The organism is Kribbella sp. NPDC049584, assembly GCF_040675555.1.
Taxonomy (GTDB): domain Bacteria; phylum Actinomycetota; class Actinomycetes; order Propionibacteriales; family Kribbellaceae; genus Kribbella.
In genome coordinates this window covers 20130-133344 of the sequence record NZ_JBFAPF010000011.1, presented here as the reverse complement: position 1 = coordinate 133344, position 113215 = coordinate 20130, and the positions used below count along the sequence as shown (strand labels likewise).

At 68.3% G+C, this 113215-nt stretch carries 103 protein-coding genes and 1 riboswitch (1 of these 104 running past the window's edge); of the genes, 57 read left to right on the top strand and 46 right to left on the bottom strand.

The features are described 5' to 3' along the window. Together AB0J62_RS31535 and AB0J62_RS31530 are read left to right on the top strand one after the other, a co-directional pair. Window positions 1-255, top strand: partial view of a LysR family transcriptional regulator gene (locus tag AB0J62_RS31535; protein ID WP_363878708.1) — the 3' portion only. 636 nt of this gene lie to the left of the window's left edge; the window shows 255 of its 891 coding nt (coding positions 637-891); the start codon falls outside the window, past its left edge; the stop codon is at window positions 253-255. A gap of 45 nt (window positions 256-300) precedes the next feature. Then, the gene (locus tag AB0J62_RS31530) at window positions 301-1008 is read left to right on the top strand and encodes an SDR family oxidoreductase (RefSeq protein WP_363878705.1); all 708 of its coding nucleotides are present in this window, start codon (window positions 301-303) and stop codon (window positions 1006-1008) included. An 11-nt stretch (window positions 1009-1019) separates the two neighbouring features. Here AB0J62_RS31530 and AB0J62_RS31525 read toward each other — a convergent pair whose 3' ends face one another. From AB0J62_RS31525 to AB0J62_RS31505, 5 genes are all read right to left on the bottom strand, one after another. Further along, window positions 1020-2432, bottom strand: a complete 1413-nt coding sequence (locus AB0J62_RS31525) for a C40 family peptidase (protein ID WP_363878701.1) — start codon at window positions 2430-2432, stop codon at window positions 1020-1022. A 248-nt stretch (window positions 2433-2680) separates the two neighbouring features. After that, complete coding sequence (locus AB0J62_RS31520; RefSeq protein WP_363878698.1) at window positions 2681-3493, bottom strand: endonuclease/exonuclease/phosphatase family protein; 813 nt, start codon at window positions 3491-3493, stop codon at window positions 2681-2683. A gap of 64 nt (window positions 3494-3557) precedes the next feature. Beyond that, entirely contained in the window at window positions 3558-4631 is a 1074-nt protein-coding gene (locus tag AB0J62_RS31515) for an oxidoreductase (RefSeq protein ID WP_363878695.1), read from the bottom strand. Window positions 4632-4652: 21 nt separating this feature from the next. Further along, window positions 4653-5924 (bottom strand): ThuA domain-containing protein, encoded by a 1272-nt coding sequence (locus AB0J62_RS31510; protein ID WP_363878692.1) that lies wholly within the window; start codon window positions 5922-5924, stop codon window positions 4653-4655. Window positions 5925-5966: 42 nt separating this feature from the next. After that, window positions 5967-6833, bottom strand: coding sequence for a helix-turn-helix transcriptional regulator (locus AB0J62_RS31505; RefSeq protein ID WP_363878689.1), 867 nt, complete (start codon window positions 6831-6833; stop codon window positions 5967-5969). A gap of 99 nt (window positions 6834-6932) precedes the next feature. On the opposite strand from AB0J62_RS31505, the gene AB0J62_RS31500 reads away from it, so the two are divergent. Beyond that, on the top strand, window positions 6933-7673 hold the full coding sequence (locus tag AB0J62_RS31500; protein ID WP_363878686.1) for an SDR family NAD(P)-dependent oxidoreductase: 741 nt from the start codon (window positions 6933-6935) through the stop codon (window positions 7671-7673). Here the strand turns inward: AB0J62_RS31500 and AB0J62_RS31495 are convergent. From AB0J62_RS31495 to AB0J62_RS31480, 4 genes are all read right to left on the bottom strand, one after another. Further along, window positions 7662-7961, bottom strand: a complete 300-nt coding sequence (locus tag AB0J62_RS31495) for a thiamine-binding protein (protein ID WP_363878683.1) — start codon at window positions 7959-7961, stop codon at window positions 7662-7664. The genes AB0J62_RS31500 and AB0J62_RS31495 overlap by 12 nt on opposite strands. Next, window positions 7924-9519: an MDR family MFS transporter gene (locus tag AB0J62_RS31490; protein ID WP_363878680.1), complete on the bottom strand. Its 1596-nt coding sequence runs from the start codon at window positions 9517-9519 to the stop codon at window positions 7924-7926. Before AB0J62_RS31490 ends, AB0J62_RS31495 begins: the two co-directional genes overlap by 38 nt. Further along, the gene (locus AB0J62_RS31485) at window positions 9516-10136 is read right to left on the bottom strand and encodes a TetR family transcriptional regulator (protein WP_363878675.1); all 621 of its coding nucleotides are present in this window, start codon (window positions 10134-10136) and stop codon (window positions 9516-9518) included. The genes AB0J62_RS31490 and AB0J62_RS31485 overlap by 4 nt, the downstream gene beginning before the upstream one ends. 71 nt (window positions 10137-10207) lie before the next feature. After that, window positions 10208-10684 carry an isoprenylcysteine carboxylmethyltransferase family protein gene (locus tag AB0J62_RS31480; RefSeq protein WP_363878672.1) on the bottom strand — a complete coding sequence of 159 codons (477 nt, stop codon included), beginning with the start codon at window positions 10682-10684 and terminating at the stop codon, window positions 10208-10210. A 64-nt stretch (window positions 10685-10748) separates the two neighbouring features. Here AB0J62_RS31480 and AB0J62_RS31475 point away from each other — a divergent pair, with 64 nt between their 5' ends. The 6 genes from AB0J62_RS31475 to AB0J62_RS31450 all read left to right on the top strand — a co-directional run bounded on the left by AB0J62_RS31475 (window position 10749) and on the right by AB0J62_RS31450 (window position 17548). After that, window positions 10749-11288: a hypothetical protein gene (locus AB0J62_RS31475; protein WP_363878669.1), complete on the top strand. Its 540-nt coding sequence runs from the start codon at window positions 10749-10751 to the stop codon at window positions 11286-11288. Between the two features lie 72 nt (window positions 11289-11360). Further along, complete coding sequence (locus tag AB0J62_RS31470; RefSeq protein ID WP_363878666.1) at window positions 11361-12911, top strand: ABC transporter substrate-binding protein; 1551 nt, start codon at window positions 11361-11363, stop codon at window positions 12909-12911. Then, window positions 12911-13888, top strand: coding sequence for an ABC transporter permease (locus AB0J62_RS31465; protein WP_363878663.1), 978 nt, complete (start codon window positions 12911-12913; stop codon window positions 13886-13888). The genes AB0J62_RS31470 and AB0J62_RS31465 overlap by 1 nt, the downstream gene beginning before the upstream one ends. After that, window positions 13885-14781: an ABC transporter permease gene (locus tag AB0J62_RS31460; RefSeq protein ID WP_363878660.1), complete on the top strand. Its 897-nt coding sequence runs from the start codon at window positions 13885-13887 to the stop codon at window positions 14779-14781. Before AB0J62_RS31465 ends, AB0J62_RS31460 begins: the two co-directional genes overlap by 4 nt. Next, entirely contained in the window at window positions 14778-15911 is a 1134-nt protein-coding gene (locus AB0J62_RS31455) for a serine hydrolase domain-containing protein (RefSeq protein ID WP_363878657.1), read from the top strand. Before AB0J62_RS31460 ends, AB0J62_RS31455 begins: the two co-directional genes overlap by 4 nt. Next, complete coding sequence (locus tag AB0J62_RS31450) at window positions 15908-17548, top strand: ABC transporter ATP-binding protein (RefSeq protein ID WP_363878654.1); 1641 nt, start codon at window positions 15908-15910, stop codon at window positions 17546-17548. Before AB0J62_RS31455 ends, AB0J62_RS31450 begins: the two co-directional genes overlap by 4 nt. Here the strand turns inward: AB0J62_RS31450 and AB0J62_RS31445 are convergent. Both AB0J62_RS31445 and AB0J62_RS31440 read right to left on the bottom strand, forming a co-directional pair. Next, entirely contained in the window at window positions 17545-18519 is a 975-nt protein-coding gene (locus AB0J62_RS31445; protein ID WP_363878651.1) for a LuxR C-terminal-related transcriptional regulator, read from the bottom strand. The two genes, AB0J62_RS31450 and AB0J62_RS31445, sit on opposite strands and share 4 nt — an antisense overlap. A 35-nt stretch (window positions 18520-18554) precedes the next feature. After that, entirely contained in the window at window positions 18555-19835 is a 1281-nt protein-coding gene (locus AB0J62_RS31440) for an MFS transporter (RefSeq protein WP_363878648.1), read from the bottom strand. Between the two features lie 172 nt (window positions 19836-20007). Here AB0J62_RS31440 and AB0J62_RS31435 point away from each other — a divergent pair, with 172 nt between their 5' ends. The 4 genes from AB0J62_RS31435 to AB0J62_RS31420 all read left to right on the top strand — a co-directional run bounded on the left by AB0J62_RS31435 (window position 20008) and on the right by AB0J62_RS31420 (window position 22948). Beyond that, window positions 20008-20454 carry a MarR family transcriptional regulator gene (locus AB0J62_RS31435; protein ID WP_363878645.1) on the top strand — a complete coding sequence of 149 codons (447 nt, stop codon included), beginning with the start codon at window positions 20008-20010 and terminating at the stop codon, window positions 20452-20454. Next, on the top strand, window positions 20451-21665 hold the full coding sequence (locus AB0J62_RS31430; protein WP_363878642.1) for an MFS transporter: 1215 nt from the start codon (window positions 20451-20453) through the stop codon (window positions 21663-21665). The genes AB0J62_RS31435 and AB0J62_RS31430 overlap by 4 nt, the downstream gene beginning before the upstream one ends. Window positions 21666-21910: 245 nt before the next feature. Continuing rightward, window positions 21911-22441, top strand: a complete 531-nt coding sequence (locus tag AB0J62_RS31425; RefSeq protein WP_363878639.1) for a TetR/AcrR family transcriptional regulator — start codon at window positions 21911-21913, stop codon at window positions 22439-22441. 12 nt (window positions 22442-22453) lie between these two features. Then, window positions 22454-22948: a DUF2867 domain-containing protein gene (locus AB0J62_RS31420; protein ID WP_363878636.1), complete on the top strand. Its 495-nt coding sequence runs from the start codon at window positions 22454-22456 to the stop codon at window positions 22946-22948. Here AB0J62_RS31420 and AB0J62_RS31415 read toward each other — a convergent pair. Further along, window positions 22905-24731: an ABC transporter permease gene (locus tag AB0J62_RS31415; RefSeq protein ID WP_363878633.1), complete on the bottom strand. Its 1827-nt coding sequence runs from the start codon at window positions 24729-24731 to the stop codon at window positions 22905-22907. The genes AB0J62_RS31420 and AB0J62_RS31415 overlap by 44 nt on opposite strands. A 70-nt stretch (window positions 24732-24801) precedes the next feature. Continuing rightward, window positions 24802-25356 carry a TetR family transcriptional regulator gene (locus AB0J62_RS31410; protein ID WP_363878630.1) on the bottom strand — a complete coding sequence of 185 codons (555 nt, stop codon included), beginning with the start codon at window positions 25354-25356 and terminating at the stop codon, window positions 24802-24804. A gap of 115 nt (window positions 25357-25471) precedes the next feature. On the opposite strand from AB0J62_RS31410, the gene AB0J62_RS31405 reads away from it, so the two are divergent. Continuing rightward, complete coding sequence (locus AB0J62_RS31405) at window positions 25472-28006, top strand: bifunctional FO biosynthesis protein CofGH (protein WP_363879238.1); 2535 nt, start codon at window positions 25472-25474, stop codon at window positions 28004-28006. Here AB0J62_RS31405 and AB0J62_RS31400 read toward each other — a convergent pair whose 3' ends face one another. Then, entirely contained in the window at window positions 28007-28312 is a 306-nt protein-coding gene (locus tag AB0J62_RS31400; RefSeq protein ID WP_363878626.1) for a hypothetical protein, read from the bottom strand. It lies immediately after the preceding gene. 148 nt (window positions 28313-28460) lie between these two features. On the opposite strand from AB0J62_RS31400, the gene AB0J62_RS31395 reads away from it, so the two are divergent. Both AB0J62_RS31395 and AB0J62_RS31390 read left to right on the top strand, forming a co-directional pair. Continuing rightward, complete coding sequence (locus AB0J62_RS31395; protein ID WP_363878623.1) at window positions 28461-30362, top strand: histidine kinase; 1902 nt, start codon at window positions 28461-28463, stop codon at window positions 30360-30362. Continuing rightward, window positions 30350-30988: a response regulator transcription factor gene (locus AB0J62_RS31390; RefSeq protein ID WP_363878620.1), complete on the top strand. Its 639-nt coding sequence runs from the start codon at window positions 30350-30352 to the stop codon at window positions 30986-30988. Before AB0J62_RS31395 ends, AB0J62_RS31390 begins: the two co-directional genes overlap by 13 nt. 469 nt (window positions 30989-31457) lie before the next feature. Here the strand turns inward: AB0J62_RS31390 and AB0J62_RS31385 are convergent, their stop codons facing one another. Both AB0J62_RS31385 and AB0J62_RS31380 read right to left on the bottom strand, forming a co-directional pair. Further along, window positions 31458-32084: a hypothetical protein gene (locus AB0J62_RS31385; RefSeq protein ID WP_363878617.1), complete on the bottom strand. Its 627-nt coding sequence runs from the start codon at window positions 32082-32084 to the stop codon at window positions 31458-31460. Beyond that, window positions 32077-33999: an acyl-CoA dehydrogenase gene (locus AB0J62_RS31380; RefSeq protein ID WP_363878614.1), complete on the bottom strand. Its 1923-nt coding sequence runs from the start codon at window positions 33997-33999 to the stop codon at window positions 32077-32079. Before AB0J62_RS31380 ends, AB0J62_RS31385 begins: the two co-directional genes overlap by 8 nt. Window positions 34000-34086: 87 nt before the next feature. On the opposite strand from AB0J62_RS31380, the gene AB0J62_RS31375 reads away from it, so the two are divergent. From AB0J62_RS31375 to AB0J62_RS31335, 9 genes are all read left to right on the top strand, one after another. Beyond that, a complete protein-coding gene (locus tag AB0J62_RS31375; protein WP_363878611.1) occupies window positions 34087-34494 on the top strand; it encodes a TOBE domain-containing protein in 408 nt (135 codons plus the stop codon). Beyond that, window positions 34494-35291 (top strand): molybdate ABC transporter substrate-binding protein, encoded by a 798-nt coding sequence (gene modA / locus AB0J62_RS31370; RefSeq protein ID WP_363878608.1) that lies wholly within the window; start codon window positions 34494-34496, stop codon window positions 35289-35291. The genes AB0J62_RS31375 and modA overlap by 1 nt, the downstream gene beginning before the upstream one ends. Further along, window positions 35288-36094 (top strand): molybdate ABC transporter permease subunit, encoded by an 807-nt coding sequence (gene modB / locus AB0J62_RS31365; protein ID WP_363878605.1) that lies wholly within the window; start codon window positions 35288-35290, stop codon window positions 36092-36094. Before modA ends, modB begins: the two co-directional genes overlap by 4 nt. Beyond that, window positions 36091-37152: an ABC transporter ATP-binding protein gene (locus AB0J62_RS31360; protein ID WP_363878601.1), complete on the top strand. Its 1062-nt coding sequence runs from the start codon at window positions 36091-36093 to the stop codon at window positions 37150-37152. Before modB ends, AB0J62_RS31360 begins: the two co-directional genes overlap by 4 nt. Before the next feature lie 548 nt (window positions 37153-37700). Next, window positions 37701-40268 carry a class III lanthionine synthetase LanKC gene (gene lanKC / locus AB0J62_RS31355; RefSeq protein ID WP_363878598.1) on the top strand — a complete coding sequence of 856 codons (2568 nt, stop codon included), beginning with the start codon at window positions 37701-37703 and terminating at the stop codon, window positions 40266-40268. Window positions 40269-40272: 4 nt separating this feature from the next. Then, complete coding sequence (locus tag AB0J62_RS31350) at window positions 40273-40410, top strand: SapB/AmfS family lanthipeptide (protein WP_130387812.1); 138 nt, start codon at window positions 40273-40275, stop codon at window positions 40408-40410. A gap of 178 nt (window positions 40411-40588) precedes the next feature. Then, window positions 40589-42427, top strand: a complete 1839-nt coding sequence (locus AB0J62_RS31345; protein ID WP_363878593.1) for a prolyl oligopeptidase family serine peptidase — start codon at window positions 40589-40591, stop codon at window positions 42425-42427. Beyond that, entirely contained in the window at window positions 42424-44076 is a 1653-nt protein-coding gene (locus tag AB0J62_RS31340; RefSeq protein ID WP_363878590.1) for an ABC transporter ATP-binding protein, read from the top strand. Before AB0J62_RS31345 ends, AB0J62_RS31340 begins: the two co-directional genes overlap by 4 nt. Beyond that, on the top strand, window positions 44073-45746 hold the full coding sequence (locus AB0J62_RS31335; RefSeq protein ID WP_363878587.1) for an ABC transporter ATP-binding protein: 1674 nt from the start codon (window positions 44073-44075) through the stop codon (window positions 45744-45746). The genes AB0J62_RS31340 and AB0J62_RS31335 overlap by 4 nt, the downstream gene beginning before the upstream one ends. On the opposite strand, the gene AB0J62_RS31330 is transcribed toward AB0J62_RS31335, so the two are convergent. Then, a complete protein-coding gene (locus AB0J62_RS31330; protein ID WP_363878584.1) occupies window positions 45725-46324 on the bottom strand; it encodes a response regulator transcription factor in 600 nt (199 codons plus the stop codon). The two genes, AB0J62_RS31335 and AB0J62_RS31330, sit on opposite strands and share 22 nt — an antisense overlap. A 102-nt stretch (window positions 46325-46426) precedes the next feature. Between AB0J62_RS31330 and AB0J62_RS31325 the strand changes: the two genes are divergently transcribed. Together AB0J62_RS31325 and AB0J62_RS31320 are read left to right on the top strand one after the other, a co-directional pair. Continuing rightward, the gene (locus AB0J62_RS31325; RefSeq protein WP_363878581.1) at window positions 46427-46963 is read left to right on the top strand and encodes a DUF5946 family protein; all 537 of its coding nucleotides are present in this window, start codon (window positions 46427-46429) and stop codon (window positions 46961-46963) included. Window positions 46964-47250: 287 nt separating this feature from the next. Next, the gene (locus AB0J62_RS31320; protein WP_363878578.1) at window positions 47251-47874 is read left to right on the top strand and encodes a transglycosylase family protein; all 624 of its coding nucleotides are present in this window, start codon (window positions 47251-47253) and stop codon (window positions 47872-47874) included. 134 nt (window positions 47875-48008) lie between these two features. Here the strand turns inward: AB0J62_RS31320 and AB0J62_RS31315 are convergent, their stop codons facing one another. Further along, window positions 48009-48659: a hypothetical protein gene (locus AB0J62_RS31315; protein ID WP_363878575.1), complete on the bottom strand. Its 651-nt coding sequence runs from the start codon at window positions 48657-48659 to the stop codon at window positions 48009-48011. A 4-nt stretch (window positions 48660-48663) separates the two neighbouring features. Beyond that, window positions 48664-49305 (bottom strand): Pr6Pr family membrane protein, encoded by a 642-nt coding sequence (locus AB0J62_RS31310; protein WP_363878572.1) that lies wholly within the window; start codon window positions 49303-49305, stop codon window positions 48664-48666. Between the two features lie 152 nt (window positions 49306-49457). Between AB0J62_RS31310 and AB0J62_RS31305 the strand changes: the two genes are divergently transcribed. Then, window positions 49458-49970, top strand: a complete 513-nt coding sequence (locus AB0J62_RS31305; RefSeq protein ID WP_363878569.1) for an AAA family ATPase — start codon at window positions 49458-49460, stop codon at window positions 49968-49970. A 35-nt stretch (window positions 49971-50005) separates the two neighbouring features. Continuing rightward, entirely contained in the window at window positions 50006-52090 is a 2085-nt protein-coding gene (locus AB0J62_RS31300; protein WP_363878565.1) for a molybdopterin-dependent oxidoreductase, read from the top strand. Here the strand turns inward: AB0J62_RS31300 and AB0J62_RS31295 are convergent. After that, entirely contained in the window at window positions 52087-53097 is a 1011-nt protein-coding gene (locus AB0J62_RS31295) for a LacI family DNA-binding transcriptional regulator (protein ID WP_363878562.1), read from the bottom strand. The two genes, AB0J62_RS31300 and AB0J62_RS31295, sit on opposite strands and share 4 nt — an antisense overlap. Before the next feature lie 285 nt (window positions 53098-53382). On the opposite strand from AB0J62_RS31295, the gene AB0J62_RS31290 reads away from it, so the two are divergent. From AB0J62_RS31290 to AB0J62_RS31265, 6 genes are all read left to right on the top strand, one after another. After that, a complete protein-coding gene (locus AB0J62_RS31290) occupies window positions 53383-54132 on the top strand; it encodes a sugar phosphate isomerase/epimerase (RefSeq protein WP_363878559.1) in 750 nt (249 codons plus the stop codon). Next, entirely contained in the window at window positions 54129-55226 is a 1098-nt protein-coding gene (locus tag AB0J62_RS31285; protein ID WP_363878555.1) for a Gfo/Idh/MocA family oxidoreductase, read from the top strand. Before AB0J62_RS31290 ends, AB0J62_RS31285 begins: the two co-directional genes overlap by 4 nt. Further along, entirely contained in the window at window positions 55223-55831 is a 609-nt protein-coding gene (locus AB0J62_RS31280; RefSeq protein WP_363878552.1) for an SGNH/GDSL hydrolase family protein, read from the top strand. The genes AB0J62_RS31285 and AB0J62_RS31280 overlap by 4 nt, the downstream gene beginning before the upstream one ends. 65 nt (window positions 55832-55896) lie before the next feature. Then, window positions 55897-58335: a glycoside hydrolase family 2 protein gene (locus AB0J62_RS31275; RefSeq protein WP_363878549.1), complete on the top strand. Its 2439-nt coding sequence runs from the start codon at window positions 55897-55899 to the stop codon at window positions 58333-58335. A 91-nt stretch (window positions 58336-58426) separates the two neighbouring features. After that, window positions 58427-59164 carry a 3D domain-containing protein gene (locus AB0J62_RS31270; protein WP_363878546.1) on the top strand — a complete coding sequence of 246 codons (738 nt, stop codon included), beginning with the start codon at window positions 58427-58429 and terminating at the stop codon, window positions 59162-59164. Window positions 59165-59191: 27 nt separating this feature from the next. Then, complete coding sequence (locus AB0J62_RS31265) at window positions 59192-60043, top strand: polysaccharide deacetylase family protein (protein WP_363878543.1); 852 nt, start codon at window positions 59192-59194, stop codon at window positions 60041-60043. Between the two features lie 94 nt (window positions 60044-60137). Here AB0J62_RS31265 and AB0J62_RS31260 read toward each other — a convergent pair whose 3' ends face one another. Together AB0J62_RS31260 and AB0J62_RS31255 are read right to left on the bottom strand one after the other, a co-directional pair. Beyond that, window positions 60138-61598, bottom strand: a complete 1461-nt coding sequence (locus AB0J62_RS31260) for an NAD-dependent succinate-semialdehyde dehydrogenase (RefSeq protein WP_363878540.1) — start codon at window positions 61596-61598, stop codon at window positions 60138-60140. Window positions 61599-61632: 34 nt separating this feature from the next. Beyond that, window positions 61633-62661: an MsnO8 family LLM class oxidoreductase gene (locus AB0J62_RS31255; protein ID WP_363878537.1), complete on the bottom strand. Its 1029-nt coding sequence runs from the start codon at window positions 62659-62661 to the stop codon at window positions 61633-61635. Between the two features lie 380 nt (window positions 62662-63041). On the opposite strand from AB0J62_RS31255, the gene AB0J62_RS31250 reads away from it, so the two are divergent. From AB0J62_RS31250 to AB0J62_RS31235, 4 genes are all read left to right on the top strand, one after another. Then, the gene (locus AB0J62_RS31250; RefSeq protein ID WP_363878534.1) at window positions 63042-66011 is read left to right on the top strand and encodes a type 2 lanthipeptide synthetase LanM family protein; all 2970 of its coding nucleotides are present in this window, start codon (window positions 63042-63044) and stop codon (window positions 66009-66011) included. 13 nt (window positions 66012-66024) lie between these two features. Continuing rightward, entirely contained in the window at window positions 66025-66240 is a 216-nt protein-coding gene (locus AB0J62_RS31245) for a hypothetical protein (RefSeq protein ID WP_363878532.1), read from the top strand. Window positions 66241-66363: 123 nt separating this feature from the next. Next, window positions 66364-69288, top strand: coding sequence for an AAA family ATPase (locus AB0J62_RS31240; RefSeq protein WP_363878530.1), 2925 nt, complete (start codon window positions 66364-66366; stop codon window positions 69286-69288). 171 nt (window positions 69289-69459) lie between these two features. Beyond that, window positions 69460-70689: an ROK family transcriptional regulator gene (locus tag AB0J62_RS31235; RefSeq protein WP_233714893.1), complete on the top strand. Its 1230-nt coding sequence runs from the start codon at window positions 69460-69462 to the stop codon at window positions 70687-70689. A 156-nt stretch (window positions 70690-70845) separates the two neighbouring features. Here the strand turns inward: AB0J62_RS31235 and AB0J62_RS31230 are convergent, their stop codons facing one another. From AB0J62_RS31230 to AB0J62_RS31220, 3 genes are all read right to left on the bottom strand, one after another. Then, window positions 70846-70971, bottom strand: coding sequence for a hypothetical protein (locus AB0J62_RS31230; protein ID WP_363878527.1), 126 nt, complete (start codon window positions 70969-70971; stop codon window positions 70846-70848). A gap of 85 nt (window positions 70972-71056) precedes the next feature. Next, complete coding sequence (locus AB0J62_RS31225; RefSeq protein WP_363878525.1) at window positions 71057-71806, bottom strand: alpha/beta fold hydrolase; 750 nt, start codon at window positions 71804-71806, stop codon at window positions 71057-71059. Further along, on the bottom strand, window positions 71803-72465 hold the full coding sequence (locus AB0J62_RS31220; RefSeq protein WP_363878523.1) for a DUF998 domain-containing protein: 663 nt from the start codon (window positions 72463-72465) through the stop codon (window positions 71803-71805). Before AB0J62_RS31220 ends, AB0J62_RS31225 begins: the two co-directional genes overlap by 4 nt. 109 nt (window positions 72466-72574) lie before the next feature. On the opposite strand from AB0J62_RS31220, the gene lysX reads away from it, so the two are divergent. Beyond that, complete coding sequence (gene lysX, locus AB0J62_RS31215; protein ID WP_363878521.1) at window positions 72575-75931, top strand: bifunctional lysylphosphatidylglycerol synthetase/lysine--tRNA ligase LysX; 3357 nt, start codon at window positions 72575-72577, stop codon at window positions 75929-75931. Between the two features lie 77 nt (window positions 75932-76008). Then, the gene (locus tag AB0J62_RS31210; protein WP_363878519.1) at window positions 76009-76893 is read left to right on the top strand and encodes a hypothetical protein; all 885 of its coding nucleotides are present in this window, start codon (window positions 76009-76011) and stop codon (window positions 76891-76893) included. Window position 76894: 1 nt separating this feature from the next. On the opposite strand, the gene AB0J62_RS31205 is transcribed toward AB0J62_RS31210, so the two are convergent. Together AB0J62_RS31205 and AB0J62_RS31200 are read right to left on the bottom strand one after the other, a co-directional pair. After that, a complete protein-coding gene (locus tag AB0J62_RS31205) occupies window positions 76895-77509 on the bottom strand; it encodes a hypothetical protein (RefSeq protein WP_363878517.1) in 615 nt (204 codons plus the stop codon). Between the two features lie 131 nt (window positions 77510-77640). Next, window positions 77641-78471: a helix-turn-helix transcriptional regulator gene (locus tag AB0J62_RS31200; RefSeq protein ID WP_363878515.1), complete on the bottom strand. Its 831-nt coding sequence runs from the start codon at window positions 78469-78471 to the stop codon at window positions 77641-77643. Window positions 78472-78573: 102 nt separating this feature from the next. Here AB0J62_RS31200 and AB0J62_RS31195 point away from each other — a divergent pair, with 102 nt between their 5' ends. Continuing rightward, window positions 78574-79266 (top strand): SDR family oxidoreductase, encoded by a 693-nt coding sequence (locus tag AB0J62_RS31195; protein WP_363878513.1) that lies wholly within the window; start codon window positions 78574-78576, stop codon window positions 79264-79266. 12 nt (window positions 79267-79278) lie between these two features. On the opposite strand, the gene AB0J62_RS31190 is transcribed toward AB0J62_RS31195, so the two are convergent. Next, window positions 79279-80652 carry an L-serine ammonia-lyase gene (locus AB0J62_RS31190; protein WP_363878511.1) on the bottom strand — a complete coding sequence of 458 codons (1374 nt, stop codon included), beginning with the start codon at window positions 80650-80652 and terminating at the stop codon, window positions 79279-79281. An 80-nt stretch (window positions 80653-80732) separates the two neighbouring features. Continuing rightward, window positions 80733-80823: riboswitch (glycine riboswitch) on the bottom strand. Between the two features lie 325 nt (window positions 80824-81148). Between AB0J62_RS31190 and AB0J62_RS31185 the strand changes: the two genes are divergently transcribed. Beyond that, window positions 81149-82558 (top strand): alpha/beta fold hydrolase, encoded by a 1410-nt coding sequence (locus tag AB0J62_RS31185; RefSeq protein WP_363878509.1) that lies wholly within the window; start codon window positions 81149-81151, stop codon window positions 82556-82558. A gap of 3 nt (window positions 82559-82561) precedes the next feature. On the opposite strand, the gene AB0J62_RS31180 is transcribed toward AB0J62_RS31185, so the two are convergent. The 3 genes from AB0J62_RS31180 to AB0J62_RS31170 form a co-directional block, all read right to left on the bottom strand. Continuing rightward, window positions 82562-82789 carry a hypothetical protein gene (locus AB0J62_RS31180; protein WP_130442273.1) on the bottom strand — a complete coding sequence of 76 codons (228 nt, stop codon included), beginning with the start codon at window positions 82787-82789 and terminating at the stop codon, window positions 82562-82564. Window positions 82790-82981: 192 nt separating this feature from the next. Then, window positions 82982-84406: an aminopeptidase P family protein gene (locus AB0J62_RS31175; RefSeq protein WP_363878508.1), complete on the bottom strand. Its 1425-nt coding sequence runs from the start codon at window positions 84404-84406 to the stop codon at window positions 82982-82984. Between the two features lie 77 nt (window positions 84407-84483). Continuing rightward, window positions 84484-85206 (bottom strand): GntR family transcriptional regulator, encoded by a 723-nt coding sequence (locus tag AB0J62_RS31170; RefSeq protein ID WP_363878506.1) that lies wholly within the window; start codon window positions 85204-85206, stop codon window positions 84484-84486. Window positions 85207-85304: 98 nt separating this feature from the next. Here AB0J62_RS31170 and AB0J62_RS31165 point away from each other — a divergent pair, with 98 nt between their 5' ends. The 3 genes from AB0J62_RS31165 to AB0J62_RS31155 are packed head-to-tail and all read left to right on the top strand — an operon-like array spanning window position 85305 to window position 87495. After that, a complete protein-coding gene (locus AB0J62_RS31165; protein ID WP_363878504.1) occupies window positions 85305-86057 on the top strand; it encodes a 5-oxoprolinase subunit PxpA in 753 nt (250 codons plus the stop codon). After that, window positions 86057-86662 carry an allophanate hydrolase subunit 1 gene (locus tag AB0J62_RS31160; protein ID WP_363878502.1) on the top strand — a complete coding sequence of 202 codons (606 nt, stop codon included), beginning with the start codon at window positions 86057-86059 and terminating at the stop codon, window positions 86660-86662. Before AB0J62_RS31165 ends, AB0J62_RS31160 begins: the two co-directional genes overlap by 1 nt. Further along, window positions 86659-87495, top strand: coding sequence for a biotin-dependent carboxyltransferase family protein (locus AB0J62_RS31155; protein WP_363878500.1), 837 nt, complete (start codon window positions 86659-86661; stop codon window positions 87493-87495). The genes AB0J62_RS31160 and AB0J62_RS31155 overlap by 4 nt, the downstream gene beginning before the upstream one ends. Before the next feature lie 3 nt (window positions 87496-87498). Here AB0J62_RS31155 and AB0J62_RS31150 read toward each other — a convergent pair whose 3' ends face one another. Continuing rightward, complete coding sequence (locus tag AB0J62_RS31150) at window positions 87499-88479, bottom strand: helix-turn-helix domain-containing protein (protein WP_363878498.1); 981 nt, start codon at window positions 88477-88479, stop codon at window positions 87499-87501. 35 nt (window positions 88480-88514) lie between these two features. Between AB0J62_RS31150 and AB0J62_RS31145 the strand changes: the two genes are divergently transcribed. Genes AB0J62_RS31145 through AB0J62_RS31130 form a run of 4 tightly spaced genes read left to right on the top strand, consistent with a single transcriptional unit; the run spans window position 88515 to window position 91657 of the window. Further along, window positions 88515-89147 (top strand): HD domain-containing protein, encoded by a 633-nt coding sequence (locus AB0J62_RS31145; RefSeq protein WP_363878496.1) that lies wholly within the window; start codon window positions 88515-88517, stop codon window positions 89145-89147. A 43-nt stretch (window positions 89148-89190) separates the two neighbouring features. Continuing rightward, entirely contained in the window at window positions 89191-89544 is a 354-nt protein-coding gene (locus tag AB0J62_RS31140; protein WP_363878494.1) for a UBP-type zinc finger domain-containing protein, read from the top strand. Window positions 89545-89550: 6 nt separating this feature from the next. After that, complete coding sequence (locus AB0J62_RS31135; protein WP_363878492.1) at window positions 89551-90471, top strand: hypothetical protein; 921 nt, start codon at window positions 89551-89553, stop codon at window positions 90469-90471. 25 nt (window positions 90472-90496) lie between these two features. Next, window positions 90497-91657 (top strand): GH32 C-terminal domain-containing protein, encoded by a 1161-nt coding sequence (locus AB0J62_RS31130; RefSeq protein ID WP_363878490.1) that lies wholly within the window; start codon window positions 90497-90499, stop codon window positions 91655-91657. Window positions 91658-91936: 279 nt separating this feature from the next. Here AB0J62_RS31130 and AB0J62_RS31125 read toward each other — a convergent pair whose 3' ends face one another. The 6 genes from AB0J62_RS31125 to AB0J62_RS31100 form a co-directional block, all read right to left on the bottom strand. Continuing rightward, window positions 91937-92938, bottom strand: a complete 1002-nt coding sequence (locus tag AB0J62_RS31125; RefSeq protein WP_363878487.1) for a proline racemase family protein — start codon at window positions 92936-92938, stop codon at window positions 91937-91939. Next, on the bottom strand, window positions 92935-93837 hold the full coding sequence (locus AB0J62_RS31120) for a dihydrodipicolinate synthase family protein (protein ID WP_363878485.1): 903 nt from the start codon (window positions 93835-93837) through the stop codon (window positions 92935-92937). The genes AB0J62_RS31125 and AB0J62_RS31120 overlap by 4 nt, the downstream gene beginning before the upstream one ends. Further along, window positions 93834-95600, bottom strand: a complete 1767-nt coding sequence (locus AB0J62_RS31115) for an FAD-dependent oxidoreductase (protein WP_363878484.1) — start codon at window positions 95598-95600, stop codon at window positions 93834-93836. Before AB0J62_RS31115 ends, AB0J62_RS31120 begins: the two co-directional genes overlap by 4 nt. After that, entirely contained in the window at window positions 95597-96757 is a 1161-nt protein-coding gene (locus AB0J62_RS31110; RefSeq protein ID WP_363878481.1) for an FAD-binding oxidoreductase, read from the bottom strand. The genes AB0J62_RS31115 and AB0J62_RS31110 overlap by 4 nt, the downstream gene beginning before the upstream one ends. A gap of 109 nt (window positions 96758-96866) precedes the next feature. Then, window positions 96867-97451: an XRE family transcriptional regulator gene (locus AB0J62_RS31105; protein WP_363879235.1), complete on the bottom strand. Its 585-nt coding sequence runs from the start codon at window positions 97449-97451 to the stop codon at window positions 96867-96869. A gap of 151 nt (window positions 97452-97602) precedes the next feature. Beyond that, window positions 97603-98655, bottom strand: coding sequence for an SDR family oxidoreductase (locus AB0J62_RS31100; protein WP_363878479.1), 1053 nt, complete (start codon window positions 98653-98655; stop codon window positions 97603-97605). A 71-nt stretch (window positions 98656-98726) separates the two neighbouring features. Between AB0J62_RS31100 and AB0J62_RS31095 the strand changes: the two genes are divergently transcribed. Next, entirely contained in the window at window positions 98727-99620 is an 894-nt protein-coding gene (locus AB0J62_RS31095) for a LysR family transcriptional regulator (protein WP_363878477.1), read from the top strand. Next, window positions 99620-100576: a cation diffusion facilitator family transporter gene (locus AB0J62_RS31090; RefSeq protein WP_363878474.1), complete on the top strand. Its 957-nt coding sequence runs from the start codon at window positions 99620-99622 to the stop codon at window positions 100574-100576. The genes AB0J62_RS31095 and AB0J62_RS31090 overlap by 1 nt, the downstream gene beginning before the upstream one ends. Here the strand turns inward: AB0J62_RS31090 and AB0J62_RS31085 are convergent. Continuing rightward, entirely contained in the window at window positions 100542-100730 is a 189-nt protein-coding gene (locus tag AB0J62_RS31085) for a DUF3099 domain-containing protein (protein ID WP_134110125.1), read from the bottom strand. The two genes, AB0J62_RS31090 and AB0J62_RS31085, sit on opposite strands and share 35 nt — an antisense overlap. 1 nt (window position 100731) lies before the next feature. Next, entirely contained in the window at window positions 100732-101181 is a 450-nt protein-coding gene (locus AB0J62_RS31080; RefSeq protein ID WP_134110128.1) for a MarR family transcriptional regulator, read from the bottom strand. Window positions 101182-101304: 123 nt separating this feature from the next. Between AB0J62_RS31080 and AB0J62_RS31075 the strand changes: the two genes are divergently transcribed. Next, window positions 101305-102534 carry an MFS transporter gene (locus AB0J62_RS31075; protein WP_363878471.1) on the top strand — a complete coding sequence of 410 codons (1230 nt, stop codon included), beginning with the start codon at window positions 101305-101307 and terminating at the stop codon, window positions 102532-102534. On the opposite strand, the gene AB0J62_RS31070 is transcribed toward AB0J62_RS31075, so the two are convergent. Next, on the bottom strand, window positions 102430-103530 hold the full coding sequence (locus AB0J62_RS31070) for a hypothetical protein (protein WP_363878469.1): 1101 nt from the start codon (window positions 103528-103530) through the stop codon (window positions 102430-102432). The two genes, AB0J62_RS31075 and AB0J62_RS31070, sit on opposite strands and share 105 nt — an antisense overlap. 64 nt (window positions 103531-103594) lie before the next feature. On the opposite strand from AB0J62_RS31070, the gene AB0J62_RS31065 reads away from it, so the two are divergent. Then, window positions 103595-104302, top strand: coding sequence for a TetR/AcrR family transcriptional regulator C-terminal domain-containing protein (locus tag AB0J62_RS31065; protein WP_363878466.1), 708 nt, complete (start codon window positions 103595-103597; stop codon window positions 104300-104302). Here AB0J62_RS31065 and AB0J62_RS31060 read toward each other — a convergent pair. Genes AB0J62_RS31060 through AB0J62_RS31050 form a run of 3 tightly spaced genes read right to left on the bottom strand, consistent with a single transcriptional unit; the run spans window position 104299 to window position 107673 of the window. Next, window positions 104299-105597, bottom strand: a complete 1299-nt coding sequence (locus tag AB0J62_RS31060) for a dihydrolipoamide acetyltransferase family protein (RefSeq protein WP_363878464.1) — start codon at window positions 105595-105597, stop codon at window positions 104299-104301. The genes AB0J62_RS31065 and AB0J62_RS31060 overlap by 4 nt on opposite strands. Then, window positions 105594-106580: an alpha-ketoacid dehydrogenase subunit beta gene (locus AB0J62_RS31055; RefSeq protein ID WP_363878462.1), complete on the bottom strand. Its 987-nt coding sequence runs from the start codon at window positions 106578-106580 to the stop codon at window positions 105594-105596. Before AB0J62_RS31055 ends, AB0J62_RS31060 begins: the two co-directional genes overlap by 4 nt. Before the next feature lie 4 nt (window positions 106581-106584). Further along, window positions 106585-107673, bottom strand: coding sequence for a thiamine pyrophosphate-dependent dehydrogenase E1 component subunit alpha (locus AB0J62_RS31050; RefSeq protein ID WP_363878460.1), 1089 nt, complete (start codon window positions 107671-107673; stop codon window positions 106585-106587). A 120-nt stretch (window positions 107674-107793) separates the two neighbouring features. Here AB0J62_RS31050 and AB0J62_RS31045 point away from each other — a divergent pair, with 120 nt between their 5' ends. Further along, a complete protein-coding gene (locus tag AB0J62_RS31045; protein ID WP_363878458.1) occupies window positions 107794-108282 on the top strand; it encodes an Lrp/AsnC family transcriptional regulator in 489 nt (162 codons plus the stop codon). Here the strand turns inward: AB0J62_RS31045 and AB0J62_RS31040 are convergent. Then, window positions 108279-109244, bottom strand: coding sequence for a LacI family DNA-binding transcriptional regulator (locus AB0J62_RS31040; protein ID WP_363878456.1), 966 nt, complete (start codon window positions 109242-109244; stop codon window positions 108279-108281). The genes AB0J62_RS31045 and AB0J62_RS31040 overlap by 4 nt on opposite strands. A gap of 79 nt (window positions 109245-109323) precedes the next feature. Here AB0J62_RS31040 and AB0J62_RS31035 point away from each other — a divergent pair, with 79 nt between their 5' ends. After that, window positions 109324-110640 carry a Gfo/Idh/MocA family oxidoreductase gene (locus AB0J62_RS31035; protein WP_363878454.1) on the top strand — a complete coding sequence of 439 codons (1317 nt, stop codon included), beginning with the start codon at window positions 109324-109326 and terminating at the stop codon, window positions 110638-110640. A 96-nt stretch (window positions 110641-110736) separates the two neighbouring features. On the opposite strand, the gene AB0J62_RS31030 is transcribed toward AB0J62_RS31035, so the two are convergent. Continuing rightward, a complete protein-coding gene (locus AB0J62_RS31030) occupies window positions 110737-111741 on the bottom strand; it encodes a magnesium and cobalt transport protein CorA (protein ID WP_363878452.1) in 1005 nt (334 codons plus the stop codon). 90 nt (window positions 111742-111831) lie between these two features. On the opposite strand from AB0J62_RS31030, the gene AB0J62_RS31025 reads away from it, so the two are divergent. After that, the gene (locus AB0J62_RS31025; protein ID WP_363878450.1) at window positions 111832-112794 is read left to right on the top strand and encodes a 2-hydroxyacid dehydrogenase; all 963 of its coding nucleotides are present in this window, start codon (window positions 111832-111834) and stop codon (window positions 112792-112794) included. Window positions 112795-113215 lie beyond the last annotated feature (421 nt).

The window sequence follows — 113215 nt, the reverse complement described above, 5'->3', positions numbered from 1 at the left end:
CCCGGAGTACGCCTCAGCGACATCAGCATGAGCCACTCGCAACTCCGCTCGGCCCTGCTCGTCCGGCGGTCGGCGATCAGCCTCGGGTCCCGCCGCGCCGCGACCGCGGATGTCGTCTGGCGGCCGATCGTGGGCCGTCCGCTTGAGGCCCGGTACGCCGCCGTCTGGCGCACCGACTCGCGCAATCCGGTGCTGCAGGCAATGGTCGTTAGCCCGGGCCTAACGGTCGTTAGCCAGCAGGTCGTGGCGGACTGATTCCTTCGGTGGTTGGCTCGAACGTCAACCACCGAAGGAGATTCAGTGCAGGAACACGTAGTGATCGTCGGCGGCAGCTCCGGCATGGGACACGCACTCGCCACGGAACTCGTTGCCCAAGGCAGCGAAGTCACGATCGCCGGCCGCTCACCCGGCAAGCTCGACGCCGCACGCCGGGAGCTCGGCGTACACACCGTTGCCATGGACATCGGGATCGAGGCGGACATCGAACGGCTCTTCGCCGCCACCGGCACCGTGAGCCATATCGTCACGACGGCAGCGGACGTCGGCGGCGCCTACCAGCCGATCAGCGAGTACGACGTGGACGCGGCCCGATCCGCGGTCGACTCCAAGTTGCTCGGACCGCTGCTGCTCGCCAAGCACGGCGCCCCGGTGCTCGAACCCGGTGGCTCGATCGTGTTCACCTCGGGCATCGCGGCGTACCGTCCCGGACCGCGCGCATCGTTGCTTGCGGCACTCAACGGCGCACTCGCATCACTGGCCGCCGCGCTCGCGGTCGAGCTCGCGCCGATCCGGGTCAACGTGGTCTCCCCCGGCTGGGTCGACACCCCGATCTGGCAGGACGTCGCCGGCGACGCGGCGCCCGCGACCTTGGCCGCGATGGCGGCGCGCCTCCCGGTCGGCCGCATCGGCCGGACCCAGGACATCGCGGCCGCCATCATCGCCCTGCTACGCAATGGTTTCATCACCGGCACCGTTCTCCACGCCGACGGCGGACACCGGCTGGTCTAGGGAGAGGAACGTCAGGGACGGCCGAAGAAGTTCGGCGGGATCCAGTAGTAGACGCTGGCGATCTGAACCGGCTTCCCGGTGCGCGGCGCGTGGATCATCTGCCCGTTGCCGATGTACATCGCGACGTGGTGGATGGTCGCCGGGTCGTTCGGGTCGGTGGCCCAGAAGATCAGGTCGCCGGGCCGCAGGTCGTCCTCGTTGATGTGCTGGATCTGCTCGTACTGCGCTGCGCTGTAGTGCGGAAGCTGGACCCCCGCACGCTCCCAGGCGCCCATCACCAGACCCGAGCAATCCCAGCGCGACGGCCCGGTGGCACCCCAGAGGTACATGTCGCCGAGCTGCTTCAGCGCGAAGTTGATCGCGTCGCGGGCGCTGCCGCCCGAGCTGTGCCCACCGCCGTTATTGCCGTCGTTGCCCGGCTTCGGCTTGTGGTGCTTCGGCGGCTTCTTCCCGTGGTTCTGCTTCTGCTCTTCCTTCTCCTCGCGGGCCTCCTCGGCTGCCTCGCGGGCCCGCTCGGCCGCCTCCGCGCGGCGTTCCGCGGCTTCGCGCGCGGCGATCCGGCGCTTCAGCTCGGCGGCCTTCTTCGCGGCGAGAGCGGCGGCTCGTTGTCGCGCAAGCTCCTCGAGCCCTCGCTGCCGCTGGGCAGCAACCTGCACCGAGATGTTCTGCAGTACGGCGAGCTGCGCGATCGACTTCGTGCGCTGCACCCCGATCGCGGTCACCGCCGCGGACTGAGCCGCCTCCGCGTCCTCGGCCGCCTTCTTCGCGGCGGCCGCCTCGTCGGTTGCCTTCTTCACCTTCACGACAGCCTGGTCGGCCTGCACCTTGAACAGATTGGTCATCACCTGAGTGGCTGAGAACCGCAGATACGACCCCTGCATCGCGGCCGACACCGAGCGGGCCGCGCCGGCGGAGTCGAGCAGGTCCTGCGGGCCGTTCGCGGTGAACAGCGGCGCGATCTTCGCCACGTCGCCGCCACCCTGGTACGACGCGGCGGCGAACCGGCCGATCTGCGCCCGCTGGGTGGCGAGCGTCTGCTCGGCCTCCTTCGCGCGGGCCGCCGCGGCGGTGGCCTCGGCCTGGGCCTGCTGCAGCCGGTAGACGGCGCCGTTGTACGCCTCGTCGGCGATGCCGGACTGGATGCCGAGCTGCTCGAGCCGCGCGTTCGCCGCGGCGAGCTGACGCTCGATGGTCGCGACCTGGCCGGCCTTCGAGGCGGCGGCCTGCTTGGCCCGCTCGACCGCGGCCTTGGACGGGATCACCGGCGGCTTCGGCTTGGCAGCCTCGGCCGGGAGCGTGGGCATGGCCATCGTGGCGGCCAAGCAGATCGCGAGCACCCCGGACAGCAGGGCCTTACCTGCCCGACCGGTCTTCCCAGTGCTCCCGACCCGCTCGCCGGACGTGGCCCTGAGGGGCGTCCGCATCGGGATCGTTCCTTCCGCCGGTCACGAACCCCTTCCCCAGGGTTCGTGAACTTTTGGTCCTCCTGGACCACATACGTGACACTAGTTGCCTAGAGCCCCATTGGGAACAGCTTTCACACAAGTATCTTTGTTTCACCCGTGTGTCGACTTGACAAACTACAAGCTTGTAATTCCTCGAAATCCCAGGTCGGCGCACGAAAACGCCCTCCGGCCGGAGCCGGAGGGCGTTCAGGTGACGCGTCAGGGGTTCAGCGGAGGGCGAACGAGGCGACCACCGGGAGGTGGTCCGAAGCCCGCGTCACAGGTACGTCGGCCGTCACCGCGCGCAGGCCCGCGCTGTGCAGCTGGAAGTCGATCCGCTTGGTCGGGTTGCCTGCCTCGATCGTGTAGCCCGGGCCGACACCGACCTCGGTCCACGTGTCGTCGTACACGGCCGTCAGGGTCTTGATCTCCGGCGCGGTCGGCGTCGCGTTCAGGTCGCCGACGAGCAGCGTCGGGGTCTTCGACTTGCCGAGCAGCTCGACCACCTTCTGCGCCTGCTCCAGCCGTTCGGCGTTGTTGTTGCTGGTCAGGTGCGTGTTCGCGAACCGTAGGTCGGCCCCACGAACCTTGATCTTCGCGACCGCGAGACCACGCTGCTCGCCGGTCGGGTACAGCGGCAGCAGCGTGTTCTCGAAGTCCTTGATCGGGTACTTCGACAGGATCGCGGTCCCGTACTGGCGCCGCGGCTCGCCCGGGTTCACCGGCGGCAGGTCGAGGTTCGCGGCGTACGCGTAGTGCATGTTCAGCCGCGCGGCGAACCAGGCCGGCTGGTCGACCCAGTTGCTCCGCACATCCCAGTGCCGGTCGACCTCCTGGAGCCCGACCACGTCGGCCCCGGACTGCTCGATCAGTACGGCGATCCGCTCGAGATCGAGCACACCGTCGATCCCCGCACCGTGATGGATGTTGTACGTCATCACCGTCAACGGCCGCTCCGGCCGCCCGGCGTCCGGTTGCGCGGCGGCAACTGTCGGCACCGCCATCATTAACCCCACCAGAACCGTTAGCAATTTACGCATGGGCCCATCCTTCCGGAAAACCGGCGACACCCGCACAACGAACGAGTGTCGCCGGTCTGAACGGTCAGTGCACCAGGCGGCCGACGGCGCCCTTCGCGCCTGAGGCCCAGCAGCCGGCCTGGGAGCCGTGGCCGGCGCACTCCACGCTGTCGAAGCTGCCGTCGTAGAACTGCTTCCAGCTCCGTCCGCCGTCGAAGCTCACGTCGCTCCCGGACGGGCCGACCGCGACGACGGTCGACGGCGACCACGGCACGAAATGCGACCCGCTGCGGTACCCCTTCGGTGCCTTGTCCGCGGGCACGAGCTTCCAGGTGCGGCCACCGTCGTACGTGATCGAGGCCGCCTTCACCGCCTCGGTCGGCTTCTCGAAGTCACCGCCGACCGCGACGCCGAACAGCGGGTTGCGGAAGGCGAGGCTGAAGATGCCGGCCGCCTGGCCACTGGCCATCGGCGAGTCCGAGACCCGCCAGTGCTGCCCGCCGTCGTTCGTCCGGAACACCCGCGGCCGGTCGCCACCTCCGGTCGCGAACCACGCGGTCCGGCCGGGTCCCGCGACCAGGCAGGTCCCGCTCGCCGCGAACGCGAACTCGCCGGGCAGCGCGGCCGGCATACCGGCGTTCGACTGCACCTTCCACGACTTCCCGCCGTCCGACGTCGCCGCGATCCGGAACTTGCCGTCGACGGGGTCGCTCATCGCCAGCCCGTGCTTGTCGTCATTGAAGGCGAAGCAGTCGTAGAACGCGTTCACGTCGGTGTTGCGGAACGTCTCGGTCCAGTGCTTGCCGCCGTCGACGGTCCGGTACACGCGCGAGTCCTCACCGACCCCGATCGACAACGCGACCGCCCGCTTCGCGTCGAATGCTTCGACATCGCGGAACTGCAAGGCCTCCGCGCCCGCCGGGCTGACGTTCTGCCAATGCTTCCCGCCGTCGACGGTTCGCAGTACCGTCCCCGCGGTCCCACCCACCCAGGCGACGTCCTTGCTGACCGCCGCGAGCCCGCGGAACTGCGCCGTACTTCCGGTCGGCGTCAGCTCCCAGCGGTACGACGGCCCGCCGTGCGCCTGGGCGGGGATGACCTGGGACGACATCAACAACAGACCTCCTGCCGCGAGAGCGGCCACACGCAGGATTCTCATGCGCGAGAACCTAGCCCAACATCACACCACCGTCAGCTGGAACGACTGCGTCGCGCCGCCGTTGCAGGTGAGTTGGACCAGTTGCGTGCTGTCGGCGGTGGAGCCGCCGGGGACCGTGAGGCACTTGCTGCTGAAGCGGCTGACGAAGTGGAAATAGCCGCTGCCTTCGGAGACCGCCTGCCATTGCTGGTTGTTGCCGTTGCTGTACGTCCACAACTGCAGGCCGGCGTTGTCGGCCGCGGACACCCCGGTCACGTCGATCACCTTGGTGGCGTCGTTGCGGTCGTTGACCCGCGTGAATCCGCCGGACGTCGGCTGGAACTGGAACTGCTGTGCCTGGGTGCCGTTGCAGGTGTACTGCTGGATGACGGTCCCGTTGGCGACTCCGGCCGCGCGGGCGTCGACGCACTTTCCGTTGCCCTTGTTGGCGAGCTGGTACCACGCGGTCGGCGACGGCTGGTCGACCGGCGGCGTCGTACCACCACCACCGAGCCACTTCAGCGCGTCCATCATGAACTGGTTCTGCGCGGGGCTGTCGAACGTCGACGAGAGCCGGGTGTTGGTGTCGTAGTTCATCGCGTTGTGGCCGAAGTTCGCGTAAATCATCTTGTAGTTCTTGTTGGTCCAGATGATCGGGTAGTAGCCCGACGTCCAGATGTTGCCCTGCTGGTTGCCAACCGGAAAGCTGGACGGGTCGATCGAGGCCAGGACCTGGATGTCAGGGTTGTTCCGCAGGTCGTTCTGCCAGCTGTACCACTCGCTCACCGACGAGCGGAACGTCGCTCCCGTATTCACCAGTGACGGGTGGGAACGGTTCTCGGTCCTCAGCGTGACCGCGCTCGGTCCCCAGGTGTTCGACTCGAACCGGCCGGTGCCGAGCAGCGTGTTGTTGAACCACGGCCAGCCGCCGCTCGCGTCGTTGTACGCCGACACGTGGAAGCCGAAGAATGCGCCGCCGTTGTCCATGTAGTGCTTGAAACCGTCGCGTTGCGCGTCGCTGTGTGGTGAGTCGTCGAGGAACATCACCACCTGGTACTGCGATGCGCTCAGGTTGTTGAGCTGGTCCCAGTTGTTGGTCGACGTGTACGAGAAGCCGTTCTGCGCACCGAACTGCGGGAAGCGCTGATTCGCTTCCTTCTCGAAGTCGATATGCGCGGCGTCGTAGGTGCCGCTGTAGAACGCGAGCACGTTGAACGTCGCCTCGACCTTCGCGACCGCGGTGGAGGTGAGCCCGCTGACCAGCAAGACGAGCGCTAGAAGGAAGGCGGGCAGGCGAAATCGATCGGAAAGCATGGGGGCGGACCTTTCCGTCAGAACATTATGAAATTTCAGAGCTTAAATTAACTCCCGATCAAAGCCCTGTCCAGAGTTCATCACCTGACTGCCCAGAACACTCAGCAACTCCAGCTTCTCCGCGCTCTCGCTGCCCGGTTCCGCGGTGAACACGATCAGCGTCTGCTGCTGGTCCCGGTTATCGATCAGCTCGCAGTACAGCTCGAGGTCCCCGACCGCCGGGTGGTGGAACCGCTTGGTCCGGCTGTGCGCGACGACGACCTCGTGCGCATCCCAGATCCTGACGAACTCCGGGCTCAGCTTTTGCAGCGCCTTCACGAGCGAGGCGGAGTACGACTTCGGTCCATCGATGGTCGCGGTCGTGCGCAACATCGAGACCAGCAGCTTGCTGTGCGTGCTCAGCTCGGGTTCGGCGTACAGGGTCCGGGTCTCCGGGTGGGCGAACCAGCGATAGACCTCGCTGCGCTCCATGCCCTGGAAGTTGGTCAGCTCGCCGGCGAAGGCGACGTGCGTCGGCGTCTGCGCGAGCACCTCGCCGCACCGGTTCAGCAGCATCGCCGGGGTGTCGTGCAGACGGTCGAGGATCCGCAGCATGCCGGGGTCGACATGGCACGCCCGCGTCGTGCGCGGCGGCGTACCGTGGCCGGCCAGCAGGAACAGGTGGTCGCGCTCCTCGAGGGTCAGCCGGAGCGCGCGGGCGATCGCGCCGAGCATCTCGACCGACGGCTGCGGGCCGCGTCCGCCCTCGAGCCGGCTGTAGTAGTCGGCCGACATCGACGCCAGTGCGGCGACTTCCTCGCGCCGCAGACCGGGGGTACGGCGCCTGCGCCCGCGGGGCATGCCCACGTCCTCGGGTTGCAGGGCCTCCCGGCGTTTGCGCAGGAAATCGGACAGATCGGCGTACTCCATGACTCCAGTGTCCACGCCGCTCAGCCGTTATCCACTGCTTGCGGAGCAGTGGCTGAGCGCGGCCTGGTTGCCGTCGGCATCCGGTCGCAGGCTGGAGATATGAAAACCACAGGGAACACGATCTTCATGACCGGCGGTACGTCGGGTATCGGCCTCGAGCTCGCCCGCCGGTTCCGCGACCTCGGGAACACCGTGATCATCAGCGGCCGCCGCCAGGAGCTGCTCGACACGATCGCCGCCGAGGACGGCATCGAGGGTATCTACCTCGACGTCGCCGACCCCGCCTCGATCACGGCCGCCTTCGAGAAGGTGACCGGCTCCCACGACGTCAACGTGCTCGTCACGATGGCCGGCATCATGCAGATCGAGGACCTTCGCGACCCCGGTCACCTCCCGACCGCGGAGCAGACGATCGACATCAACCTGCTCGGCACGATCCGCACGATCGCCACGTTCACGCCGTACCTGCTGCAGCAGACCGACCCGGTCATCCTGACCGTCTCGTCCGGTCTCGCCTCGGTGCCGTTGACGGTCACGCCGACGTACAGCGCCACGAAGGCCGCGATCCACAGCTACACCCAGAGCCTGCGGATCCAGCTCGCGGACACCGGCATCCAGGTGATCGAGATCGTCCCGCCCGCCGTCCAGACCACCCTGATGAACCAGGAGAACGACGACCACGCGATGCCCCTCGACGACTACATCGACGAGACCATGACCCTGCTCCACGACCAGCCCGACGCCGACGAAATCCTCGTCAACCGAGTCCACTTCCTCCGCCACGCCGAACGCGAAAACCGCTACAACGACGTCCTCGGCGTCCTGAACTCAGTCCGCTAACGCCTGCTCGACGCGCTCTACCTTGGCGGTGAGCTGGCCGGTGTAGCCGGGGCGGATGTCGGCCTTGAGGACGAGGCTCACGCGGGGCGAGACGGCGGCGACCGCGTCGACGGCCTGCTTCACGACGGCCATCACCTCGTCCCACTCGCCCTCGATGTTCGTGAACATCGCGTTGGTCTCGTTGGGAAGACCGGAGGCGCGGACGACGCGGACGGCCTCGGCCACCGCCTCGCTCACCCCTCCGGTCTCGTCACCGGCCGACGGGCTGATGCTGAATGCGACGATCATGCGTCCAGGATGTCAGGTTTTCGGCAGCGCGGCGCTCGGCTCCGGATGTGGTGAGGAGGGGCTTCTCCTTGATGAAGAGGACGGCGACCAGGGCGAGGATCGCGAACGGGACCGACATCATGAACAGGTCGGCCGTCGCGTCGCCGTACGCGTTCTCGACGACCGTGCGGACCTGCTCCGGCAGGTCCTTGATGTTCGGTACGGCGCTGGCGCCGCCGGACGAGGCCCCGCCCGGGTTCAGCGTCTCGGTGACCTTGTTGGCCAGGATCGCGCCGAGCACGCTGACGCCGATGGTGCCGCCCATGCTGCGGAAGAAGCTCACCGCCGAGGTGGCGGCACCCAGCTCCCGAGCCGGTACGTCGTTCTGCGCGGCCAGCACCAGGTTCTGCATGACGAGGCCGATGCCGACACCGAGCACGAGCATGAATGCCCACAGCATGTACTTGGACGTCTGAGCGTCGATCGTGCCGAACAGCGCCAGCCCGATCGGCAGCAGCACGCTGCCCACGACCAGGTAGATCTTCCAACGCCCGTACTTCGTGATCAGCCCGCCGGCGATCGTCGACGCGACCATCATGCCGATGATCAACGGCAGGCTCATCAGCCCGGCCTTGGTCGGCGAGTAGCCCTGCGCGATCTGGAAGTACTGCGCGAGGAACACCGAGCCGCCGAACATCGACACGCCGACCAGCGCGCTGGCGATGATCGACAGCGTCACCGTGCGGTTGCGGAACAGGTCCATCGGAATGATCGGCTCGGGGTGCCGGCGCTCGACGAGCACCGCGGCCACCAGCACGACCAGCGCCGCGCCGACCAGTCCGAAGCTCCAACCGGACGCCCACTCGAACTTGTTGCCGGCGAACGACGACCAGACCAGCAACGTGCTCACGCCGCCCATGATGAGGACCGCGCCCCACCAGTCGATCTTCACTTCCCGCCGTACGGTCGGCAGCTTCAACGTGCGCTGCAGCAGGATGATCGCCGCGAGCACGAACGGGACCCCGACGAGGAAGCAGGCCCGCCAGCCGAGCGGCGAGTCGACCAGGAAGCCGCCGAGCAACGGCCCGCCGACCGTCGCCGACGCGAAGATCGCGCCGAAGATGCCCGAGTACCGGCCGAGCTCGCGCGGCGGGATGATCGCCGCCATCACGATCTGCACGAGCGCGGTCAGACCGCCGCCGCCCAGACCCTGCAGGACCCGGCTGCCGAGCAGTACCTCGATGTTCGGCGCGAAGCCCGCGACCAGCGAACCGACCACGAAGAAGCCCAGCGACAGCTGGACGAGCAACTTGTTGTTGTAGAGGTCGGCCAGCTTGCCCCACAACGGCACGGTCGCGGTCATCGTCAGCAGCTCGAGCGTGACGACCCAGGTGTACGACGATTGGCTCGCACCCAGGTCGTGGATGATCCGCGGCAGCGCGGTGGACACGATGGTGCCGGCCAGGATGGCCACGAACAGCCCCATCATCAGACCGGACATCGCCTGCACGGTCTGCCGCGGGGTGAGGGCAACGGCGGCGGCAGCCGGCGCTTGATCAGACGATGGCGTCGTCGTCATGAGAAATCCTTCTGGTTGGACGGCCCGAAGGCCGGATCGATGCCTTGGGCAAGTAGTTGGAAGCCTTCGCGGACGAGCTCGAGGACGGGCCGGCCGGGCGCGGCCTTGTGCAGCTCCATCGCTACCCGGCAGGCCGCGCCGGCCGCGCTGACGATCAGCGCCGGGCGGGTGGAGCCGGCCGGTTCGCCCATCCGTTCCGCGAGCGCGGCGGTGAGTTGCCGCTCGTCGTCGATGCTCGACAGCATCAGCTGGTACAGCAGGGTCGGAGAGCTCATGATCAGCTCACCCCGACGGGAGAGTTCACCATCGCTCTCCAGGTCGCGCAGGACGTCCTGGACGGCGTACCACATCGTGGTCAGCGGGGATTCGCCGGCGGGCGCGGTCCGCATCCGGTCCAGCGCTCGCTCGAGGTGCTCGGAATTGCGCCCGAGGATCGCGTGCTCCTTGTGCGGGAAGTAGTTGAAGAAGGTCCGCACCGAGACGTCAGCCGCCTCGGCGATCTCCTCGACCGTGACGTGATCCGGCCCCTTCTCCAACGCCAGCCGCAGCGCCGCGTCGGCCAGCGCCGCGCGTGTCTGCAGCTTCTTGCGCTCCCTCAACCCACCCTCAGCCCCCACATCGTCGAGGGTAAGAAAAACTTGCAGCCGGTGCAAACTATTAACCCTGCAACTTTGCACCCCTGCAAGCATCAGCCCCGGCGGCGGCCGAAACGTATCCGCGGGATCCAGGCCGGGACTTCGTCGCGGTACTCCGCGTACTGCCGGCCGTAGCGCTGTTGCAGCACCGGCTCCTCGTAGGTCTTCACGAATGCGGCCATCACGGCCCACGCGATCACGCCGTACCCGAGGACCCGCCAGTCGAGGAACAGGAGCGCCTGTCCGAGGATCGCGGTGACCACGCCGACGTACATCGGGTTGCGGACGAAGCGGTAGTCGCCGCCGACCACGAGCTCCTCGGTCGGCGCGACCGGTGCCGGCGTACCGCGGCCTTCCCGGACGAAGCGGACGAACGCTCGCAGTACGACGAACGCGCCCGCCGCCACGATCACGAGGCCGGGCCAGAACCTCGGCGCCGCCCAGCCGCTGATCCACCACGGCAGCACGCCGCCCACCACACACGGCGCCGCGAAGAAGAACACCGTGCTTCCGAGGATGGCTCTGACCATCGGGAATCCCTTATAATCAATAGAAAGCCTCCGGCACGGTTCCCGTGTGCGGAGGCTTTTTCGTATGACGACTCTCTACAAAGCCGCCGGCGAAATCCGCGGTGACGACATCCTGCCCCTCAACGACCTGCGCGTGCACTACCCAGACCTCTACGAACGCCACTTCGCGAAGTACGCCGACCGCCCGGGCCGCGTGAACGCTCCGGTCTATCCGCTCGGCTGCACCTGGGCCGACGTCGTGTTCCTGTCGCCGGTCCACCCCGCCCCGATCTTCGAAGCGCTGCACGAGTCCGGCCGGATCGGTCCTGCCGTGATCAAGTACTGGACGATCGACGCGGAGCTCCTCGACCCGGCCAGGACGTGCATCCTGCTCAAACGCCACGATCCCGAGCAGCGCCCGCAACCGCCCGAGGATTTCATCCCGTACTCCGCCGACGCCGCCGCCGCGCTCTCCACCCCGTCGGAGAAGGCCCTGCACCGCCTCCGCAACCTGAACGCGACCGAGCCGCTGTATCCCTGGGCCGACATCCCGCACATCCTGCACCGCGGCCCGATCCCCAAGTGCCTCTTCCGGACCAGCACCGGCACACCCGTGGTGAGTTGATCGCCAATAGGAGTTCGAGTCTGGTAGGAAATTGACCTAGGGTCGACCCCACCCGATGCCAAGGAGGCTCCCGTGTACAAGGTCAGCCGCACCGGCAGTCGCGCGCTCAGTGCCGGCGCCGCGGTTGCCACCGCCACCCTGCTGCTCGCAGGGTGCTCAGGCAACGCGTCCCAGGGCTCCGGGTCGGCCGGCGCCGACTCCACGTTGGTCTTCGGCATCACCGCGGATCCGACCCAGATGGTTCCGTGGACCAGCACTTCCGAGCAGTCGATCCAGGTGCTCTCGCAGGTCTACTCGACCCTGCTGGACACCGACGCCGACCATAATCCGATCGCCGGCCTGGCGGAGCTCCCGAAAATCTCCGCCGACGGCATGACGTACACCTTCGCCCTGAAGAAGGGCCTGAAGTTCACCAACGGCTCCGCGCTCGACGCCACCGACGTCAAGTACACCTTCGACAAGATCATGGACCCTGATTCCAAGGCCAGCTCGAGGTCGTACTTCGCCTCGGTCGCCGGTGTCCAGGCGCCGGACCCGAACACGGTCGTGGTCAAGCTGAAGAAGCCGGACGCGTCGTTCCCCGTCGGGCTGACCGGTGTGAACACCGGGATCGTCCCGTCGGACGTCCCGGTCGACAGCCTGGAGACGAAGCCGGTCGGCTCCGGCCCCTACCAGTTCGTCGGGCGGACGCCGAACGAGTCGATCACGCTGCAGCGCAATCCGGACTTCTCCGGCGGCAAGCCCGGCGCGGCCAAACTGGAGTTCCGCATCATCCCCGACGACCAGTCGATGGTCTCGGCACTGAAGACCGGATCGGTCGACGTGGCGGTCTTCGACAACCCTGTGACGGCCAAGACCGCCACGTCGGACAAGGTCAAGGTCGACACCGTCTCCTCGCTGCAGTACCACGTGCTGCAGCTCCGGGCGGCCGCTCCGGCACTGGCCAACGTCAACGCCCGGCTCGCGATCCAGTGCGCGATCGCCCGCAAGGAGGTGGTCGACTCCGCCGCGCTCGGTGCGGGCGACATCACCGGGCCGATCACCTCCCCCGAGTTCAAGTCCGACCCGAATGCCCAGCCGTGCGCGACGCAGGATCTCGCAAAGGCGAAGGACTACCTGGCCAAGGCAGGCAAGCCGGGCGGGTTCGCGCTGAACCTGATCACGTCGCAGGGCCTGTACTCGACCGCGGTGAACGAGGCCCAGAACGTCCAGGCCCAGCTCGGCAAGGTCGGCATCAAGGTCAACGTGCAGACGCTGGACTCGAACACCTACGTGCAGAAGTGGCTCGCGGGTGACTTCGAGGCCGCCATCGCGCAGAACGGCGGCAGCGCCGACCCGAACACCATGTACGCGCGGTACTTCACGTCCAACGGCAGCTACAACAAGGTGGCCGGCTACAGCTCGCCGGAGCTCGACAAGTTGTTCGCCGAAGGCATCGCCACCACCGACACGGCCAAGCGGCAGGCGATCTACAAGCAGCTGTCCGAGCAGCTGGTGAACAACGCGGCCTGGGTCTGGTTGTTCACGCCGAAGGAATTCATCGCGGTCAACACCAAGGTCAAGAACTTCGAGGCGCGCAGCGACGCGAGCCTGTCGACGCTCTGGAAGGCCTCGCTGTCCTGATGAACCAGCTCCGTGTCCTGGCGCGCCATCCCGTCACCCGACGGGTCGGTGAGGCGGTCGTGACGCTGGTGGGTGTTTCCGTACTGACCTTCGTGCTGCTGCGAGTTGTCCCCGGCAACCAGATCACGGCGTCGTACGGAACAGCCGCCGGTGAGCTGTCGCCGGAGCAGGTCCGGTCCCTCGAGGCGTACTACGGCCTCGACAAGTCACTGCCGGTCCAGTACTTCGACTGGCTTCGCGGGGTCCTGACCGGCAACCTCGGCGTCTCCACCACCTCGCACGTCAGCGTGGCGCAGCTGACCGCGCAAGCGTTGCCGAACACCCTCGAACTGGCCGTGCTGTCGATCCTGGTCGGTCTCCTCCTCGGTGTGCCGCTGGGCGTGCTCGCCGCGAGCCGTCCGGGCAAGTCCCGGGACAACCTCACGCAGTTGAGCAGTCTGTTGGCGTTGTCCGTTCCGTCGTTCCTGCTGGCCACCGTCCTGGCCAGCTGGCTGGCCAACAACTTCGGCTGGTACCCCAACGGCGAGGGGTTCCGCACACTCGCCCAGGACCCCGGCCTGAACCTGCAGCAGATGATCCTGCCGGTCCTGGTGCTCGGCATCAGCATCGCTCCGCCCGTCCTGCAGACCACGCGGACAGCCATCCTGGCCATCCGCGCCGAGGACTACGTCCGCACGGCCCGGGCCAAGGGCGTGCCCGAACGACGCCTGCAAACCAGGCACATTCTGCGCAACGCCCTGATCCCGGTGGTGACGATGACCGGCCTGCAGTTCGGCTTCCTGCTGGGCGGTGCGTTGGTGGCCGAGCAGATCTTCGCGATCCCGGGGATCGGCCGGCAGGTCCTGCTCGGCCTCACCCAGAAGGAGTACGCCGTCGTGCAGAGCACCGTACTGATCATCGCCACGATGTTCGTGCTGGTGAACCTGCTCACCGACCTCGTCTACCGCGTCGTCGACCCGAAGGCGCGGGTCCGATGAGCGCAGCGACCGAGCTGAACAACGTTCCTGACGTCCCGATCGACGCGACCCGACGCAAGCGCGCGTGGCTGTCGGCCTTCCGGACCCCGGCGGGCCTCGTCGGCGTGATCCTGATGCTGCTCGTGCTCGTGGTCGCGCTGCTCTCGCTGTTCGGCCTCACGCCGTACGACCCGGCGCACCAGAATGTCGCGGACTCGCTCAAGTCTCCCGGCTCGGGGCACTTGTTCGGCACCGACCAGTTCGGCCGGGACATCTTCTCGCGGGTCTCTTCCGGGCTGGCGAACTCGTTGCGGATAGCAATCGTCTCGGTGGCCGCGGCCGCGATCTCCGGAACCGTGCTCGGCGTTCTCGGCGGCTACTACCAAGGAGTCGTCGACCGCATCGTCGGCGTCGTCACCAACGTGCTCTTCGCCTTCCCGTCGCTGTTGCTGGCGCTCGCCCTGGCCGCGACGCTGAAGCGCAACTGGTTGACGGTCAGCATCTCAATCGCCATCGTCTACCTGCCGATCTTCGCCCGCGTCGCGCGCGGACCTGTGCTGACGCTGCGCTCCGCCGACTACGTGCTGGCCTCGACCGCGATCGGCCGCAGCCGGTTCTCGACGCTGTTCGAGCACGTCCTGCCCAATATGCGCGGCATCCTGGTCGTCCAGATCACCCTGTCGCTGTCCTGGGCAATCCTCACCGAGGCCTCACTGAGTTTTCTCGGCTTCGGAACCCCGCCTCCGGCCGCCTCCCTCGGCGGCATGGTGTACGACGCCCAGACGCTGTCCAGCGTCGCGCCGTGGATGCTGCTGTTCCCAGGCATCGCGCTGATTGTGGCAGTCATTGGCCTCAACCTGCTCGGTGACAGCCTCCGCGCCGCCCTAGACCCCCGGAGCGGGGGCCGTCGATGACCGCACTCGCCGACGTCGTCGACCGGCTGCTCGCTCTCGGCGACGAGCGCCATCGGCCGGCCAGCGCGATCGTCGGAGTACGGATCGGCTCGAAGAGCCAGGTGGAGGCCGGAGGCTGGGCGGTGCTTCCCGGGCCGGGTATCGCCGGTGTCCCCATGAACCGCCCCTTGGCCCTGGACCTTGCCTCGGTCACGAAGGTTGCTTCGACCACCACGCTCGCCATGTCCTTGGTCGCCGAAGGTCAACTTGACCTGGAATCACCCGTTCGCCGCTATCTGCCACAGTTCGTCCGCGATGTCACCGTCGAGCAACTGCTGACTCACACAGCCGGACTACCACCTTGGTGGCCGCTGTACTGCGAACCGGGCGATCGCGACACCGCCCTGCACCGAGCGCAGACAATCCCCCTCGCCGCCGCGCCCGGCACCACGTGGACGTACTCCGACCTCGGACTGATCCTGGCCGGACTTGTCATCGAACGCATTACCTCGCTCAACCAGGCGGAAGCCTTCCAGAAGTTGGTCGCCGAGCCGCTGGCTCTGACCGCTTCCTACGGCTCGATCCCCGCCGGGCAGGCCGTCACGAGCGCAGACAGCGACGCCTACGAGTTCCAGATGATCGCGACCGGCCGGCCGTACGCGGTTCCCTTCACCACTGGATCGTTCGAGGGCTGGCGCCAGCGAGCCCTCCGCGGCGAGGTCAACGACGGCAACGCCGCCCATGCGCTGGGTGGCGTCGCCGGTCACGCCGGTCTCTTCAGTACGGTCGACGATCTACTGCGTCTGGGTGCCGCTCTGCAGAGTGGAGAGCTGTTCGGTCGTGAAGTGTTGGAGCGATTCGCACGACCGACGACTATTCAGCCTGATCAGGCGGTCGGATTCCGCCGGACTACTGAAGGACCGTTGACGTTGCTCCACCACGGTGGATTCACCGGGACCTTCTTCGCTCTCGCGCTCGAGCGTCCCGTGGTGATCGCCGGCGGTGCCATGCGCCTCTACGGCACCCTCGGCCCGCTGGGATCAGCCGTGCCCACGGACCGCCTGGCCACCGGCGCCGAGATCAACGCCTGCCTGCTGGACGGCGCCGTACAACTGCTCGATCAGTCCGAGACCGCGAGTGAGGAACGATGACCACCAGCCCCGCACCGGCTCGCGAGCTGGTCTTGAAGGTGCGCGACCTGTCGGTCACCTTCACCACCTCGCGCGGCGAGGTCGAAGCCGTCCGCAACGTCAGCCTCGACGTCGCCGCTGGTGAGACGCTCGCGATCGTCGGGGAGTCGGGCTCCGGCAAGTCCACCCTGGTCGCGTGCGTGAACCGGTTGCTCGCCGACAACGGCCGGATCTCCGGCGGCACGATCATGCTCGAGGATCTGGACCTCACCGCCGCGAGCGAGAAGCGCATGACCGCCATTCGCGGTAACCGCATCGGTCTGGTCCCGCAGGACCCGATGACGAATCTGAACCCGGTGATGAGGATCGGGGCGCAGATCGTCGAGGCACTCGAGGTACACGGCTTGGCCAAAGGTCAGGCCGCTCGCACCGAGGCCATCCGGCTGCTCGGCGAGGCGGGCATCAGCGATGCCGAGGCACGCTTCAACCAGTACCCGCATGAGTTCTCCGGCGGCATGCGGCAGCGGGTGCTGATCGCGATGGCGCTCGCGTGCCGGCCCGAAGTACTGCTGGCCGACGAGCCGACCTCGGCGCTCGACGTGACCGTGCAGCGCCTCGTCCTGGACCAGATGGGGCAGCTCGCCTCCGAGCTCGGCGCCGCAGTACTGCTGATCACGCACGACCTCGCGCTGGCCGCGGAGCGCGCCGATCGGGTCGCGGTCATGTATCGCGGCGAGATCGTCGAGACCGGTCCGGCCGCCGAACTCATCGCGGATCCGCAGCACGAGTACACCCGCCGCTTGCTCGCCGCTGCGCCGGGCATGGCCAGCGCGAAGGTCGCTTCAGTACGTCCTGCCGCCGATGAGGCAGCGCGGGAGAACCTGTTGGAGCTGACCGGTGCCGTCAAGAAGTACCGCATCCGTGGCCGCGCCGAGCCGTTCCTTGCCGTCGACAACGTCGACCTGGTCATCCCGCGTGGACAGACCGTCGCGATCGTGGGTGAGTCCGGCTCCGGCAAGTCCACGACCGCGCGTCTCGCGCTGCGGCTCGAGGACGCCGACGGCGGCACCGTTCGTTACCGCGGAACCGACGTCTCCGCTCTGCGGGGCAAAGACCTGATGGCGTTTCGCCGTTCCGTCCAGCCGGTGTTCCAGAACCCGTACGGCTCGCTCGATCCGCGGTACACCATCGGCCAGGTCGTGGCCGAGCCCTTGCGGGTGCACAAGATCGGCGACGCCGCTGCTCGCCGGAAAGTAGTGACCGAGCTGCTGGACCAGGTTGCCCTGCCGGCCTCCTTCGCCGACCGTTACCCGCACGAACTGTCGGGGGGTCAGCGGCAACGCGTCGCGATCGCGCGCGCCCTCGCGCTGAACCCGGAGCTGGTCGTCATGGACGAGGCCGTCAGCGCACTGGACGTGCTCGTCCAGGAACAGATCCTGGACCTGATGGTCTCGCTGCAGGACGAGCTCGGACTCTCGTACCTGTTCATCAGCCACGACCTGGCCGTCGTACGACTGGTGTCCCACCACGTCTACGTGATGAGCGCGGGACAGGTCGTCGAGTCCGGCGACCCGGACACGATCTTCCGGTCCCCGCGCGAGGAGTACACAAAACAGCTGATCGCCGCCATCCCCGGCCACACCCTCACCGCGGCCTAGCGGGCCAGATACCGCCGTACGTCGTCGGCGACCTGCGCGCGGCTGTCCAGCTCGTACTTGCGCAGGATCGTGCTGAGGTGGGACTTCACGGTGTTGAGGCTGATCCCGAGCTCGGTGGCCAGCTGGTCGTTGTCGTAGCCCTCGACCAGCAGTAACGCCACGCCCTGCTGCGCGCGAGTGAGGGTGTTGAAGCGGCGCTCCGGGCCTTCGTCGACGTCCAGCATCATCTCGATCAGCTCGGACTGGGTCTGCTCGGCGGACCGGATCAGGCCTTCGAGGTGGACCCTGACGGCTTCGGCCATCTCGCCGGCTTCGAGCGCTTCGGCCGCCGTCGTACGCAACGAGGCGATCCGGTTCGAGAGGTACTCCATGACGTGGTCGGAAGTGAGTACGTCGGGAGTGTCGTCGCCGGCCGGCAGCAGCCGCAGGGCATCGCGGTCCTCGACCTCGCGGTTCAGCACCCGGGCGACCATCTCGGCGAGCCACTCGAACGCCCGAACCGCGTTGTCGTCGTAGCTGTCCGGCTGGTAGCTCTGCATCGAGATCATCCCGTGCAGCTGGCCCCCGTGCCGGAAGAGCGGCACGGTGACAGCGTCGGCCGACTGCTTGCTGGTGTCACCGCACGGTACGCCGGCGTTGAGCACGGCGCCGTCGTCGTACGCGAAGCGGTAGGTCTGGCGATGCTTGAGCAACCAGGCCGTCTGACCGTTCGGTCCGTAGGTATGCGTCGCCGGATCGTCGAACTTGCCGCCCTCGTAGCCGTACGGATAGCGCACCCGGTTCGAGCCCTGCAGGAAACCGACATAGAACGTGTCGACACGGGCGAGCTTGCACGCAACGCCGCGCACATAGTCGTACAACCCGTGATGGTCGGTGCGATACAGCGCCTCGATCTTGTGGAACGCCTCGCGCAGAATGATCGCCGTCTCGGCGTCGAGCCGCAGAGCTCCCTCAGATTTCCCGATCGGCATGTTCGCCCCCTTCTAGTATGCACAGACTGCGCCGCTCAGGGGGCAGCCAACGAGCCGTCCGGCAAGTCGCGAATGGTGCGAATCCGGCGCCGGCACAACTGGCTCAGGGACAGCATCGCGACAGCAGAGCAGAGGGTCAGGGCAACGATCGGACCGCGCCGCTCGCCCAGCGGCGCCAGGGCGTCGACCGAGATGCCGCCGATCAGGGCCCCGACGGGAATGGTGCTGAGATTGATCGTGCGTGCCGTCGCCTGGACCCGGCCGAGGAACGCGGCCGGGGTGATCCGCTGCCGCAGCGTGATCACCGTCGCGTTCCAGACCGGCAGCCACATCGACGAGACGAACATCAGACCCATCAGCCACAACGGAGCTCCGCCCAGCAGGCTGAGGGGCGCCAGGAGCCAGATCATGCCCTCGAGACCCGTGAGCAGGAGGGTGCGGCCGACGCCGATGCGGCGGAGGAGCCAGGTGGTGGTCGCGGCGCCGGTGATCGCACCGACCGCGCCGACGGTGAACACGACACCGACAGCGCCCGCCGACAGGTCGAGGGTTCGGTACATGAACACGATCAGCACTGTGCGGTTCGCGTTGATCCCCAGGTTCCGCAGCGCGGCGGATGTCGTCAGCGAACGCAGGATCGGGTTACGCCAGACCACGCGGATCCCGGCCACGATGTCCGCGAGGAGATGGGTACGCCGGTCCGGGCGCTCCGGCTGGTGTTCCGGCGTACGGATCGAGGCGATCCCGATCATCGAGGCTGCGAACGATGCGGCATTCGCACCGAACGCGGCCGCGAGCCCGCCGAACTGCAGCAGCGGGCCGCCCACGGACGGTCCGGCCAGCCGGGAGACCGAGTTCGACAGCTCGAGCCGGACGTTGCCACGGGCGAGATCGTCGCCGACTAGCAACGACGGCAGGTACGTCTGGTAGGCGATGTCGAAGAAGATCGTCGCCGTCCCGACGACTCCCGCCACGACGTACAGCAAGGGCAACGACACCCATCCGGCCGCCGCGCAAACGACCAGGACGACGAAGCACGTCATCCGTACGGCGTTGGCCGCGATCATCACCGGCCTGCGACGGACCCGGTCCATCAATGCCCCGGCGAACAGACCGAGCACGGGGTAGGCGACGGTGCCGACCGCATTCAGGCCGCCGACCTCGGTCGCGGAGGCGCCGAGGCTGATGACGGCCGCCGTCGGCAGTGCCAGCGTGGCGACCTGATCGCCGAGCAGGCTGACCGACTCGCCGAACCACAGCGACCGGAAGTCACGCGATCGCCGACTGCCAACCGTTGTCGTCTCGGGCTCACTCATCACAATCCGCCGGAAGGTCAACGGGTCACGACGGTAGCCATGGCACGGGCCGAGCACTACCGGTCATGACCGATTCGCCGTCGGATTGCAGGAAGTTGCAGTGCCACCCCCGGAGGAGTGATTTGGTTCACTTCGGTGGAGATACATAGCATTCCTATGTATATTTGTGGGTGTGATTGCTACGGAGCTGACTCGGCTCGGCGAGGATGTCGTCGTCGCGTCGTCGCGGTTGACCCGGATGGCGACCCGCGACGTGAACACGCTGCCGCACGCCGCGATGCGCGTCCTCGGGCGGCTGGACGAGCTGGGACAGGCCCGGATCAGTGAGCTGGCCAAGGCCGACCGGACCTCTCAGCCGACGATGTCCACTCTCGTCCAGCGCCTGGAAGAGCAGGGCTGGGTGCGCCGAGCCGCCGACCCGGGCGACTCTCGCGCCAGCCTGATCAGCCTCACCGATGCCGGCCTGGCCGAGCTGAACAGCGCCCGGCGGCAAGCCGGCGTCGCGCTGGCCTCCCGGCTTCATCAACTCTCCGCGACGGACCTCACCACGCTGGAGGCCGCGGTCGCCGTCATCCACAAACTCCTCACCCTCGAACCTCTGGAGGACACGCCCCGGTGAGCAACTCATCGTTTCTGAAGCAGCCCAAGTCCGTCTGGGCGGTCGCGTTCGCCTGCGTGATCGCATTCATGGGCATCGGCCTGGTGGACCCGATCCTCAAGCCGATCGCCGAGCAGTTGCACGCGAGCCCGTCCCAGGTCTCGCTGCTGTTCACCAGCTACATGGCGGTCATCGGTGTCGCGATGCTGATCACCGGCGCGGTCTCGAGCCGGATCGGCGCGAAGCGCACCCTGCTGATCGGCCTGGCCATCATCGTCGTGTTCAGCGCACTGGCCGGTATGTCCAACAGCATCGGCATGATCGTCGCGTTCCGGGCCGGCTGGGGCCTCGGCAACGCGTTGTTCATCGCGACCGCCCTCGCCACGATCGTGAACTCGGCCGCCGGCTCGGTCGCCGAGGCGATCATCCTCTACGAGGCCGCCCTTGGCGTCGGCATCGCGGCCGGACCGCTCGTCGGCGGTGAGCTCGGCACGATCTCCTGGCGCGGCCCGTTCTTCGGCGTCGCTGTACTGATGACGATCGCGCTCGCCGCGACCGCGTTCCTGCTGCCCGCCTCGCCGCCGGAAGCCCGCCGTACGTCGATCCTCGAGCCGCTGAAGGCACTGCGGCACCGGTCGCTGGCGACTGTGGCGATCACCGCCCTGCTGTACAACTTCGGCTTCTTCACACTGCTTGCGTTCACTCCGTTCCCGCTGGCGATGTCGGCGCGGCAGATCGGGCTGATCTTCTTCGGTTGGGGCCTGTGCCTCGCGTTCACCTCGGTGTTTGTGGCGCCGCGGCTGCAGCGCCGGTTCGGCACGCTGCCGGTCGCGATGACTGTGCTGTTGCTCTTCAGCGCGGACCTCGCGGTCATGGGTCTCTTCGCGCACCACAAGGCGGTGCTCGCGATCGGCGTCGTCGTGGCCGGTCTGTTCCTGGGCATCAACAACACGCTGATCACCGAGGCCGTCATGTCGGCCGCTCCGGTCGAGCGCGGCACGGCGTCCGCGGCGTACTCCTTCGTCCGCTTCTCCGGCGGTGCCGTCGCTCCCTGGCTGGCCGGAAAGCTCGGCGAGGAGTTCAACATCCAACTCCCGTTCTACGTCGGTGCGATCGCCGTCCTACTCGCGGTCGGCGTACTAGCCACCGGCTGGAAGCCCCTGTCCCACCTCCGCGTCCCCACCAACCACTCCGAAGTCGAGGCCGAGGCCCTAACCGTCGCCGACGCCTAACCCGGGACCAACCAGCCGCACCCAGCAGCTCGCCCGCCACCCCACCAGCTGAACCGTTGCCGGCCTGCTCGTTTCACTGGAGCTGCCGGTTCGCTGACCGCGAACCTCCCGACCCACCCCCGACCCGTCCCCACTCACGACCCCATCACCCGACCCGCCGGAGATCGATTCTCCGGCGGGTCCTCGCGTTTTAGCCCGCTCTCGGGCTGGCCGGACCATACCAAACCGTATGGTATGTTTTTGGGGTGGTTACACGGACTGAGTGGTTGGATGCGGGGCTTGAGTTGTTGGCGACCGAGGGGGCGCCGGCGATCACGATCGAGCGGTTGACCGATCAGCTCGGGGTGACGAAGGGGTCGTATTACCACCACTTCGGGAGTGCCGGCGGTTTCAAGGCGGCGCTCATGGAGTACTTCGAGGCGCAGTACACGACCCGGTTGATCGACACCATCGACGCCGAGGACGCGAAGCCGCGGGCGAAGTTGGAGCACCTGTTGCGGTTGGTGCTGGCTGATCCGGATAGTGCGGCGGTGGAGATTGCTGTGCGGGCGTGGGCCTTGCAGGATCCCGAGGTGCGCGCCGCGCAGGAGCGGGTGGATGAGGCTCGCACGGCGTACCTAAAGGAGCTGTGTCGTGGACTCGGCGCGGACGTTGATCCGGACCGGTACGCGCAGTTGCTGTATCTGATTCTGATCGGGGCCGAGCAGGTGTTGCCGCCGGTCGAACGCACCGACCTGCGCGAGATCTACAACCTCACTCTCCGCTTGATCGATTAGAGGGAGCGAACGATGCCGACGACCCTGCACGAGCTCGACGACCTGATCCCGGTCGCGGACGAGATCGACGTGAAGACGGCGAGCGCCGACGTGACGCTCCGGGAGTTCGTTGCGGGTGCGCTGGGCCACAGTCCGTTGTGGGTCAAGGGATTGTTCGCGATCAGGATCGCGGTCGCAGCCGTACTGCGTCTCGAGACAGTCGCGCCCGATTCGCGGCGGATTCGCCCCGACACCGTGAGCTTCACGCCCGGCGAGAAGGACGCGTTCTTCACGGTCCTGCGCGGCGAAGAGGACCACTACCTGCTGCTGAAGGTCTCCGATAACCACCTGATCGGCTACCTCGCGTTCATCACCGACAACGAGCGGCCGGCCAAGTTCCAGGTGGTCACCCTCGTGCAGTACCTGCGGCCGGCCGGGCGGTTCTACTACAACCTGATCCGCCCGTTCCACCACCTCGTCCTGCTCAGCATGTGCCGAGCCGGCGAGACGTCGCACGCCAAGCAGTGAGCGCCGCCGCCGTACCGACCACGACCAGCGCGGACGCGAAGATCAACCCGAGCACCCGCCATGGAATCGCCAACGCAGCAAGGCCGTAAGGCCCCGCCGCGATCCCAGCCAGCGCGGCAGCGGCAACCAGAGCTCCGAGCAGTACACCGACTACCACGACGGTCGCTGACTCCACAACGGCAATCGCAACGACCTGCCCACGCGTCAGCCCGGCCATCCGCCCCAACGTGAACTCACGCCGCCGATCAGCCGTCGACATCACGACCGCATTGACGACCGCGACGGCCGTGAAGATCCCCGCCAACCCCATCAGCGCAGCGAACAGCCCCGAGTTGCTCCGCTGCTGCGCCTCACCCCGCGCCCGCGCCCATTCCTCAACAGTCTGACCCACCATCGTCGTACCGGGCGCGAGCTTGACCAACGTCTCGGTCCGCCCACCGGCAGGCAGCAGGCTCCGCGGGATGAAGAAGTTCTCGCTGACATCGAGCGTCTCCGGCATGATCGCGACAACCTTCACCGCGATCGTTCTGTTGCCAAGAGCAACCTTGAGCACCGACCCGAGCTTGTAATCCTCCACCGCCATCCCCGGGCCGATCGCGATCGTCCGCCCGGTCAACCGATCCAGCGAACCCTTCCGCGGCCGCAGCTTGTGCGTCTGCTGGTACGCCGCCGCGTCGATCCCGATCGCCTCGGAGTACACCGCACTCTTCCCCCGCATGACAACGATCGGTACGGCGGTCTGCGCCGACGCCGCCACGATCCCCGGCCCCGGCGCAACCGCATGATCGACAACGACATCCGCCGTGATCAACCGCTCCTGCTCCACCCCGACCGCCTTCGCCAGCGAGCCGAACGTCCCCCACAGCCCGACAACCAGTCCGACGAGCACGATCAACGGCGCCGCGGTCGCCGCACTCCGCCGTACCGCGTGCAGCACACCCGCCCGCGCGAGATCCGCTATCAAGTTGCCGCGGACAACGATCGCGGGAACCCGACCGACGAGTGGTACGACGACCGGACTCAGCTGGCTCAGCGCGACCGACCCGCTGATCATCACGACCAGTCCGATCATCAGCCCCGCAACGAGATCCCGCGCCGCCTGTGCCGCGATCACCAGCACTACCGTGCCGAACGCAGCCGACAACCCCCAGCACCATCGCCACCCCGTCATCACCCGCCGTGCCGCCGACCCCTCCACCACCGCCTCGAGCGCACCGATCCGCGATGCCCGCCAGGCCGCCGCGAGTACGCCGGCCAGCGCCGTACTCACGCCCACGATCATCGCCGCCCATACCGCCCCCTGATCCCACGGCGCCGCGAACCAGCTCGGCAGCATCCCCAGCTCCACGAGCAACCACGACTGCGCCCACGTAGCGACCACACCGAGAGGCAGCCCGACCACACTGCCCACCAGCCCGAGCAGTCCGGCCTCAGTCACCACCATCAGGCACAGATAGCCCCGCTGCGCCCCCACCAGCCGCAGTAGCCCGAACTCCCGCCTCCGCTGCACAGTCATGAAGCCGAACGTCGTACTGACGATGAACACGCTCAGGAAGACAGCCAGCATCACCGACATCCCCAGCAAGGTCGCGGCGCCGACGTACCCCTCCCGGACCTGGGCGCGCTGGTACGCCGACAGCCCGGCCGGCAGTACGGGCCGATCCGTCGCAGCCAGCATCTGCAACCCGGACTGCACCAGCCCGACCCCTAGTGCGACCGCAACCACCGCACCGGCGAACAACTGCCACCTGGTCCGCAGCGCGCCGACAGACAACCTCAGCATGCGCCCAGCCAACCTGCTCCGACCGCCCCAGCACTCTGGCCTCAGCACCCGACCGCAGGTAGCCCGTGCGCTACCTCAGCACCTGCACCAGCGCGGCGACATCCTGCTGGTCAATCTCACGCGCACCTATCAGTGCCTGCATCAGCAACCCGTCCAGGGCAGCGACCAGCAGCGTCGCCTTCTGCGGATCCGCGGTGAACGTACGGGCGATCTCCGTCAACGGCTCCAACCACGCTCCAGCCGTTTCGCGGAGCTCCGGCCGCCGTGCGGCGTACAGATAGAGCTCGTACAGCGCGAGCGTCCGGCCACGCCGCCGTACAACGCTGTGCTCGATCAACCGCGCCAGTTCATCGGCCGGGCGCGCGCCGAGCTCGCTGCCTCGCCCGTGCAGTTCGACAGCGAGATCCTCGGCGGCTGAGCGGAGCGCGGCGACGAGCAGATCGTCGAGCGTTGGGAAGTGGTAGGTGATCGAGGCGACCGACACATCGGCCGCGGCGGCCACCGCGCGGTGGCTCACACCTGCGACTCCGTCGCGTTCGATGACGGTCAAGGTCGCGCGCAGCAACTCGCTCCGCCGCTGCTCACCACGCAGCCGCCGGCCGTCTGCAACCCTCCTGACCTGCACGAACAGCAAACTATCAGGACGTCTGTACGGATTGTTTTTGGTGCCCGGAATCGCGAGATCGGCACGTTTTCCCGTCTTAGGCTCGGATTTCGTGGCCAACGATTTGAGTACTGCGATGCGGCGCGCCTTGAAGCGTGCGGACGACGGCAAGACCCTCGACCCGGCGGAGGCGGAGGTGCTGCTCGGCGCGAGCGGCGACGCGCTGACCGCACTGATGGCGACCGCGGCCCGCGTCCGCGACCAGGGCCTGGCCGACGCCGGCCGGCCGGGCATCGTCACGTACTCGAAGAAGGTCTTCATCCCGCTCACCCGGCTCTGTCGGGACCGCTGCCACTACTGCACGTTCGCGACGACGCCGGGACGCGTGCACGCGCCGTACCTCTCGCCGGACGAGGTGCTGGAGATCGCGCGGCAAGGCGCGGCGCTGGGCTGCAAGGAGGCGCTGTTCACCCTCGGCGATGCGCCCGAGGACCGGTGGGACGCAGCGAAGCAGTGGCTGGAGGAAGCCGGGTACGACAGCACGCTCGACTACGTCCGGGCGATGGCGATCCGGGTCCTCGAGGAGACTGGCCTGCTGCCCCATCTGAACCCAGGCGTGATGTCGTGGCAGGACCTGCAGCGGTTGAAGCCGGTCGCGCCGAGCATGGGCATGATGCTCGAGACGACCTCGCGCCGGCTGTTCGAGGAGAAGGGCCAGCCGCATTTCGGGTCGCCGGACAAGGACCCCGCGATTCGGTTGCGGGTGCTGGAGGATGCCGGCCGGTCGAACGTACCGTTCACGACCGGCCTGCTGATCGGGATCGGCGAGACGCTGCCGGAGCGGGCGGACTCGATCTTCGCGCTGCGCAAGGTTGCCCGGCAGTACAACGGGATCCAGGAGGTCATCATCCAGGGGTTCCGGGTGAAGCCGGACACGGCGATGCGCAACGACGCCGACGTACCGCTGGACGAGTGGCTGGCCGCGATCGCGGTCACGCGGATCGTGCTCGGGCCGCGGGTACGGGTGCAGGCGCCGCCGAACCTCGTCGACCTCGCCGAATGCCGTGCGCTGCTCGACGCCGGCGTGGACGACTTCGGCGGGGTCTCGCCGCTGACGCCCGACCACGTGAACCCGGAGCGTCCGTGGCCCCAGATCGACGACCTCGCCAAGGTCACCGCCGACGCGGGATTCGTACTGCGTGAGCGGCTGACGGCGCACCCGGAGTACCTGCGCGAACCCTGGTTGGACCCGCGCCTGATCTCCCACGTCGAGGCTCTGGTCGATCCCGCGACCGGTCTGGCGCGTGAAGAGGCCAAGCCCGTCGGCCTGCCGTGGCAAGAGCCGGACGGCGGCTGGGACAGCGTCGGACGCACCGACCTCCACACGGCGATCGACACCGAAGGCCGTCGCACCGAAACCCGCTCGGACTTCGACGCGGCGTACGGCGACTGGGACGTACTGCGAGAGGACGTCGCGGCACGACGCGCGGCAGAAGCAGAAGCGTCTGGCGGGACCACGGCCGAGACGGCAGCCGGCTCGCCCGAGCGGATCTCCGCCGAGGTGAAGGCGGCCCTGGCCGCCGCTGAACGCGACCCGGCCGGGCTGTCCGACGCCCAAGCACTCACCCTGATGACCGTCACCGGGCCGGCGCTCGACCAGCTTGCGCGGATTGCCGATGAGTTGCGCAAGGCAACGGTCGGGGACGACGTCACGTACGTGGTGAACCGGAACATCAACTTCACCAACGTCTGCTACACCGGCTGCCGGTTCTGTGCGTTCGCCCAGCGCCGCACCGACGCCGACGCCTACTCGCTGTCGATGGACGAGGTCGGCCAGCGCGCCGAGGAAGCCTGGGTCATCGGCGCCACCGAGGTCTGCATGCAGGGCGGTATCCACCCCGACCTCCCCGGTACGGCGTACGCCGACCTCGTCCGCGCGGTCAAGGATCGCGTTCCGCAGATGCACGTCCACGCGTACTCCCCGATGGAGATCGTGAACGGCTCGGTCCGCACCGGCCTGTCGATCGAGGAGTTCCTGATCTCGGTGAAGGAGGCCGGCCTGGACAGCATCCCGGGGACCGCGGCCGAGATCCTCGACGACGACGTCCGCTGGATCCTCACCAAGGGAAAGTTGCCCACGGCAAGCTGGATCGAGGTGATCAGCACCGCGCACAAGGTCGGTCTGCCGTCCAGCTCGACGATGATGTATGGGCACGTCGACGCGCCGCACCACTGGGTCCAGCACCTGCGCACGATCGCCGCCGTCCAGGACCAGACCGGTGGGTTCACCGAGTTCGTCCTGCTGCCGTTCATCCACCAGAACTCGCCGATCTACCTGGCGGGAGTCGCGCGCCCCGGCCCGACGTACGACGAGAACAGGGCGGTGCACGCGATGGCGCGGATCATGCTGCACGGGCGGATCGACAACATCCAGTGCTCATGGGTGAAGCTCGGTGTCGACGGCTGTGTCGCCGTACTGAACGGCGGCGTCAACGACATCGGCGGCACGCTGATGGAGGAGACCATCAGCCGGATGGCGGGCTCCAAGCACGGCAGCCGCAAGTCGATCGCCGAGCTCACCGCGATGGCGACCGCTGCCGGGCGACCGGCCCGGCAGCGCACCACGACGTACGGCGAGGTCCCGGCCCGCCCGTCGCTCGAACTGGCCTGATCACTGCACCGGGTCGAGGTCGACGGCACGCGTACGCCGCTTGGCCCCGACCCGGTGACCGATGGTGACGAGCAGGAGCCCGACGGCGTAGATCCCGGCGGTGACGCCGAGGTAGCCGAACGGCAAGGCGTCCGGGTCTTCCGGGAAGGCCTGGTGGCTGTCGCCGACCCACGACCTCAGCAGGTAGAGCGTCTGGAACGTGAAGCAGTACGCGAAGATCGCGATGTACGCGACGTAGGCGGCGAGCCGGTTGCGCAGGAAGAATCCGAGCGGGAACGCGAACAGGATGGTGGCGGCGGCAATCATGGGAAACCCCTTCTCGAGTAGCTGACTCCCCCACGGTCGCGTTCGGGGGCGGCGTACCGCATCGGTGCTGTCGCCGGACCTTGCCCGTGGACAGCCGCTACGTGCTGACACTGGTGCGCGAACGGCAGTCCGCGGTCATCATGTGGATGTGCTCCGGCGTCGGCGTCTGGTCGTCGCCGCGACGGTCCTGTTCGTCGCGGCTGCCGCCGTACGCGCCGCACTCGCCTACGGGCCGCCCTCGATCGGACAGCCGGCCGACTGGCCGCTCACCAGCGCTCTGTTGCTGCCTGCGCTGCTGCTCGGTTGGCTAGTCGTCGTACGGGCTCCGGCGAGTCCGATCGGACCGGCGCTGGCGCTGACCGCGACCATGCCCGCGCTCGTCTTCACCGTCGAGGACTGGGGTACGACGGCACGGACCTCCAGCCCGTGGCCGGCGGCATCGGCTGTCGACAAGGTCGCGGTAGGGGCTTGGCCGTGGCTGTTCCTCGGCTTCGTCACGCTGGTCCTGCTGTTCCCGGACGGCCTACTGCCCGGCCGGCATTGGCGGTGGATCTGGGCTGCGATGCCGGTCTCGGCAGCTCTGGTGAACTTCGTCGTCGCCCGGGAAGACGCCGCGCAGACCGACACCACTCCGGCGCGGGCGGTCCTGATCGTCATAGCGTTTGCGACGTTCCTGGCCACCTTGCTCGCAGCCGCGTCCAGCCTGGTCGTGCGGTACCGACACGGCGATCAGCTCACCCGGCAGCGGCTGCGCTGGCTGATGGCCGCGGCCGTCGCAGTGCCGATCCTGCTCGGCCTGAGTTGGGTGGCGAGTGCTTTGGGCGCTCCCGGAACTCTGGCCTACACCTGGTTCCTGATCGCCATGCTCGTCCTGGTCCCGGGTGCGATCACGGTCGCGATCCTGCGGCACGACCTGTTCGACATCGATCGGCTGCTCGGCGCGACCGTCAGCTGGCTCGTCACGACCCTGATCTCCGCAGGCGTGTTCGCAGCCGTGGTTCTCGCGATCGGCGGGTTCTTCCCGGACCGGGTCGGCATCACTACCGCCGCCTTCGTGACCGCCCTGGCCCTGCTTCCCCTGTACCACTGGATCCATCGCACGGTCGGCCGAGTGGTCGATCCGGATCGCACGGTCGCGCTGGCCCGGATCCGCGACTTCGTACGGCGGGTGCGTGACGGCGAGGCCGAGCCCGAACAGATCGAAGCCGTACTGCGCTCAGCCCTCGACGACCCCGGCCTGCAGGTCCTGCTGCGACGCCCCGGGTCGGAACTCGAGCCGCCCGACGGCGCGATCCCGTTGCAGACCGGCGATTCCGTGGTCGGTGCCCTCGTCCTCGGTACGACGTCCGCGCGGCGGGTCCGGCGAGCACGGGAAGCAGTCGTCGAAGCCCGGCTGCCGATCGAGGTGAGTCGGCTGCAGCTCGAACTGCGCGAGGCGTTGACCGAGGTTCGGACCAGCCGAGCCCGGCTGATGGACGAGGTGAATGCCGAGCGGCATCGCCTGGAGCGCGACTTGCACGACGGCGCGCAACAGCGGTTGATCGCGATCGGGATGCGGTTACGTTCCGTCCAGTACCAGCTCGAGCCCGGCATACCGGCGTACCGCGAGCTCGATGAAGTCGTCGAGACGCTCGAGGACACTGTCGCGGAGCTGCGGCGGATCGCGCACGGGGTTCGGCCGAGCCGGCTCGACGACGGTCTCGCGGTGGCGCTGCGGCACTTGGTCGCGGACAGTGCCCTGCCGGTCGATCTTGTCGTACCCGAACTGGAGGTCGGCGAGAGCGCGGCGACAACGGTCTACTTCACTGTTGGTGAGGCGATCGCGAACGCCTTGAAGCACGCGCGGGCGACCCGGATCTCTATCTCGGTCGGACTGACAGATCAGGTACTGCGCGCGGTGGTGCGCGACGACGGCGTGGGTGGAGCCAAGGAAGGGTTCGGGTTGACGTCATTGCGAGACCGTGTCGCCTCGGTCGGCGGGGAGTTCACCGTGGACAGCCCGCCCGGGGCCGGGACCTCGATCACGGTGGAGATCCCATGCGCATCGTGATCGGCGAGGATTCCGCCTTGTTTCGTGAGGGTTTGAGCCGTCTGCTCACCGAGAACGGCCACGACGTCGTCGGTACGGCAGACACGGCCGACGAGCTGGTCGACGTCGTCCGCGCGGCGGATCCCGATCTGGCCATCATCGACGTACGGATGCCGCCGACGATGACGGACGACGGGGCGCGGGCAGCCGTGATCCTGCGGGCGGAGTCGCCGGCGCGGCCGATCCTGATGCTGTCGCAGCATATCGAGACGCGTCACGTCGTCGGACTGGTCGGCACCGGCGGGTTCGGCTATCTGCTGAAGGATCGGGTGCTGCGCGTCGGGGACTTCCTCGACGCGATGCGGCGGGTGGTGGACGGCGGCTCCGCACTCGACCCGGCGATCGTCGCGGCGCTGGTGACGCCGACGCGCATCGACGATCCGGTTGCCGCACTGTCGGCGCGGGAGCGTGAAGTGCTCGCGCTGGTGGCCGAAGGGCGCTCGAACAGCGCGATCGCGGCGCACCTCGTGCTCGCCGAGCGGACCGTCGAGAGCCACATGCGCAGCATCTTCCAGAAGCTCCGCATCGACGAGGCGCCGGACACTCATCGCCGCGTGCTTGCTGTCCTCACCCAGCTGCGTCAGTGAGAGTCTTGACGAGTGGTTAGTTGTTGCAGAAGGCAACATCTGCACGGAAAGTGAGGAAACTTTCACTGAGCGTTGCTTACTTCAAAGGCAATGCAAATGTTTGAACCGGATGATTCCCGGTAGTAGCGGCCCCATGCCAACGTTGCCTTGTCGGCGACGGACGGGTCGCCGGCAACGGGTCCAAGTGGTTACCCGACGAGCTCCCGTCCGCGACCGGACTGTACCTCCCCTGCCGGCCTCGGAATGAGCTTCGGGTCCACCCTCCTTCGGGCCACTTGCCCTCTCGGGGCAACAGCAGGACGCCGGCCGTGCCGGTCGGGCGTTGGTCGCCAGTGAGGTGGCGACCAACGTCCGGCACGGTCGGCGTTTTTATGTGGAGACTTCCTCGCCGTACTGGTGCTGCTGGGGACCAGTACAGCGGGGAAGTTCCTTTTCCGGGGGCTGCCGGATTCCGGTTTGCTAGTAGGGGCTAATAGGGGTAGGTGTCGTCGCGCCGGGTCGGGTCCAGGTCCCACAGGGAGAACTCGACCACCTTGTGCGATTCCTCGCCGCCGCCGGGGATCAGCCCGAACGACTCGTACTCCTTCGAGCCGAGTCCGTCCAGGTAGCAGAGCAGCTCGAACGCCGACTGCGCGTCCTCGATGTCGTCGATCACTTCGTCGTTCTGCGCCTCGTCCGCGCGGCTCCGCACATACTGCACGAAGGCCTCCGGGTCGGTCACCACATAGTCGTAGCGCGCCTGGTAGCTGAGCCGGACACCGTCCTCCGGCAGCAGCGGCTCCCCGAGCTCCTCGAGATCGTCCAGACTGCCGCCCTCGACGATCTCGCGGTAGTCCGCCGGGTCGTCGAAGTCGTCCGGTCCCAGCGGCAGGTCGTCCAGCTCGTCGGGGTCGTACGAGTCGATCCCGAGGAAGATGTCGCCCCAGCCGCGTTCGTGCACCGCGTCCGCGAGCGCCCGGGCCTGGACCCGGACGTTCTCGATCGCGCCGGTGGCCCGCAGGTCGTGCAGGTCCAGAGCGTCGGCTTGCTCAAGCAGTACCCGGGCGAGTTCGCGGGCGGCCTCGGCAGCCGACGCGGGTTCGATCGACTCACTCATGCTGTGACGGTACAACCATCGGCACCTCCACTGCCGAGCCCGGTACTCCGAACGCGTCGACCAGCTCCACAGCGGCAGGCCGGATTGCCGCGCACAACTCGTTGACCAGCGCCGTGATCGCCTTCGACCGGCCGGCCGACAGCCGCCCGTGCTCGAGGTACCACGCGCGCTCCGCCTCGATCGTCGCCAGCGCATGCAGGTCGTACAGGTCGTGCAGCCGCTGTTCGATCTCCTCCGGGGCCTCCCGCACCGCCGCCTGGAACGCTTCGAGGACGACCCGGTCGACATGCGCCCGCCCGGCCGCGATCACGTGGTCCTGGCAGCGGTTGAACACGTCGAACGGCTCGTCGCCCGCGTCGATCCCGGCCTTCAACCGCCGCGCGACGCCGGCCAACATGTGCTCCTCGCGGAACCGCAGCAACCCCGAGTGGTACGCATCGTCCCGCAACCCCGCATCCGGATCCGCCGCATCACTCCGATTCGGTACGACGTCCCGCAGCCGCTCGATCACCGGTCGGAGCGCAGCCTTCTCGACCGCGATCTCGACCGCCTGCGCCGCGATGAACCGCGCCGTACCGAGTGGATCGAGCTTGCCGAACGACTCCCGGTAGTCGGTCAGCAGACCCTTGGCCACCAACTGCAGAAGGACGGTGTTGTCGCCCTCGAACGTCGTGAACACATCGGTGTCCGCCTTCAGCGTGGCCAACCGGTTCTCCGCCAGGTAGCCGGCGCCGCCACACGCCTCGCGGCACATCTGGATCGTCTCGGTCGCGTGCCACGTCCCGAGCGCCTTCTTGCCGGCGGCCTGCGCCTCCAACGCCCGCCGATCGTGCTCGTCGCGATCGTCGTTGAACACCCGCGCGAACTCCTCGACCAGCTCGGCCTGCGCGAAATGCAACGCATACGTCCGCGCGAGCAACGGCAGCAAGCGCCGCTGATGCATGCGGTAGTCGAGGAGCACCGTTTCCTCGGCCTTGCCCGGAGCGCCGAACTGACGCCGCTGATCGCCGTACCTGATCGCGATCGTCAGCGCTACCTTGCTCGCGTTGATCGCCGCGCCGCCGACGGACACGCGTCCTTGCACGAGGGTCCCGAGCATCGTGAAGAATCGCCGGTCCGGGTTCTCGATCGCGCTCTTGTAGTTGCCATCGGCATCGACTTGGGCATAGCGGTCCAGCAGCGCATCCCGCGGCACCCGGACCTGCTCGAACACGATCCGTCCGTTGTCGACGCCGTTCAGCCCGAGCTTCGGTCCGCAGTCCGACAGCGTCACGCCCGGCAGCGGCGTACCGTCCTCGGCCCGGATCGGCACCAGCAGGCAGTGCACGCCATGGCTCTCACCACCGACGACAAGCTGCGCGAACACCGCCGCCATCCGCCCATGCCGCGCCGCGTTACCGATGTAGTCCTTGCGTGCCTCCTTCGTCGGCGTGTGAACGACGAACTCTCCCGTTGCTTCGTCGTACGTCGCCGTCGTGCCGAGCGCCTGCACGTTCGACCCGTGACCGGTCTCGGTCATCGCGAAGCAGCCGAGCAACCGCCCGCTGACCGCATCCGCCAGGTAACGCTCGTGGTGCTTCTCCGTCCCGAGATGCAGGATCGCGCCGGCGAACAGCCCGAACTGCACACCCGCCTTCACCATCAGCGAAAGATCACCGAAGGCCAGCGTCTCGAACCCCGCGATGAACCCGCCGAGATCACCCTCGCCTCCGTACTCCTTCGGATACCCACGCGCAGGCAGGCCGTCCGCAGCCGACTCCAGCAACAACTCGAGCACCTTGTCCCGGTACTCGTCACGCGGCAACCGCACCGCCAGATCCGCCAACTCACCGTGCCCAGCCAGCCTGTCCCGCACGATGTCCCGCGCCGCCTTGTGCGGCCCGTCCAAGTAGTCCCGCATCCCCGATGTGCTCATGTCCTTAACTTATGCGGATTGCCAACCGCGATCCGTCATCGGTTCGTAACTGTGGACAACCTGGCACCAATCCGCAGGTGCGGCGGTATGGTGTCTGGTGTGCCGAACTTGCGGGTGAGCGAGGCGGCCGCGCTTTTGGGGGTCAGCGACGACACGGTTCGGCGCTGGATCGATCAGGGGCGGTTGCCGTCGAATCAGGAGAGTGGCCGGATGGCCATCGACGGGCAAGCGCTCGCCGCGTTTGCCCAGGAGCTGGCCGACTCCCCGGAGCCCGGCCACACGACCGCCGCCTCGGCGCGCAACCGGATGCGGGGGATCGTCACCCGGGTGCTGAAGGACGGCGTGATGGCCCAGGTCGAGATGCAGGCCGGGCCGTTCCGCGTCGTGTCGCTGATGAGTCGTGAGGCCGCGGACGAGCTCGGGCTGGAGCCCGGGGTGGTGGCCGTCGCGTCGATCAAGTCCACCCATGTCGTCGTCGAAATACCGGAGGCCTGATGTTCCGCCGTACCGCGCTCGCCGCCCTCGCCACAGTTGCCGCCCTCACCATGGCCGGCTGTGGCGACGACAGCCCGGTGGCGTCGGCCCCGCCTTCGAGCGGTTCGAGCAGCTCCAGTAGCAAGGCCGCCGTGTCCGGCACCATCACCGTGTTCGCGGCCGCGTCACTGACCGGGACGTTCACCCAGCTGGGCAAGGATTTCGAGGCCGCGAATCCCGGCACGAAGGTGACCTTCAACTTCGCCGGTAGCTCCGCGCTCGCCAAGCAGCTCAACGAGGGTGCGCCCGCGGACGTCTTCGCCTCGGCGGCGCCGAAGAACATGGACGACGTGAAGGACAAGGGCACGCCGACGAACTTCGTCAGCAACACCCTCGAGATCGCCGTACCGAAGGCGAACCCGGGCAAGATCACCGGCCTGAAGGACTTCGCCGACAAGAACAAGAAGATCGCGCTCTGCGCCGTACAGGTTCCGTGTGGCGCGGCGGCCGACAAGGTGTTCAAGGCAACCGGCATCACGCCGCAGCCGGACAGCCTCGAGCAGGACGTGAAGGCCGCGTTGACCAAGGTCGGTCTCGGTGAGGTCGACGCCGCCCTGGTCTACAAGACCGACGTACTGTCGGCCAAGGACAAGGTCGAGGGCATCGAGTTCCCTGAAGCGAACAAGGCCGTGAACGAGTACCCGATCGCCACGCTGACCAAGGCTCCGAACGCTGCCGGCGCCCAGGCGTTCGTCGACTACGTGCTGTCCGCCAAGGGCAAGGCCGTCCTGAGCGCAGCCGGCTTCTCCGCACCGTGAGTCGCCGTGGCAGGAGCACGACCGGGAGACTGCCCCTCGTACTCCTGCTGCCTGCTCTCATCGGACTGGCGTTCCTGCTCGTCCCACTGATCGGTCTGCTCGCCAAAGCACCCTGGTCGACACTGCCGGCGAAGCTGCACAGTGCGGACGTCTGGCAGGCGCTGAGGCTGTCTCTGGTGTGCGCTACGTCTGCGACTGCGTTATGCCTCGTGCTGGGTGTTCCGCTGGCGTGGTTGCTGGCTCGAGGCGGGTTGCCAGGGCGCAGCTTGATCCGCGCGTTGGTGACTGTGCCTCTGGTGCTGCCGCCGGTGGTTGGCGGCGTCGCACTGCTGCTGGTGCTCGGCCGGCGCGGTCTGGTCGGTCAGTACCTCGACTCCTGGTTCGGGATCTCATTGCCGTTCACAACCGCCGGCGTGATCGTGGCCGAGGCGTTCGTGGCGATGCCATTCCTGGTGATCTCCGTGGAGGGTGCATTGCGCGCAGCCGACCCGCGGTACGAGGAAGCGGCTGCGACACTCGGCGCGGGCCGCTGGACCACGTTCCGCCGAGTGACGCTGCCGTCTATCGCGCCCGGGATCGTTGCAGGGACTGTGCTGTGCTGGGCGCGCGCACTGGGCGAGTTCGGCGCCACGATCACCTTTGCCGGCAACTTCCCTGGCCGTACGACGACTATGCCGCTGGCCGTCTACTTGGCACTGGAGACTGATCCGGATGTGGCCGTCGTACTGAGTCTGGTGCTGCTGTTGGTCTCCGTCGTCGTACTGGCGTCTCTGCGCGAGCGCTGGATCAGCGGGCTGCAATGACTCTGTACGCCGACCTGCAGGTGACGCGTGGTTCGTTCACGCTGTCCGTCGACCTGGCCGTGGAGCCAGGTGAGGTAGTCGCACTCCTCGGCCCTAACGGCGCCGGCAAGACCACAGCACTCCGTGCGATCGCCGGACTGCTTGCGCTGAACGGCGGACGCATCGCATTGGACTCCTCTGTCTGGGATGAGCCACCACGCACCTTCCGTACGCCGGACCGGCGACCGATCGGGGTGGTGTTCCAGGACTACCTGCTCTTCAACCACATGAGCTGCCGGGAGAACGTTGCGTTCGGCCTCAGAGCCCGCGGAGTCGAGAAGCAGACTGCCCGTGCAGACGCTGCCCGTTGGCTAGAGACCGTTGGACTGTCGGAGTACGCCGGTGCGCGCCCTCGCGCTCTATCCGGTGGCCAAGCTCAACGCGTGGCCCTGGCCCGCGCCCTGGCCACGGACCCCGAGCTGCTACTCCTCGATGAACCGCTCGCCGCCCTCGACGCCAGCACGACACTCCACGTCCGAGCCGAACTCGGCCAACACCTCCGCCGCTTCGAAGGCCGCACGCTCCTCGTCACCCACGACCCGCTCGACGCGATGGTCCTGGCCGACCGCCTGGTCATCATCGAGAACGGCCAGGTAGTCCAAGAGGGCAAACCCACCGAGGTAGCCCACCGCCCCCGCACCAACTACGTAGCCCAACTAGTAGGCCTGAACCTCTACCGAGGTACGGCAACCGGCACCACCGTCGAGTTGTCCGAGGGCGGCAGCATCACCCTCGCCGAACCAGCCACCGGCCCAGTCCACGTGGCCTTCCCACCCACCGCGGTCAGCCTCTACCTCACCGCCCCCGCCGGCAGCCCCCGCAACACCTGGCCGGCAGTAGTAACCGGCATAGAACAACACGCCCACACAGTCCGAGTCCGCCTCAACGCCTCCCCCACCGGCCCAGCCGACCTCCTCGCCGACATCACCCCCGCAGCCGTAGCCGACCTCCACCTAACCCCCGGCCAACCCCTCCAAGCCACCCTCAAAGCCACCGAGGTCCACACCTACCCGGTGTAGCTCAAGTCATGGCCAGGCGACGAACAGGTATGACGCCCGGCGCGATTGATGCAGAAGCCGGCAGGGAGGCACCGGCGATGAGCCGGAGGCGGGTGGGAGCGCGCGGAGCAGGTGCGGCGGAGGAGCGTCGCGACGACAGAGTGCCTGCGTAGTGGGCGCGGAGCTTGGGCGCGGTGAGGAGCGGGGCGACCGCGGAGCAGGTGCGGCGGAGGAGCGTCGCGACGACAGAGTGCCTGCGTAGTGGGCGCGGAGCTTGGGCGCGGTGAGGAGCGGGGCGACGAAGGTAGCGACCGCGGAGCGTGCGTGGGAAGGAACTCGCACGAGGTAGCGGGCGTGGGGTTACGGGTTGTGATGTGGTTGTCGCGGATTGACATGTTGTAACGGGGAGATTCGCGCTCAGGTTGTGCGATCCGGTAACGAAGAGTGTTTAGTTACTCACTCGTAGTGTGTGGGTTCTTCACATGAGAGTGATGACATCGTGCACTACGCCGAGCCCTAGGGCGGCGCCCAAGATGTGCCGGGGCACCACGAAAGGGGGTCGGACAGTCATGCATGAGAGTTACGAGTTCTATTGCCTTGCGGATCGGCGGTTCTACGAGACGCCGGCCAATCGCGGTGCTCAGCATCCGGATTTCGCCATCGCCGGGCGGGCGGTGCCGGACGGGTGGCGGCATGTGCCGGGTGAGCAGTGGATGCACTACGCGCCCGACAATCTCCGGCTGCCCGCGCAGGGATGGAAGATCCACGTGTCGGCCCGGTTGCAGGACGTGGAGCGGACGCTCGAGGCGGTGTGGGAGTACTGCGTCCCGCGCGGCATCGCGTTCAAGTTCCTGCGCAACGAAGCCGTCCTGGTGATGGTCAACTCGAAGGCTGCTCCCCGCGGGTCGAGCGGCAAGCTGGTGACGATCTACCCGACCGACGACGCCCAGCTCAAGCTCGTGCTCGAAGAGCTCAACGAGATCCTCGCCGGCGTCGAAGGCCCTTATATCCTGAGCGATCTGCGCTACGCCCAAGGCCCGCTCTTCGTCCGGTACGGCGCTTTCGTCAGCAGGCACTGCCTTTCCCAATCCGGCGAACGCGTCCTCGCCATCGAAGATGCCCAGGGCAACCTTGTCCCGGACCACCGCGGCCCGACCTTCGTCACGCCGCCGTGGATCACGCTGCCGGACTTCCTGCAGCCGCACCTCGACGCGCGCAACGCGGTCACCACGAACGACCTCGCGTACACGATCGACGGCGTCATCCAGTTCTCCAACGGCGGCGGCGTGTACGTCGGCCACCACAACGAGACCGGCGACCGCGTCGTGCTCAAGGAAGGTCGTCCGTACGCCGGGCTCGACATGTCCGGACGGGACGCGGTCGCGCGGATCTCCCACGAACGCGACATCCTCGAGCAGCTCGACGGCCTCGACGCCGTGCCGAGGACGCATGACTACCTGCAACTGGGTGAGCATCACTTCCTCGTGCAGGAGCACATCGACTCGGTGTCGCTGCAACGCGAGCTCGTACGGCGATATCCGCTGACCCACCCGGATGCCACCGAGGCCGACAAGGCGGAGTACGCCGAATGGGCGACCGCGATGATCGCCAAGGTCGGCGAGGCCGTGGGACAGCTGCACGAGCGCGGTGTCGTCTTCTGCGACCTGCACCCGGACAACCTGCTGCTCGACGCGGACGGCAAGCTGACGCTGATCGACTTCGAGGTCGCAACCAAGGCCGAGGACCAGGCCCGTTCCACGCTCGCGCATCCCGGGTATGCCGCTCCGCAGGACCGGCAAGGTGTCGACGTCGACCGGTACGCGCTCGCCTGCATCGCGCTCGGCGTTTATGCGCCGCAGGCAACCATCTTGCTGAACCTCCACCCGGGTAAGGCGTTCCAGCTCGCCGACATGATCGCCGACACCTTCCCGGTGCCGCGGGCCACGCTTGACGAGGCAGTCAACACCATCGTCGGCCCGGGCAAGACGCACGACCCGGCGATGGTCGACCTGGCGCTGCCGGGCGAGGCCGAGTGGACCGACGTACGCGACGCGCTCACCAAAGCCATCGTCGCCAGCGCGACGCCCGAACGCACCGACCGGCTGTTCCCCGGCGACATCGCGCAGTTCCGCGACGGCGGCGGCATCGACCTCGCGACCGGTGCAGCCGGTGTCCTGTACGCGCTGAGCAAGACCGGGGCCCGATTCCCGCAGTACGACGAATGGCTGCGCAAGCGGGCTGTCGACACCGAGACCGGACCGGGCCTGTACGACGGTCTCCACGGCGTCGCGCACGTGCTCGAAGACCTCGGCTACCGGCAGGATGCGCTCGACCTGGTCGACCGCACGCTCGCCGACGACTGGAGCTCCCGCGAGCTCGGCCTGCACTCCGGCCTCGCCGGCATCGGTCTGAACCTCCTGTACTTCGATACCGAGCCGACGCTTCGCGCGAAGGCCGTCCGCGTCCTCGATCTGGTTGCCGACCGGCTGCAGGTCGACGTACCGGAGATCAGCGGCGGCCAGCACGCGCGCGCCGGACTGATGTACGGATCGTCCGGGTCGGCGTTGCTGTTCCTCAACGCGTTCGAGCAGCTCGGCGACACCGGTCTGCTCGACCTTGCCGAGATCGCGATCCGGCAGGACCTCAAGCGGACTGTGCTCACCGACGACGGGATGCGCCAGGTCAATCAGGGCTGGCGGACCCTCCCGTACCTCGAAGAGGGCTCGGCCGGCGTCGCACTGGTCCTCGAGCGGTATTTGCGCCATCGGCCGTCCGAAGAGCTCGCTCTGACGCTCAAGGAGCTGAAGCGAGTCACGCACTGCGACTACTACGTCCAGCCCGGCCTGTTCATGGGTCGCGCCGGCCTGCTCCTCACCGCCGCAGCACTCGGCGAGGACCAGGCGACGGTCGACGACCTCGTGCACGGTCTCGGCTGGCACGCGATGCCGTTCGAGGGCGGCCTCGCGTACCCGGGCAACCAGCTGCTCCGTCTCTCGATGGACCTGGCGACCGGATCGGCCGGCGTGCTGCTGGCCCTGGGTGCGGCGCTGCACGATGCGCCGGTCGCCCTCCCGTTCCTCGGACCTCCCCAGTGGTCCGAGTCCATGTCCCGACGATCTGCACCGAAGGAGGTGTAAACACATGGCACTTCTCGACCTTCAGGGTCTGGAGACCCCGGGTTACGGCCACGGCGGCCACCACCACGGCGGCTCCACGCTGACCGTGCTGGGCTGCGCTTCGCAGACCCCGAGCAACCTGAGCCTGCTGCTCTGCCACTGATACGGCACCTGTAATGCCAGGTAGAGGCCCTGGGTGGGCTGCAATCCACCCGGGGCCGACCTGCATTCGGGTACCGGTCGGATCCGCCGGTGACCGACTCGCCTCGGTCGCCGGGCGGCTTCTTGTAGCTCAACGAACTGGTGCTCGTTGTGTTGGTGGGGGACGGAAGGAGAGTGAGGTGATCGATTCCGTGCAGTCCTATCCATGCGCCGAGCGCCTGTCGCTCGTGGAGCAGGTGCACGGTCGTAGTGTCGCGGACCCGTACCGCTGGCTCGAGGACTCCTCGACCGCGGAGACCAAGCACTGGTCAAGGGCTCAGGACGACCTGTGGCTGACGTACGCCGGCACGCTGAGCAGCCGGTTCCGCTGGAAGAACCGGGTGCGACAACTGTCCGAGGTCAGCAGCGTGTCCACGCCCGTCCGGCGTGGCGGCCGCTGCTTCACACTGCGGCGCGCGGCAGGTGAGCAGCCCGTACTCTTCGTCGACGAGACTCCGCTGATCGATCCGAAGCGGCTCGACCCGAGCGGACTGACCACGCTCGACGCCTGGCAGCCGTCACCGGACGGCACCAAGCTCGCGTACCAGCTCTCCCGCGGCGGCGACGAGCGTTCCACTCTGACCGTCGTCGATGTCACGACGGGCGAGCTCATCGACGGACCGCTCGACGGCTGCCGCTACTCCCCCGTCGCCTGGCTCCCCGACGGCAGCGCGTTCTACTACGTGCGCTTCCGTCAGGTACGCCGCCGCCGCCTGGGCGACGCCGACGACACCACGGTCCTCGACCGCGAAGCGTCGTACGGACTGGAGCTCAGCGCCGACGGCCGCTGGCTGACGATCTGCACGACGACCGATCTGTGGTTCGCGGACCTTTCGAGGGACGAGCCGCCCGCACACCTCCCGCAGGAAACCACCACGATCATGTCGGTCGGCCCCGACAACCGGCTGTACGTCGTGACCGCCGGCGGGATCCGCATCGGCGACCCGACCGAGCCGACTGTCTGGCGTGACTACATCCAGCTGGATGCACCGCTCACCGGCCTCGCGATTCTCGACGAAGTCGTCCTCACAAGCACAACCAGCACAATCACCGTCCACGATCGCGAGACCGGCAATTACCAAGCAGAGATCGACCTCCCAGGCTTCGGATCGGTCGGATCCCTGACCGCCCACCAGAATCAGGCCTGGTTCACCTACACGGACAGCGTCACGCCGCCCACGGTCTTCTGCTACCACGCGAGCACCGGCCAGACAACAGGCGCCAGTTGCAGCCGGGCAGCAGAAACGCAGCGGCTGAGCTACACGTCGCCCGACGGCACCGACCTCGAGCTGCACGTGATCGGCAAGCCAGGTGGACCGACGATCCTCTACGGCTACGGCGGCTTCGGGCAATCGCTCACCCCGACGTACTCCGCCTTCGCGCTCGCCTGGGTCGAAGCCGGTGGCGCCTTCGTGACCGCGACCGTTCGGGGCGACGCCGCACACCGCAACGCGACGAAGCAGCAGACGATCGACGACTTCATCGCCGCCGCCGAGTACCTGATCGCCGAAGGTTGGACCACCGCCGACGAGCTTGCCATCTGCGGTGAGTCCAACGGCGGGCTGCTCGTCGCGGCCGCCCTTACCCAACGGCCCGAGCTCTTCACCGCTGCTGTCTCCTCAGCCCCACTCACCGACATGCTCCGCTACGAGCTATCAGGTCTCGGCGAACGCTGGACCGCGGAGTACGGCTCGGTCAAGAACCCGCACGACTTCGAGACGCTGGCGAGTTACTCGCCGTACCACAACGTCAAGAGCGGCGTGAAGTATCCGGCGGTCCTGCTGACCGCTTTCGGGAACGACACCCGCGTGAATCCCTTGCACGCAAGGAAGATGTGCGCGGCGCTTCAGCACGCGACAGCAAGCCAACGTCCGGTGCTGCTCAGATTCGAGCCGGACGCAGGACACACCACCGGCGGGATCAACCTGGCCGCCGACATGCTGGCTTTCCTCGCGACCGAGACAGGCCTGGACCGATGATCACCTTCAAAGAGGTGGCGAAACGTGGTCGCGGCTGGCTGCCGCTGATCGGTCTCAACGCGCTCATCGGTAGCGGCGTGACGCTGGCCCTGCCGACCATCCTCGGTCGTTCCGTTGACGCGATCGTGGCCGGCAGCGGGTACACCCGCTGGCTGATCGCCGCCGCTGCGCTAATCGGCCTGGGCATCGCGGCGAGCATCGTCGACGCGTTCGCCGGCGCGGCCTGTGTCGCTGAGACCACGGCCTGGCTGCGTCATCGCCTGGTCCGGCACGTCGTCCGCGGCGGCCCGGCCGGGACGCGCGACTTCGAGACCGGTGACCTGGTCACCCGAGTGTCGGCCAACGCCACGGACGCCGCTCAGGCCGGACCTGCCGCGGTGACAGCCATCGCCGCGATCGCACCGCCGCTCGGCAGTCTCGTCCTCCTTGCGGTCATCGACCCGTGGCTCGCCGTCGCCTTCTTCGGCGGCGTGCTGCTCGTGATCCTCGTCCTGTGGACGTTCGCCAAGCGGACCGCCGACGTCAGCCTCAACTACCAGGAGACCCAGGGCCGGATCGCCGCCCTGCTGTCCGAGTCACTCACCGGCATCCGAACTATCACAGCCGCCGGCACGACGGAACGCGAAGAGCGCCGCATCCTCGGCCTCCTGCCCGAGCTCCACCGCAACGGCGTCGTCACCTGGCGGATCCTCGCCCGGTCCGGCGCGCAGGCCGCGGTCGTCGGCCCGCTCGTGCTCGTCGCCGTACTCGCGGTCGGCGGTGTGCAGCTCGTGGCCGGCCACATCACCGCGGGCGAGCTGTTCGCCGCCTCGCAGTACGCCGTGCTCGGTGCCGGTCTCGGCAACCTGACCGGTGTCCTCGGCGAACTCGCTCGCGCGCGGGCCGGCGTACGCAGGTCCGCCGAAGTGATCGCGATCGACCCGATCCCCCACGGCACGCTGCCGGTCCCGGCCGGACCGGGACAGCTCAGCTTCGACAGTGTCAGCGTGATCGCCGACGGGAATGTCCTGCTGGACAACGTGAATCTCGATCTTCCGGGCGGGCTGACCGTCGCTGTCGTCGGCCCGAGCGGTGCCGGCAAGTCGGTCCTCGCAGCGGTCGCGGCCCGGCTGCGGGACCCGTCGACGGGACAGGTCTCGCTGGACGGCGTACCGCTGCAGGCCATCAGCCGCCGTGACCTGCGTAGCGCGGTCGGCTGCGCCTTCGAGCGTCCGCAGTTGGTCGGACGCACGGTGGGCGAGGCGATCGATCCGCACGCGGTCAGCCCGATCCGGGCGCTGGCCGCGGCGCGTGCCACCCATGCCCACGACTTCGTCAGCCGACTGCCCAACGGCTACCTCACGTCATTGCGCAAGGCACCGATGTCGGGCGGCGAACGGCAGCGGCTCGGCCTCGCGCGCGCCTGGTCCGCCAGCCGCCTGCTGGTGCTCGACGACGCCACGTCGAGCCTCGACACGGCCACCGAGCGCCAGATCACCCGCACGCTGACCGAGGACCGGCACCACCGCACCCGCCTCATCGTCACGCATCGCCCCGCGACCGCGGCCCGTGCCGACCTGGTCATCTGGCTCGACCACGGCCAGATCCGCGCCATCGCCCCCCACGCCGACCTCTGGCACAACACGTCGTACCGAGAAATCTTCGGATGAAACGAGAGCTGTCGTACGGCGCCACCGCGCTGCGGAAACGAGCCACGGTGAAGTTGATCGCGTGGTCGGTTCCGGAGATCCTGCCGACGGCGGTGTACGGGATCGCGGTGGCGCGGGCGACGGACAGCTTTCTCGCCGGGCACGCCTGGCAAGGCATCGCCTGGCTTGCCGGGCTGGTCGCGACAGCAGGCCTCGGCGCTGCCGGGGCGCGACAGGTCTATGCACGGCTCGGCGACCTCGTCGAACCGCTCCGCGACGATCTGGTACGACGGGTCGTCGGCGGCGCACTGCGCTCCGGGGACGACGGTGCCGTCGCCCGGCTGAACCGGCAGGTGGAGATCGTCCGCGACACGTTCGCGGGATTGGTCCTGGTCCTGCGAAGTTTCGCGGTCACGTTGTTCGGCGTACTCACCGGTCTGCTGTCGCTGGCTCCGCTCGTCGCCGCGTTCGTCGTACCGCCGTTCCTCGTCGGGTTCGCGTTGTCGCTTGCGGTGCTGGGGATGGCGGCGGATCGGGTCCGCGCGTCGTTGACGGCTGACGAGGAGCTCGCGGCGTCGGCGGGCATGGTGTTCGGCGGCGTACGCGACGTCACAGCGGCCGGCACCGAGGAGTACGCCGAATGGTTGGTCGGCCAGCCGATCGAGGCTCACGCGGCCGCGGAGCGCGCGCTGGCGAAGGTCGCGGCCCTGCGGACGCTCTGCTTCGCGGTCGGGGGGTGGCTGCCGCTGCTGATCCTGCTCGCGACCGGACCGTGGCTGGTCGACCGCGGTGTCAGCACCGGCACGCTGCTCGGTGGACTCACCTACGTGCTGATCGGCTTGCAGCCGGCGCTGAACACCGTGATGAACGCACTCGGCGACAGCGGCCTGCGGTACGTGATCACGCTCGGCCGGATCCTCGACGCATCCACTCCGGTGGAACAGCCGCGGCCGGTCGATGAGCTGAAGGGCTATCAGGTCCGGCTGCGCGGACTGACGTTCGCGTACGGGCCGAACGCCGAGCCTGTACTCGAGAAACTCGAGCTGACCATCCCCGAGGGCGAGCACCTCGCGGTGGTCGGACCGAGCGGCATCGGCAAGTCGACGCTGGCCGGCTTGGTCTGCGGCATGCTCACCCCGACGGACGGCCGAGTGCTCCTCGGCGGGGCGCCACCGACCGAGGTGAACACAGACGAACTCGCGAGGACCAGGGTGCTGATCCCGCAGGAGGCCTACGTCTTCAGCGGCAGCGTGCACGACAACCTCACCTATTTGTTGCCCGATGCAACTACGGAGCAGGTCAGGCAAGCAGTCGAAGCAGTGGGTGCCACGCGGCTCATCGAGCGACTCGACGAGGTCCGGCCGGGCGAGCTGTCCGCCGGCGAGAAGCAACTGATCGCGCTGGTCAGGGCGTATCTCTCGCCCGCACCGGTGGTCGTGCTCGACGAGGCGACCTGCTTCCTCGACCCGGAGGCCGAGCGTCAAGCCGAAGAGGCGTTCGCCCAGCGCAACGGGACGCTGATCGTCATCGCCCACCGGATCAGCTCCGCCCTCCGCGCGCGCCGCATCCTCGTCCTCGACGGGAACAAGGCCGCGATCGGCACGCACGCCGGCCTGATGCGCACGTCGCCTCTCTACCGCGACCTGCATGGCAGCTGGACGCCCAGCGCTCAGATCCAGCCCGCATCCTGAGCTTTGCGGATCGCCTCGATTCGGCTCCGGGAGCCGGTCTTGGCGAGGATCCGGGACAGATAGTTCCGCACGGTCCCGGCGCTCAAACTGAGCGTGCGCGCGACCTCCTGCGCGGTCGCTCCTGTGGTGACCTGACGCAGTACTTCGCACTCGCGATCGGTGAGCGGATTGTCGCCCGCCTTCAATGCCGCCACAGCGAGGCGTACGTCGACCACCGGCAGGCCCTTCGCCACATCGCGCACGGCCTGGACCAGCTGATCAGTCGTCGCGTCAGTCGCGATCAGCCCGATCCGCGGCGCCTGCTTCACCAGCGCCAGGCTGGTGGCCGCGATGGCCTCATGGTCGATCAGCACGAGTACGCCGCGACCGGCGAGCTTGCGGCAGAGCTCCTCGATCCGGATCCGGCCGGGCAGCTGTGGATCGAGCAGGAACACGTCCGGGCGCCGCCCGGCCACCTGGAGGACTTCCTCCGAGCGGTCCAGCTCGGCCACCACGTCCAGGTCGTTCTCTCTTGCCAGCACCGCGGCCAGTGCACCACGCACCAACGTGCCGCGATGGCCGAGAGCCACTCGGATCACGCCTACTGCCCCCATCACATCCGTCGCCTCATCCGCCGGCGCCGCACCACCCGACGGCAAATCCAGCTGCCGGGACGGCGGTACCCGTGCTTCGATCAACGAGTGAACTCGCCCGATGACACGCAGGAATCAACGGTTTGTCCAGGCTGTCGCGCCGTACTTCCATCGTCGGAGTGGCCCGAGACCCCGAAGTACAACGCCTCGCCGGAGTGTGCGGAGGTCGCCGGTGAGCTGCTCGGCTTCGAGGTCGAGCACGCGGCCCGCCTCGGATACCTGCACCAGCTGCGGATCGACGCGTACGGCGGACAGCACGTCAACCCGGACGCGCCACGCATCGGCCCGGTATTCGCGCTGAACGGCCTCTACATGTTCTTCGAGCGCGGCTCGGGCAACCTCGACGTCCGCACGGCTCACGGCATCATGGCGAACGCGTACGACGACTGGCCGCGGCTCGTCCCACCGGATCGGGTCGGCGAGCTCACGGCGTACGACGTCCTGACGTCCGGCGGGGTCGACGAGGTTGAGTCCGCCCTGCTCAAGTGGGCTCGCCAGGTCTGGGAGTCGTGGCCCGATGACGTCCGGGACACGATCCGGGAACTGACCGTGAAACTGGTCCCGGAACGCTACTTCAAACGTTGATAAACCGATCGGTTCCGCGTCCCCCGCAATGGGCGTGTCGAGCCGGAAACCGTTCTGTTGTTGGGGTTTCGGTATGTCAGAGGGTGGAAAAAGTTCGGGGCAGATCCGGATCTGCACTTGCGTTTCGGCCGAACCTCACCGAGGATGACTCAGGTCGCGTCGTTACCGTGGCGTGATCATTCGGACGCTGTCCTGTGACCTGCTGTGGGATGTGTCCGGATTGCCCCTCCCCTGCACGAGGGCCTGGTGTGCCTCACCATGCCCGAGCTCACAAGGAGCACTTCCTGATGTCCAAGGCCCGACATGCGCGCGCCCGGCGAAGCACTCGCCGGGTGGCTCGAACCCTCTCCATCGCCGGTCTGGGAGCCGGTATCACCGCCGCCGGAGCCGGCGCGGCGTTCGCGACCGATTACCAGGTCAAAGCCGGTGACACCCTCTCCGAGATCGCCCAGGCCAACGGTGCCGACTGGCACGAGCTGGCCCGGATCAACAACCTGAAGGACCCGAACCTCATCCTGATCGGGCAGACCCTGACGCTGGACGGCGCGAAGGCCAGTTCCGCGCCGAAGCTGGTCAAGAAGTCCGAGACCCGGAAGTCCGCGACCAAGAAGGCCGATCGCGACGTCCGCTCGAGCCGGTCCGAGGACCGCCCGAAGGCGAGCAGCGGCAAGGCGAACCTGAGCGGCGCCTGGGCCAAGGTCGCCAACTGCGAGTCCAGCGGCAACCCGCGGGCCGTGAATGGTGCCGGCTACTACGGGTTGTTCCAGTTCGACCTGCAGACCTGGCGCAGCGTCGGTGGCTCCGGCAACCCGGCGAAGGCCTCGGCGGCCGAGCAGCTGATGCGCGCGAAGAAGCTGTACGCGCAGCGCGGCGCCTCCCCGTGGCCCGTCTGCGGCAAGTACCTGCGCTGAGCCGGCGACCGGGCGGGTCGGTGGTCAGACCGTCCTCCCACCACCTGCCCGGCACCCCTGGACCGCTTCCCGCTCATCGTGGCGGGTAGGCGCAAACTCATCCGTGATCGCGATGAGCGGGAAGCACCAGAGACTCAGCTGCGGGTGATGACCAGCATTTCGTTGGCACCGAGCTGGAACTCGTAGGGAACCTTGCGGATCTCGGTGGTCACGCCCTCGAGTGAGGCGAGCAGGTCCGGGAGCCACGGGATCGGCTCGCCTGCACCCTGTTGCACCAGCGGGAAGATCCGGACCTCGGAGTTGCTGACCCGGATCAGCTCACGCACCGCGGCCTCGTGCCAGTCGCGGTCGTACTTGTCCGACCAGGTGAAGAGCAGGTGCGAGCACAGCACCAGCTCGAAACGGCGATCGCCGAAAGGCAGGTCCGGCAGGCCTGCGGCGACGTACCGCTCCGGCGCCGCCATCACGTCCTGCAGGAACCGGTCGGCCGCCTCGATCCGGTACTGGTCCTTCCGCTCCGGAGATCCGTACCAGTGCCAGACGAAACTGCCCTGATGCTCGTCGACGATTCCCGACGTGGCCGGCAGGCTCCGCCGGACGCTGTCCACAAGTTCTGAGGTCTCCAGCTCGTACGCCGGGTCGGCGGCGATCGCGTCGACGCCACGTTCGGCGGCCTCGGCGGTGAAGCTGGCGCCCCCGGCGCAGCAGTCGAGGATGGAGTCCGGGAGTTCCTTCAGGTCGAACATCGCTTCGTACTCGGCATACGAGCGCGAGGTCACCAGCACGGGTCTACCTTTCGACGGTTGTCTTCCGACGCAACCGGCGATCGAGAGTGGTTGCCCCGGCCGCCAGAGCCAGGAACAGTACCGCCACCAGCAGACAGTTCAGCAAGACCCGTCCGTACCCGTGCTCGTCGACGTTCACGAACGGGTACGGGTAGAACCCGACGAACGCGCCGCGGACCAGCGTGAACACCAGCCACAGCAGCGGGAACACGATCGACCAGCCGACGACCCGCCAGTCGGCCAGACCACGCGGACCGAACAGCAGCCATCCCAGGACACCGACGATCGGCGCTGCGGTGTGCAGCAGGAAGTCGGCCACGGCAGCCCAACCGTGCAGATCGACCAGACCCGCCAGCACCGCGTGGGCGACGATTCCGGTCACGGCGATACACAGCACACCGTTCAGCCGGAGCGTGTTGAACAGCAGGCCGCCCGTACGGCCCGGCTGCAGGGCGAGCATCAGCGCCGTACCGCCGAGAAGCAGGTTCGACTGGATGGTGAAGTACGCGAACACGTTGAACACACGTTCCGGGTTGTCGGGGAAGAATCCGTCGTTCCCACTCGCCGTCACGAAGAGCTGGATGACGATCCCGCACACCACCACCGCCACGGTCACCGCAGCCCAGATCCGTCCCACCGTCGTCATGGACGAAATGTACGACGAGTAACCCCTCGGACCGGGGACGTCAGCCCTAATGCTTCTCGCTGATGGCCCGGAACCCCTGACAAAATGGGGGTTTTCGGAGAAGAATTGCCGCGACCGGTTCAAAACCTTGCGCCACGTGGCACGATCACCGCATGGAGTCCGAGGGGGTGATCGTCGTCAGTGGAATCATGGCGGCGGGGAAGTCGTCGGTGTCCCAGATGCTGGCCGAGAGATTCCAGTACGGCGTGCATCTGCGGGGGGATGTTTTCCGGCGGATGATCGTCAGCGGACAGGCCTCGATGGCCGACGACGTCCTCCAGGCGCAGCGTCAGCTCCAGCTCCGCTACCGGCTCGCCTGCCTGGCCGCCGACGAGTACGCGAAGGCGGGTTTCACCGTCGTACTGCAGGACGTCGTGATCGGTGAATTGCTGCGTGAATTCCTCGACGGCATCCGGACCCGCCCGCGCTACCTCGTCGTACTGACACCTCGGCCAGACGTCATCTCCGGCCGGCTCGGCGGTGCGCGTCATCTGGTCGACGAGCTCGATTACGAGCTGCACGCGTTCAGTCCGCGGCGCGGGTTGTGGCTGGACAACTCCGACCTGTCGGTCGGGGAGACCGTCGACGCAATTCTCGGGCGACTCGACGAGGCCGTCTTCGACTGATGGCGACTCTCCTTACCCGAGGGTAGTTTGAGTGGATGACCGTACGGCGGACGTCCTGCAACCTGTGTGAAGCGATCTGCGGTGTGCTGGTGACCGTCGAGAACGGCCACGTGACCGACATCCGGGGCGATGAGTCGGATCCGCTGTCCCGCGGTCACATCTGCCCGAAGGCGGTCGCCCTTCGTGACCTCCAGGAGGACCCCGACCGGCTGACCACGCCGGTACGACGGACGTCCGACGGCTGGCAGGAGATCGGGTGGGACGCGGCGTACGAGCTCATCGTCGACATGCTCACCGGGATCCAGAAGGAGCACGGCCGGAACTCGGTCGGCGTGTACCTCGGCAACCCGAACGTGCACAGTCTCGGCGCGCTCACGCACATGCCGACGATGATCAGACAGCTGCGAACCCGGAACAAGTTCAGCGCCACGTCGATCGATCAGCTGCCGCACATGCTGTCGTCGTACCTGTTGTACGGGCATCAGCTGATGGTGGCGGTGCCGGATATCGACCGGACGTCGTACCTGCTCATGCTCGGTGCGAATCCGCTGGCATCGAACGGCAGCATGATGACCGCGCCCGGATTCGGGCGGCGGCTGAAGGACGTACGGAAGCGCGGCGGCAAGGTCGTCGTCATCGATCCGCGGCGGACCGAGACAGCGGCTGTCGCCGACGAGCATCACTTCGTCCGGCCGGGGACGGACGCCGCGTTCCTGCTCGCGTTGATCCATGAGGTGATCTCGCTGGGTGCTGCGCGTCCTGCGGAGTACGTCGACGGGCTGGCGACGATCGAGGCCGTGGTCGAAGCGTGGACGCCGGAGCGAGCCGCGGGGATCACGGGCATCCCGGCCGACGTGATCCGGCGGATCGCTCGTGAGTTCGCCGAGGCTGACCGGGCCGCTTGTTACGGGCGGGTCGGAGTGTCGACGCAGCAGTTCGGCGCGATCTGCCAGTGGGCGATCCAGGTGCTGAACATCATCACCGGGAACCTCGACCGGCCGGGCGGCACGATGTTCCCGCGGCCGGCGGTGAACGCGTTGCTCGGGCTGGGTCGCGGGCATGTCGGGGTATGGAAGAGCCGGGTGCGGGGGCTGCCGGAGTTCGGCGGCGAGCTGCCGGTGTCGACGATGGCCGAGGAGATCCTGACGCCGGGCGACGGCCAGATCCGGGCGATGGTGACGGTGGCGGGCAACCCCGTGCTGTCGACGCCCGACGGCCGCAAGCTGGACGAGGCGCTCGGATCGCTGGACTTCATGGTCGCGATCGATCCGTACATCAACGAGACGACGCGGCACGCGGACGTGATCCTGCCGCCGGCGCCGCCGCTCGAGCGCGACCACTACGACCTGATCTTCCACCAACTCGCCGTACGCAACACCGCCCGCTGGAACGACGCGGTACTCCCGAAGCCCGCGGACGCCCGGCACGACTGGGAGATCTTCCGGGACCTCGGGCTGGCGTTGGTACGGCGTACTCCGTGGAGCCGGCGACGCGTCGAGGTGACTGCTCGTCTCCGGATCTCGCCACGCAGGATCGTCGACGCCGGATTGCGGATCGGGCCGTACCGATTGTCGGTCGGGAAGCTCCGGAAGTCACCGGGCGGGATCGATCTCGGACCGCTGCAGCCCGCCTTGCCCGGAGCGCTGCATCACAAGTCGAAGCGGATCGATCTGGCGCAACCGATGATCCTCGACGATCTGCCGCGACTGGACTCACTCAACGAACTGGACGGCCAACTCCTCCTGATCGGCCGGCGTCACCTCCGCAACAACAACTCCTGGATGCACAACTCGGCGCGGCTGGTGAAAGGCAAGCCGAGGCACCAGTTGCTGATGAATCCCGACGACCTGACCGAGCGCGCGCTGACCGACGGCCAGTTCGTCACGGTCACGTCCGCAGCCGGCTCGATCTCTGTGGAAGTTGCCTCCAGCAACGACATCATGCCCGGGGTGGTCAGCCTGCCGCACGGCTTCGGCCACAACCGGCCCGGCGCCCGCCTCACGATCGCGAACCAGGTGCCGGGCCAGAGCGTCAACGACGTGACCGACGCCGGCTACACCGACGCCGTGGCCGGTACCGCCGCGGTGAACGGCGTACCGGTCACGGTGACAGCGACCTAACAGGGAGGCGCCGAACTGTCCCGGATGATCAGCAGCGGCGTCGAGTACAGGTGGGCCTGTGGTTGGGCGCCCGAGATCAGGCCCAGCAGACGTTGGGTCACTTCCGCGCCGTAGCCGACGATGTTGTGACTGAGCGCCGTGAGCGTGGGATGGGTGATCCGGCACAGCGCCGAATCGTCCCAGGCCACCAGCGTGAGGTCGTCGGGGACGCTGAGGCCGAGGCCGTGGATGACGGCCAGGCCGGCCACGGCCATCAGGTCGTTGTCGTAGATGATCGCGGTCGGACGCGGCGAACCGGTGACGATATCCCGCGTGGCGGCAGCGCCCTGAGCGGCGGAGTAGTCGGTGTGATGGATTCGGGTCTCGAGCGACAACCGGCGGGCGGCCAACTCGAACGCCTGGTCGCGGATCCAGACATCGCCGTACTCCGGCGGCCCGGCGACGCGCGCGATCACCCGATGCCCGAGCGACGCGACGTGATCCAGGGCCGCGTTCATCGCCGCCGTCCCGTCGGTCCAGACGCACGGCATCCCGTCCGCGAGCGCCGGATCCCCGACCAGAACGGCCGGCAGACCGAGCTTGCGCAGCACCGGAAGACGGGGATCGGCGACGCGGAGATCGACGACGATCACCCCGTCGACCCGGCGCTCGGCGGCCCATTTCCGGTACGTCGCCAGCTCCTCGTCGAGATCGGCCACGACCTGCAGGGCCAACGCGTACGACTTCTCCGCGAGGACCGACTCGACGCCGCCGACGAAGCCCATGAAGTACGGCTCCTCGATCAGGGTCTGCGCCGACCTCGCGAGCACCAGCCCGAACGTCTCGCTGCGCGCGGCGGACAACTGGCGGGCGGCCCGGTTGGGCGCCCACTCCAGCTCCGCGGCGACCTGCAGCACCCGCGCACGGGTGGCCTCCGACACCCCGGGCCGGTTGTTCAGGGCGTACGAGACGGCGCCTTGGGAGACACCACAGCGACGGGCGATCTCCTTGATGGTCACACGGGACACAACGGTTCACTCCTCACGGGCGGCCGGACCGCTGACGGTCGGTCCGGAATCCTCCAGTGTGCGCCCGACTTGAACTCCGTGTCATCACTTGAGCACACAAAGTGACCGTTTGATCAATCTCGGGAATCTGAGAGAAGTGCCAGGTGACCGCCCAGTCGTTGGGCGGAGGGTGGTGCCGCCGGGGCTCGGTGGGATACCGTTGCCGTCGTTACTTAACCGGTTCGGCTTATCAGTCGGCGCAAACCCCAGGGCAGCGGGTCACGCGCCGCCGACAAGGAGAAACCAATGGTCGCAGTGGACCACCTGTCCCTCCAGTTGTACACGGTCCGGGGCAAGCTCGAAGAGGACTTCGACGGCACCCTGGCGCGTATCGCGGAGATCGGCTACACGAAGGTCGAGCCCTTCGGTGTGACCGCCTACGCGGACCGTCTGGCCGACGCGCTGCCCAAGCACGGACTCTCGGCTCCCACCACGCACGCGGGCCTGCTGCGGGACGAGGCCGGCCCGATCTACGCCGCCGCCAAGCGCCTGGGCATCAGCACGGTGATCGACCCGCACACCGACCCCGCCCGCTGGCAGACCGCCGACGACATCAAGGTCATCGCCGACGGGCTGAACAAGGCCGCGATCGAGGCCGCCGACCACGGCATCACTGTCGGCTACCACAACCACCAGTTCGAGCTCGAGTCGAAGATCGGCGGCGTGCACGGGCTGGAGATCCTGGTCGACAACCTGTCCGATGACGTGATCCTCGAGGTGGACACGTACTGGGCGGCCGTCGGTGGCGCCGACGTACCGGCGCTGCTCGGCAAGTTCGGCGACCGGGTCAAGGCGATCCACGTCAAGGACGGCGACGGCACGCTGAACAACAAGGCCCAGGTCGCGGTCGGCGACGGCGTCATCGCGGTCCGGGACATCCTGGCCGCCGCACCGAACGCGCTCCGCGTGGTCGAGCTGGACGACTTCACCGGCGAGATCATGGACGCGGTCCAGGGCAGCTACACGTTCCTGACCGGAGAAGGGGCGCCTGAATGAGCCCTGTCGGCGTAGGTGTGATCGGCGCCGGAGTCATCTCCGACGCCTACATCAAGAGCATGCAGAGCTTCCCGGACCTGAAGGTCGTCGCGATCGGCGACCTCCGGCCGGAGGCTGCCGCGGCGAAGGCCGAGGAGTACGGGATCGAGGCCCACGGCGGCCCCGAGGTCGTGCTGGGCAACCCGGACGTCGAGATCGTGGTCAACCTGACCATCCCGATCGCGCACGTCGAGGTGGCCCTGGCAGCGGTTGCCGCAGGCAAGCATGTCTGGAGCGAGAAGCCGTTCTCGCTGGACCAGGACAGCGGGCTCAAGCTGCTGGCCACGGCACAGGACGCGGGCGTGCGGCTGGGCTGCGCACCCGACACCATCCTCGGCCCGGGGCTGCAGGAGTCCCGTCGCATCATCGAGCGCGGTGACATCGGTACGCCGCTGACCGCGCTGACGCTGATGCAGTCCCCCGGCCCGGAGTCCTGGCACCCGAACCCGGCGTTCCTGTTCCAGGAAGGCGCGGGCCCGCTGTGGGACATCGGCCCGTACTACCTGACCACGCTGGTGCAGCTGTTCGGTCCGGTCGCCGCGGTCGCGGGGATCGGGTCGAAGTCGAAGGAGAAGCGCACGATCGGCTCCGGTCCGCTGGCGGGGACCGACTTCGACGTGACCGTGCCGACGCACGTCAGCGCGATCGCGAAGTTCGAGTCGGGTCAGTCGTCGCAGAGCATCTTCAGCTTCGACTCGCCGCTGTCGCGGGCCGGGTTCGTCGAGATCACCGGCTCGGACGCGACGCTGGCCGTACCGGACCCGAACGGGTTCGACGGGGCGATCAAGATCCGTCGCCGTGGCGCCGACGACTGGGAGACCGTCGCCGAGACCAAGGCGGTGGCTCAGCGCGGCACCGGCGTGCTGGAGATGGCACGGGCGATCCGGGCCGGCCGGCCGCACCGGGCGACCGGGGCGCTGGCGTTCCACATCGTCGACGTGATGGCCTCCATCACCGACTCGATCGACACCGGCGCGTTCGTCGACGTGAAGAGCACGGTCGAGGTCGCACCGATCCTGCCGGACGACTGGGACGTGACCGCAGCAACGCTATGACCAGCATCTTCCTCGATCCCCGGCGGACCGTCGTGTTCGCCGGGGACTCGGTCACCGACTGCGGCCGCCGCACCGACCCCGACGGGTTGGGCGGCGGTTACGTCCGCAACCTGTACGACGATCTCGGCGAACACCGGCCGAAGATCGTCAATGCCGGCATCAGTGGCAACCGGGCGGCCGATCTGGCCGACCGGTGGGCAGCCGATGTGCTGGCCCACGATCCGTCGCTGGTGTCGATCCTGATCGGGATCAACGACACCTGGCGGCGGTACGACGAGAACGACCCGACGACGGCGGAGTCCTTCGAGGCGTCGTACCGGGCGCTGCTCGACCCGCTGAACTGTCCGGTGGTCCTGATGGAGCCGTTCCTGCTGCCGGTGAAGGACGGGCAGGACGCGTGGCGTGAGGACCTGGACCCGAAGCTCGAGGTGGTCCGGAAGCTGGCCGTCGAGTACGGCGCGATCCTCGTGCCGACCGACGTCGAGCTGACGAAGCAGGCCGCGTCCGTCGGCGCCGAAACGCTCGCCGGGGACGGCGTACACCCCAGCCCGGCCGGACACCGCGCCCTCGCCGACCTCTGGCGACGGTACGTGCTGGACAACTGACCTCCGCCGATCCGCCGACGTACCGGCGCGGCTTTACTAAACCGGTTCACCCCTGGAGTCCGACTGTGACATCGCTGAAGACCTTTGACCTCACCACCGACGGCGGCGCCGCCTGGACCGTCCGCGCCGTCGACGGTCCGGTGCCCGACGGCCTGATCGACCGCCCGGTGGCCGCGACCGTGCCGGGCGAGGTGCACACCGACCTGCTCGCGGCCGGCGAGATCCCGGACCCGTTCGACGGCGACAACGAGTCGAAGCTGCACTGGATCGGACGGACCCGGTGGAGCTACCGGACGACGTTCAGCTGGACTGCTGACGGCAACGACCGGCAGGAGTTGGTCGCCGAGGGGCTCGACACGGTCGCCACCGTCACGCTGAACGGTCAGGAGGTCGGCCGGACCGCGAACCAGCACCGGTCGTACCGGTTCGACGTCACGAGCGTTCTGGTTGCCGGGGACAACGAGTTGGTGGTCGACTTCGAGGGTCCGGTGGTGGCGGCCGAGGCGGAGCGGGCGAAGGTGGGCAGCTGGCCGCACACGAACCTGCACCCGTACAACGAGCTGCGGAAGATGGCCTCGAACTTCGGCTGGGACTGGGGACCGGACGTCGCGACCGCGGGGATCTGGCAGCCGATCCGGATCGAGTCCTGGTCCGGCGTGCGGATCGACACGGTCCGGCCGCTCGCGGGCGCGGACGGCGTACTGAACACCTTCGTCTCGCTGGCCTGGACCGACACCGCCTCCGAGTACGCCACCGTCACCGTCGAGGTCGGCGGGACGACGCAGTCCACCCGTGTGAAGCCCGGCACCGACACCGCCGTCATCACCAACACGGTCCCCGAGGTGAACCTCTGGTGGCCGCGCGGGCACGGCGAGCAGCCGCTGTACGACGTGGTCGTGTCGCTGCCCGACGACAGCTGGACCGGGCGGGTCGGCTTCCGGGACATCACCGTGAACGTTGCCCCGGACAACGACGGTACGCCGTTCGTGCTGTCGGTGAACGGCAAGCCGATCTATGTGCGCGGCGCGAACTGGATCCCGGACGACGCGTTCGTCACCCGGTTGAACGCCGAGACGTACCGGACCAGCATCCAGGACGCCGTCGACGCCGGCATGAACCTGCTGCGCGTCTGGGGCGGCGGGATCTACGAGAGCGAAGCCTTCTACGACGTCTGCGACGAGCTGGGAATCCTTGTCTGGCAGGACTTCCTGTTCGCGTGCGCGGCGTACTCCGAGGAGGAGCCGCTGCGGAGCGAGGTCGAGGCCGAGGCGCGCCAGGCGGTCACGCGACTGAGCAAGCACGCCAGCCTCGCGGTGTGGAACGGCAACAACGAGAACATCTGGGGGTACGTCGAGTGGAGCTGGCGGGTCCCGCTGGCCGGACGGCCGTGGGGCGCCGGGTACTACCTCGACCTGCTGCCCAAGATCGTCGCCGAGCTCGACCCGCGGACGCCGTACTCCGCCGGTAGCCCGTACTCGTTCGACCAGTTCATCCACCCGAACGACGAGCGGCACGGGACCATGCACATCTGGGATGTGTGGAACCAGGTCGACTACACGACGTACCGCAAGTACAAGCCGCGGTTCGTGTCGGAGTTCGGCTTCCAGGGGCCGCCGGCCTGGTCGACGCTGACGTCGGTGGTGCACGACGCGCCGCTGGATCCCTACGGTTCGCAGATGCTGGTGCACCAGAAGGCCTTCGAGGGGAACCTCAAGCTCCAGCGTGGGCTTGGTGAGCACCTGCCGGTCTGGAAGGACATCGACGACTGGCACTGGACCACGCAGCTGAACCAGGCGCGTGCTGTTGCCTACGGCATCGAACACTTCCGCTCGCTGTTCCCGTTGAACACCGGCGCGGTGGTCTGGCAGTTGAACGACAACTGGCCGGTCGTCTCCTGGGCGGCCGTCGACGGGCACGGGATCCGCAAGCCGTTGTGGTTCGCGCTGAAGCGGGTGTACGCCGATCGCCTGCTGACCGTGCAACCGCGGGAGGACAAGCTGGTCGTTGCCGCGCACAACGACACGGACAACGCCTGGACCACCGAGGTGACGGTTACCCGACGGTCGACCGCCCGCGACGGTGAGGTGCTGGCCCGTGAGACCTTCACTCTGGAAGTGCCGGCTCGGTCGGCGAGCATCAGCGAACTTTCACAGTCTGTTGCGGTTACCTCGAACCCGACGAGCGAGTACCTCGAGGTGCGAGGCGCCGACGGCAGCACGGCGCACTGGTACTTCGCCGAGGACACCACCCTGGCGCTGGTGGCCGACGCCTATTCGACCATCATCACGAAGACCGACGGCGGGTACGACGTCACCGTGACGGCCACCGCGCTCGCCAAGGACCTGGCCCTCTTCCCGGACCGGCTGGACCCCGCGGCGCGGGTCGACTCGTGCTTGATCACGCTCTCGGCCGGCGAGACGCATACCTTCAAGGTCACGGGTGCGCTCGCCCCGCCCGAGGTCGGCGTACCCGTGCTGCGCTCGGCCAATGATCTGGTGAACTGATTTACGTCGAGACCTTGACTAAAGGTGTGACGGGACCGCTACTTGGGAGTGAAACCCCCTGGTCCCGCCCCACCTCGGAGGTCTTGCCGTCATGCGCTCCTTTGCCATCGTCCTGCTGAGCCTCACTTTCCTGCTGGTGGCTCCGACCACCGCATCGGCCGCTTTACCGGCCTGTCAGCACTTCTACACCGGGCCGATCCCCGACCGGCCGATCTCCGGCGGTCACGGCAACGGGACCACAGCACCGCCGTACGACGTCAGTGGTCGGCTGCCCGCACCGAGTGGGATCAGCGGCGGTCTGGGGGCGGACGGGAAGGTGACGTTCACGTTCAACCGGGTGGCCGGCGCGAAGGCATACCGAGCGTTCCGGAACGGCCAGGCGCTGCAGTGGATCAGCGACTGGGGCCAGCCGACGCTGCAGGTCACCGACGCGAGCCCGTGCGCCGGTGCGCACTACCAGGTGTACGCGATGTCGGCCGAGGACACTTCGGCGTCGTCGATCGGCCAGATCAGTACGTCGTACCGGCTCGACTCGTCCAACCACCTGGCGTCGTACCGGATGCCGGTCGGGACCACGCTGAACTACCGGGTGTCGGCGTACAACGACGTCGCGCAGACCGCGCTCGGCTACAACGCCGGCACCGGGATCTGCGCCGTGGACGCGCGCATCATCCCCTGGGGCACTCGCCTCTACGTCCCCGGCTACGGCCACTGCTACGCGGCCGACATCGGCAGCTGGATCAAGGACGACATCGTCGACGTCTGGTTCCCGCCGGGCCCGGACGCGGACAACTGGGGAATTCAGCGGCTGCCCCTGACCGTGGAGTGAGCGGACCGTTAGGCATACTGGGACATCGTGACCTGGGGGAAGCACGTAGCAGCCGGTGCTCTGGTGTTGACGCTTGTTGCGTGTAGCGACACCAGGCCGGTCGAAACGCCGCAGACCCGCGCGCCTTCGACGCCTGTGCGTACTGCGAAGCCGATCCGGCCGACCATCGCACCGGTGCAGGCCAAGCCTGGCGCCTCCACCAACGCGAAGCTCATGCCTGTGCTCGATCACGGGCCGCGGGACAGGAAGCAGATCGCGTTGACGTTCGACGCGGACCTGACTGCGCTGATGCGGAGGCGGTTGGTGTCCGGCAAGGTCAAGTCGTACTACAACAAGGCGCTGATCGACGAGCTGCACGCGCTGCACGTACCGGCGACCATGTTCCTGACCGGGATGTGGATGGAGCAGTACCCCGACGTCACCCGTCAGCTCACCAACGACCCGCTGTTCGAGCTGGGGACACACACCTACGACCACCGCGGTTTCACCAAGCATTGCTACACGTTGGGGACGGTGCCGCGCGACCAGATGCTCGCAGATGTACGGCGAGCGATAGTCGAGCTGGATCGCGTGGACCCGCACGCCACCAGGTGGTTCCGCTTCCCCGGTGGATGCTACGACACCACCGCGCTCCACGAGCTGGCCCCGGCCGGCGTAACCGCGGTCGGCCTGGACGTCCCAGGCGCAGACGGCTTCGCCAAGTCACCCCAACCCATCATCAAACAAGTCCTGGACCACGTACAGAACGGCTCGATCGTCGTCCTCCACATGCACGGCGGCGACAACGCCCCCTACACAGCCCAAGCCGTAGGCCCAATAGTCCGCGAACTCCGAGCCCGCGGCTACCACCTCGTCACAGTAACCCAACTAGTCAGCTAAGAAAGATGAGGCACAATCAGACTTGCGGCTGACCATCCAAGCCAGCCGCAACTCTAAACATCTCTTCTTTCTTTTGTTTTGATTTGCCTTCTGGTCAGTCGAGGTTGACTGCTACGTACTTGAGTTCCAGGTATTCGTCGATTCCTACGGTGCCGCCTTCGCGGCCGAGGCCGGATTGTTTTACGCCGCCGAAGGGGGCGGCCGGGTTGGAGACGATGCCCTGGTTGAGGCCGATCATTCCGGCCTCGAGGCGTTCGGACACCCGGAGTGCGCGGCTCAGGTCCTTGGTGAACAAGTAGGAGACCAGGCCGAACTCCGTGTCGTTCGCCATCCGCACGGCCTCGTCCTCGGTCTCGAACGCGGTCAGCGGCGCGACCGGCCCGAAGATCTCCTCCTTCTGCAGCCGCGCAGTCACCGGTACGTCGGCCAGCACCGTCGGCTGGAAGAAGTACCCGTTGCCCTCAGCAACAGAACCGCCGGTCAGCGGACGCGCGCCCTGGGCGATCGCGTCGGCGACCAGGTCGGCGACCTTGTCCCGTTGCTTGCCGTCGATCAGCGGACCGACGTCGACGCCCTCCTCCGTACCGCGGCCGACCTTGAGCCCAGCCATCCGCTCGGTCAGCCGGGACGAGAACTCCTCCATCACCGCCGAGTGCACGTAGATCCGGTTGGCCGACGTACAGGCCTCGCCGCCGTTGCGCATCTTGGCCAGCATCGCGCCGTCGACCGCCTTGTCCAGGTCGGCGTCCTCGAACACGAGCAGCGGCGCGTTCCCGCCGAGCTCCATGCTCGTCCGCAGTACCTGGTCGGCCGCCTGCTCGATCAGCTTGCGGCCGACCGGGGTCGAACCGGTGAAGGACAGCTTGCGGGCGCGACCGTCGCGGATCAGCGGCTCCATCACGCCGCCCGCATCGTTGGTGGTGACCACGTTCAGCACGCCAGCCGGAAGACCGGCCTCGGTCATCAACTCGGCCAGCTTGAGCATCGACAGCGGCGTCTGCGCGGCCGGTTTGATCACCATCGTGCAGCCTGCGGCGACGGCCGGTCCGATCTTGCGCGCGCCCATCGCCGCCGGGAAGTTCCACGGCGTGATCAGCAGGCACGGTCCCACCGGCTGGCGCATCAGCAGGAAGCGGCCCGATCCGTTCGGTGCGATCTGGTACCCGCCCTCGATCCGGACCGCTTCCTCCGCGAACCAGCGGAAGAACTCAGCCGCGTAAGCGATCTCACCCTTGGACTCGGCGACCGGCTTGCCCATCTCGAGCGTCATCAACAGCGCGAGGTCGTCGGCCCGCTCGGTCATCAACTCATAGGTACGGCGCAGGATCTCGCCGCGCTCACGTGGTGGAGTGGCGGCCCACTCCGCCTGCGCAGCAACCGCTGCGTCGAGCGCTGCCTTGCCGTCGGCCGGACTGGCATCCGCCACTTCGCAGAGCGTCGCACCGGTGGCCGGGTCCTCGACGGCGAGCGTCTTGCCGCCCTCGGCCGCTACCCACTTGCCTCCGATGAACAGCTCGGTCGGACACGCCTCGACGACTTCCCGCTCCGATGACATGGATCCGCCTCTCGTCTGGTTCGCAGTACCCAGATTAGGCGGTGGCTATCAGCGGGGGTGCGCTCCTCGGGACGGTCCGGACGATGCGGGTCAGGCCGGCAGCGACGGTGCGGAGGATCGCCGAGCGGATCAGTCCGTCGAAGGCCAGCGGGACGAGCATGACCTCGTCTGCCGTCGTACTCGCGACCAGTTCGCCCAGCTGGGCCGCCACCGTCGCACGGGAGCCGACGACGTACCCGTGGTCGTCCATCAGCCGTTCTGCGCGTCCACGCTCGCGACCGGTCAACGGCGGGTCCAGAAGCGCCGTCAGCTCGGCCGACGTGACACGTGGTCCCGCAGCGGCCAGCCGGGTCTTCACTCGGACGTACTCCGCGAACCGAGCCATGGCCTCTTCCTCGGAGTCGGCTGCGACCACTCCGGCCGTGACAGCCAGGTACGGCTGGACCTTCGGCCCTGTCGGCTCGAAGTGCTCGCGGTACGCCTCCACCGCGGCAGACGTCGCCGCGGCGGCGCAGTGGTGCGCCAGGAACAGAGGTAGTCCACGTACGGCGGCAGTCACCGCAGTGCGCGGATGATCGGCCAGCACGAAGACCGGCGGCGGCAGTCCGGCCAGCGACAGCCGTACGTCGCCGACCGGCACCCGTCCGGGCGTTCCGTCGCGCAAGAACCCGCACAGCTCGTCCAGCCGCTGTGCGAACGAGTCACGTGCCCCGCCGGCGAGTGCTGCCGCAGTACTAGGCGCAACAGTGCGCTGCTCTTCCACCCCCAGGTCGATACGACTCGGGTACGCCGCTGCGAGTGCGGCGAACTGCTCCGCGACGACCAGCGGTTGATGGTTGGTCAGCAGGACCCCGCCGGCTCCCAGGCGGATCCGGTCGGTCCGGGCGGCCAGCACTGCCGCGAGTACTGCCGGTGCTGCCCCGCCGACGCCTCGGACACCGTGCTGCTCTCCTAGCCAGAACCGGCGGTATCCGAGGTCGTCGGCGGCGAGTGCTACCTCTGCCGTTTCCCGGAGAGCGGCCGCAGCCGACTGACCGGGCAGCTGCGGTACAACGTCCAGCACAGAGTGGGCTGAGACGGGAAGTCCGGGAGCGACAGTGAGCACGCGCCCACCGTGACAGTGCGGACACGGTTCACACATGGGGATTCCACACCCAAGTTCCGGGCGGCGTGCCCCCATCCTCGACGGGCCGGCCGACACCCGAAAATGGGGGGTCGGAGCCCTTGCCGGGCCTGCTCCGCCACAGGCATCGTTCCCGGCGTGCCGACGGCCTTCCACCAAGGGCCGGCCGGCCCGGTCCGCTGCCGCGGGGTCGTCAACCCCCCAGTCGTCACCCCGCGGCAGACACCGATCGACACTCAGCTACGCCGACCCGGAACGGTGAAGAATATGGGGGCTGAGTACCCATGCCCGGGCCCTGCCCCCGATGGCAGCCTGAGCCCGTGCTCAACTCAGCGACCGCGGGAACGGCCCGGATCAGCCAGCGCAAGAGCTGGTGGTCGGCGGGCGTTCGACCGCACGAGTTGACCCACTCCGCGCCGGCCTGGGCCGAGTACGTGGAGCGCAGCACCTCTCTCCCACCGAGCGCGCCTGTCGCCGGTCGAGACCCTGCAGGGACCGGTGTCATTGGCGGCTACACGTCAGGTGGAGCGGCCGCGGCAACGGATGGGTCCGGCACGGACTGGCGGCAGGCGCTCATGCGTTGCCTGGAACCGCTGCTGGACTCGGCTCGCCGGGACCTGGCCGCGGCCGGGCACACCGGCGTACTCGCCGAGCAGTTCCTGCAGCGGTTAGGACTCCGCCTGGTGAAGCTGGCAGCCCGCACGCTGGTCCTGGAGCTCGCCCGGGCCCGAGACCGCGGCGAGCTGGCCGGCGACACCCCGGCCGCCAGGTTCCTCGACTTCACCGACCGGCTCGTCGGAGGAAGCGAGCTGGCGGAGTTCCTGGCCGCGTACCCGGTACTGGCCCGGGTCCTGGGCGAATCGTGCCGACAGGGCGTGGAGGGTCACCTCGAGCTGCTGGCCCGACTCGCCGAGGACCGTGAGTCACTCGTCACCGGACTGCTCGGCGGCCGCGACCCCGGCGCACTGACCTCGATCGACCCCGGCGGCGACCCCCACCGGGGCGGTCGATGCACCGCGATCCTCACCTTCGCGGACGGCCGGCGGCTGGTCTACAAGCCCCGGTCCCTGGAGCTCCACCAGCACTTCAACGCCTTCGTGGACTGGCTCAACGCGAAGACCGCGCTGGACATCCGCACGGCCCGCCTGCTGACCCGGGACGGTTACGGCTGGCTCGAGTACGTCGTGCACGAGCCGTGCGAGGACTTCGGCGGCGTACGGCGGTTCTACCACCGGCAAGGCGCCCTGCTCGCCCTCCTGTATGTGCTCGACGGCACCGACATGCACTTCGAGAACCTGATCGCCGCCGGTGACCAGCCGGTGCTGGTGGATGTCGAGACGTTGTTCCACCCGACTCATCTGCCGGTGACCGCGTTGGGCCAGGATCCGGCGTACCGAGCGTTGCTCGGCTCGGTGTACCGCACCGCGCTGCTTCCACTGCTCGTGTCGGGCGAGTACGGACTTGCGGACGTGTCCGGCCTCGGCGGCGACGGCGAGTCGACCGCGCCGATGAGCGTGGTCGACTGGGCGGACGCCGGGCTGGACTCGATGCATCTGATCCGTCGCCCCGGACAGACCACCGTCGCCGCCAACCGGCCGATGCTCGGCGCGGCGATGGTCGAGCCACGCGAGCACGAGATTGCTGTGCTGACAGGGTTTCGGGCCGCGTATGAGGCGATCGCCCGGCACCGCGAGGAGTTCCTCGGCCCGGACGGACTGCTGGCGCGCTGCGCCTCGGACCAGCTCCGGTTCGTGCCGCGCTCCACGAGTCTGTACAAGGGTCTGCTGGACGAGTCGACCCACCCGGACGCACTGCGCGACGCAGCCGGCCGGAGTCAACTGCTCGACCTGCTGTGGGATGCGGACGAGTCGCTGCACGCGATCGTGCCGCACGAGCTGGCGGACCTGTGGGCAGGCGACGTACCGCTGTTCACCGCACGACCCGACAGCCGGGACGTGTGGTCCTCCGACGGCACCCGGATCGCCGATGTCCTCGCTACTACAGGCCTTGCGGCCGTGGAGACGAAGATCGCGAGCCTCGGGGATGTCGACGAGGATCGGCAGGCCTGGCTGATCACCGCGTCCCTGGCTACCCGCCCGGAGCCGATCAAGCACGTCAGCAAGTCGACGCGACAACACCTCGGCACGACCGACGCCGACCCCGACCAACTGCTCGCCGCGGCCACAGACATCGCCGACGAGATCGTCGCGCGGGTGATCGGTGAGACCGGCGGTGCGGCCAACTGGCTCGGTCTCGAACTGCTTGACGACCACCACTGGGCTGTCCGTTCCATGGGCGCCGGCCTGTCCAACGGCTACACCGGTACGGCGCTCTTCCTCGCGCAGGTCGGCGTACTGACCGGTGCGGACAAGTACTGCGAGTTGGCGCGCGACGCGATCCGTCCGATCCCGCGCGTGCTCACAGCCCTGGCCGGCGACCTCGAGTCCGCTCAGCTCGTCGGACCGGGCTTCCACGGACTCGGTGGCATCAGCTACGGCCTCAGCCGGCTGCAAGCACTCCTCGGCGACTCCGGCCTGACCACCTGGCTGGCCGCCTCACTGGAGCTCACCGAGCAACTCGTGCTCAACCCCGACGAGTTCCCGTCGTACGTCGAGGGCGCGGCCGGCGGACTGGCCGCGATGCAAGCAATAACAGAACTTCCGGCCGCCGGCCGACTGGCCGAGCGGTATGCGGATCACCTGGTCACCACAGTCGAGAGCGGCCTCCGTGGCCGAGTAGCAGCGGAACACGGCTTCGCTCGCGGCTTCCAGGGAATCGCATGGACCCTCGGGCAGTACGGCGTACCTGGTGACAGGTACCTGGATGCCGCCCGGACAGCAGCCGACCTGGACCGGCGGAACGCACCCGCCGGCCACGGCTGGTGTTCGGGCGACACCGGGACAGCGCTCGCCCGGGCGGCGGCCGGAGTACCAGCGGATCTCGACAGCTATCTGAGGGCCGCGGCAGAACGCCCGGTGCTCGCCGACCTCAGTCTGTGCCACGGCGAGCTCGGCGCGGTGGAGTCACTGATGTGGCTCGCCGCACGTGAGTACCCAACTGCAGAGGCGGCACGACGACGTCGTGCCGGGTTGGTGCTCGCGGCAGTACAGCAGTACGGACCGCAGTGCGGAACACCACGAGCCGTACCGTCTCCAGGCCTGCTGACCGGTCTGGCAGGGATCGGGTACGGCTTGCTCCGCCTTGCGTTCCCCGAACGGGTTCCGTCCGTGCTGTTGCTCGAACCAACCGCCGGGTCGAGGTGTGGCACAGCGCCGACGCCCACACAGTGACAAGGGGAACAGCATGACCGCCCAGCAGCACCACGATGTTCAGCCCGAGACCACCGCCGACCTGCAGACCACCGCACCGGAACACACCGACCCGCTCGGCCCGATCACCTTGCCGACGCGGTACAAGGTCGGCGCGCGGGCGATGGCCCTGGTCGGGACCGTCGGCCTGAGCGCATTGGCGGCGGCCGTGGTCGCAGCCCCCGACGGCCTGCCGTGGGGAACGATCTAGGTCCGACGACCTGCTGGAAGACACCAGCGAACGTTTGACGGAGTGGCCGGCCGCTCATCCCGAGCGGTCGGCCCTCGGTCGACTGTCTGCGGTGGCAACCATCAGTCGTTACAGTTGGCAACCATGCAGACCCGTTCGCCTACCGTGGTCGGCAGAGACCGGGAGATCGAGAGCCTTCACCGCCTGCTGGCCGATGCCGGTGGCAGGCGCGGTGGTGCGATCTTCCTGGTCGGCGAGCCCGGCATCGGCAAGAGCCGGCTGGCCGCGACGGCAACCACCCAGGCCCTCGACAGCGGCATGACGATGCTGCGCGGACGGGTCGGGGCGATCGGCACGATGGTTGCGTTCCGCCCGTTCACCGAGGCGCTGCTCTCGTTGATCCGGCGCGGCGAGATGCCTACGACGGAAGGGCTCGGGCCGTACCGGCAGGTGCTCGGCCGGCTGGTTCCGGACTGGGACGACGGCACTGCCCACGACACCGCTGCGTCACCTGTCGTGCTCGGAGAGGCAGTATTGCGGTTGCTCGCGCTGGTCGGCCGGGAGCGAGGGTGCCTGCTCGTCCTCGAGGACCTGCACGGCTCCGACCCGGAGACGCTGGCAGTGATCGAGTACTTGCTCGACAACCTCGAGGACCAGCCGATCGCGCTCGTGGCGACGATGCGTTCCGAGACCTGTGCGGCGTACGAACTGGCACGGCTGTCGGCGCAGCGCGGCGCGGCCGAGCTGATCGAGCTGCAACCGCTCGGCCGGAGTGAGGTTGCGGAGCTCACCGCGGGATGTCTGGAGGTGCCCGTCAGCGGCGTGCCGGCGCAACTCGCGGATCAGCTGTGGAACGACAGCGCCGGAATCCCTTTCATCGTTGAGGAACTGCTGCAGGAGGCGAGCCGCAGCGGACAGCTGGTGGCCGGGCCGGACGGCAGCGTGCAGGTCGTCGACGACCTGCACACGAACGTGCCGCCCGCGGTCGTGCGGAGCATCAGCAGCCGTACCGCGCAGCTCGGGCCGCAGTCGCGGGACATCCTGGTGCTGGCGGCTGTGATCGGGCACCGGTTCCCACTGAGCGTCGTACGCCAGGCGACCGGCACGGACGAACGATTGCTGCTGGCAACACTCCGGGCCGGCGTCGCCGCGCAACTGGTCGGTCCGGACGAGCCGGTACCGGACTGGTACGCGTTCCGGCATCCGCTGACCGCCGAATCGCTGCTCGCCGGTCTGACACCGACCGAACGGGCCACCTTGGCCGGGCGCTGCGCGGACGCGGTCGAGGAACTGCATCCCGGCCTGCCCGGCGAGTGGTGCCCGATGGTCGCCGAGCTCGCCGAGACCGGTGGCGACGCCCTGCGCGCCGGGCGGTTGTTCGCGCTGGCCGGACATCGGTCGTTCGACGACGGCTCGGCCGGGTCCGCGGTCAACCTGCTCGACCGCGCGAATACCCTGCTCGCCGCCGATCCCGACATCGATCACCGGGCCGACGTGCTGGGCTCGCTGTTGCTCGCGCTGAGCGCCACCGGAACCTTCGAGCAGATCGCCGCACACGCCGCGACGGTCGACGAGATGGCGGACCGCAACCTCGACAGTCGCAAGGTTGCCGCGCTGCACGTCCAGCTGGCGAACGCCGAGATGATGGCCGGTCGCTGGTCGGCCGCACTGGCTCATGTCGCGACCGCCCGGTCCCTGCTCGGCAGCGACGCCGGGGACGCCGACCTCGCACCCGTCGACGTGGTCGCCGCCAACCTCGAGCTCGCCCGCAAGAGCCCCCGCCGGATCGAGGCCGCGACCGAGCTGGCCACCCGCGCGGCCGCGGCGGCCGAACGCGCGGAGCTGCCCGAGGTGGCCTGCGAAGCGCTGCAGCTGCTCGGGATCCTGGCCCGCGAACACGACCTCGACCAGTCGATCGACTACTTCCACCGGGCCCGGCAGATCGCCGAGGACCACGGGATGACCTTCCAGCGGGTCAGCTCGCACTTCTTCCAGGCCGGCACCATCTGCCTGGCGAACGGCAGCATCATCGAGCTCGAACGAGCCCGGCAACAGGCACTGCGGATCGGTGCGATCCCATTGGTCTACGAGGTGGACGGCGTCCTCGGCCAGCAGGCGATCCTGCGGGCCGAGTACCAGCGGGCCGCCGAGATCATCGACGAGTGTCTCGAGGTCACGCGGCGGCTGCGGCTGGGCCGGTCGGCGACGTACTTCCTGGCCACCAAGGCAATCCTGGAAGCGCACCAGGGCCGCCGCTCCGCGATGGAGGCGACGCTGGCCGAGGCCGCGAACTGGGGTGGCGAGCGGGCGTCGTACGAGCTGCCGTACTCCTACGGACTGGCCCGGACCTTCTGCGCACTCCTGGAGGAGAACCGCGAACTGGCCGACTCCGAGCTGGCGCAGGCGCTCGCGTACGACGCTCAGAACCCGACCACCCTCCATACGTCCGGGAAGAACGGTCTGGCGCTGCTGCTCGGCGTGCTGTCCGGGCGGAACGGCTGGGCGCACTTCGAAGCGGTCACCGCGACCGCAGCCAGTGGCATGCGGTGGAACAAGCAGTTCGTCCAGCTCGCGCACGCCGTACTGCTCGGGCGGGACGGTCAGGTCGAGGCGGCGAACGCGATGGTGCGGGAGGCGATGGAGACCGCGTCGCTGTTTCCGCTGGCGTGGAACCTCGGTCTGCGGATGGTGGCCGAGCCGGCACACGCCGACGGGTGGGGTGAGCCGGTGGCGTGGTTGCGGCAGGCCGAGGACTACTTCCACAACGCCGGCATCCAGCCGGTCGCGAGTGCGTGCCGCAGTCTGATGCGGCAGCTCGGTGCGACCGTGTCACAGCGCCGGAACGGTTCGGAGCAGGTGCCGGCACACCTGCGGCAGCTCGGGATCACCACCCGGGAGTACGAAGTCTGCCGGCTGCTCGTGGACCGGATCGGCAACAAGTCGATCGCGTCCCGGCTGCACATCTCGCCACGCACGGTTGAGAAGCACGTGGCGAGCCTGATGACCAAGACCCAGCAACCGGACCGGGAGGCACTGAGCAGTTTCGCCCGCACCGCACTCCAGGGCTGAGTCTGGAGCCGACCCGATTCCGGGCAGCGATGCGTGTGCTGGAACATCTGGCACGTGTTGGGTGATAGTTGTCGACTCACGCATCGGCATCCGCCACCCGACGCGGCCAGTGGACAGTATTTACGAACGCTCGCTATCTATACTGTGCGAGTGGCAGGCAAGGGGTCGGACATGAGCAAGGGAACGGTCGGCGGCGGCGGTACGACGATGCTGCGGCGGATCAATGTCGCCTCGGTCCTGGATGCGGTCCGACGATCCGCGCCGGCACCGTTGCGCGTCGCTGAACTGGTCGAGCGGACCGGCCTGGCCAGGCCGACGGTCGCACAGGCCGTCGACGAGTTGCTCGACGCCGGTTGGCTGCAGCAGCACGGGCCCGATTCCGCGGACCGGTCGCTCGGTCGCCCGGCGATCCGCGTCTCTTTGCGCGGCCGTGCCGCGCCGGTGCTCGGCCTCGACGTCGGCCCGCACCGCGTGACCGTCGGCGTCTCCGACCTGGCCGGCCGCAAGCTGTCCCTGGTACGCCGCTCCGGACCGGGCTGGACCGCGCAGGAGCTGCTCGGCGTCATCGGCGAGGTGATCACCGAGGCGCTCGCGGAGGCCGAGGTGCCGGCCGAGGATGTGGCCGCTGCGGTCGCCGCGAGCCCCGGCATCGTCGACGAGCACACCGGACGGGTTCAGCTGGTCCCCAGCGTGCCGGGCTGGTCGGCGATCGACCTGATCAAGCACGTCCGTGGGCTGCTCGACTGCCCGGTCATGCTGGACAACGACGCCAACCTGGCCGCGCTGGCGATCGCTGCCGCGCGAGGTGGCACCGGCACGCTGCTGGCCGTCCAGTGGGGCGAGCGGCTCGGTGCCGGCATCGTCATCGACGGCCGGCTGCACCGGGGCACCGGAGCGGCCGGTGAGATCGGCTTCATCGCCACAGGTCCGGATGACGTGATCAACCCCGAGGACAGCCGCGGACCGCTCGAGCGTGCCGTTGGCTCGGAGGCAATCGCCGCACTCGGACGTCAAGCCGCGCTGGACCACCCGGAGTCGCGTTTGGCCGAGCTGGGCGGCGACCAGCTCGACACCGCGGACGTGTTCGCGGCTGCGGCGGATCGTGACCCGGTCGCGCAGGCCGTCGTACAGCAGGTCGCGCGGTCGTTCGCGCGCGCACTGGCTCCGTCCATCCTGGTGCTGGACCCGACAGCAGTCGTCATCGGCGGCGGTGTCGCGCGCGCAGGCGCCGTGCTGCTCGACGCGATCTCCGACCAGCTGCGCCTGCTGACGCTCAACCACCCGAAGCTGGAGCTCTCCGCGCTGGCCGAGGACGCGGTGGTCACCGGCGCGATGCGCATGGCCCTGGACGAGGTGTGGCAGCGCAAGCTCCCCACCCCCGCCATGACCAGCACTACCTAGGCCCCTTCACCACCTTCGCCCCGGGCGCACCGCACCAACATGTGTAGGTGAGCTCGTACAACACGTGTCCCGCCAGGTCGATCCGGCGATCCAGTCCGTTCACCATGGTGAGCGGCAGCAGCGTGCGCCGGTCACACACCGAACAGGTGATGACGATCATCGCCGGCCCCACGTGTACATGCGGCCGGCGTAGAGCCGCCAGATCAGGCGCGAGTGTTCCCGCACGTCGTCGAGAAACCACCGCCACCGCAGACTTCGGCTCACCTGCATCTGATCGCTCATTGTGCACATCCGCTACGGATCATCACTGCCACGACTGTTTCAGTAGAATGAGCGTAGAGCATCCGGTCCGCGGAGCGGAAGGGGTTTACCGCAGTACGGCGGCGGCGACCGCGTCCGGCCGGTCGAGGTGGACCAGGTGGGCCGAGTCGGGGAGCACCTCGACCGTGCCGCCGAGCTTGTCGGCCAGGCGGCGCTGGCCCGCGAGCCAGCGGGTGGCGGTGAAGCGGGAGCTGCCGCCGGTCGCGACGAGCAGCGTGGTCGGAGCCAGCGCGCCGACCGGTCCCGCGACCAGCTTCTGCACTTCGGCGGCCAGCTCCCAGCTGCCCGCCAGCTCGTCCCAGAACAGCAGCCACGACGAGTCCGCGCCGTACCTGCTCCTTGCCGTTGCCTTCGACAACAGGTCGTGGTTCGACATGCTGCCGACGCGGACGCTCAGCCGGCGCAGTCCCGTACCGATCACGCTCGGCAGGCCGAGCCGGCCGAGGAACCGTGCCAGCGCCCGCACCGCCCGGTCACCACGCGTGCCCGGGTAGAACGCACGCCATCCGGTCTCCGAGGTCAGACTGGTGTCGACCAGCACCAGTCGGGTCACCTCGAGCGGCCGGGTCAGCGCCCACCGCAGTACGGCGAGTCCGCCGATCGAGTGCCCGATCAATCCGATCTCCGCGTTGGACGGTACGTCGGCAGCCGCGCGCAACGCATCCACATCGGACGTGATCGGCGTGAGCCACGGGTCGATCACGCGGACGTCCTCGTCCGGCAACAGCTCGACGACCCGGGCGAACTCCTCCGGAGTCTCCGCCAGGCCGGGCACCACGATCCAGATCACGGTCATCGAGAGAAAGCTTGCCTCAGACCTGGTAGCAAAGTCCCCAACATTAAGCAGAACAGCACGGTAGAAGCGCGTTGCAGGATGCCCGGCGCAGTGACCTCCTGGCCACTCAGCGTCTCGTACGCGACCACGGACCCGAGCCAGACCTGCGTGACCAGGACTCCACCAGCCAGTACGGCGAGCAGTTTGCTCCACCAACCGCCCCAGCCACGGCGGCGCAGTGCCACCAGAGCGAAGACGGCCATGGCAATCGTGCCGGCGCCGGCAATGGTCGAGGTGGCCTCGTGTAACACCAATGCGGCACCGGCCTGCCCGTTCGCCTCGCTTGCACGGCACGCAGCACTCGCCGACGGTGCGCAGTCCATCGGCGAGAACGAGTCGAACATCGTCCCGAATGCGAAGACCGCAGTACTGATCAGCAGCCAGGTCAACTCACGACTCCGGCGGGCGAGGAAGACCGCGAGCAGCGTCAGCACGCTGCTGGACAGGTCCATCGCCCGGCCGTACAGGCTGGTCGACTGGTCCCGAGCGCTGAGCTCACTGAGGAACGACGTGTGGACGTTCAGCGGGAACCCGGCCGCCGCCTCCAGCAGCAGACTGCAGTAGAGCACGGCGGCGGCCAGCAACAGGTTGCGGACCGGGCGGTACGGGACGGAGTCCATGCCAGTCAGGGTGGCATGACAACCAAAGTATCGGCTGTGGCGTCAGGGGTACGGTCGAGGTAGTGCTAGGTCGACCGAAGTCTCAGCGAACTAATGGGATGATCGGCTGGTGCGGTCGGAACAAGCAGTAGTGATACCGGTGTGGCAGCACCGGGCCGCGGTCTGGGTGGGCCGCGTCGTCGTGCTTGCCTCGGTGTGGTCCTTCGTTGCGATCCCGCTGCACATCGGTGCGCCGGTCCTCGTCAAACACGTGGACATGGCGTTCGATTTCGTCGGCATCCCGGCCGGCCACACGTTCTTCTCCGCCGTCTACCTGGCGGTGGTCGGCAGCGCGTTGCTGCGCGGTAAGCGAGCCGCGCTGCTGTGGGTACTGTGGGTCTTCGAAGCGCTATGGCTCCTCGGGCTGACCACGTACATCGCGTTCAGCACCGTCCGGCTGAGCAGTCCCAGCGACACCGAGTGGCTGTCCGACCTGGACCGCACCACGGTCGAAGACCTCGAGTGGGCCATCGTCCAGTGGGTCGTCGTCGCCGCGATCATCGTGTTGTTGTGGAAGATCCGCGGTGCTTTCCCGGCCCGCCTCGCACCCGGGACGCGTCGGCTCGCGGTCGGCGCGCTGGTCTTCGGCATGCTGATCTCGATCGCGGTCAGCATCACGCTCACCCAGATCTTCCCGCGAACGCTGGAGGGTCAGCGACAGAAGATCGGCTGGGCCATCGTCGCCGCCCTCGGCCAGTCCCGGAGCAAGCTCGGCGGGCACGAAGGGCACGGCTGGGTCGGCCTGTCGGTCGGCGCGATCTCGGCGGCCTCGCTGGTGATCGCGTTCTGGATCTTCCTCCGCTCGGTCCAGCGCGTCCGGTACCTCACCCAGCCCGAGGAGCTCGAAGTACGACGGCTCCTGCTGCTGCACGGCGAGCGGGATTCGCTCGGATACTTCGCCACCCGCCGCGACAAGGCGGTCGTCTTCTCGCCGGACAACGACGCCGCGATCGCCTACCGCGTGGTCAACGGCGTCAGTCTCGCGAGCGGTGATCCACTCGGCGATCCGGTCGCCTGGCCGGCCGCGATCCAACGCTGGCTCGCCGAGGCCAGGCGGTACGGCTGGTCCCCGGCGGTCCTGTCCGCGAGCGAGGAGGCGGCCCGGGCGTACGTCGACGCGGGTCTGCGCGCGTTGTCGATGGGTGACGAGGCGATCATCGATGTCGCGGACTTCACCCTCGAAGGCCGGACGATGCGCCCGGTGCGGCAGGCGGTGACGCGCGTACAGCGGGCCGGGTACCACGCGGAGGTTGTGCGGCACGGGGATCTGTCGCCGGAGACGTTGTCGCAGTACGTGCATCTGGCCGAGCGGTGGCGGGGCGCGCGGACCGAGCGAGGGTTCTCGATGGCGCTCGGACGGCTCGGCGATCCGGCCGATGCGCGGTGTGTGATGGTCATCGCGCGGGACGCCGACGGCGTCGTCCGCGGGCTGTTGTCGTTCGTCCCGTGGGGTGTGCGGGGTGTGTCGCTGGACCTGATGCGGCGCGACCCGGAGTCCGCGAACGGGTTGATGGAGTTCATGGTCACCTCGCTGATCGAGGCGGCCCGCGATCTCGGCGTACACCGGATCTCGCTGAACTTCGCGATGTTCCGGGAGATCTTCAGCGATGCGGAGCGGGTCGGCGCCGGTCCGGTACTGCGCCTGACCAACGCGCTGCTCACCGGCGCCTCGCGCTTCTGGCAGCTGGAGAGTCTGTACCAGTCGAACGAGAAGTACCTGCCGCGCTGGTCGCCGCGGCTGATGTGCTACTCACGCGGTGCGTCGCTCGCGCAGGTCGTGCTGGCGGCCGGTACGGCGGAGGGCTTCCTGCCCGCGCCCCGGCCGTGGACCCGCGTCGACAGCGTCGAAACGGCCGAGCGGCACGCGATCATGGCCGCGGACGGTCGTGCGTTCGCCACCGCCGTCCGCGAGCAGGAAGAGGAACTGCTGCGGCCGGCGTTGCCGGAGCGCAGGCTGACCGAGCAGGAGCAGATCCGGCGGACCAAGCTGACCGAGCTCGTTGCCGCAGGCATCGATCCGTACCCGGTGAGCGTGCCGCGGACCGAGACGCTCGAGCGGGTGCGGGAGCTGTATCCGAACCTGCCGCCGGATCATCACACCGATCACCTGGTGTCGGTGACCGGGCGCGTGATGCGGATGCGGAACCACGGCGGGCTCGCGTTCGCGCAGTTGCAGGACGGGTTGACCCAGCTGCAGGTGATGTTCACGGCCGAGGCGTGCGGCGACGTACCGCTCGAGCAGTGGCGGCGATTCGTCGACATCGGCGACCACGTCAGCGTGACCGGCGAGGTGGTGACGAGCCGGCGCGGGGAGCTGTCGATCGCGGCGACGTCGTGGGTGATGGCGGCCAAGTGCCTGCATCCGCTGCCGGACAAGCGGAAGGGTTTCACCGATCCCGAGGCGCGGGTGCGGCAGCGGCACATCGACCTGGTGATGAACCCGGACTCGCTGCGGATGATGCAGCAGCGCAGTGCCGCCGTACGAGCGATCCGCAACGGCTTCGAGACGCGCGGGTTCATCGAGGTCGAGACGCCGATGCTGCAGGCGGTGCACGGCGGCGCGAACGCGCGTCCGTTCGCCACCCACATCAACGCCTACGACACCGAGCTGTTTCTCCGGATCGCGCCGGAGCTGTTCCTGAAGCGGCTCAGCGTCGGCGGCATGGGCAAGATCTTCGAACTGAACCGGAACTTCCGCAACGAGGGCGCGGACGCGACCCACAATCCGGAGTTCACCTCGGTCGAGGCCTACCAGCCGTACGCCGACTACCACGTGATGCGCGAGCTGACCCGTGAGCTGCTGATCGAGGCCGCGACCGCGGTCTTCGGCAAGCCGGTGGTACGCCGGGCCGACGGCGAGATCGACATCTCCGGCGAGTGGCCCGTCGTCACCGTCCACGATGCCGTCGGCCAGGCGGCCGGCACGGACGTCGATGCGGGCACCCCGGTCGAGCGACTGCGCGAGATCTGCGCGGAGCACGGCGTGCACACGACGTTCGAGATGTCGGCCGGTGAGCTGGTGCTGGAGCTGTACGACGAGCTCGTCGAGCCGAACACGACGTTCCCGACGTTCTACACCGACTTCCCGCTGGAGACCTCACCGCTGACCCGCAACCACCGCTCCGATCCGCGACTGGCCGAGCGCTGGGACCTGGTTGCCTTCGGCGCCGAGATCGGTACGGCGTACTCCGAGCTGGTCGACCCGGTCGAGCAGCGACGGCGCCTGACCGAGCAGTCGTTGAAGGCGGCCGCGGGCGATCCCGAGGCGATGTCGCTGGACGAGGACTTCCTGTCGGCACTCGAGTACGCGATGCCGCCGACCGGCGGTCTGGGCATCGGCGTCGACCGGGTGATGATGATGCTGACCGGCCAGAACATTCGAAGCACGTTGGCGTTCCCGTTCGTACGTCCCGCCCCTAGGGACTGACGGGTACCCTTACTGCTTCAGGGGTGAGGGGCGAGGTGGGGGTGGGGATGAGGCGCTGGGCTGCGCTTTGTGTTGGGGTGGGACTGCTGGCGGGGTGCGCCGCGAAGCCGGGGCCTTCGCCGACTGCTCCGTCGGCTCCGGCCAGTGCCGTACCGGCGCCGGCGTCGTCGGTTCCGCCCGCGGGGCCGTTGGATACGGCGGCGTACCAGGCCGAACTGACCCGGATCGACCAGGTACTGGCCGGACCGGCCTCGAGGCTGACGCGCGTCCGCACGGCCGAGGGACTGAGTGACGCCATGAATACGCTGGCGGAGACACTCAACACGGTCTCGGTGCGGCTGGCCGCGATCAAGGTGACACCGCGACTCGACGCAGCCCACTCCTTGCTGCAGGTGCGCATCGGCGTGGCCGCTACCCAGCTGACCGGCCTGGCGGACGAGACCGAGGACGACGCGCGGTGCGGAGGCGTCGCGTACACCTCGCAGAATGTCCAGCGTCAGCTGCGCACCAATCTCAGCTCCGCTCTCACGCTGCTGCAACAGCTCAAGCTGACCTTCGGCAAGACGCTGCCCGACCCCGGTCCCGCACCGGAGCAGGTTCGCCCGGACAGCGGCGATGTCCTGGCTCGGCGGGGTCCGGACGGAACCGGACAGCTCAAGATCACCAACGGCACGGCGAAGGACGTCGCGGTCTCGATCGTCACCGACGGCCAGCCGCCCGGCCGCCCGCAGGTGATGATCTACATCCGGGCGACCAAGTCCACCGCCGTGAAGGGGATCGGCGGCGCCTACCACCTCTACTTCAAGAGCGGCACCGACTGGGACCCGGACAAGCGCAAGTTCCGCGCGGACTGCGCCTTCAAGAAGTTCGACCAGACCTTCGGCCGCAACCAGGGCTGGCAGGTGAACCTGCAGCCCATGCGCGGCGGCAACGCCGACACGACCGAGGTCGAGGCCTACTGACCTAGAGCCCCAGCTTGTCCAGGAGGCCGCCGAGGAGACCGCCGAGGCCGCCACCACCGGGGGGATCGGGTGTGGTGGGCGGGCTGGTCGGGGTGCTGCTGGTCGGCGGCGGCTCGGTCGGGGTGGACGTCGTCGGTCGCCGGCTGGGCACGGTGGTCGGGTGGGCGCTCGGCAGCGTGGTCGCCGCGGTCGGCGGCACAGTCGGCGGCACGGTCGGTGGCCGCTCGGTCACCACCGTCGTCGGCCCGGTCGTCTCCAGGATCTGCGGGGTGGGCGTACCGGCGGTGATCGCGCGATAGCCCGTCGTCGTCAGACCGGTCGGCAGCTGGACCTCGCCCGGCTTGGTTGCTGTCGGCAACTGCGTCGGTACGGCGCTGGGCGTCGTACCCGAGGACGGCACCGCGGTGCGCGGGATCGCCGGCAGGTTCTGCGTCGGCCGGCCGGGCTCGATCCCGGCGACCGGGCTGGCCGGTTGCGGCCCGCGGCCCCAGAACCCGAGCAGAACGAGCACGAGGCAGCCGAGCAGCAGTAGGCAGGCGCCGGCTGCCGCCTGCCGACGGCGCCGCGGGTTCTGCCAGGGCGGGCGGCGGGAGGCCGTGGCAGAGATGGGCTTCACAAGGCCCGCAGGTTATCGGTCGAAGAGTCGATTCAAACAGCCCTTGGAAGAAATTGAACGAAAGAACTGCAGATTCCAGTAATTACGAACCGCCTACGCGACCGTAGGAATGCAGTGCGTTAGCTGACTGCTCAGGTCAGCGCCTGCAGGCCGATGACGGACAGCAGCCGCAGCTTTTCGGCCGCGTCCGTATTCGGCGCGGCGGTGTACACGACCATGCGCAGATCGCTGCCCGGGACCGCGAGCACGTCACAGTCGATCGTGAACGCACCGACCTCGGGATGCCGGATCGTCTTCTGCTCGGACCGGTGGAAGCCGACGACCGGCTGGTCCCACAGCCGCGCGAAGTCCTTGTCCCGGGCGCGAAGCTCGTCGATCAGCGTCCGGAGGTCGGGGTCGTGCGGGTAGCGTGCGAGCGATGCCCGCAGATCCGTCACCATCGCGGTCCGGAAGTCCCGCTGCTGCTCAGGTGTCTGTACGACGCGATCGCCGGGCGCGACGAAGTGGCGGTAAATGATGTTGCGGTCCCGCCCGCGCCATTCGGACGGATCGCCGATCACGGCGGCGAACAGCGGGTTCCAGGTGATGATCGTCCAGGCGGCGTCACACACGCACAGCGGTGCGCCGTCGAGCTGGTCGACGATCCGCTGCACACCGGGCGGGATGTACGCCGACAGCCGGCCGGGCGACGGCTCGACCTCGCCCGCGAGCACGAACAGATGGTTGCGCTCGGCATCGGACAGCCGCAGCGCCCGGGCCAGCGCGGTCAGCACCTGCGCGGACGGTGAGTCCGACCGGCCCTGCTCGAGCCGGACGATGTAGTCGACCGACAACCCGGCGAGCTGGGCCAGCTCCTCGCGCCGCAGCCCCGGCGCGCGCCGCTTTCCACCAGCAGGCAGTCCGACCTGCTCCGGGGTCACGCGATCGCGCCAGGCGCGCAGCGTCCTACCGAGCTCAGCCATACCCCCAGTATTCCGCGCCGACTCCCCGGAAGCCTGGTACTGCCATTCCCTAGGACATCGCGGGTACTACCTGGGCGAAGTCGGCGGCGGGAGGGTGAAGGCATGACCACGACACTCATCACCGGGGCGAACAGAGGCCTCGGGTACGAAACCGCCAGGCAGCTGATCGCGGCGGGCCACACTGTCTACCTCGGCGCCCGCGACCCCGAACGCGGCAAACAGGCAGCCGCGGACCTCGGAGCGCAGTACGTCCAGTTGGACGTCACGAGCGACGAGTCCGTCGACGCGGCTGCGCAGCAGCTGGATTCACTCGACGTGCTGATCAACAACGCCGGCATCCCCGGTCCACGCAAGGAGATCCGGGATCTGACCGCCGACGTCTTCCGCGAGGTCTTCGAGCTGAACGTGTACGGCCCGGTGCGAATGATCCACCGCTTCCTGCCGCTGCTCGAGCGCAGCGACAACCCCGTCATCGTGAACGTCTCGAGCGGTCTCGGCTCGATCGCCACGGCGGTGGATCCGGACGTGGTGAGCAACGTGCCCGTCTGGGTACCCGCGCCGGCGTACGGCTCTTCGAAAGCAGCGCTCAACATGCTGACGGTGCAATACGCGCGGCAGCTGCCGAACCTGCGGATCAACACCGTCGACCCGGGCTACACCGCGACCGACTTCAACGGCCACAGCGGCTACCAGAGCGTCGAGGAGGGCGCGGAGATCATCGTGCGGCTCGCGCAGATCGATCAGACCGGCCCGACCGCGGAGTACCTGAGCCTGCACGGCACCGTGCCGTGGTGATCAGAGCAGCGATCAGCACTCGATGACGTTGACGGCCAGGCCGCCGCGGGACGTCTCCTTGTACTTGATCTTCATGTCGGCACCGGTCTCGCGCATGGTCTTGATGACCTTGTCGAGCGTGACCACGTGGACGCCGTCGCCGTGCATCGCCATCCGGGCCGCGTTGATCGCCTTGACCGACGCCATCGCGTTCCGCTCGATGCACGGGATCTGCACCAGGCCGCCGACCGGGTCACAGGTCAGCCCGAGGTTGTGCTCCATCGCGATCTCGGCGGCGTTCTCGACCTGTTGCGGCGTACCGCCGAGGACCTCGCACAGACCCGCGGCGGCCATCGAGCAGGCGGATCCGACCTCGCCCTGGCAGCCGACCTCGGCGCCGGAGATCGACGCGTTCTCCTTGTAGAGCACGCCGATCGCGCCGGCGGTCAGCAGGAACCGGACGGCACCGTCCTCGGTCGCTCCCGGCACGAACCGCCGGTAGTAGTGCAGTACGGCGGGAATGATGCCCGCGGCACCGTTCGTCGGGGCGGTGACGATCCGGCCGCCGGACGCGTTCTGCTCGTTCACCGCGAGTGCGAACAGGTTGACCCAGTCCATCACCTTGAGCGGGTCCACCGACCACGGGTCCTGGCTGAGCTTCTTGTGCAGGGCGTGCGCCCGGCGCGGCACCTTCAGCCCGCCGGGCAGGATGCCCTCGGTCTCGCAGCCCTCGCGGACGCAGTCCTGCATGACCTGCCAGATCCGCAGGAGGCCGTCGCGGATCTCGTCCTCGGTCCGCCAGGCCAGCTCGTTCGCGAGCATCACCTCGCTGATCGACAGCTGCGACTCGCGGCAGCGGTCGAGCAGCTCCGCGCCGGTGGTGAACGGGTACTTCAGCGGGGTCGTGTCCAGCACGATCCGGTCGCCCGCCGCGGCGTTCTCGTCGACGACGAATCCGCCTCCGACCGAGTAGTACGTACGCTCCCGCAGTACTGCGCCGGTCGCGTCGCGGGCGCTGAAGATCATCCCGTTCGGGTGGTACGGGAGCGCCTTGCGGCGGTGCATGACCAGATCGGTGTTCTCGTCGAACGCGATCTCGTGCTCGCCGGCCAGCACGATCCGGCCGCACTCACGGATCGTCTCGACCCGGGCGTCGACCGAGTGCGTGACGACGGTCTCGGGGTCGGCGCCCTCGAGGCCGAGCAGGACGGCCTTGTTGCTGCCGTGACCGTGCCCGGTCGCGCCGAGCGAACCGAACAGCTGGGCGTGGACGGTCGCCGTCGCGGCCAGCAGGCCGTCGTCGGCGAGGCCGAGAGCGAAGGTGCGGGCGGCACGCATCGGTCCCACGGTGTGGGAGCTCGACGGGCCGATCCCGATACTGAACAGGTCGAAGACGCTGATCGCCATCGTGTGGAGGTTCCTTCCGGTCGCCGTTGACCGTTTGGTGTCCTCCCCGCTCTGTTGGACCCGACGTCCTCCAGAGATGCCTCGCCCGTGCGGTGAAGGTGCCTGAGAGATTCTTGGGGAGAGTTGCTCCTACGGCGCCCGGGTCCAGGGTGCGTCTCCCGATCTCACGCCGTAGCGAGCAGGTGCTCGGCGGAGTGCCTCGGTGCGCTGGAGCGGAGGGTTCGATGTGGTTCATCGTGCCCTTCGCTCCAGTGCAGCGAGGCGCCCGCCGGGCGCCGCGCAGTAGGCGTGAGATCGGGAGACGCGCCCTCGCCCAGGACTCTCCCGCACGGGTTCATGCGGCTGTTGAGTTGACTGACGGTCTGGACGGTACGGCGGTGGGGTCGGCATCGTCAATCCGGCCGCCCGGACCCCAGCAAGCCCTCAGGCCGTGATCGGGGTCAGGCGGGGTTCGTCCCTGATGCCGGTAGCAAGCGATTGCCCAAGGATCGTTCGCATGAAGTTCATCCGACGCGCCCTGGCCGGCGCTGTAGTTCTCGGCGTCGCGGCGGCCGGGCTCACGACGTCCGCCTCCGCGACCACAACCCAGGTGCACTGGGCCGACTGCAAACCGGAAGGGCACGACGATCCCGCTCTGGTGAAGGGCTCGCAGTGTGCGACGCTCCGACTACCTGTCGATTGGCGGGACCCGAACGGACCGACCTTCGACCTCGCGATTGCCCGCCGTACTGCGAAGGGCCACCGGGTCGGGGTGCTCGTCTTCGGACCGGGCGGGCCCGGGGACTCCGGGGTCGACCGGATCAAGACCGGGATGACGCGGTTCAGTGCGGACCTGCAGGACCGGTTCGACATCGTCAGCTTCGACCCGCGGGGCGTCGCGCGGAGCAATCCGGTGCAGTGCTCGGCCTCGCTGCTCGCGAAGCAGCCGTCGCCGATCATCACGAGCACGGCCGAGTTCACCGCGACAATCAGCTATAACCGGCAGCTCGCGACGGACTGCCGCGAGCACACCGGTCCGCTCTACGACCACATCGACACGTGGCAGACGGTGCGCGACGTCGACGCGGTACGCAGGGCGCTTGGCGAGTCCACGATCTCGTTCCACGGCAGCTCGTACGGCACACTGCTCGGAGCGCAGTACGCCGAGACGTACCCGAACCGGGTCCGCGCGATGGTGGTGGAGAGCGTGATCGACGACGGCTCACCCACAACGAAGTCATTCCTAGACGTCCAGGCAGCCGCAGCGCAGGACTCGTTCGACGAGTTCGTGAAGTGGTGCGATGCGTCGGCAAGCTGTGCGCTGCACGGGCAGGACATTCATGCGCTCTGGGCTGGACTACTGGCTCGGTCGAGTGATCCGTTCAAGCTGAGCTTCCAGGTGTTCCGCCTGCTCTACGACCCGGAATGGTCCGCGCTGGCCGAGACGCTGAAGGAGATGAACGCCGCTTCGGTTACCGCCGCGCCGACCGGGCTGGCGCAGTACCCGTTGGCGGTGTTCTGTCAGGACTGGAACCTTCCGGTCAAGGACTACCGCGAGTACGCCGCACATCTGCAGCGGCTGGCCCGCAACAACCCGGATATGCGCTACCCGGGTCAGCTGATGGCCGTGTCGATCTGTCTGGGTGCACCGAAGGCGAACAACCCGCAGCACGTGCTGAAGGTGCACGGGCTCAAGACGCCGGTGCTTCTGGCCAACGCGATCCACGACCCGGCCACGCCGTACGGCATGGCGCAGAGCGTGCAGCGTCAGCTCGGCCGGTCCGGAGTGCTGCTCACGTACGAGGGCTGGGGACACGGCAGCTACAACTCGAGCCCGTGCATGCGGACCACGATCGACAACTACCTGATCGCGCGTGAGGTACCGAAGCGCGGCAGCAGTTGCGCCGCCGTACCGCCGGTCGGCTGAAGCTCAGACCGGTACGCCGGTGACTTCGAGGACGCGGTCGAGCTGGTCCCCGCGGACCAGCCGGCCCGTCATCAACCGAAGCTCGCTGCAGGCGGTCTCGAGCGCCTGCGCCTGGGTCCGGCAGTTGTCGACGAACCAGAACGGGTCGTCGGGCTGCGGATCATCGGCGTCGTCGATGTCGGCGTACCAGTGCCGACTGCCGTAGTGCACTACTCGCACCCGTAGATTCATGATGACTACTCCCCGTACCCGGGGATCCTGGGTCCCCCCTGGCCCCAGTCGGGGCCGCCTCGGCCTGGCGCGTGCTACGCGGCCCCCCACTAGCCACGCGCCCGGCCGAGTTCGACCCTCCCCCGCCCTGTACATCGTGCTGGGCGGGCGAGTGTTACCGGTTGTGACGGTTAATTTTGAGCGATCGCTTGATCACTTCAGGTGTGATTTGGTCCACTGCTCCAGGCCGTCGGTGGTGATCGGCAGGTCCTCGGTGAGGATCTCCAGCCGGTCGGAGTGCACGACGACGTTGTCCTCGATCCGGATCCCGATGCCGCGCAGTTCCGGGGGCACGGTCTCGTCGTTGGGGTGGAAGTACAGCCCCGGCTCGACCGCGAGCGCCATCCCGGCCTCGATGGTGCCGGCGAAGTACGCCTCCGGACGCGATGCGTCGCAGTCGTGTACGTCGAGGCCGATGTAGTGGCCCGTCCCGCAGACGATGTAGCGGCGGTGCTGCTGGCCGTCCGGGCCGAGCAGTTCGTCGATCGACGCGTCGAGCAGACCCCAGTCCCGCAGCCCTTCAGCCAGCACTCGCAGCGCCTCGTGCTGGAAGGCGCGGTACGGCGCTCCGACCTTGACGGCTTCCAGTGATGCGAGCTGTGCCTTGTGCACCAGGTCGTGTACCTGCCGCTGGGCAGCGGTGTACTCGCCGGTCGCTGGGAACGTCCGCGTCACGTCCGCGGTGTAGAGCGTGCGCGTCTCGACACCCGCGTCCAGCAGGATCACGTCGCCCTCGTTGACCGGGCCGTCGTTGCGGACCCAGTGCAGCACCGGTGCGTGGTTGCCAGCAGCAACGATCGACGCATAGCCGACGCCGTTGCCGGCGGTCCGCGCGCGCCGGTCGAACGTGCCCTGCAGCCAGCGCTCGCCGCCGCCACGAATCGCCTCCGGCAGCTCACTGGCCACGTCGCCGAACGCGACGACGCTGGCCGCGACCGCTTCACGCAACTGGTCGAGCTCCCAGTCGTCCTTGATCCGGCGGAGCTCGGCGAGCGTCTGCCGCAGCGCGTTGCCGTCGGTGGGCGACGTCCGTACCAACGCGTCCAGCATCGGCTCGACGCCGGGCACCGAAAGCATGAACGGGACCGCGCCACGCACTGCCGCGGGCAGCTCCTCGAGCGGGCGGCAGGCGATCTGCAGCGCGTCCGACCAGTCCTTCAGACCCGGCACCGGGCCGATCCACAGCTCACCGTCACGCGCGTTCGCGAAGAAGTCCGCTTCGTCCGGACCGGCCGTCTCGCGCAGGTACAGCGTCGCGTCGCCGTCGCCGGAGATCACGAGGACGGCGCCCTCGGCCTGGCAACCGGTCAGCCAGACGAAGTCGCTGTCGGCGCGGAACTGGTAGTCGGTGTCGTTCGACCGGACCGGCGCCCGGCCGGCCGCGAGTGCGATCCGCCGTCCCGGCAGCGCCGCGGCGAGCTTCCGCCGGTGCTCGGCGGCCGCCTCGGCGAGCCCTTCCGGCACGGAAACCGAGCGGTCCACCGGCCCCCAGCCACGCGAGACGAAGTCCCGGAACCCCTTGGCGTCGATGGGGCGGTACGACTTCGGCGTCTGATCGGGCCGGGCGTCATCGGACATGAGTGAGCTCCCCTTTACAGCTGACGTTGTCAGTTCATCAACGCAGGTACGCACCGCGCGGCGCAAGCCCTTATCGGCTACCGGGACCGGAAGGCGGCGAGGATGGCCCGCTCGGAGTGCAGCAGGTACTCGTGCAGGTCGGCCGCGGCCTCGTCGTACTTGCGGGCCTCGAGGAGCTCGAACAGCCTGCGGTTCCGCTCGATGTACGGCTCGTGCAGCTCGCGCGGGGTCGCGATCACGTGGAAGAGGAGCCGCAACTCCGCGAGTAGCCGGCCGGTCATCGCGTCCATCCGGGAGCTGTCCGCCAGACCGATGAGGTGCTCATGGAAGCGCATGTTCGCCGTACCGACAACTGGCCAGCGGTCCGCGCGGGCGGCGGCCTCGGCTGCCTCGACGTCGTCCAGCAACGGCTCGAGACGGCTCGCCGGCAGCTCCGGGTCGCGGTCGGCGAGCCCGCGTACGACGTCCACCTCCAAGACCCGGCGAAGTCGGTAGAGGTCGATGACGTCGCGCTCGTCCAGCTCGGGGACGAACACTCCGCGATGCAGCTTGTAGACGAGCAGGCCCTCGTGCGTCAGCAGGCGGAAGGCCTCGCGCAGGGTGTTCCGGCTGACCTCCAGGACCTCGGTGAGCTCGATCTCGGAGAGTTGAGCGCCGGGCGGCAGCGCGCCTTCGGTGATACTGCGGCGAAGGATGTCGGCGGCGCGCTCCGCGGAGCTGCTCCGATCCAGTCGCGCGACGTCGGCGGCGACCGTTCGCAGCCACGCCTGCCGTTCGGTCTCGGCCCCACCCGTACTCATCTCCGCATCATCCCGCACGGCAGCGGCCAGGAAAAGTAGAACAAGCCTCTTGCAGGATTGTTGAACAATCTCTAGGCTCGGTCGAGGGAGGTGGCCGCATGGACCTCAACGCGGATATGGGTGAAGGATTCGGTTCCTGGTCGATGGGCGACGACTCGGCCTTGCTCGACGTCGTCACCAGCGCGAACGTGGCCTGCGGATTCCACGCCGGCGATCCGTCGATCATGCGGCGGGTGACGGCCGAGGCGGTCGAGCGCGGCGTCGCGATCGGAGCCCACGTGGGGTACGCCGACAAGCCCGGCTTCGGGCGGCGCTTCCTCGACATCGAGCCGGCCGCGTTACGCGACGAGGTCGTGTACCAGATCGGGGCGCTGGACGCGTTCGCGCGGATCGCGGGCGACCGGGTGCGGTACGTGAAACCGCACGGCGCGCTGTACAACACGATCGGCCATCACGTGGAGCAGGCGACCGCGGTGGTCGCCGCGGTCGCGGAGTACGACAAGACCCTTCCTGTGCTCGGTCTTCCCGGCTCGGTGTGGCTGCGGCTCGCGGAGGACGCCGGTCTGACGGCAGTGCACGAGGCCTTTGCGGATCGTGCGTACGCCCCTGAGGGGACGCTGGTTTCACGGCGCGAGGCTGGGTCCGTCCTGCATGACGCGGACGAGATCGCGGCCCGCTGTACGGCGATGGCGACCGGGCAGCCCATCCGGGACAGCTCGGGTGGCTCGCTGCTGGTCGACCCGACCTCTATCTGCGTTCACGGTGACACCCCTGGTGCCGTCGACATCGCTCGGCGAGTGCGCGGCGCGTTGGAGGGAGCGGGCGTCACCTTGCGCCCGTTCACCGACTGATGCGAATCCTCCCGGCGGGCGACCGGGCGCTGCTGGTCGAGCTCGACGACCTCGACCAGGTGCTCGGGTACTACGCCGCACTGACCGCAGATGCACCGGCGGACGTCGTGGACATCGTCCCGGCGGCACGTACCGTGCTGGTAACGACCACCGGCGACCTCGCCGCCTTGTCACGGACCCTGCACGAACTGACCCCTACCCGGGACAGCCGGACGACCGGGGACCTCATCGAGATCCCGGTCAGCTACGACGGAGCCGATCTGGGCGATGTCGCCGACCTCCTCGGCTGTTCCCAGGACGACGTGATCGCCCGTCACACCGCCGACGAATGGACCGTCGCCTTCTGCGGCTTCGCCCCGGGCTTCGGCTATCTGACCTCCACCGGCACCTGGAACATTCCGCGCCGGTCATCACCCCGGACGAAGGTCCCCGCCGGCGCGGTCGCGCTGGCCGGCGAGTTCAGCGGCGTCTACCCGCGCGAGTCTCCTGGTGGCTGGCAGTTGATCGGTCGCACCACAGCGAAGATCTTCGACCAGGATCGCGATCCGGCCGCGCTGTTCCACCCGGGCCGGAGGGTCCGGTTCGTCGACGCGGGCCGTGGATGAGCAGCCTGACCGTTCTCGAACCGGGGCCGTTGGCAACAATCCAGGACCGCGGGCGAGCGGGTCAGGCGGCACTCGGCGTACCGGCGTCGGGCGCCTGCGACCGGTCTGCTTACGAACTCGCGAACCGTCTGGTCGGCAATCGCCCCGGCGCGGCGGCGCTCGAGGTCACGTTCGGCGGACTGGTGATGCACGCCGACGTCGACCTTGTCGTCGCCATCACGGGCGCCCCCTGCACCGGCGTACCTTTGAACGCTCCCGCCACGGTGCGCGCCGGCCAGGTACTCCGCCTCGGTCCGCCGGCCACGGGTCTGCGGACGTACGTTGCGGTCCGGGGCGGTATCGACGTACCGGCAGTCCTCGGCTCTCGTTCCACCGATCTGCTGTCCGGCCTTGGACCCGCACCGCTGACGCCCGGGGAAACACTCCCGGTCGGTCGCGCTGTCGAACCGATGCCTGGCGTTGACCTGGCTCCCGTCGCATACCCGGCCGGCGGGAAGGTCGCACTTCGCGTGACTCCAGGACCGCGCCGGGACTGGTTCACCGACGCAGGCTGGGAGTCGCTGCTTTCCCAGACCTATCAGGTCAGCAGCAACAGCAACCGCGTCGGCGTACGCCTCGACGGATCTCCTTTGCAACGCGCGCGAACCGGCGAGCTGGCGAGCGAAGGCATGGCCCTCGGCGCCATCCAGATCCCACCCTCAGGCACCCCGGTGATCTTCCTGGCCGACCACCCCGTCACCGGCGGCTACCCCGTCATCGCGTACGTCGCCGACGCCGACCTGGATGCCTGCGCCCAGCTGAGGCCCGGCCAGCCGGTGCGGCTCGTCGGCTGACGTTCACGCTGTCTGGAAGCGGCGAAGGTACTCCGTCGGCGTGATGCTGAGGTGTCTGGCGAACGCGCGACGCAGGGTCTCGTCGCTGCCCAGACCGCTGAGGCGAGCTGCCTTGGTGATGCTGTGGCCGTCGAGCAGCAGCTGCTGTGCCCGATCGAGTCGCACTCGCTCGACCCAGCGGCTGGGCGTGGTCTGGAACTCGCTCTGGAACAGACGGGTCAGATGCCGCGGACTGACGGCCGCGGACGCAGCCAAGTTCGGCAGGGTGTGGTCGCCCGCTGGATCCGCCACCACGGTCTCCGTCACCACCCGCAGCGGATCGCGTCGCGCCGGCGGCGTGTCCAACGCTGTCGAGAACTGGGACTGCCCACCTGGCCGCTGCAGGAAGACCACCAGTTCGCGGGCTGTTGCCCGCGCGAGTTCGGCGCCATGGTCGGCCTCGACGAGACCGAGCGCAAGGTCGATGCCGGCGCTGATCCCGGCCGAGGTCACATAGCGCCCGTCGGTGATGTGCAGTGCGTCAGGCTCGACCTTCACCGTCGGGTACTGCCGCGCCATCGCGGCCGCGTGCCGCCAGTGCGTCGTCGCCCGCCGTCCGTCGAGCAGACCGAGTCCCGCCAGCACGAACGCACCGCTACAGACCGACGCCACCCGCTCAGCCCCGTCCGCGAGCGCCCGCGTGATGTCGGCGACCTCCGTCGGCACACCGTCGACCAGGTGATCCGCACCGGCCACCACCACCGTGTCGACAAGCCCGACCTCCGCGGCCGCGACCACCCCCGCAAGCACGACGCCAGACGCCGTCGTCACCTGCCCACTCTTTTCGGATACCAAAACCGTGTCGTACCGGCTGCTGCCCAGCGCCCGATTGGCCTGATGGAGGACTTCGAGCGGACCGGTCACGTCGAGGAGCGTCACGCCGTCGTACACCACGAACGCGACTTGGTGTGTCCGAATCTGTGGTTGATGTGGCGAATTGGACATGGCGACAGCGTAACCCGCACCCCGAACCTGGAGTCATGACCGAAACCATCGCCGGGATCCGGATCCCCGACAGCACCCTGGCCCGCGAGGCCACCGAACTCGTCCGCGACGTGGCCTCCCCGCTGCTGTTCGACCACTCCCGCCGGGTATTCCTGTTCGGCGCGCTCCGCGGCAAGGACCTCGAGTACGACCCCGAACTGCTGTACGTCGGCGCGATGTTCCACGACCTCGGCCTGACCGAGCGCTACCGCCGGATCGACCAGCGCTTCGAGATCGACGGCGCCGACGAGGCCCGGCGTTTCCTCAACCAGCACGGCATCTCCGACGAGGCCGCCGATCGGGTATGGACGGCGATCGCGTTGCACACCACACCGGAGATCCCGCTCCATATGGCCGCCGAGATCGCGCTCGTCACCCGCGGTGTCGAACTCGACGTACTCGGCCTCGGGTACGACGTGATCACCGACGCGGAGCGCGACGCCGTCACCGCCGCGCACCCGCGCCCCGACTTCAAGAACCGGATCCTCGAGACCTTCACCGAGGGAATCAAGGACCGGCCCGCGACGACGTTCGGCAACGTGAAGTCCGACGTCCTCGAACACTTCGTGCCCGGTTTCCACCACACCGACTTCGTCGACGTCATCAAGAACTCCGCGTGGCCCGAGTAGGACTTGCTTGTGAGGGGGGCGGGGACCGGCGAGGATGTGCGGTATGACGGAGAGTTCTGGAATCCCGGGCATCGACAGTTCTGTCCCTCCGAGCGGCACCGGCTGTGTCGAGTGCCTGGCATCTGACGGCTGGTGGTTCCACCTCCGCCGCTGCGCGGAGTGCGGCCACATCGGCTGCTGCGACTCCTCCCCCGAGCAGCACGCGTCCCGCCACGCGGCCGAGACCGGTCACCAGATCGTCCGCAGCTTCGAGCCGGGGGAGGACTGGTTCTGGCACTACGGCGAGTCCGAGTACTACAACGGCCCCGAGCTGGCCCCGCCCGCCGCTCACCCCGAGGACCAACCGGTCCCCGGCGGCAACGTCCCCACCGGCTGGCAGAGCAAGCTCCACCGCTGAGGTCGCGTGACTGAGCTGTCCGCCGATGTCGTCATCGGCGACTTCACCACGTCCACGCCGGGACGGCAGGTCTCGGCACCGTTCGTCGTCTCCTGGCCGTACCTGAACTTCCAGATCTGCGGTGGCGACTACGAGTACAAGACCTGCCTGAACGTCGTGGTGAACGGGCGGGTCGTCCGCACCGAGACGGGGCGGGCCACCGAACGTCTGCACGCGGCGACCTTCGACCTGACCGACTGGCTCGGTCAGGATGCGTACCTGGAGCTCATCGACGAAGCCGACGGCGAGTGGGGCTACGTCCGCGTCGGCGACATCGTCCTGAGCTCGACGCCGAGCGTCTCGACCGCGAAAACCCCGGTGTATCGCGAGGCTCTGCGACCACAGCTTCACTTCACGGCACGGCAATGGGCGATGCACCGGCTGAACCCGGTCGAGCGTGAGGAGGGCTGGCTCAACGACCTCAACGGGCTGGTCTTCCACGACGGCGAGTACCACTTGTTCGCGCAGCGCTGGAACAAGTGCTGGATCCATGCCGTCAGCAACGATCTGGTGCATTGGACGGAGCTGGAGCCGGCGTTCTTCGAGGAGTCCCTTGGCAGCGGCGTGCAATCGGGCAGTTGCGTCGTGGACGTGGACAACACCTCTGGCCTGGCCGGGCCGGGCGAGGGTCCGGCGATGGTTGCCTTCTGGTCGCGCAACGACAACCGGTCGCAGTGCGTCTCGTACAGCCTGGATCGCGGACGGACCTGGACGCACTATGCCGGCAACCCGATCATGGACCTGCCGGAGCGCGATCCGATGGTGTTCCGCGATCACCGGCGTGAGCAGTGGGTGATGGTGCTGTACGGCGACGATCGCTACCACCTGCTGCGCTCCGACGACCTGTTGCACTGGGAGTCGCTGGACAGCTCGATCTCGGACAGCTAGGAGCCCGGACTTCTTCGAACTCGGCGTGGCCGGCTCGGACGACTCGCGATGGGTCCTCGTCCGTGGCGACGGGCGGTACTCCATCGGCAGTTTCGACGGGCGCACTTTCGTCGAGGAGACGTCTCAGCTGCAGGTCGACGGCGGCCCGCACTTCTACGCAACCCAGAGCTGGGCGGCCGGCCCCGCCCTCCGCCGGGTCCAGGTCGCCTGGATGCGCGGCGGTCACTACCCGAACATGCCGTTCAACCAGCAGGTAAGCATCCCGTGCGACCTGTCTCTGCACCACACCGCAGCCGGCCTGAGAATGTTCCGCAAGCCGATACCCAAACTGGCCACCCTTCAACGAACCCGGCACACCTGGCCCGCCCGGGTCCTGTCCCCCGGGAGCCCCTGGCAGCTAGGCACGGCCTGGCCGCTACTCCGCATCACCTGCAATCTCACCCTCGCCCCGAACAGCGAGCTAATGCTCAACATCTGCGGCACCCAAGTCGCGGTAACGTCAGCCACCATCGCCATACTCACGCCCGCCCACCCAACGACGACGCCACCCCAACAACCGACACCCACCGCCCCCGGCCAGCCAACGACCACTTCCGCCAAACAACCACCTACCACCGCAACCAAGCAGCCAGCGCCCACCGCAGCCAACGAGCCGACCGCCACCGTAACCGGCCAGCCGACGACCACCGCGGCCGAGCAGCCGAGTGCCACCCTGACCGGACAGCTGGCCGCCACCCCGCCCGGACAGCCAACCGCCACCCCGTCTGAACAGCCCAGTGTCACCCCGACCGGAGACCCGACTGTCAGCCCGACCGAACAGCTGACTGCGACCGCCGCCGAGCAGCCGACCGCTACCCCGACCGGACAGCTGGCTGCCACCCCGACCGAACAGCTGACCGCGACCCCGACCGAGCAGCCGAGCGCCACCGCTCCCGAGCAGCTGACTGCCACTGCGACCGGGCAGGTGGCCGCCGCGGCCGTACAGGCGACGATCACCGCGGTCCGCAGGATTGACATCGTCGTGGACACGACTTCTGTCGAGGTGTTTGCCAACGATGGCGAGGCGTCGCTGACGGCGTGCGTGCTGCCGGGGCACTCCGAGCTGACGCTCACCGCGTCCGGAGCCGACTGCACCCTGAGCGACCTCGAGGTCGTCGAGCTCGCTTCGATCTGGCCGTCGGCCTAGCGCACGACCTGGCCGTTGCTCTAGAGCACGAACTGGCCGCCGGGCTGGAGCACGAACTGGCGGACGGTCAGCTCACGAACAACCCTCGACCTACAGCACGAACTCACCGACGGCCAGCTCACGAATAAGCCCTCGGTCAACAGCACGAACTCACCCACGGCCAGCTCACGAACAAGCCCTCGGCCAACAACACCAACTCACCCACGGCCAGCTCACGAACTGGCCGTCGGTCTAGAGCACGAGCTAGCCGTTGGGCTAGAGCACCAGCTGGTCGGCGGTTTACAGGACGAAGCCGGTTGGGAAGGGGTCGTCGGGGTCTAGGAGGTAGTTGGCGGTGCCGGTGATCCAGGCTCGGCCGGTGACGGTGGGGACTACGGCGGGGTGCGGGCCGACGGTTGTTTCCTCGAGCAGGCGGCCGGTGAAGCGGGTGCCGATGAAGGACTCGTTGACGAAGTCGGTGTTCAGCGGGAGCTCGCCGCGGGCGTGGAGCTGGGCCATGCGGGCCGACGTACCGGTGCCACAGGGTGAGCGGTCGAACCAGCCGGGATGGATCGCCATCGCGTTGCGGGAGTCGGCGCCGTTTTCACCAGGCGCGGTGAACTGGACGTGCTTGCAGCCGTTGATGCCCGGGTCGAGCGGATGGACCGGGCGGTCGGTGGCGTTGATCGCGTCCATGATGTCCAGGCCGGCCTGCAGGATGCGGTCCTTCTCGGCGCGGTCGAACGGGATCCCGAGCTGCTCCAGCGGCAGGATCGCGTAGAAGTTCCCGCCGTACGCCAGGTCGTACGTGACCTTCCCCAGTCCGGGCACGTCGACCGAAGCATCCAAGGCATGCGAGTACGACGGGACGTTCCGCAACGTCACGTGCTCCGCCCGACCGTTGCTCACAGCAACATCTACGACGACAAGCCCCGCGGGCGTGTCCAGGCGGACCTGCGTGACCGGCTCGGTCACCTCGACCATGCCGGACTCGACCAGCACGGTCGCGACACCGATCGTGCCGTGACCGCACATCGGCAGCAGACCGGAGACCTCGATGTACAGCACGCCCCAGTCCGCGTCGGAGCGGGTCGGCGGCTGCAGGATCGCCCCGCTCATCGCGGCGTGACCACGCGGCTCGTTCACCAGGAACAACCGCAGGTCGTCCAGGTGCTTGATGAAGTACTCGCGCTTCTCGGCCATCGTCGCACCCGGGACGACGCCGACCCCGCCGGTGACGACGCGGGTCGGCATGCCCTCGGTGTGCGAGTCGATTGCGGAGATCGTCCGGACGGACCTCATCGCAGAGACTCCACGGCTTTCTTCATGTCCTGCTCCAGTTGGGCGACGTGCTCGGGGACGAGCGGTCCGCGCGGCGGGCGGCACGGTCCGCCGTACCGACCGACGTAGTCCATGCCGTACTTGATCGCCTGGACGAACTCGGTGCGTGAATCCCAGCGGAACGCGGCGACGAGCGGCTCGTACAGCGCGCGGGCCTCTTCCAGCTTGCCCTCCACAGCCAGGTCGTACAAACGGACCGATTCCTCGGGGAACACGTTCGGGAAGCCGGCGAACCAGCCGGTTGCGCCCATCAGCAGCGCCTCGAGCGTGAGGTCGTCGGCGCCCGCGATCACGGCCAGGTCCGGCGCGAGCTCGCGGATCTCCAGGATCCGGCGGACGTCACCGGAGAACTCCTTGACCGCGACGACGTTCTCGATGCCGGCGATCTCGGCGAGCAGGTCCGGGGTCAGGTCGACCTTGGTGTCGATCGGGTTGTTGTAGACCATCACCGGCAGCCCGGCCTTCGCGACCTCGGTGAAGTGGTTGATCACCTCGCCACGGTTCGCCCGGTACATCGTCGGCGGGAGGCACAGTACGCCGTCCGCTCCGTCCTCGGCCGCCTTCTCCGCCCACGCACGCGCCTGGTGGGAACCGACGCCGTGGACGCCGACGACCACGACGCCGTCGTCACCGACCGCCTCGATCGCGGTCCTCGCCACGGCCCGCCGCTCGTCGTCGGTCAGCGACGAGTACTCGCCGAGCGACCCGTTCGGACCGACGCCGCGGCAGCCGTTGTCCACCAGCCAGCGGCAGTGTTCGGCGTACTTGTCCAGGTCCGGCCGCAACCCCGCCGGCGCTGACGCGTCCTCGGCATACGGCAGCGCGGTCGCAACGATCACGCCGTCCAACTTCTCGCTCATAGCTTCTCCTTCGTCACGGCCACGGCTTGGGCCAGATCGCGCAGCCGCACTGGTACGGCGATCGGTCGTTTCATGCTTGGTTTCGGTACGTCGCCCGGCGCTGCGAGCAAAGCGGCGACGGTGCGCGAACACACCCGTCCCTGGCACATCCCCAGCCCCGCGCGACTGCTGAGCTTCATTGCCCGGCCGTCGTCGAGACCGCGCTCCTCGGCGACGGTTTCGAGCTCTCCCCGCGTGACTTCCTCGCAGCGGCAGACGATGGTTTCCGCGTTGCTCCAGCTCTTCCATCCGTCCCGGACCGGATAAGCCTTCGCCAACGCCACCGCGAACCGCCGCCCCCGAACCACAGCCGCCGAATCCAAGGAAGACGAGCCCGCTGTATCGGGATCTCGCGCGAGGGCGTGCTGGGCTGCTGCCGCACCGGCGAGGGTGCCTTCTGCCGTGGAGAGGGCGGCGCCACCGATTCCGGTGAGCTCGCCTGCGGCGTAGACACCGGACGTGGTGGTCTGCTGGTTGGCGTCGACGGCAACCGCCGGCCCGCCATCGGGACCAGTGGTGATGTTGCAGCCAGCCGAGACCGCCAGCTCCAGGTTGGCGGTGAAGCCGAAGCCCACGCACACCGCGTCAACCTCCACCCGCCGTTCACTACCGGGGATGGGCCGCCACGTCGAGTCGAGGCGCGCGATGGTCACGGCCTCGACGTGACACGTGCCGTGCGCGGCAATCACCGTCCAACCATGCCGAAGCGGCACGCGATGCCGAGCGAGCAAAGCGCCGTACCCGAGCACCTCTTTAAGCTTGCCTGGGGCAACCAATGGGTCAGTCGCCCAGCCCTGACGCACCGTCTTCAGCGAGTTGGCTTCGAGCAACGCAACGACGTCCGCGCCCACACCGAGCAGCGACTCGGCCACCGGCAGCAGGAACGGGCCGGTGCCTGCAACCAGGACGCGTTGCCCGACCGCGATGCGTTGCCCCTTGGCCAGCGCCTGCGCGGCGCCTGCCGTGTACACCCCGGGCAGATCCCAACCAGGAAAGGGAAGCACACGGTCATAGGCGCCGGTCGCCAGCACCACGGCGTTCGCATCGATCGGGAACGGCTGCCGACCAGCCGCGTCTGCCGGGCCTTGCTGCGCCCAGAGACGACGGTCTTCGATCGCCCAGATCGAGGTCTCCGGGAGGTGAGTGATCCGCGGATGACTGCTGAGCATCTCCCGCTGAGCCGCGAACGTCTTCCACTCATGCTGAAGCCGATCCGGCCGATGCGCGGCGAACTCCTCGGGAAGCTGCCGGTTGTACTGCCCGCCGATCGCCCGGCCGTTGTCGACCAGCAGCACCTCAGCGCCGGCCTCCGCAGCAGCAAGCGCGGCCGCGACACCCGCCGGACCAGCACCCACGACGACAACCTTGGCCGACATCGGAGACCGTACGACGGTCTCGGGCGCCGAGGTGGCAGGCAGGACCGCGCCGGTCTGCGTCGTGATCGCGTCGCCGGTCGCGATGGTCCGCTGACACGCGCGCACGTCGGCAAGACCGTTGACGGTCACCAGACAGTCCTGACACGCTCCGATCCCGCAGAAGGTCCCGCGAGGACGGTTGTGGACACGAGTCGTCCGCCACGTGTCGCGACCGTTCGCAAGCAGTACGGCGGCCACTGTCTGACCGGCATGAGCCGTGACCGGATGGCCGTCGACCGTGACGTCCACGGCCGGCGGCGCACCGACCTCGGCCGGATCGCCGGAGCGGGGTCGAAGATAGGCGCTCATGATGCGATCACCGCCGGCCTGTCGACGCGGAACGGAGATGGGTCGACGTGTGGCGTGAGGCCGAGGAACAACTCGGTGATCAGTCGCCCCGTCGAAGGTGCAAGGCCGATCCCGGCGCCCTCATGCCCGGTCGCGTGCCACAGCCCGAGCACTCGCGGATCCGCACCGATGACCGGCAGGTGATCCGGTGCGTAGGGACGGAACCCGCCGTACGTGCGCATCACCGGCACATCGCCGAGGAACGGGAACAGCCCGACCGCCTTCCGCGCAAGCTCCCGCAGCACCCGCACCCGGACCGCCTCGTCGAACCCGATCCGCTCCCGGCTCGACCCGATCAGGACCGTCCCGGCGCGCGTCGACTCCACCACCGTGGAGGTCTGCAACTCGGCATCGCCGCTCCCGACCGCGCCGACGTAGTCCGCGTCGTACACCTTGTGGCGCACGGACTCCGGCAACGGTGCGGTCACCAGGATCATTCCGCGCCGCGGCAGCACCTCGATCGGCGCACCCGCCGCGGCGCCGAAGGCTCCGGCCCACGGTCCGCACGCGTTGAGCACTGCTCCACAAGCGATGTCGCCGGCGGAGGTATCCACGCCGACCACGCGTCCGCGCGACTGCCGCACCCCGAGCGCGGTGACCCCCGATCTCACCTCGCCACCGCGCTCGCGGACGGCCGCCAGCAGAGCCGTCGCAGCCAGCACCGGCTGCACCTGAGCATCGTCGGGGTAGTGCACCCCGATCGTCACTCGGGGCGTGATCAGTGGCTCGAGGTCGAACACCTCAGCCGGCTTGATCACCTGCGCCGCGACCCCGGCCTCCTGCTGCTTCGCCGCGAAGGCGGTCAAGGGCTCGGGATCACCCGTCGCCACCACCACGCCGCCCTTGGCTTCCCACTCGATGTCGGCGAACTGCTCGGGCAGGCGCCCGCGCACGACGTCCCACTCCGCGCGCGACGCGACTGCCAGATCGAGCTCAGGCCCCGGCTCCTTGTCCGACACCAGCACATTGCCCTCGCCGGACGCCGTCGTCCCAGCGGCCGGCCCGTCGCGGTCGATGACCAGCACCCGCACGCCGGCCGCCGACAAGGCCTCCGCGCAGGCCGCCCCGACCATGCCCGCGCCGACCACCACCACATCGGGTGTCGCGGACCGGTGCATGACGGCTCTCCTCGAAGACGTTCGCTAAAATGAACGATATCGAGAGTACGCGCGGTGCCGATGACCGGTCAATGCACTCAACCGGACCTCTCCTGGACTTCTCCCGGAACTATCCCGGCAAATGCGGTCCACCGGTCGCCGTCGGGTACACGTCGGGCGGATATTCGAGCAGCAGCACCGACCGGACCGGTCCGTCGACAGCCTCGTAGCCGTGCGGTCCGGCGGCCCGGAAAGCCAGGTAGTCGCCAGGCCCCAGTTCCTCGGCCTGCCCATGTGTACTGACGCGCAGCCGACCGGTCAGGACGATGTGGTGCTCAGTTCCCGGATGCCCGTCGGAGTGCTGGACCGCATGCGGCCGGATCTCCTGGTTGTAGATCTCGAACAGCCCACCCGGATGCTCGAGCCGCCGCAGCATCCGCAGATCGATCGCCTCACCGGACAGTACGTCGACATCCGCGGACCGCACGAGGACCAGGTCAGACGCCGGCGACTCGGCCAGCAGAGCGGATACCGGCACTCCGAGAGCGTTCGACAAACTGAACACTGTCTCGATCGTCGGGTTACCCGCACCGGACTCGAGCTGCGACAGCGTGCCCTTCGCGATCCCGGACCGCCGGGCCAGTTCGGACAAGGAGATGCCCTGCTCGTCCCGCCGCGCCCGCAGGTTGGTCCCGAGCAGCTTTCCCGCACCCATCGCCGTCACAGCCCGGAGCATGCCATATTGAACGGCCGCGCCTCCGGCACGGCGGGTCGCGGGGCCTTGGCTCCCGTCCTTCCCTCGTCGCTCCGGTCGCTTCGCTCCCTGCGCTCCTCAGTCCAGGACGGGAGGCCCCGAGACCACTACGTCACGGAATGACGCGGCGTTGCCGCAGCTCGGCGAAGATGTCGTAGAACATCTGTTCGGTCTCGACGTACTCGTGGAAGCCGGCTCGCCGCGACTTCGACGAGTCGGCGAAGAAGTCGTAGTCACAGCCGAAGACGAAGTCCGCGAACGGCCACGACGACACGTCGGCGAAGGACGTCATTGTCAGCCCGTAGCCGACCTGCATCTCCTTCCAGAGCGGCTCCTTGTCAGCCATCACGTCCTGCAACGACATCTGCAGCGGCGGCGCCGCTTCGAGTCCGAACCAGGCCGCCAGCCGGGGCCACAACTCGCTCCACCGGAACAGGTCGCCGTTCGTGATGTTGAACGCCTGGTTCGCCGCGGCCGGCGCGGTCGCCGCCCAGACCGTTGCCTTCGCCAACAAACCTGCATCGGTCATCTCGAGCAGGGCGTCGTACGCACCAGGCTTGCCCGGGAATCGCAGCGGTACGCCGAGTTCCTTGGAGATCGACGCGTACACAGCGATCGCGACCGCGAGGTTCATCGGATTCCCCAGCGCCGCGCCACCGACGACGGACGGCCGCAGCGCCGACCAGGTCCACGCCTTGCCCTGCTGCCGCTCCTCCAGGAACCGTTGCTGGTCGACGTTGAACTCCGGCGGCAGATGCGGCGGATCGTCCTCCCGGGCCGGCGTCTTGAACGGCCCGAGATGGGCGCCATACACCTTGTAACCCTGCATCAGGCTGACGTGCCGCAGCCCGCGCGCCACCGGCTCGATCGCGTCCACGACGTTCACCAGCATCGCGAGATTCGGCGCCACGAGTTCGGCCCAGGTCGGCCGGTCCTGGTAGGCGACGTAGAACACGTGCGTCACGTCGGACAGTCCCGAGAGTCGGGTCCGCGTGTCGTCCGGATCAAGCAGGTCGACAGCAACATGACGGACGCGACCGGGTACGTCGACACCGCCGCGACGGGACAGGCCGATCACCCGCCAGTCCGGCAGCGATGCCAGATGTTCGACCAGATTCGTCCCGATGACACCCCGGGCACCCACGACCAACGCGACGTTCTCCATGTCCAACAGCCTTGCTGACCTGCACGAATAAAGCTAAGGCATAGTTTTCACCGAAGCCATAAGCTCAGATCATGGCAACGCTGAGACAGCTCGAGTACTTCGTCACGGTCGTCGATGAAACCTCCTTCACGAAGGCCGCCGAACTCCTGCACGTCACCCAGCCGGCGCTCTCGCATCAGATCCGCACGCTCGAACGCTCAGCCGGCGGACCACTGCTCGAGCGACTTCCCCGCACAGTCCGCCTCACCCCGACCGGCCGCGCGATGCTCCCGCACGCGCGCGCTGCCCTCGCCGATGCCGAGCGCGCTCGTTGCGCCGCCCGTCAGGCCGCGGGGCTCGAGGTCGGCGAACTGCAGATCGCCACGCTCTACTCCATCACCCTCGGCGTCCTCCCGGCCGCACTGCGCCGGTGGCGACAGACGCATCCGGACGTTGGCATCCGGCTCTTCGAGCACCGGCATACCGAGGAGCTGGTCGAGGCCATGAACGCCGGCGAAGCCGACCTCGCTGTCGGGCCTGAGCCGACCACCTGGGCTGGCGTCACCCGCACGCTCGGCACCGAGGAACTCGTCGTCGTGGTTGCTTCCGACGATCCCGCCGCCACCGGGGACACCATCAAGCTGCAGGACCTCGCTGACCGCGCATGGGTCCACTACGCGCCAGGCCACGGCCTCGCAGACGTCCTCGACCACGCGTGCGCACAGGCGGGCTTCGAGCCGCGGATCGCCGTACGGACGGAGCAGACCGCTGCCGCGCCGGCTCTTGCGGCCGCCGGTCTCGGACCGGCTCTGGTTCCCGACAACATCCTGGACGGCAACCTGCCGAGAGGTGGCCACATCCTTCACCTGGATCCACCGGTCCGGCGCACGCTCACGGCGTACACCCGTGGCGAACCCGACCCGCTGGCCGCAGCGTTCATCGATGTCCTCGTTTGGGGTGAGGACGCCGCGGGCACGCGGAGGTGATGGCTGACGAAGAGTCCGACGCAACAGTCCTTCTGGCCGGTACGGCGAACCTGGCGATCGCAATCGCGAAGATCGTCGCCGGGCTGCTGTCCGGATCGACCGCGCTGCTCGCCGAGGCAGCGCACTCAGTCGCGGACACACTCAACCAGGTGTTCCTGTTGGCAGCGCTGCACCGCAGCCGCAAGCCGGCCGATGCCCGGCATCCGTTCGGCTACGGCATGGAGCGATACTTCTGGTCGCTGCTCGCCGCGGTCGGCATCCTCGTCCTCGGCGCCGGCTTTTCGATCACCGAGGGCCTGCGCTCGATCTTCGCGCCTTCGCCGATCGCCGCGCTGGCCGTGATCTATCCGGTGCTGGCGATCTCGTTCGTGTTCGAGGGAAGCTCCTGGCTGCGAGCCGTGCTCCAGCTCCGGCGGGAGGCGCGCGAAGCCGGCGTACCGATCCTCACGCACCTCCGCAGTGCCGAGCCGGCCGTGAAGACCGTGGCCTTCGAGGACTCGGCCGCACTGATCGGACTGCTCATCGCAGCGGTCGGTGTGACGTTGGCAGTCGTCACCGGCCATCACATCTGGGACGGCGCCGCGTCGATCGCCATCGGCCTGCTGCTGATCGTGGTCGCCTTCACGCTCGGCCGGGACAACATGACCATGCTGATCGGGCGCGCGCTACCGGCCGACACCCAACGCGAACTGCGTCAGCTGATCACCAATACGCCGGGCATCGACGAAGTGCTCGATCTGCTCACTCTCCAGCTCGCGCCGGACCAGGTCCTCGTCGTCGCGGCAGTTGACCTGGACGACTCCGAGACCACGGGCGCTGCTGTCGAACAGCTCGCCGAGAAGATCGACGCACAGGTGCGGGAGGCATTCCCAATGGTGCGGCACCTCTACCTCGACCCGACACCCGCGGACGCACCTATCATCAGCGCTGATCGTGACCCCAGTTCGCCACGATGACGGCGATCGGCGGCAGTACGGCGGCTACCGCGCTCATCCCGATCGCGACCGGGATCGAGAACAGCCGGACGACGAACCACGCCAGCCCGATCAGCGCGAGGCAGCTGCCCATCAGCCAGTAATAGGCCTTCCGGTTGTTCCACCCGCGCGCCATCTCACACCGCCAGCGACAGCTTCCCGAGGGCGTCGACCAGCGGCGAGAGCTCGGGCAGCTCGGAGGCGTTCTTCAAGGCAGACGTCAGTACGGCGTCGTGGGTCGGCTGCGCCTTGTCGAGCAGCTCGCGGCCGGCCTCGGTGACCTCGGTGTAGATACCACGCCGGTCCGTCGGGCACAGATACCGCTGCAGGAGCTTGCGGTCCTCCAGCCGGTTCACCAGACGGGTCGTAGCGGACTGGCTGAGCACCACAGCGTTGGACAGCTGGTTCATCCGCAGGTGGTAGTCGTCCTGCCGCGCCAACACGTCCAGCACGCTGTACTCACTCACGGACAGGCCGTGCTGCTTCTGCAGCGCGCGCTCGAGCTCGTCCTCGATCCGGGCATGCAGCGCCGCCAGGGTGCGCCACCCCTGCGCCCGCGCCTCTGCGGCGTCATCCGGTAGTCCCACGACACCTCCACTTGAACTTCACGCTTGCATGCGCAATCATAACGCTTATGCAATAGACCGCGTGTGCAACTATCGCGCACGCCGGTAACAGTCATAAGACTACATTCGAGGGGATTCCGCGTCATGCCTGCTGCCCTCCTGGCCCTGGCAATCGGTGCATTCGGGATCGGCACGACCGAGTTCGTCATCATGGGACTGCTGCCCGACGTCGCGACCGATTTCGGCGTCAGCATCCCGTCCGCAGGTCTGCTGATCTCCGGTTACGCGCTCGGTGTCGTGGTCGGCGCTCCGCTGCTCACCGCGATCGGTTCGAAGGTCTCCCGCAAGACCGTGCTGATCGCGTTGATGGGCGTGTTCATCGCGGGCAACCTGGTGTCCGCGCTCGCTCCGTCGTACGGCGTTCTGATGGCCGGTCGCGTCGTTGCGGCGCTGTCTCACGGCGCGTTCTTCGGAGTCGGATCGGTTGTCGCCGCATCGCTCGTACCGAAGGCGAAGCAGGCCAGTGCGATCGCGCTGATGTTCACCGGACTCACAGTGGCCAACGTGCTCGGCGTACCGGGTGGGACTGCGCTCGGACAGCACTTCGGCTGGCGATCGACGTTCTGGGCCGTCACTGCGCTCGGCGTGGTCGGTCTGCTCGGCATCGTGTTCTTGGTACCGCGACAGGGCACCGCCGAGGGGCCGGGGCTGCGGACCGAGCTAGCTGTGTTCAAGAACGTGCAGGTGTGGCTCGCACTGGCCATGACTGCGCTGGGCTTCGCTGGAGTGTTCGCGTCGTTCACCTACATCGCACCGATGATGACCGGCGTCGCGGGCTTCTCTGCGGGGTCGGTGACCTGGCTGCTCGTGCTGTTCGGCGCTGGGCTCGTCGTCGGCAACCTGCTGGGTGGCAAGGCGGCCGACCGGTCGCTGATGCCGAGTCTCTACCTGATCCTGGCGCTACTAGCCGCTGTGCTGGTTGCCTTCGTATTCACGGCCCACGCCAAGCTTCCGTCCGCCGTGACGATCGCCCTCTTCGGCGCAGCGGGCTTCGCAACGGTCGCTCCGCTGCAGAAGCGCGTGATGGACAAGGCCAAGGGTGCTCCGGCGCTGGCGTCCGCAGCCAACATCGCCGCGTTCAACCTGGGCAACGCAGCCGGCGCATACCTCGGTGGACTGACCATCGAGCACGGCCTCGGCTACACCGCCCCGAACTGGGTCGGCGCCGCCCTCGCAGTCTCCGGACTGCTCGTCGCACTCGTGTCCGGCCTACTTGACCGCAAGGACGTCGCGCAGCCAGGTGAACGCGGCGGCCTGCATCGCCCGGTCGAACTTGTGGGGCCCGTCGAAGAACTGACCGACGTACGACGCTGAGGACCCGGCGGCGGCGTACTGCGCCGAGATGCGCTCATGCGCCGCCTCCTCCCCGCCGAGCGGAAACAGCTCGTCATGCCGGTTGTACTGCACCAGGAGCGGCGCCGGAGCCTGGCAGGCGGCGACGTCCGGCCAGTCGACCTGCGGCGGGAACATGCGAGGCATCAGCATCCAGGTGTGCGACACGACGTTCTGGTCGAGCAACGAGTTGTAGGTGCCCATCATCCCGACCACGACGGCAGCAGTGAGCTCGCTGCTCGTTGCCCGTAGCAACGCAGACCGGCAACCGCCGCCGGACAGTCCGATGCTGGCGGTCCGGTCGGTAGTGTCGTCGCGGCCGCGCAGGTAGTCCAGGGCGATCCGGTCCTCCCGCGCGACGACGGCGGCGAACGTCGTACCGAGCAGAGTGCAGTACTTCTCGACCAGGTGCTCGTGACGGCCGGCTGCAGCGTTGTACGCGGCGGCATCTCCGTCCACCGCGTCCTCCCGGACCTGCGGCGGCATCTCCGCCAAGGGGAAACGGCGGCTGCCCCAGCAGAAGGCATCCGGCGCCAGTACGACGTACCCCTGGGCCGCGAGGTCGTTGGCGTAGGCGCGGCCCTCGTAGTACTGCTCTCGCAGCGCACGCATTTCCGCCGCGGGCTCCTCGTCGGTGTCGGCGATCTTCTCGCGGCCGTAGTACTTGAAGCCGTCGTGACCGTGCAGAGCGAGTACGCCGGGCAGCGGGCCGGTGGCGTCCGCCGGTTTCAGCACCCGCGCACGAGTCCGCGGACCGAAGCCGACGGAGTAGGAGATCTCCTCGCCCACCAACCCGTCCGCGGTCCAGCGCCGCTCGACGCGCACGTCCGACGGCCCGTCGTCGTCACCAGCGGTCGACACCATCCGCCGGACGATCTCGCGAACCTGATCCGCGGCCGGCTGCGCGGACTCGCGTACAGCCGGCGCGCCCGCGTGCTCGATCCAGTCGCCGTAGACACCCAAGTGTGTGGAGCTCATCCCCGCAGCCTGTCACGACCTCGGTCGTCTGAAACGGTGTGTTTGGTTGTGACACACTGTTTCAGTGCGAGAAGCGGATCGGCGATCGGTGCTGGGATCGGTGTGGCTGCGGGACGAACCGGAGCCGACCCGGGCGCGGCTGAGCCGGGACGACATCGTCCGGACCGCGATCCGGGTGCTGGACCGCGAGGGCCTCGACAAGTTCTCGATGCGGATGATGGCGGCGGAGCTGGACGCGGCCGCGACGTCGGCGCTGTACTGGCGGATCGCGACCAAGGACGACCTGCTCGAGCTCGTGGTCGACGAGATCTTCGCGGACGCGCTCGTGCCGCGACCCGAGCGCGGCGATTGGCGCGACCAGGTCACGGTCGTCGTCCAGGCGGCGTACGACGCTCTGTGCGCGCACCCGTGGGCGGCGCGGCTGCTCGCCTCCCACGGCGCGCTCGGGCCGAATTACAACGCGCTGATCGATCGGGTGGAGTCCGTCCTGGACGCGGCCGGTTTCAAAGGGACGCACCTGGACTCCGCGGTGTCGGCGATCTTCCACTACCTGGTCGGCTCCGCCGTCACCGATTCGGCCTGGCTCTCCGTGGTACGCCGCAGCGGCATGGACGACTCGAGCTGGGCCACCGAGTCGGCCGGCCGGATGGGCGTCGACGCCACCCACCTCGCCGCTTACCTCAACCGCACAAGTCGCTCCGGCCCGGAGGCCCGCTTCGCCTCCGGACTCCGGGTCATCCTGATCGGCCTGAGGCCGCGTCAACTCTCCTAGAGGTCCGCGAAGACCGAGGCAGGGTTCTCGAAGGCGTCGGCGACGAAGCGGAGGAAGGCGGCTGCGGTGCCGCCGTCGCAGACGCGGTGGTCGAAGACGAGGGACAGCTGGGTGAGCTTGCGGATGGCGAGCTCACCGTCCACCACCCACGGGCGATCGATGATCCGGCCGACGCCGAGAATCGCGACCTGTGGATGGTTGATGATCGCCGCGCTGCCGTCGACGCCGAAGCTGCCGTAGTTGTTCAGCGTGAACGTCCCCGACGTCAGCTCCTGCTGGGTCAGCTTGCCGTCCCGTGCCGATTCGGTCAGCCTTCGGATCTCGACGTCCAGCCCGCGGGTGGTCATGGTGTGCGCGTTGGCGACGGCCGGTACGACGAGACCGCGGTCCGTCTGCGCGGCGAGGCCGAGGTTCACGCCGTCGTACTGGACGAGCTCCTCGCGCTCGGTGTCGACGTACCCGTTGAGCTCTGGGTATTTGAGCAGGCCGGCGACGACGAAGCGTGCCATCAGGGCCAGCAGGCCGGGACCGGGGTCTGTTGCTGAGCGCAACGATGCGCGCAGGTCCATGAGTGCGGTCGCGTCTACGTCGACCCAGGTGGTGGCCTCGGGGATCTCGGCGCGGCTTCGGGTCAGCGTCGCGACGACGGCCTTGCGGAAGCCGCTCATCGGCGTACGGCGCAGCTCCGGGAGCCCCGTCCGCGAGGCGACCTGGGCCGCGGCCGGCTGAGGTACTCGCTCGGTCTGTGTGGGGATCGGCTCCAGTTGCGTACGCCGTGCGATGGCCAGCTCCACGTCGCGGCGGACGATCAGGCCGTCAGGCCCCGAACCGTCGAGCGTGCGCAGGTCCACCTCGGCATCGCGCGCCAACCGTCGTACCAGTGGCGAGACCACCAGCGGCACGCGCCTCGGTGCCTTCTCCGGCGGGGGCTCCTGGATTCTCGCAGCGGCAGCCGACCGCGGCTTCCTGCGCCGCCCGGCCCCGGACATCTCGGTCGTGCCATAGCCGACGAGCACGTTCCCCGAGCCGGCACGTTCTTCCTCGCGGTATGCCTCTCCCGCCGGATCGCCAACCGTGATCAGTGGCTTGCCGACCGGGATCGTCGTACCGGGTTCGCCGTGGAGCTCCTCGATGACACCGGCGTACGGCGACGGCAGCTCGACGATCGACTTCGCGGTCTCGACCTCCGCGACCGGCGTGTCGACGACGACCACGTCGCCGACCTTCACCAGCCAGCGAACGATCTCCGCCTCGGTCAGCCCTTCACCGAGGTCGGGGAGAAGAAACGTGTTCACGAGTCCTCCCACTGCAGGTCGTCCACCGCGTCGTGGATCCGGTCGACGCTCGGCAGCTGGTACTTCTCCAGCTTCGGTGGCGGGAACGGGATGTCGAACGCGGTCACCCGCCGCACCGGCGCCGCCAGCGAGTGGAAGCACTTCTCGGTGACCCGGGCAACGATCTCGGACGACACACTCGCGAACCCGCTCGCCTCGGCAACCACGACCGCCCTGCCGGTACGCCGCACCGCCGCGCACACGGTCTCGTCGTCGAACGGCACGACCGAACGCAGATCCACCACCGTCAGCTGGCGCCCTTCGGCCGCCGCAACCTCGGCCGCTTCGAGCGCGACCGGCAACGCTGGGCCGTAGGCAATCAACGTTGCGTCCGCGCCTTCACGCCGTACGACGGCCGTGCCGATGCCGGGCTGGTCCTCGGTGAGGTCGACCTCTTCCTTTGCCCAGTAGAGCTTCTTCGGCTCCATGAACACCACGGGATCGGGGAACTCGATTGCCTTGCGCAACAGCCCGTAAGCGTCCGCGACCGTTGCCGGCGTCACCACCGTCAGCCCGGGCGTGTGCGCGAAGTAGCTCTCCGACGAATCGCTGTGGTGCTCGACGCCGCCGATGCCACCGCCGTACGGGATCCGGATGACCATCGGCAGCTGGACGCGTCCGCGGGTGCGGTTGCGCATCTTCGCCACGTGCGAGACGACCTGCTCGAACGCCGGGTACCCGAACGCGTCGAACTGCATCTCGACGACCGGGCGCATCCCGTTCATCGCCATGCCGACCGCCATACCGACGATGCCGGCCTCGGCCAGCGGGGTGTCGAAGCAACGATTCTCGCCGAACTCCGCGGTCAGCCCGTCGGTGATCCGGAAGACACCGCCGAGCGCGCCGACGTCCTCGCCGAACATCACAACCGTGTCGTCCGCGTGCATCGCGTCCCGCAGCGCCTGGTTGAGCGCCTGGGCCATCGAGATCTTGGTGTGCGTCATGGCGTCAGGCCTCCTCTCGCGCCAGCTCGTCACGCAGGAACGCCGCCTGCTCGCGCAACTGCTGGGTCTCCTCGGCGTACAGGTACTTGAACAGATCCGCCGGGTCCACCTCGGGCTCCGGCATCAGGCCGTCGCGCAGCTGTGTGGCTACCTCGGCGGCCTTGGCCTCTGCTTGCCGGCGTACGTCGTCGTCCAACCAGTCCTGCTGCTCGAGGTACGTCGTCAGCCGCTGGATCGGGTCCCGGTCCAGCCACGGCGTGACCTCGTCGTCCTGGCGGTAGCGGGTCGCGTCGTCGGCGTTGGTGTGTGCCTGCACGCGGTACGTGTGCGCCTCGACCAGCTGCGGGCCTTCCCCTGCGCGGGCCTTCTCCACAGCCTTTCCGAGTACGGCGAGCAGGCCGGCCAGATCGTTGCCGTCGGCCCGTTCGCCCGGTACGCCGTACCCAATGCCCTTGTGGGCAAGGGATGGCGCGGCGCTCTGCTTGACGAGCGGGACGGAGATCGCGTACTCGTTGTTCTGGATGAAGAACACGACCGGCGCGTGGAACACGGCCGCGAAGTTCAGCGCCTCGTGGAAGTCGCCCTCGCTCGTCCCGCCGTCGCCGACGAGCGCCATCACAACCGTGTCCTCGCCCTTCAGGCGCGCCGCGTGCGCGACGCCGACCGCGTGTGGCAGCTGGGTCGCTAGCGGAGTCGACTGCGGCGCGACCTTCTGCGCGTACGGGTCGTAGCCCGAGTGCCAGTCGCCGCGGAGCAGCGTCAGAGTCTCGATCGGATCGACACCGCGGCTCACGATCGAGACCGAGTCGCGGTACGTCGGGAACAGCCAGTCTCCCTCTTTGAGGACCATCGTCGCCGCGACCTGACAGGCCTCCTGGCCGTGCGAGGACGGGTAGACCGCGAGCCGGCCCTGCCGGACGAGCGCACTGGCCTGGTCGTTGAAGCGGCGGCCGCGGATCAACTCTGTGTAGCCGTCGAGCAGAGCAGCCTTGGTGGGCAGCTCGTACGACGAGTGTTCGTGCGGCAGACCGTTCTGATCGATCAGACAGACGGGTTCCGCGGAGGGGAGCAATTGCTCCTCGACGGTGGTCATGGACCCTCCAGCGCAGGAGACGGACGGTAGCCACATCGTCCTGCCTCCTGGCCAAGTGGATCTATAGCTGGAAGAATTGAGAGACGTTTGGCCCGGGTCGCCGCGCGAGGAGGTCGCACAATGTCCGACGAGGCGATAGTCCACCGGGCCGGTCCTGGACAGATTGTCGTCGCTCCCGCGCTCGACGAGATCGATCGGCTGATCATCGAGGCCCTCGGACGCGACGGACGGCTGTCGATCCGGGCTCTGGCCGACGAGGTGCACATCTCCCGGGCGAACGCGTACGCGCGGGTCGAGCGCCTCACGAACACCGGGGTGATCACCGGCTTCACGGTGACTGTGGATCCGCTTCGGCTGGGGCTCGCGACGTCGGCGTACGTCACGCTCAGTCTGCGGCAGAGCTCGTGGCGAACGCTCCGGAAGCAACTCCAGGCCATCCCGGAGATCAAGCACATGGCTCTCGTCGGAGGCGACTTCGACGCCATCCTGCTCGTCCGAGCCGCCGACAACGAAGGCCTACGTCGCCTGGTCCTGGAAAAACTCCAAGCCATCCCCGAAGTACTGGCCACCCGCACCGCACTGATCTTCGAAGACGTAGGAACCCTCTAACAGCCGCACGACCTGCGCAGGATCAGTTCGGTTGGAAAGGTCAGCGCTTCGACCGCTCCTTCCCCTTCGATCAAGCGGCGTACTGCTTCTTGGGCGAGGTGTTCGAGGGGCTGGCGGACGACGGTGAGCGGGGGCCAGGTGTACTCAGTCTCAGGAGTGCCGTCGAAGGCCACGACTGCGACATCCTCGGGGACGCGAAGACCGGCCTCGTGCAGGACTCGCAGCACACCAATGGCCTGCAGATCTGAGCTGGCGAAGATCGCCGTTGGGCGCGGGACGGCATCCACGAGTTGGCGGCCGGCCGTGTAACCGCCCTCGCGAGAGAACGCCGCTCGAGCGATCGGTCCCGCGGAAAGGCCGGCTGCCTCGAGGGCGTCCCGCCAGCCGAGTTCGCGTTCTGGGTGGCCGGTGCCGCCGATGACCAGGCCTATTACCTGGTGGCCGTGTTCCACCAGGTGCTCGACGCCGTGGCGGGCGCCTTCGCGGTACGCGGGGCGGACCGAGCTGACCGTCGGCAGCACGCGATTGATTGCGATCGCGGGCACCTCGGCGTCGGTCAGGTCCGGGTCCTCGTGCGGCGCCACCAGCAGCAGTCCGCTCACCTGACGTGTGAGGAGTTCCGCGATCTTGGCGCGTTCGGTGGCTGGATCGCCGTCGGCGCTCGTCTGCAGTACGACGTACCCGCGCGACGCCGCCTCCCGGTCGATCGCCTTGGCCAGCTCTGCGAACAGCGGATTCCCGCCGTCGGGCGTGATGAGGCCGAACGTCCGCGTCGTACCCATCCTCAGCGCTCGCGCAGTCGCGTTCGGGCGGTAGCCGAGGGCACGGATCGCCTCCAGGACCCGCTCGCGCGTCTCGGGAGCGACCTTGCGAGGTCCCTCGTTGACGACGTAGCTGACCACGGCCGTGCTGACCCCGGCGTACTCCGCCACGTCGTTGCGCGTGACCGGTTCCTTCGGCATGCAGTGATGGTACGACGGTTGACCGCCGCGGAAAGCGGTTGCTAGCGTGTGTCGTCTACACGAGTAGAAGGAGACCGCCGTGGCCAGACGCTATGCCGTCGCCGGGACCGGATCGCGGGCGCAGTCGTACATCCGCGCGATGTTCCAGGCACACCCCGAGGAAGCCGAGCTCGTCGCCCTGCTCGACCCGAACCCGGGCCGGCTCGCGTTCCACCAGCGGCTCGTCACCGAACTCGGCGGCCCGGAGCTCCCGCAGTACGGCGCCGACGACCTGGAGCGGATGGTCAAGGAGCAGTCCGTGGACCGCGTCGTGGTGACGAGCCCCGACTACACGCACGCGTCGGTCGTGTCGCAACTGCTGCGCGCCGGCGCCGACGTGATCGTGGAGAAGCCGCTGACGATCAACGCCGACGGGACGCGGCAGATCGTCGACGCGATGAACGAGTCGGGTAAGTCCGTCGTCGTGACGTTCAACTACCGCTACTCGCCGCGCAACAGCGCGCTCCGCCAGGTGATCGCGGACGGCGAGATCGGCAAGGTCACGAGCGTCGAGTTCCAGTGGGTGCTCGACACCCGGCACGGCGCGGACTACTTCCGCCGCTGGCACCGCGAGAAGCTGAACTCGGGTGGCTTGCTGGTCCACAAGGCGTCCCACCATTTCGACCTGGTGAACTGGTGGATCGCGTCGTCGCCGACACGGGTGTTCGCGTCCGGTGGCCTGTTCTTCTACGGCGACGAGAACGCAGCGGCTCGGGGCCTCGGGCAACGACCGGCGCGCGGAACGATCGATGGATCGGCCAATGATCCGTGGTTGCTTGACCTGCGCAACGATGACACGAACCGGCAGCTGTACTACGAGAGCGAGAAGTACGACGGGTACCTGCGCGACCAGGACGTGTTCGGTCCGGGGATCACGATCGAGGACAACATGTCCGTGATCGCGGAGTACGCGAACGGCGCGCGACTGAGCTACTCGCTCAACGCGCACTCGCCGTGGGAGGGGTACCGCGTCTCGGTCAACGGCACTCTCGGGCGCGCCGAGCTTGAAGTCGTCGAGCGTGCCGCGGTCGTCGACGACCAGATCGACCCGAGCTACCCGTCCGACCGGGTGATCGCCGGCGACGTTCGTACCAACGGCGAGCGGCTGGTTCTGCAGAAGCACTGGGCCACTGCGGTCGAGGTCGAGATTCCCCGGGGCGAAGGCGGGCATGGCGGCGGCGATCGTCTCCTGTACACGGACCTCTTCGTGGGGCCGACCAACGACCCGCTGGCTCGTGCCGCGGACGTCAACGACGGCGTACGAGCCGTTGCCGTAGGCATCGCTGCGAACCAATCCCTGGCGACCGGTCAGCCGGTCACAATCACCGACCTGAACCTAGGCGGCTGGTCGACCTAGCCCCGTCTCCCGAAGGATCTGCTCTTGCCGGAGCCGGAGTTTCCTCGGATGACGATGGTTCCACCTCCGATGTCTAAGTTGGCCCGCTGACCGGGGTCAGGCGGCTTGGCGGCGGGCTGTTCGTTGGCGGCGGAACCAGAGCGCGAGGGCGATGCACGGCACGACGAGTCCGCCGATGCCCAGCACCAGGAAGTCCCACTCGGCGTTGATGTGGTCGATCAGCCAGCCGAAGTTCTTTCCGAAGAAGCCGGTCAGGAAGGTCAGCGGCAGGAAGACCGTGGCCAGCTTGGTGAGCTGTTCCATGGACGCGTTCTGCCGGACGCTGACCTTGGTCTGCTCGACGCCGATCACCGCCATGTTCGCCTCCAGGACCGTGGCGAGCAGGTCACGTTGGGCAGCGACCTCCTCGTTCACCAGTACGAGGTGGTCGTGCACGTCGCGGAAGTACGGCAGCAGGGCGGTGTCGCGGGCGCCGCGCTCGATCGTCGCGAGTACCGCGAGCAGCGGGTGGACCGCGCGGTAGAAGTCAGTGACTTCGCGACGGAGGAAGTAGATCTGCTCGGTCGGCGCGACGGCGCCGGCGAACACCGTCTGCTCGACCCGCTCGATGTCGCGTTCGAGCTCGGCGACGACCGGTCCGTAGCTGTCGACGACTTGGTCCAGAATCGCCCACAGCACCGAGCTCGTTCCACACTCGAGCAGCTCGGGCCGTTGCTCGAGCCGGATCCGGGCGCCATGCAGGTCGCTGGCGACACCTTGACGGACGGTGATCACGAACGACGGCCCGACGAAGACGCTCACCTCGCCGAAGTCCACCTCCTCGCGCTCGTCGTCGTACCGGCCGGTCCGAAGGATGACGAGCTCGACCTCACCGGCGTACGGCTCGACCTTGGGTCGGAGATGGAACGTCTGCGCGTCCTCGACGGCCAGCTCGTGCAGGCCGAAGCTCTCTCTCGCCTGGGCAAGTTCCTCGGCCGTGGGCTCGAACATGCCCAACCAGACGAACCCACCCTGCTGACAGTGGGCAGCGGCATCCTCGACCGACATCGCCTCGACGTGCTGGCGGCGTCCGTCCCGGTAGTAAGCGCAGTCGATGATCATGGTGACCTCCTCCCCCGATCGTCGTACGGACGGCCGATAGGAAATAGGGTTGGCCGGGAAAGCAGTGGTGAACATCCGTGAGGAGATGCCGTGGGACTGCCAGTCGTACTGATGCCCGGCCCGATGCACCCGGCCGTCGCTGAGGGCCTCGCCGACCACTGCGAGCTGATCCGGCTCTGGGAGGAGAGCGACCCGGACGCCGTACTCGCGGCCCGCCGGGACGAGATCGTTGCCGTCGCCACCGGTGGTACGGCGATCGACGGACCGTTCCTCGACCGGCTCCCCGCCGTACGCCTGGTCGCGAGCTTCGGTGTCGGGTACGACCGCATCGACGCGGCCGCTGCCGCCGCGCGTGGCGTCGTGGTCACGAACACGCCTGGGGTCCTGGACGACGAGGTCGCCGACACGGCACTCGGCCTGCTGCTGATGACGGTGCGCGAACTGGGACGAGCCGAGCAGTACCTCCGCGAAGGCAAGTGGGCCGAGGGCCGCCCGTACCCGTTGACCCCCGCAACGTTGCACGGCCGCCGGATGGGCATCCTCGGCCTCGGCCGCATCGGCCAAGCCATCGCCGACCGCGTCCAGCCCTTCGGCGTCACCGTTGCCTACCACAACCGCCACCCGAAGGACGTCTCCTACCAGTACTACTCGTCGCTGGTCGAGATGGCCGCCGACGTAGACATCCTGATGATCGTCATCCCCGGCGGCGACAACACCCGCCACCTGGTCGACGCCTCGGTCCTCAAAGCACTAGGCCCAGACGGCATCCTCATCAACGTGGCCCGCGGCACGGTCGTCGACGAACAGGCGCTGGTGGACGCCCTCCGCACCAACACCATCCTCTCCGCCGGCCTGGACGTCTTCGAACACGAACCCAAGGTCCACCCCGACCTCCTCACCCTCCCCAACGCCGTCCTCCTCCCCCACGTAGGCTCCGCCACCATCCCCACCCGCACCGCCATGGCCAACCTGGTAGTCGACAACATCCACCACTGGCTAACGCATGGCACCCCCCTCACCCCCGTCCCCGAATCCACCGACCTCCTGAAGTAGCCCGCCGCCGCACGACGGCCAATCCCCCGCCCCGACGTACTGCGCTCAACCCAGCGCGCGGACGTACTACGGTCAACCCCGCGTGCTACGCAGCCGCTATGTCGCTCCGCTCCTCCCGCGGGCGCCGCCCGCACCCCACCCACCCCCCCGGCTCATCGCCGGTGCATCCCTTCCGGCTACCGCCGGACGTTGTGGGCTACCGCCCGCGCGTGCGCGCTCATCGCGCGGCGACTGCGTATGTCGGCGTTCCGGGCCAAGGCAGCCTGGTTCCGCGGACGGTGCTTGCACGGACGCTGCCGGAACGGACGCTGCTTGCACGGACGCTGCCGGAACGGACGCTGCTTGCACGGACGCTGCCGGAACGGACGCTGCTTGCACGGACGCTGCCGGAACGGACGCTGCTTGCACGGACGCTGCCGGG

Excerpts from the sequence above, each read along its gene's own strand:
- AB0J62_RS31525 (WP_363878701.1), bottom strand. The coding sequence starts at position 2,432 with ATGCGGACGCCCCTCAGGGCCACGTCCGGCGAGCGGGTCGGGAGCACT.
- AB0J62_RS31520 (WP_363878698.1), bottom strand. The coding sequence starts at position 3,493 with ATGCGTAAATTGCTAACGGTTCTGGTGGGGTTAATGATGGCGGTGCCG.
- AB0J62_RS31515 (WP_363878695.1), bottom strand. The coding sequence starts at position 4,631 with ATGAGAATCCTGCGTGTGGCCGCTCTCGCGGCAGGAGGTCTGTTGTTG.
- AB0J62_RS31510 (WP_363878692.1), bottom strand. The coding sequence starts at position 5,924 with ATGCTTTCCGATCGATTTCGCCTGCCCGCCTTCCTTCTAGCGCTCGTC.
- AB0J62_RS31505 (WP_363878689.1), bottom strand. The coding sequence starts at position 6,833 with ATGGAGTACGCCGATCTGTCCGATTTCCTGCGCAAACGCCGGGAGGCC.
- AB0J62_RS31500 (WP_363878686.1), top strand. The coding sequence starts at position 6,933 with ATGAAAACCACAGGGAACACGATCTTCATGACCGGCGGTACGTCGGGT.
- AB0J62_RS31495 (WP_363878683.1), bottom strand. The coding sequence starts at position 7,961 with ATGATCGTCGCATTCAGCATCAGCCCGTCGGCCGGTGACGAGACCGGA.
- AB0J62_RS31490 (WP_363878680.1), bottom strand. The coding sequence starts at position 9,519 with ATGACGACGACGCCATCGTCTGATCAAGCGCCGGCTGCCGCCGCCGTT.
- AB0J62_RS31480 (WP_363878672.1), bottom strand. The coding sequence starts at position 10,684 with ATGGTCAGAGCCATCCTCGGAAGCACGGTGTTCTTCTTCGCGGCGCCG.
- AB0J62_RS31475 (WP_363878669.1), top strand. The coding sequence starts at position 10,749 with ATGACGACTCTCTACAAAGCCGCCGGCGAAATCCGCGGTGACGACATC.
- AB0J62_RS31465 (WP_363878663.1), top strand. The coding sequence starts at position 12,911 with ATGAACCAGCTCCGTGTCCTGGCGCGCCATCCCGTCACCCGACGGGTC.
- AB0J62_RS31460 (WP_363878660.1), top strand. The coding sequence starts at position 13,885 with ATGAGCGCAGCGACCGAGCTGAACAACGTTCCTGACGTCCCGATCGAC.
- AB0J62_RS31455 (WP_363878657.1), top strand. The coding sequence starts at position 14,778 with ATGACCGCACTCGCCGACGTCGTCGACCGGCTGCTCGCTCTCGGCGAC.
- AB0J62_RS31450 (WP_363878654.1), top strand. The coding sequence starts at position 15,908 with ATGACCACCAGCCCCGCACCGGCTCGCGAGCTGGTCTTGAAGGTGCGC.
- AB0J62_RS31445 (WP_363878651.1), bottom strand. The coding sequence starts at position 18,519 with ATGCCGATCGGGAAATCTGAGGGAGCTCTGCGGCTCGACGCCGAGACG.
- AB0J62_RS31440 (WP_363878648.1), bottom strand. The coding sequence starts at position 19,835 with ATGAGTGAGCCCGAGACGACAACGGTTGGCAGTCGGCGATCGCGTGAC.
- AB0J62_RS31420 (WP_363878636.1), top strand. The coding sequence starts at position 22,454 with ATGCCGACGACCCTGCACGAGCTCGACGACCTGATCCCGGTCGCGGAC.
- AB0J62_RS31415 (WP_363878633.1), bottom strand. The coding sequence starts at position 24,731 with ATGCTGAGGTTGTCTGTCGGCGCGCTGCGGACCAGGTGGCAGTTGTTC.
- AB0J62_RS31405 (WP_363879238.1), top strand. The coding sequence starts at position 25,472 with ATGCGGCGCGCCTTGAAGCGTGCGGACGACGGCAAGACCCTCGACCCG.
- AB0J62_RS31400 (WP_363878626.1), bottom strand. The coding sequence starts at position 28,312 with ATGATTGCCGCCGCCACCATCCTGTTCGCGTTCCCGCTCGGATTCTTC.
- AB0J62_RS31390 (WP_363878620.1), top strand. The coding sequence starts at position 30,350 with ATGCGCATCGTGATCGGCGAGGATTCCGCCTTGTTTCGTGAGGGTTTG.
- AB0J62_RS31385 (WP_363878617.1), bottom strand. The coding sequence starts at position 32,084 with ATGAGTGAGTCGATCGAACCCGCGTCGGCTGCCGAGGCCGCCCGCGAA.
- AB0J62_RS31380 (WP_363878614.1), bottom strand. The coding sequence starts at position 33,999 with ATGAGCACATCGGGGATGCGGGACTACTTGGACGGGCCGCACAAGGCG.
- AB0J62_RS31375 (WP_363878611.1), top strand. The coding sequence starts at position 34,087 with ATGGTGTCTGGTGTGCCGAACTTGCGGGTGAGCGAGGCGGCCGCGCTT.
- modA (WP_363878608.1), top strand. The coding sequence starts at position 34,494 with ATGTTCCGCCGTACCGCGCTCGCCGCCCTCGCCACAGTTGCCGCCCTC.
- AB0J62_RS31360 (WP_363878601.1), top strand. The coding sequence starts at position 36,091 with ATGACTCTGTACGCCGACCTGCAGGTGACGCGTGGTTCGTTCACGCTG.
- lanKC (WP_363878598.1), top strand. The coding sequence starts at position 37,701 with ATGCATGAGAGTTACGAGTTCTATTGCCTTGCGGATCGGCGGTTCTAC.
- AB0J62_RS31350 (WP_130387812.1), top strand. The coding sequence starts at position 40,273 with ATGGCACTTCTCGACCTTCAGGGTCTGGAGACCCCGGGTTACGGCCAC.
- AB0J62_RS31340 (WP_363878590.1), top strand. The coding sequence starts at position 42,424 with ATGATCACCTTCAAAGAGGTGGCGAAACGTGGTCGCGGCTGGCTGCCG.
- AB0J62_RS31335 (WP_363878587.1), top strand. The coding sequence starts at position 44,073 with ATGAAACGAGAGCTGTCGTACGGCGCCACCGCGCTGCGGAAACGAGCC.
- AB0J62_RS31320 (WP_363878578.1), top strand. The coding sequence starts at position 47,251 with ATGTCCAAGGCCCGACATGCGCGCGCCCGGCGAAGCACTCGCCGGGTG.
- AB0J62_RS31310 (WP_363878572.1), bottom strand. The coding sequence starts at position 49,305 with ATGACGACGGTGGGACGGATCTGGGCTGCGGTGACCGTGGCGGTGGTG.
- AB0J62_RS31305 (WP_363878569.1), top strand. The coding sequence starts at position 49,458 with ATGGAGTCCGAGGGGGTGATCGTCGTCAGTGGAATCATGGCGGCGGGG.
- AB0J62_RS31300 (WP_363878565.1), top strand. The coding sequence starts at position 50,006 with ATGACCGTACGGCGGACGTCCTGCAACCTGTGTGAAGCGATCTGCGGT.
- AB0J62_RS31290 (WP_363878559.1), top strand. The coding sequence starts at position 53,383 with ATGGTCGCAGTGGACCACCTGTCCCTCCAGTTGTACACGGTCCGGGGC.
- AB0J62_RS31285 (WP_363878555.1), top strand. The coding sequence starts at position 54,129 with ATGAGCCCTGTCGGCGTAGGTGTGATCGGCGCCGGAGTCATCTCCGAC.
- AB0J62_RS31280 (WP_363878552.1), top strand. The coding sequence starts at position 55,223 with ATGACCAGCATCTTCCTCGATCCCCGGCGGACCGTCGTGTTCGCCGGG.
- AB0J62_RS31270 (WP_363878546.1), top strand. The coding sequence starts at position 58,427 with ATGCGCTCCTTTGCCATCGTCCTGCTGAGCCTCACTTTCCTGCTGGTG.
- AB0J62_RS31260 (WP_363878540.1), bottom strand. The coding sequence starts at position 61,598 with ATGTCATCGGAGCGGGAAGTCGTCGAGGCGTGTCCGACCGAGCTGTTC.
- AB0J62_RS31245 (WP_363878532.1), top strand. The coding sequence starts at position 66,025 with ATGACCGCCCAGCAGCACCACGATGTTCAGCCCGAGACCACCGCCGAC.
- AB0J62_RS31240 (WP_363878530.1), top strand. The coding sequence starts at position 66,364 with ATGCAGACCCGTTCGCCTACCGTGGTCGGCAGAGACCGGGAGATCGAG.
- AB0J62_RS31235 (WP_233714893.1), top strand. The coding sequence starts at position 69,460 with ATGAGCAAGGGAACGGTCGGCGGCGGCGGTACGACGATGCTGCGGCGG.
- AB0J62_RS31230 (WP_363878527.1), bottom strand. The coding sequence starts at position 70,971 with ATGAGCGATCAGATGCAGGTGAGCCGAAGTCTGCGGTGGCGGTGGTTT.
- AB0J62_RS31225 (WP_363878525.1), bottom strand. The coding sequence starts at position 71,806 with ATGACCGTGATCTGGATCGTGGTGCCCGGCCTGGCGGAGACTCCGGAG.
- AB0J62_RS31220 (WP_363878523.1), bottom strand. The coding sequence starts at position 72,465 with ATGGACTCCGTCCCGTACCGCCCGGTCCGCAACCTGTTGCTGGCCGCC.
- AB0J62_RS31200 (WP_363878515.1), bottom strand. The coding sequence starts at position 78,471 with ATGGCTGAGCTCGGTAGGACGCTGCGCGCCTGGCGCGATCGCGTGACC.
- AB0J62_RS31195 (WP_363878513.1), top strand. The coding sequence starts at position 78,574 with ATGACCACGACACTCATCACCGGGGCGAACAGAGGCCTCGGGTACGAA.
- AB0J62_RS31190 (WP_363878511.1), bottom strand. The coding sequence starts at position 80,652 with ATGGCGATCAGCGTCTTCGACCTGTTCAGTATCGGGATCGGCCCGTCG.
- AB0J62_RS31185 (WP_363878509.1), top strand. The coding sequence starts at position 81,149 with ATGAAGTTCATCCGACGCGCCCTGGCCGGCGCTGTAGTTCTCGGCGTC.
- AB0J62_RS31180 (WP_130442273.1), bottom strand. The coding sequence starts at position 82,789 with ATGAATCTACGGGTGCGAGTAGTGCACTACGGCAGTCGGCACTGGTAC.
- AB0J62_RS31175 (WP_363878508.1), bottom strand. The coding sequence starts at position 84,406 with ATGTCCGATGACGCCCGGCCCGATCAGACGCCGAAGTCGTACCGCCCC.
- AB0J62_RS31170 (WP_363878506.1), bottom strand. The coding sequence starts at position 85,206 with ATGAGTACGGGTGGGGCCGAGACCGAACGGCAGGCGTGGCTGCGAACG.
- AB0J62_RS31165 (WP_363878504.1), top strand. The coding sequence starts at position 85,305 with ATGGACCTCAACGCGGATATGGGTGAAGGATTCGGTTCCTGGTCGATG.
- AB0J62_RS31160 (WP_363878502.1), top strand. The coding sequence starts at position 86,057 with ATGCGAATCCTCCCGGCGGGCGACCGGGCGCTGCTGGTCGAGCTCGAC.
- AB0J62_RS31155 (WP_363878500.1), top strand. The coding sequence starts at position 86,659 with ATGAGCAGCCTGACCGTTCTCGAACCGGGGCCGTTGGCAACAATCCAG.
- AB0J62_RS31150 (WP_363878498.1), bottom strand. The coding sequence starts at position 88,479 with ATGTCCAATTCGCCACATCAACCACAGATTCGGACACACCAAGTCGCG.
- AB0J62_RS31145 (WP_363878496.1), top strand. The coding sequence starts at position 88,515 with ATGACCGAAACCATCGCCGGGATCCGGATCCCCGACAGCACCCTGGCC.
- AB0J62_RS31140 (WP_363878494.1), top strand. The coding sequence starts at position 89,191 with ATGACGGAGAGTTCTGGAATCCCGGGCATCGACAGTTCTGTCCCTCCG.
- AB0J62_RS31125 (WP_363878487.1), bottom strand. The coding sequence starts at position 92,938 with ATGAGGTCCGTCCGGACGATCTCCGCAATCGACTCGCACACCGAGGGC.
- AB0J62_RS31120 (WP_363878485.1), bottom strand. The coding sequence starts at position 93,837 with ATGAGCGAGAAGTTGGACGGCGTGATCGTTGCGACCGCGCTGCCGTAT.
- AB0J62_RS31115 (WP_363878484.1), bottom strand. The coding sequence starts at position 95,600 with ATGAGCGCCTATCTTCGACCCCGCTCCGGCGATCCGGCCGAGGTCGGT.
- AB0J62_RS31110 (WP_363878481.1), bottom strand. The coding sequence starts at position 96,757 with ATGCACCGGTCCGCGACACCCGATGTGGTGGTGGTCGGCGCGGGCATG.
- AB0J62_RS31105 (WP_363879235.1), bottom strand. The coding sequence starts at position 97,451 with ATGGGTGCGGGAAAGCTGCTCGGGACCAACCTGCGGGCGCGGCGGGAC.
- AB0J62_RS31100 (WP_363878479.1), bottom strand. The coding sequence starts at position 98,655 with ATGGAGAACGTCGCGTTGGTCGTGGGTGCCCGGGGTGTCATCGGGACG.
- AB0J62_RS31095 (WP_363878477.1), top strand. The coding sequence starts at position 98,727 with ATGGCAACGCTGAGACAGCTCGAGTACTTCGTCACGGTCGTCGATGAA.
- AB0J62_RS31090 (WP_363878474.1), top strand. The coding sequence starts at position 99,620 with ATGGCTGACGAAGAGTCCGACGCAACAGTCCTTCTGGCCGGTACGGCG.
- AB0J62_RS31085 (WP_134110125.1), bottom strand. The coding sequence starts at position 100,730 with ATGGCGCGCGGGTGGAACAACCGGAAGGCCTATTACTGGCTGATGGGC.
- AB0J62_RS31075 (WP_363878471.1), top strand. The coding sequence starts at position 101,305 with ATGCCTGCTGCCCTCCTGGCCCTGGCAATCGGTGCATTCGGGATCGGC.
- AB0J62_RS31070 (WP_363878469.1), bottom strand. The coding sequence starts at position 103,530 with ATGAGCTCCACACACTTGGGTGTCTACGGCGACTGGATCGAGCACGCG.
- AB0J62_RS31055 (WP_363878462.1), bottom strand. The coding sequence starts at position 106,580 with ATGACGCACACCAAGATCTCGATGGCCCAGGCGCTCAACCAGGCGCTG.
- AB0J62_RS31050 (WP_363878460.1), bottom strand. The coding sequence starts at position 107,673 with ATGACCACCGTCGAGGAGCAATTGCTCCCCTCCGCGGAACCCGTCTGT.
- AB0J62_RS31045 (WP_363878458.1), top strand. The coding sequence starts at position 107,794 with ATGTCCGACGAGGCGATAGTCCACCGGGCCGGTCCTGGACAGATTGTC.
- AB0J62_RS31040 (WP_363878456.1), bottom strand. The coding sequence starts at position 109,244 with ATGCCGAAGGAACCGGTCACGCGCAACGACGTGGCGGAGTACGCCGGG.
- AB0J62_RS31030 (WP_363878452.1), bottom strand. The coding sequence starts at position 111,741 with ATGATCATCGACTGCGCTTACTACCGGGACGGACGCCGCCAGCACGTC.